Below are 115,343 nucleotides of genomic sequence, written 5' to 3'. Positions count from 1 at the left end.
TGTTTTAGCTGACACCATTTAAAGCATCTCTAATGTATACGATGAGGTGTCATGGTTTTTGCAAATGAAAAAGCTTCTTCATAGAAAGATGCTATATTTATATGAGGAGTGCGTCATATTTGTCATTCTGCTCTTGAGTATGTTTTTTTGCTTTTCTGTATCGCATGCGGAAGATACAATGAGGAGTACGGAAGTCCATAAAGAATTGGGAGAAATTCGCCAAAATATTTCACTTTCGCGTGAGCGTGTTGCTTTTCTTATGCATCAAGTTGAGCATTTAAAAAAAGATCAACGTGTTTTGAGTGATGCACTCATAAAGGCGGCTAAAGAAGAACGTATAGTAGCAGATGATATTGCTAAAAGGGAAGAAAAGCTTAAAAAAATGATAGAAAAGCGGGTACAAGTCTATCAAAGTTTAAAAAATCGTCGTGCTGAATTTGCAGAAGTTCTTGCAATTTTGGAGCGTATGGGATTGAATCCGCCTCCTGCTCTTATGATACAGCCAGAGGATGCGTTGGCTTCTATCCGTAGTTCTGTTTTATTAGGTACAGTTATTCCTCAGATGCAGGAGAAAACACGAGATTTAACAGTAAAACTCAAGGAGTTGACCAATTTGAGTAATTCCATTACTAGGGAATATACAGGATTAAAGACAAAACTGCAAAATCAAGCAGAGCAGCGAAAACGTTTAGAGCTTTTATTAGACAAAAAAAACAAACTACAAACAAAATCAGAAAAAGAACTTACAGAACAGCAACGAAAAAATATTGCTCTTGCTAAAAAAGCGCAGTCTTTGGAAGAATTGATTTTAGAGCTTGATCGTCAGTCAAAACTTAGCTCTGATGCATCAGTACAGGTACGGAAAAGTTTGCAATTGTTAGAACAGTCCAATTTTGAAAGCCGAAAAGGTTCTTTACTTTTTCCTGTTTCAGGAAAAAGAATTCGATTTTCTCATAATAATTCGCAGATTACGCGCTTTGGTGAAACGATAGAAACAGAGTCAGGAGCTGTTGTTATATCACCTGTGGATGCTTTTGTTGCTTTTGCTGGGCCATTTCGTTCTTACGGACATTTAATCATTCTCAACGTTGGAAATGGTTATCATATCATTCTTACTGGAATGTCGAGAATTAATGTAAAACAGGGGCAGTTTGTTCTTTCAGGTGAGCCTCTGGGTATAATGGAGATGCAATTTATTTCAAACAGTGTTGCATTGGATATAGGAAAAACTTCTCCAATGCTTTACATTGAGTTTAGAAAGCAGGGAAAACCTGTAAATCCAACTCCTTGGTGGCAGACTGAAAAAATAAGAAGGAGCCAAAATGATTCGTAAAGTTATTCTTTTGGTCGCTGGGGTATTGCTCGGCGCCTGTTCAATGATTATGGTGCAGTCTGTTGCTGCGAATAATGAAGATAATGCATATAAAAAGCTAGCTATATTTGGCGATGTTTTTGAGCGTGTGCGTATGCAATATGTTACAGTTCCAGATGATAAAAAGCTTATTGAAAATGCTATCAATGGCATGCTCACATCACTGGACCCTCATTCATCTTATTTGAATGCCGAAGAAGCCAAGGATATGCGGGATTCTACGAAAGGAGAGTTCGGAGGTCTTGGTATTGAGGTCACTATGGAAAAAAACTTAATTAAAGTCGTTTCACCAATGGATGATACTCCTGCTTCAAAAGCAGGTATTCTAGCAGGAGACCTTATTTCAAAAATTGATGATGTACAAACGAATGGTCAAACATTGAATGAAGCTGTTAATAAGATGCGAGGTGCTCCTGGAACACCAATTACCTTAACAATTATTCGTTCTGGCGTTGATAAGCCATTTGAAGTGAAGATTATTCGTGATATTATCAAAGTAAAAGCGGTGAAATATCGGGTTGAGGGTGACATTGGATATGTGAGAGTTATTCAGTTTTCTGAGCAGACATTAAATAATCTTCTAGCGGCAATTAAAGATATCCAATCTAAAATTCCTGAAGATAAGCTAAAAGGTTACGTTCTTGATTTGCGGCTTAATCCGGGTGGGCTTTTAGATCAAGCTGTTAATGTTTCGAGTGCTTTTCTCAATAAAGGTGAAATTGTGTCGACTCGTGGGCGCAAAAAGAGTGATGTGACAAGATTTGATGCGAAGCCAGGTGATGTCATCAATGGAAAACCGCTCATTGTTCTTATTAATGGTGGTTCGGCAAGTGCTTCCGAAATTGTTGCGGGTGCATTGCAAGATCATCGTCGTGCAACAATTTTAGGGACGCAGTCTTTTGGTAAAGGATCTGTTCAAACAATTATTCCTTTGGGTGAAAATGGGGCTTTACGCTTAACAACAGCACTTTATTACACGCCATCTGGCACTTCTATTCAAGGAACAGGGATCACGCCTGATATTATTGTAGAGCAGCCACTCCCCGAAAAATATAAGGGTTATGATGTAAAAGTTGGTGAGTCTGCATTAAAAGGACATATCAAAGGAAAACGAGAGAGTAATAAAGGATCTGGTTCAGCTGCTTTTGTTCCCAAAGACCCTAAAGATGATATTCAATTGAATGAGGCCTATAAACTATTACGAGGTGAAATGGTAAATGCAGCGTTTCCACCAGATCCCAATAAGGATGTGTTAAAGTGAGAATTGATATCTATAGCTTGCGATTTTGAGGAATATTAAATGGATGCAGGTATTAATTTGAAGATTCTTCCATATCGCAAATGTGTTGGGATTGTTGTCTTTAATCATGAGGGTAAAGTGTGGGTTGGGCGTCGTTTAATGATGCCCATTCATCCAGATGCAGATATTGACATATCTCATCGTTGGCAGCTTCCTCAAGGAGGGATTGATGAAGATGAAAAACCATTAGATGCAGCGTATCGTGAACTTTATGAAGAAACGGGTATTCGATCTATAAAGTTGATTAAAGAAGCACAAAATTGGTTTCACTATGATTTTCCACAAGAACTTATTGGGTGCACATTAAGCAATAAATATCGTGGACAAATACAAAAGTGGTTTGCTTTCCAGTTTACAGGAAAGCTTTCTGAAATTGCGATTAATCCGCCGCCAGAAGGCAATAAAGCGGAGTTCGATCAATGGAAATGGGTTGATCTAGAAACCCTTCCTTTAATTGTTGTTTCTTTTAAAAAGCATGTTTATATGAAAGTTGTTAGCGAATTTCGAGGTAGCCTTCGGTTGTTATAAAAGCTATATGACTATAAGAAAGCTTTTTGTATTGAGATGCTTTATATTAATTTATAAATAATAAATATGTTTCTCTTTTATGTAAAGAACAGGGATATAAAATGAAAAAGTTATTTAATTTACTTATAGTTTGTACTCTTTTGAGTATTTCATCTGTTGCATTTGCAACAGGTTCAAAGCCTTCTGCACCAAAAGATGCAGTAGAGACATTACCAAATGGTGCTTCTTCTTTAACTGAAACCTATGGCTTGTGGACCATTAATTGTGGGTTACAAGAAGGGAAAAAAGTTTGCTTTATGCATCGTCAAGAAGTAAATGAGCAAGGGCGTGTTGTTGTGGCTATGAGCCTTATTCTCAATGCTGAGGGTGTTGTATCAGGTAGCTTAACCGTTCCTTTTGGCATTTTGGTTTCTAAACCTGTTCGTTTGCAAGTTGATGAAGGGAAAGCTGTTATTGAAACTGGTATAAGGACTTGTGTGCCAGCAGGTTGTGTGGTTCCTGTCGTTTTTGACAAAAATCACGTAGCAGCTTTGCGTTCTGGAAAACAGTTAAAGTTGGCGATGACAATTGCTGCTGCAGGTGAACCAGCTTTGAATGATTTATTTATTCAGCTAGATGGTTTTAGCAGTGCTCTTAATCGTTTGACTGCTTTGCAAAAATAATTTTAAAACTAAAAACGGCCTTTTAAAGGCCGCTTTTAGTTTGTTTGTTTTTTATAATTAATAATTAAAACGATGAGATTTAAGATTAATCCTATAAGGGATATTCAGATTTTTTGCCGTTTCTTCTATTTTATGTGCTATTTTTACTTTTGATATTTGTTTTCTAACTGCATCGTCATTAAATAGAGAGATGAAGAATTTAGATGTCTGGTTTTTATTCAAGAAAAAAGAGTATTGAAATATAAAACCATTTTTTGATACACAGGCCTGCTTTAATGAAGGTTTTCTATACGCTCTTCTGTTTCCTTGATTGAAAGGGATGACGCATGATTTATGCATTGCTTCGAACGATTGATTTGATTTTTGAGATTTATATTGATATTTTAATCGCTAGTGTCATTTTTTCTTGGCTTTATGTCTTTAATATCATAAATTCACGCAATCGCTTTGTTGTTTTGATAGGAAGCTTTCTATATCGTCTTACAAATCCCGTTCTAAGCCGTATCCGGCAAATTTTACCAAATTTGGGAACAATTGATATTTCACCTATTATAGTGTTCGTTATTATTTATTTTATTCGTACTTTTATGTGGCGTGTTTACGCAAACATGTATGTATAGAAATGTTACTTGAGGCGAATACATGTTTTATCAAGTTGATAAAAATAACTTGATTTTATTTGTATATCTCATTCCCAAATCATCTGTTGACAAAATAATAGGGGTTGAATGTAGGGATGGTGAAAAGCAATATCTGGTTATACGCCTTCGTGCTGTTCCTGAAGATGGAAAAGCGAATAAAGCTCTCATTAAATTTCTTGCGAAGCAGTGGAAAATCCCATCTTCTTCTATTTCTCTGAAAAGCGGCGCAATATCTCGCTACAAACAACTTTACTTTTCAACACATTTAGAAGAGCTAAAGCAGATATGGCAATCCTTTAGAGATTGCATCTCGTAGAAAAAATAAAGAACAAAGCCTATTTTTTATAGGCTTTATTTTATTAAAATCGTTATACTTTTTTATTGCGCTCAACAGCTTGCTTAATTAATTCATGAGCAAAGTTTTTATCACGCCATCCTTCAATTTTAGCCCATTTTCCAGGTTCCAGATCTTTATAATGCTTGAAGAAATGTTCAATTTGTTTGAGTGTAATCTCGGGCAGATCTGTATAGTCATGAATATTGATATAGCGTTTTGTTAATTTTGTCGTGGGAATGGCAATAATTTTTTCATCTTTACCACCATCATCTTCCATCATTAGAGCTCCGATGGGGCGAACATTGATAACACAACCAGGTATAAGTGGACGGGTATTACAGATAAGGACATCAATAGGATCACCATCATCTGAAAGCGTATGAGGGACAAAACCGTAATTTCCAGGATAAACCATCGATGTATGAAGAAAACGGTCAACAAATAATGCACCCGACTTTTTATCCATCTCATATTTTATTGGCTGACCACCAAGAGAGACTTCCACAATAACGTTAATATCTTCTGGTGGATTTTTGCCTACGGGTATTTCCTTAATATTCATAGAGACATCCTTTCTGGAATATAGTGAGGCTCAATACAATTAAATATTTTACCAAAGAGATTATGAAATTAACTTGAAATTGATGCACGTGTTTTTTCAAAACGTTTACGTTCATTGGGATCAAGATAGAGTTTGCGGAGACGAATATTTTTAGGGGTTACCTCCACAAGTTCATCATCTTGTATCCATGATAAGGCACGTTCTAATGTCATTTTAATGGGAGGCGTTAACTTTACCGCTTCATCTTTTCCGGAAGCGCGCATATTAGTAAGTTTTTTTCCTTTTAACACATTAACTTCTAAGTCATTATCGCGTGAGTGGATGCCAATAATCATACCTTGATAGACTTTCACACCTGCATCAATGATCATAGGTCCACGATCTTCAAGATTAAAAAGAGCATAAGCAACAGATTCACCGTTGTCATTAGAAATCATAACACCATTAACGCGACCAGCAATGTCTCCTTTATAAGGTTCATAAGCATGGAAAAGGCGATTCATAATTGCTGTACCACGTGTGTCCGTTAAAAGTTCAGATTGATAACCAATAAGTCCTCTAGTTGGGGCGTAAAAGACAAGGCGGACACGATGACCTCCAGAAGGACGTAATTCTACCATTTCACCCTTACGTTCAGACATTTTTTGTACAACAGTACCGGAATATTCTTCATCGACATCGATAACAACTTCTTCGATTGGCTCAAGAATTGTTCCATTTTCATCTTTTTGCATAACAACACGTGGACGTGAAACACTAAGCTCAAATCCTTCACGGCGCATATTTTCAATAAGAACTGCAAGCTGTAATTCTCCTCGTCCTGAAACGTAGAAAGAATCTTTATCGGCTGATTCTTCAATTTTAAGAGCGACATTGCCTTCTGCTTCTTTTAACAATCGGTCACGAATGACACGACTTGTTACTTTATCGCCTTCAGTTCCTGCAAGGGGGCTATCGTTGACGAGAAAACTCATCGTCACAGTAGGAGGATCAATTGGTTGGGCAGTAAGGGGTTCATTAACCGTAGGATCACAGAAAGTATCAGCGACGGTACCTTTTTGCAGACCTGCAATCGCAACAATATCACCAGCACTTCCTTCTTCAATAGGTTGCCGTTCTAGACCACGAAATGCTAGAATTTTTGAAATCCGCCCAGTTTCTAAAAGTTTTCCATCTTGTCCCAGAACCTTGACATTTTGATTGGGTTTTAGAGAGCCGGAATGAATACGACCTGTAATAATTCGTCCCAAAAACGGATCCGCTTCAAGAATAGTTCCAATCATGCGGAATGGGCCTTCTGCGACGCTAGGGGAAGGAACATGCCGCGTTACAAGATCAAATAAAGGACCTAATCCTTGATCTTTTGGTCCCTCGGGGGCTTCAGCCATCCATCCATCGCGTCCTGAACCATAAAGAATGGGAAAATCAAGCTGTTCATCAGTTGCGTCAAGAGCAGCGAAAAGGTCAAAAACCTCATTAATAACTTCATCAACGCGTGCATCAGGTCGGTCAATTTTATTAATAGCAACAATAGGGCGCAAACCTACTTTCAATGCTTTGCCAACGACAAATTTTGTTTGTGGCATTGGTCCTTCAGCTGCATCAACAAGGACGATGGCTCCATCAACCATATTGAGGATGCGTTCAACTTCTCCACCAAAGTCAGCGTGTCCTGGTGTATCAACAATATTAATTCGAGTATCTTTCCAAACAACAGATGTCACTTTCGCTAGGATTGTAATTCCGCGTTCTTTCTCAATATCGTTTGAATCCATCATACGTTCGCTTGTACGTTGATTATCACGGAAGTTTCCTGATTGCTTGAGAAGCCCGTCTACAAGCGTTGTTTTCCCATGGTCAACGTGGGCAATGATGGCAATGTTACGCAATTGCATAAATTTTCTTCTTTTCGTTTAATGAAATTTCATTTGAGGCAAAGTCTTTACATTCTTTGCCTGATTATTAGAAAACCTTTTACATGTTTTTTTATAATTTTGGAAGATGGAGGCAATATTTTTATGGCAAAACTATTTATCCAAGTCTTTAAGGCTCTATTGAGCTTCAATTTCTGAAGCTTCGTAAAAGTTTTTTATAATACGTATGTTCTATTCTCGAGCTAAGAATTATCCCAAAAATCACAGTCAATTTGATTTTTATCAATATGACACAAGAAATTTATATGAATTCTTGTAAGAGTAAGTAAGTATAAAGCTAGCGGTATTGTTGTTGTTGTTTTGCAAAGAGATTGATAAAAATCCGGAATATCTCTCAATCCATAGCCAATTTATTGACAATTTTACAATATTTTTATTCTAAATAAAGCTTTTTCTTATTCAATAACTTGTCAATCAAAATCCAGATCTAATGCAATCGTGTATTTGAGGTAAATATTGAGACGATTAAGAATTTTATAAGAAGTTCTAGCTTTTGTATGCCAGATTAGGGCAAGAGTTATATCTTTTGATTTATTTATGAACCCGGAATACAGTCTTATTTAGAAAGAATATGAAGGTATCCAAAGAAAATTCCCATTTTTGCCGTTAATCCAATTTATGATTTCAAAAGCATCTAAAGTAATATTTTTTAAACCATGGAGATAGTGCATTGCCTTACACTTTTTTGTTAATTGCATTCTCTAATAGGAGTATGCTTTTCATGCCAAACAGAACACTTTAAACAGAATATACTTTTTGTTGCATATTCATGTACTTAAGAGAGATCGCTTAATGTACACTACATCCATTCCATGATAGGGCTCATAAATGATATAACATACGCGAATAGTATACTATTAACGCCTTTGTGAAGAAATATAAAGCTTGTTGAGTATCATCATTATTATTCTTTCTCAGCTGTCAATATTGCGCCAGTTTTTGATACGAGAGAGAGATGATATAAGAAGTATTTTTTTTTTCTTGAATAGTTTTTAGCCATACACCGATCTCGTTTGTGACTGGCAAGAAGATGACTTTAATCGATTTAATATGAGAAGCTTTATGATGAGGTGAAATTACGTTATTCGGAGCTGTTATTCAAAAAAATAATAAATTATCTATAGAGCGGTGCGCTAGAAAAATAAATAATAAAGCTTATTCTCTTATGGAAAGAATCTTAGGTTACATGACAAGATTTTTCCATAAGTAAGAGTTTTTACTTTACATGTTTAAAGGAGAGTTCCTGACAAAATGAGGGAAGCTACAGAAAAATAGATTATAATGCCCATGACATCTACTAAAGTTGCCACAAAAGGAGCAGAAGCACTTGCTGGATCAAATTTTAAACCTTTAAGAATAAAAGGCAACATAGATCCAGAAAGAGAACCAAAGGTAACGATTCCAACTAAAGCTGTACCCACTGTTGTCGAAATAGCAATCCAATGTTGGCCATAGTCGTAGATACCCAGTTTTTGCCAAAGAGCAATGCGCGTAACACCAATAATTCCGAGTAAGAGACCAAGGGATAATCCTGTTGGAATTTCACGAATAATAACTTTCCACCAGTCTTTTAATGTGAGTTCACGTAAAGCCAATGCACGGATAATAAGGGATGTAGCTTGTGAGCCGGAATTTCCTCCTGAGCTCATAATGAGAGGTATGAACAGTGTAAGAATAATCGCTTTTTCGAGTTCTGTTTCGAAATGCTGCATAGCGCTTGCTGTCAGCATTTCACCGATAAAGAGTAAAGCGAGCCACCCGCCACGTTTTTTCATCATTTCAGGAAACTTAATTTGCATATAGGGCTTATTAAGCGCTTCCATACCCCCAAATTTATAGGCATCTTCATTCATCTCATCGACCATAGTATCAAGCACGTCATCAACGGTTACAATGCCAATGACATGGTTACTTTCATCAACTACAGGCACAGAGAGAAGATCATGGCGTTGGAAAAGGCGTGCGATATCTTCATGATGTGTGAAGGGCGATATTGTAATGGGCGAGTCATGGGTAGGGACATTAAGAATTTGTTCATCAGGTGAGGCAAGAATAAGGTTACGCAGTGAAACAGCTTTGAGAAGAGTACCTGTTTTAGGATCAATCACATAGCTGGTATAAACTGTTTCACGTGTTCGCTCGACTTCACGAATGTGATCCAAAGTTTTTTGTATGGTCCAGTTCGAAGGAACGGCTATAAACTCTGTTGTCATCAGTGCTCCTGCTGTATGGTCAGGATAACTGGTGAGTTTTTTAAGTTCAGCGCGCGTTAAGGGGTTAAGCAAGGCATAAAGTCGTGTGCGGGTTTCTTTATCCATTTCTTGAAAGACGTCTGCAGCAGCATCGGCAGACATGCCATCAAGAATTTCAACAGCACGATTTATAGGGAGAAGTTCTAGGATGGCAGCAGGTTGCTCAAGCTCTGGTTTATCAAAAAGTTCGATAACATAATCAAGAGGTAGAAGACTAAGAATAGTGACACGTTCCATGATATCGAGATCATTGATGATATCAATAGAGTCTGCAAAATGCTGATTTTTTAATTTTTCAGCGAGAGCTTCAGGAGAAAAATTTTTGAAGTCGAAGGCCGTTTTAATTTCAGTCATGATAAAGTACCTCCTGAAGAGTTGGGGAGTTGTAAATCTAAATAATAGATGAGATAAAAACAAAAATTTATGGAAGATTTGAAAAAAACCTCCCCGACTATATTTTCAATTGTTAATATTTTAAGTTAAAGTCAAGGATAAATTATCAGTTATGAACAAGTTTCTGAATCACTGAAACGAGAATACAGCTTAATTTGAGGATAATATAAAAACGTAAATGTAAAAATCAGTTCTGATTTTTACCATCATTTCTTTAATGAAGTTTTTGATTTTCAAAAGAATCTACAGCAATATTTTATAAAGAGTGGAGATTATGCTTTTCTCCAAGTGTTTTTGTTAATATGCAATTCTATTGTGATGTGCGAGCGAATAATCTTTATTGCTTCAATATAATATGGTTTGAAATGGAAGAACTGTACGATTTTCAGGTTTTTTATTCAATAGCGTTTTGAAAGGTAGTTTTGAAACTCACAAAATAGTTTTAGTATGTTATCAATTTGTGTCGTAAAGATAATTGTTACAGTTTAAATTTATAATGGAGACATAAAATATTATGACAAAAGCAGCAGTGCTGGACTGGAAGGGATTTTCAGGTCTTCCTGATTTTTTTTCTATAAATGATGAAGATTTTAAACCCGCTTTTGAACAGGCACTTCAAGAAGCCGAAGAAGAACTAGAAGCGATTGCGATGGTGCAAGAACCACCAACACTTGAGAACTTTTTGCAACCTTTTGAGCTTTGTGGCAAAGCGCTTAATCGTATCTGTTCAATATTTTTCTTGCGTACCAGTGCTCATACGAATGCGTTGATTCAACAGCTTGAACAAGAGTTCGTTGTAAAACTTTCTCGTTATTCTTCAAAAATGATGATGGATGCACGGATATTTGCGAAAATAGATGTGCTTTATAAACAGTCGCAACAGGGGACATTTGAGAGTGAAACAACACGTGTTCTTGAATTATGGTGGAAAAAGTTTGTTTGTCATGGTGCAAAATTAGATGAAAAAGCGAAAAAACGGCTTGTAGAAATTAATGAAAGACTCGCTTTTTTAAATGCTACTTTTGGGCAAAATGTCTTAAACGATGAAGCTGAATGGATTCTATTTTTAAAACAAACAGACTTATCTGGTTTACCGGAAGATCTTATTGCCTCAATGAAAGAAATTGCGTACGAAAGAGGCAGTGAAGAAGCCTATGCATTAACACTAGCACGCTCAATTGTTGAACCTTTTTTAAAATTCTCTGATCGTCGTGATTTGCGTAAAGTTGCATTCCAAGCTTGGGCTAAACGTGGTGAAAATAATAACAAGAATGACAATCGAACCATTATTTTAGAGGTTGTTGCGCTTCGAGATGAGCAAGCTAAATTATTGGGATATAAATCTTTTGCGGATTTAAAACTCGATAATACCATGGCTAAAAGTGTTGATTCTGTTATGAATTTGCTTATGCCTGTATGGGAGCGAGCAAAAGCGAAGGCTTCTACTGAGCAAATTGGATTACAAAATTTTGCCAATAATCAGGGAAGCAATGAATCTTTAACAGCTTCGGATTGGCGTTATTATGCTGAAAAACTTCGCACTGAAAAATTTTCTTTTGATGGCGCTGAAATTAAATATTATTTTCAACTTGATCATATGATTAAAGCGGCTTTTGGAGTAGCAGAAAAACTCTTTGGCATTACATTTGAAGAAAAAAATGCTGTTGCACTTTGGCATCCTGATGCACGTTTATGGGAAGTAAAGAAATCTGATGGAAGCTTACTTGGGCTTTTCATTGGTGATTATTTTGCACGTTCTTCAAAACGGTCTGGTGCGTGGATGAGTAGTTTGCAATCACAACATAAATTGGAAGGCGGACAAAAGCCCATTATCTACAATGTTTGTAATTTTGCTAAACCATCCAAAGGGGAGGTTGCTCTTTTATCTCTTGATGATGCACGTACGCTTTTTCACGAGTTTGGGCATGCATTGCATGGTTTGCTTTCTGATGTTGTATGGCCATCTGTATCGGGAACATCGGTTGCGCGTGATTTTGTTGAGCTGCCTTCTCAACTTTATGAACATTGGTTAACTGTACCAGAAGTATTAAAATCTTATGCTATACATGCAAAAACAGGGCTTCCTATGCCACAAGAGTTGATAGATAAAGTTTTAGCAGCACAGACATTTAGTGCTGGATTTTCTGCGGTTGAATTTATCTCATCAGCTCTCGTGGATATGGCTTTTCACCAAGGAGAAAAAGTCACTGATCCAACAGTGTTTGAACGCCAAGAATTAGACAAGCTGCAAATGCCTGATACAATTATTATGCGCCATCGTCCTCCACATTTTATGCATGTATTTGCAGGGGATGGTTATGCCGCTGGTTACTATTCTTATATGTGGTCAGAAGTGCTTGATGCTGATGCTTTTCAGGCTTTTGAAGAAACGGGAGATGTTTTTAATTCAGAGCTTGCTAATAAGTTGAAACGCTTTATTTACTCTGCTGGGGGAAGTCGTGATCCAGAGGAGCTTTATAAAGCTTTTCGGGGACGGATGCCTTTACCAGAGGCAATGATTAACAAACGTGGATTGTAAGATATAACGGCATGGTGCTAACCATGCCGTTTTCATATTCTTCGCAAAGATGTAGTTGCAATTTATGCAAATTTTCTCTTCATTATAGCTATGTAAACAGTGTTTTTATCTTATTCGCTTTTTGTTTATAGGGGAAAATAGATTTTGTATTTTAAATAGACATTATGGGAAAGAAAAATTATCAGCTCGATCTTTTTGATGTCCATTTGGTGGAAACCATGATTTTTCTATAAAACTTGATTTTTTTCTGCCTATGAGGTGGGTGTTTTGTTGTACCATATCATTAAGGCTCATTGGAGGCTGACGCATAATTTTACTTGGCTCTTGATTCTCTGATTCTTGTATAAGTTTTTTAATAACTTGATCGGTTGAGTAAGAATTTTCATGAGAAAAGGCATGAAAATTTAAAATATTTTTCAATGGCTTTTCTAAATAAGCAGCAAGTTTTTTCTTTCCTTCAGAAGTGAAATGCATGCCATTATTGGTGCGCAATTTGGTCATTTTTCCATTAATATCATAGCCTGAAAAAGAAAAGTTTCCTTCTTCATCACTAAAGCCACTCCAGATATCAAGAAAATATCCTCCTGCTGTTTCTGTTACTTGTTTGTAGAGCGCATTAAAAATTTTCATTTTTTGTGTCAAAAGGTCATTTCCAAAAGAAGGTTGACCTATCCATATCCACGATTTTCCAGAGGCATGAAGACTTTCAGCAATTTCGATAATTCTTTGTTTGTAGATGTGCATCCATTCTGATTGATCTGTGTTAATCGTGCTATGAGAGTCTATGATGGGTTGATTATCATTGGCCCCGATCATCATGATAATGACATCGGGGTTATTTTGATTAATGAGTTTAGAAATATTGCTTTGCCAAGAATAATAATCAGTTCGAACTAATCCGGAAGCTGGCATTGTGTTGTTCATAATAACGATATCACTATTATCTATAAAAAACTTCTTAAGTGCATCGGCAACAGCAGAAGCTGTAAAATCTCCTATGACAAGAATGCGCTTTGCGTTCTCATTTTTTAGCTTTTGTATGTTTTTTTGTGTTACGATCTTTTTTTGCAGCTTGTTTATTTTTTGTTCTATAATTTGCGGTGGTTGTTGCGTCTGTTTGTTATGTTGTGACAACCATTTGAAGAAGTTCGTTGCTTTACTTGGGGATGGTTGTATGATCCCCACAATAGAAAATGAAAACAGTAAGAATATCAAGTATATAAGACGCAAAAGAGACAAGACCTTATTCTCCATTATTGTTGGCGAAGGAGAAAAAGCACTTGAGATGATGGATATCCATTTTCTTTTAGACCGTAATGCAGCTGAAAAGCTTTGATTGCTTTGCGAGAGGCTGTTCCGATTTGTCCATCAATATCTCCTTTATAATATCCCAATGCACTTAAGCGAGATTGCAGTTCTTTACATTCTTGGAAGGTAATAGGCTGAAAAGGTCTTTGCCAATCATGCACTAATCCAGGACGTCCAGCAATGCGATCAGCAAGAAGGGCAACGGCAAGAGCATAACGATCTGCATTATTATAACGTTTTAGAACAAAGAAATTTTTTGTGACTAAAAATATAGGTCCTTTTTCTCCATCTGGATATTTTAACATTGCTTGTTCAGCTAATGTAGGAAGAGGATGCCCATTAGCGTATTTTACACCTAATTTTTTCCATTGTTCAAAGGAATACCAGCCTTCAGGAAGTTTTTTTCCCTGCGGCACTTTTACCTCTACTCCCCAAATAAGATTAGGTTGCCAGCCATTTTTGTGAAGAAGATTAGCAGCAGTAGCCAGAGCATCTGGAACAAAGTTCCAGATATCACGCCGTCCATCTTGATTTATATCAACAGCATAGGCGAGATAACTGCTTGGAATAAATTGTGTATGTCCCAATGCTCCGGCCCAAGATCCAGTGAGTTGAGAGCGTTTAATTTCACCACTTTGTAGAATTTTCAGAGCAGAAATAAGTTGTGTATGTGCGTATTTTTCGCGTTTTTTATCGGCATAGGCTAGGGTTGCAAGTGAGCGAATGGTATCATGCATGACACTTTTATTGGCTAAAATTTTCCCATAATTGCTTTCCATTGACCAAATAGCAAGCAGAATATTACGGTCAACACCAAAACGTTTTTCAATTTGAAGAAGCCATTTATTCCATTTTTTTGCTTGGCGCCGTCCTTCTATAATAGCAATATCATGGACACGATTATCGAAATAGTTCCATGAAGGAGCAATAAATTCCGGTTGGTATGCGGCGCTTTTTAAAACTTCTGGATCAATGGCATTAATGTCTTTAAATGCCATATGAAACGTAGAAGGGCTAATATTGTGAGCAATAGCTATTTTTTTAAACTCTTTAATCCAGTGTTTAAATCCGCTATCCGCATGTGAAAATGATGCAAAAAACATTAAAAAAGCAGACAAAAGAATGGCAGAGCCAGTGACAAGGGGTCTCCAAGCTATTGACTTCTCTAAAAAAAAAGAGAAACTCTTCAATTCTGTTTTTTGCATTTTGAAATCCCCATTAATATTCAATTCATTAGATGTGCAATAACTTTATTTTGTATTTAGTTTAATCGATAATATGATCAAGAATAGGAAAAAACTGAAATAAATAATTCGTTTTAATTCCTTCAATAAATTCTCAGATTCTTTTTACATTTTTGATTGCCTATTATAATGATAATCAAAACAATAAGATATCTTTTTTACCATTTCGTAAAAACATATGATAAATAAAACAAAAAAGTTATATGAATTCATTGAGGAGGGTGAGTGTGCGTAAAATCCGGAAAGCAGTATTCCCAGTAGCAGGTCTTGGTACGCGTTTCCTTCCTGCGACAAAAACGATTCCTAAAGAAATGCTAACAGTTGTTGATAAACCTGTTATTCAATATGTTGTGGATGAGGCGAGGGAAGCTGGTATTGAGCATTTTATTTTTGTGACTGGACGCAACAAAGCAGTCATTGAGGATTATTTTGATGCGCAAGTTGAATTATACACGACACTTGCTGAATGTGGAAAGAAAGAAGATCTTGCGCATTTATATCGTTTACAGCCGTTGCCAGGGACAACGTCTTTTACACGGCAACAGCAACCTTTGGGACTAGGGCATGCTCTTTGGTGTGCACGTGAATTAGTTGCAGGGGAACCTTTTGCTTTATTATTACCCGATATGTTGATACAGGCGAAAAAGGGCTGTCTTTCTGAAATGATGAGCCTTTATGAAAAAACAGGTGGGGGAAATATTATAGCAGTTCAGGAATGCGATCCTAGAGAAACACATAAATATGGTATTGTTGGGAAAGGCAAACAGATTGCAAATGGTTTTGAAATCACAAAAATGGTAGAGAAACCAGCACAAGGAACGGCACCATCAAATTTGTACATCAATGGACGTTATATTTTGCAGCCAGAAATTTTTAATATTCTTTCCACTCAAGAACGAGGAGCAGGAAATGAAATTCAATTAACAGATGCTATGATACGGCTTTCAAATGAGCAAGATTTTTGGGGGTTGCAAGTAAAAGGGCGCACTTTTGATTGCGGTTCTAAAGCTGGTTTTATTGAAGCCAACGTTGCATTTTCTTTAGCACGCGCTGATATGCACAGCCACGTTTCTGCTTCATTGAAAAATTTACTAGAAACCATTAATGTTGAAAAGTGATATAGATCTCTCACTTAATTTTATTGATCGAATTTGATTATGACAATACCGTCTCCTCGTATGGCTTTGCAAGGTGCAGTAGCATCAGCGCTTAAAACACTTGCTAGTGAAAAGCAGGGGCTTGAAGCTCTTGAAAAAGCTCTTCTGGAAAGTCTTTCTTCTTCTTTTGAAGCGGTTGTTCAAACTATTAGAAATGCGCGTGGACATGTGGTCATTACTGGTCTTGGAAAAAGTGGTCATATAGGGACAAAAATTGCAGCAACCTTAGCCTCAACTGGTACACCTGCCTTTTTTGTGCACGCTGCAGAAGCCAATCATGGTGATCTTGGTATGATTGGATCTGATGATGTTATTCTTGCTTTATCATGGTCTGGTGAAACTCAAGAGTTAAGTGGTATTATGAGCTATGCTGCACGTTTTCGTATCCCTCTTATTGCAATGACATCAAATGAGCATTCTGTGTTAGGACGACAAGCTGATATTGTGCTATTATTACCAAAGATAGAAGAGGCTTGCCCCCATGGTTTAGCCCCTACAACTTCAACAATTATGCAATTGGCAATGGGAGATGCATTAGCGGTTTCTCTTTTAGAAATGCGTGGTTTTACCGCAACGGATTTCAAAATATATCATCCTGGTGGTTCTCTTGGTGCAAGCCTTAAATACGTGTGTGATATTATGCATGAGGGTGATAGTATTCCTCTGGTTATGCAGGGAACAGCTATGACTGAAGCGATGAATGTTTTGGTGGAAAAACATTTTGGTTGTGTTGGTGTTGTGAATCAAGAAGGTGAACTAATCGGAATTGTAACTGATGGCGATCTTGCACGTAACATTCATTTTAATTTATCAAAATTTAATGTTGACGAGGTGATGACCAAAGCTCCTAAAGTTGTAAAGCCAAATACACTTGTTGGTGCAGCAACAGCTTTTATTAATGATCATCAGATTGGTGCATTTTTCGTGGTTGAAGATAAAAAACCGATAGGAATTGTCCATTTTCATGATCTTTTGCGCATTGGCGCTGCTTAGATTAAGGTTCCCTATCAAATAAATGTTATTTTAGGTTAAAATAGATTGAATGATACAAAGTTACAATTTTATTGTGAGGTGGCCTTACTGATATTTTGTGGAAGAAAATGAATGTTTTACGCATTTCATAATGTTTAGAAAATTCTACGGATAGAGATTGTATCAGTTTCTTTACGTATTTGAGAGAAGATTCTCTGTCAGGAGGAGAAAGGAACACCTCCTGCTTAATGTATGTATTTTGTCTATCTTATAAAAAAAGCTTTATTTTATATTTTGTCTAAGATTTTCGTTTAAGAAAAAATTGTGCTCCTGTAGGTGAGGTGCAGAGAAGTTGTGTGAAGTCATATGACATTGTACAATTGACTCTAGAGATTGTTCCACGAAGAATAGAGCGTATTTCAATTTCTATATTTTGAGCATTGAGATAATTATATGCTCCTTCTGATAGCTTTTCTTCTGTATCTGCTGCATGTGTTTCAAAAACACCATTGTGGAAGGAGGAAATAATACCATTCTCATCAACCCATTTTCCATCAATTCCTGTTGGCATATTTGAGTTATAATATCGCGAAAAGTTACAGGCACTTAACAGCAAGGCGGTAATTGTAAGACATAAAATATGATAGGTATGTTTCATTTATTGCACTCTATTTAGATTATTTTGCTCTCTAGTTTCTATAACATTATTAAATTATCCCATGAGTCAATATGAAAAATTTGATGAAAATCAATGAAAAAGCAAAAAAATGGAAAAAAATGCCTTAATGTTGTATTTAATTGACAGCTTGATGAAGTTCGTAAGTGAAACACAAGAGGTAAAATATTTCTTATGGTTTACAACAATTTTTATATTAAGCTGCTGAGTAGTCTCAAAGGAGATTATTGACATTATGGTTGGTCCCATTCTTGTTGCGAGTGAAGATTATGGAAGACGTATAGAACTTTCTTCTATGCTGCGAGGTTTTGGTTATCGTGTCATTGAAGCAGAAAATGGTCTCCGTACGATTGATCTTTTACACAGGCGTAAAAACATTGTGCTCGCACTCCTTGATGTCGTTATGAGTGATTTGAGTGTGAGCGATTTGATTAAAATGATTAGAGTTGCTGGTGTTTCTGTTCCTATTGTCGTTATAGCACAACAAGAGAATCAGCATTTACTCCAGAAAGCTTTAACAGCTGGAGCTATTGATTATTGGATCCATCCAGTAACATTATTACGCGTAAGAGTTACTTTGGATATCCTTGCTCTTATTTCTGCCTTGGAGCATGAGGTTCGAGATATTCGGCGAAAAAAAGAGAATCATTTACGGTTTTCTGATCTTTGCGTAAAAAGTAGGGCTATGCAGATAGTGTTAGAACAATCGAGACAAGCAGCAACTTCTTTACAGAATCTTTTGATAGAGGGGGAAGCTGGAACAGGACGTGAGACTTTAGCTCGGATTATTCATCATGAGGGATTATTCTCGGAGGGTGTTTTTATTCGCTTTCAATGTTCAGCTATCGTTGATCCAGAAGAAGAAAATCAGCAGTGGTTTAAAGAATTCCTGCCATTGGTTTCTTCTCTTGAAAAAGGGACACTTTGCCTTTGTGATATTGATCGACTTGAGCCCATACAGCAAAAACGGTTTGCTCATTACCTTAAAGAAAGGGAAAGGGATACAAAAGGAGATTTTTTTCCTTTTCGGATCATTGCTATTTCAACATCACGTTTAAAGGATTTGGTTAATGAGAACTTTTTTTTGCATAGTTTGTTTGAACAATTTTCTCATTTGTCTATTAGCGTCCCTGCTTTACGAGAATTAAGGGATGATTTTCCAGAGATCACACAACGTTTGATTGATCGCATTATTACAGAAACAGGGCGATCACATGTCCATGGTTTAGCAGGCTCTGCTCTTTCCTTGCTTATGCAGTATGATTGGCCTGGCAATAGAAATGAGCTTGAAACCTTTTTATTTCGTGCGATTTTACTCAGTGAAGGACCGTTATTAACGGTTCGAGATTTTCCGCAATTAATGGGAAATTCATTAATGAATGTTCCCAATATCATTGAGGGTAATATGCAAGAAGATGATGAACAAGAATCGATAAAATTTTTGAATACTGATGGGCATGTGCGTACTTTTGCAGAGATGGAACATGATATTATCGAGAAAGCGGTTAAACATTATAAAGGACATATGAGTGAGATTGCACGCCGCCTTCATATTGGTCGCTCTACACTTTATAGAAAAATGGAAGAATTGAGAGCAATAAGAAATCAAGAACGAAAGTAAAATTCATAACAAATTTCTCCTCATGACAAGCATGAGTTTCAAAAAAATAGAGTGGATTTTGATAAATTTCGTGGGGGGAATCTTAAGAAAACAATCATTTATTGTAAAATTTATCTATAGAGGATGATTTTGTAGATTTAAATCAAATATAAATTTTATGTGACTATTTTAATCGTTTGTTTCAATTTATACAGTTTTGGTTAAGTTTGCATTTATTAAAACTATTAAAACAGAGAAGCATTTTTAAAAACTTTTAAATACTACCGCTAAAATTTTTGTATCATCAATATTAAATTTATACTCTCTTAAGCAAGAGGTGGCATTTTATCTGCTATACGATTAAGATGAAGTGATTAGTGTTATCGTTTGCATTACTGATGATGTGATAGTTTAAAATAGAAAGTTTGCCCTCTTTGACTCTTTTACAGATTATTATTGGTTTTGTCCTCTTTTTTTTTATTGCATCTATGTTGGCAATCTACACTTATGGGCGTTTTGTGAAAAATGCTAGGGGGCAATGTTCTTATGCGTTACCTATTCAGAAAGATGAAACTAAGCTTGATCGTATCGTCAGTCAATTAGCTGAGGAAGAAAATGGATTGGGGATTGATAAAGATGCCCTTTCCCTCATTATCAGCAATTTGGATGCGTTTTGTGTTCGTGCAATAGGAGCTGCAGAGGCTGGGCGTAGCCTTGATCTGATGTATTATATTTGGGACGATGATTTAACGGGACGCCTATTATTAAGTGAAATAGTTGAAGCAGCTGATCGGGGGGTTCGGGTACGGCTTCTTTTGGATGATATTAATGCTCAGTCACGTGATCCAGCTTATATTGCGCTAGATAAACATCCTCATATTGAGGTGAGAATGTTTAATCCAGGGCGATCGCGTCAAGGTGGTTTACGCCGTGGTTTAGAAATTATATTACGGGCAATTACTGTAACACGTAGAATGCATAATAAAGCTTTTATCATTGATGGTAGGGTTGCTTTTGTCGGAGGGCGTAATCTTGCAGATTCTTATTTTGATGCTGGTAAAGAATCTCATTTTCGAGATTTAGATTTGATGTTAATCGGTCCCTCTGTTAAAAAGGTGGAAAGTATCTTTGATGATTTTTGGAATAGTGCTGTTGTTTTGCCAATTCATACTTTGGTTGTTCCTAAAAGCGCAAGTGATCTTAGCTATTGGAGAGATAAATTACGAAAATTTCGGGATTCCAAGGTTGCAAAGGTTTATTTAGATTATGTCAAAGAACACATTAACTTTAGTTGTTTTATCCAAACAGGAAAGCGGTTATTTTTAGCAGATAAAGTTGTTGTTCTTTCTGATCCTCCAGAAAAAGCATTGCGTAAAAAAGCAAGTAATTGGCTTATGAAGGCACTTTCAAAGGTTATTGGAAATGCCAAAAAAACGGTTCAGATTACGTCTCCTTATTTTGTTCCTGGTAAGGTTGGCACGCAGAATTTTAGTAATTTGGTTTCAAAGGGTGTTAATGTCAAAATTCTGACAAATTCTTTAGCCGCTACTGATGTAGCTTTAGTGCATGGTGGTTATGTACCTTATCGTAAGGCATTGTTGAAAAGTGGTGTTAATCTTTATGAATTAAAAGCGGAAGGCAATACTCATGGGTTGCGATTGTTTCGATCGAGTAAGGCAAGTTTACATGCAAAAGCTTTTTTAATTGATCATAAAACAGCTTTTATTGGATCTTTAAATTTTGATCCAAGATCAGCATCATTAAATACAGAAATGGGCATTCTTTTTGAATGTGCTCCCATTACAGAAAGATTAGATTTGTTGTTTTCTGAAGAAACCACAGGGGAAATGAGCTATCATCTGCGTCTTGGTGATAATAATCGTATTTATTGGGATTTTATTGAAAATGAAAAAAAATATAGCATTGACTATGAGCCAGAAAGCAATTTTTGGCGTCGCGCATTTGCAAAAATAATAAGTTGGTTACCTATTGAATCACAATTGTAAATCTTTATAAACCACACTTAAAAAAAATATTTATTTTTCTTTTCATTTTGTTTGTAGCATGGCATAATTTTTTGCCAATCTACCATGTATGAGAACCGCAGTTGTAGTTTAAAGCTTCTTGCGGTGTTTTATTATAAAAGGAATTTGATATGGCAAAGATTGTTGAAACGGGGACAGGTGCATTGGCACTAACTTTTGATGATGTACTTTTACAACCCGGTCATTCTCTTGTTATGCCTAGTCAAGTGGATCTCAGTACGCGCATTGCAGCGGATATTAAGCTCAATTTGCCATTGCTTTCTGCGGCAATGGATACGGTAACAGAATCGCGTTTGGCAATTGCTATGGCTCAAGCTGGTGGTCTTGGGGTTATTCATCGTAATATGTCTCCTGCAGAGCAGGCAGAAGAAGTTCGCCAAGTAAAAAAGTTTGAATCTGGTATGGTTGTTAATCCAGTCACAATTGGACCAGATTCAACACTTGAAGAAGCAAAATCTTTGATGCGCTCTCATGGTATTTCCGGTATTCCGGTTGTTGAAAATGGTGCTAAAGGTGAAACTGCTGGACGGCTTGTTGGCATTTTAACCAATAGGGATGTGCGTTTTGCATCGGATCCCAAACAAAAAATTTATGAATTAATGACGCATGAAAATTTAATTACAGTGCGTGAAAATGTTCAACTCAATGAAGCGAAGTATCTTTTACACCATCATCGTATTGAAAAATTATTAGTTGTGGATGAACAGAATCGCTGTGTCGGACTGATAACAGTTAAGGATATCGAAAAAGCGAAATTAAATCCGAATGCTGCTAAAGATTCTCAAGGGCGCTTGCGTGCTGCAGCGGCTAGTAGTGTTGGGAATGATGGGATTGAGCGTGCTGAACGTCTCATTGACGCAGGCGTTGATGTTCTGGTCATTGATACAGCACATGGACATTCTCAACGTGTGTTAGAAACTGTTGAACGAATTAAAAAGATGACTTCCTCTCCAGCTGTTATTGCTGGGAATGTGGCGACTGCTCAAGCAACGCAGGCATTGATTGACAGTGGTGCAGATGCGGTAAAAGTTGGAATTGGTCCTGGCTCTATTTGCACAACGCGTATAGTTGCTGGTGTCGGAGTACCTCAACTTGCAGCCATTATGAATGCTGCAGAAGCTGCTGAAAAAGCGGACATTCCCATAATTGCAGATGGTGGGATCAAAGCTTCGGGTGATTTTGCTAAAGCTTTAGCGGGTGGGGCTTGTGCAGCGATGATTGGTTCTCTTTTAGCAGGTACAGAAGAAAGTCCTGGAGAAGTTTATCTTTATCAAGGTCGATCTTTTAAAGCCTATCGCGGTATGGGATCTGTTGGTGCTATGGCACGAGGATCGGCTGATCGCTATTTTCAAGATGACGTTCGTGATGAACTTAAGTTGGTTCCTGAAGGTGTGGAGGGGCAGGTGGCTTATAAAGGTCCTATAGCATCAGTTCTACATCAGCTTGCTGGTGGACTTCGCGCTTCGATGGGGTATGTTGGGGCAAAAGATCTCGTAGAGTTTCGTGAAAAAGCAACGTTTGTTCGTATTACGAATGCAGGACTCCATGAAAGTCATACGCATGATGTTTCTATCACTCGGGAGAGTCCAAACTACCGTGGGCCTGTTTGAAGAAATAAGAGTCTAGCATCATATTGCATAAATATAAAATCTTCCGAGAACAAAAAAGAGAGGCTGTTCTTCTTTCTGTTTGTGATTTGGAATAAAATCCTAAAAGGAAAGAATTAGAGACTAAAACTCTAATTCTTTCTTCTAGACTATGTGAAATAAGTTATATACAATTAGAATTAACTTTTTGTTGTCTTCCGTCCAGTCTTTGACGCACGTTGGCGAGTGTTTGTCTGATCACTTTGGACGGATTTCTTTCCGTTGTTTGAGGGCATTGTATTATGACGGCTTTTAGATGAAGTTGTTTTTCCATTATTATAAGTCATTATTTTCTCCTTTTAAATTTCCTGGCAGTTGCCAGTAGAGTAAAAACGGTCATGCCAAATAGTGGTTCCAAGCATTTTCTAAAAAGTTAATTTTTTGATGAGTGTCAGATGAACTTGTTTAATTTTATGAAAATATTTTTTCTATTTTTTCAGAAGGATAGCCATCAAAAGATGGGAGATATTTGCTTTTTCTGTTATTCAGATAATCTTCGTAAATTTTATTTTACACAATGATAGAGAGGTTGTTTTTTGCATAATGCATGGCGGAAATAAGTTCTTTATGGATGGCTACGTATCTTTTAGTATAAGAGGTAGAAGGATAAAAAGGAAATGGGCAAAACGATAAAGGGAGAAATCTAGATACTCTAAATTGGGTTTTATAAAAAGTTTGATCAGATAATTTTAATATTGAATGTAAATTTTTATGGCTTTGAGAAGGTTTCATTGGCAAGAAGAAGATAATATTATTTTTTTAGATGATTTAAAATTTTATTATTTTAATGGGAGAAATGAGTGCGATTAGGTGGGCGTTTGCAAGCAGCAATAGATATTCTCAAAGAGATAGAAATGAAGCATCGCCCAGTAGGAGAAGCTTTAAAGGATTGGGGTCTTTCTCATCGCTTTGCTGGAGCAGGTGATCGTGCAGCCATTGGTACAATCGTTTATGATGTTTTAAGACGACGTTATTCTTTACAATGGCGTATGGAGAGTGATGATATCCGAGATATCGTTTTTGGTGCCTTATTAGATTCTGGAAAAATGACGCTGGAGCAAATTGACGGTGAGTTGGCAGAAGATCGGTTTGCACCGCAGTTATTAGGGGCTAAACAGCGTAAATCGTGGCAAGGTCAGCAATTAGTGGATGCTCCAGACTATATTCGTGGTGATATTCCGCAATGGTGTCAAGTGCATCTGCGTCCTTTATTTGGTGATAATTGGATCACTGAAGCGGCTGCGTTAGCAACGCGTCCTTCTTTAGACCTACGGGTAAATAACCTAAAGGCAACACCAGAAAAGGTGCTGAAAGAATTAGCAAAAACCAAACTTAAATCTTTTCCATGGTTTGGGCAAGCTTTAAGAATTGCACCGATTGAAAAGTTTAATCGTCATCCCAATGTTCAAGTGGAACCAGCTTTTCAAAAAGGATACTTTGAAATACAGGATTTAGGATCTCAAATTGTTGCTCATCTTGTAGAAGCGCAAGAAAGCATGCAAGTATTAGATTATTGTGCAGGTGCTGGTGGAAAGACATTAGCTTTAGCTTCTGATATGAACAATCGTGGGCAAATTTATGCTTATGATTCTGATAAAGCACGCCTAGCTCCTATTTTTGATCGTCTTCGACGCGCTGGTGTTCGTAATGTCCAAGTACGAGCACAAAAAGAAGAATTGAAGCCATTAATAGGCCAGATGGATAGAGTTCTACTAGATGCACCCTGTAGTGGGACAGGAACATGGCGTCGTCGTCCAGATGCGAAATGGCGTTTAACATTAGAACAGGTGAAACAACGCCAAACAGAACAGAGGGATATTTTGAATGAAGCGATAGCTTATCTTAAGCCAAATGGGCGCCTAATCTATATTACCTGTTCTCTTTTTACAGATGAAAATGAGGAACAAATTTCCCATTTCCTTCAACAACATTCTCATTTTTCTCCAATAGATATGCCAGCGCTTTGGCAGAAACATTTTAGTTTTTCTCCTGTGCAACCAGTTTTTTCAAATTATGGACTTACTTTGTCGCCGGCCACAACACAAACAGATGGGTTCTTTTTATCTGTGTTGCAAAAAAAACATTGATCCATATTTTTACACTTTTTATCATAAACTTTACGAGAATAATCTTTTTCTTAAGAAAACAGGCTTGTGAAAAGAGAAAGATTGAATCATAACTCTCATGAGTTTTCTTTTACAATTGTTGATTGGTTTTCTATGAGCATATCACATCCAGACACTGTTCTTATTATTGACTTTGGTTCACAAGTTACACAACTTATTGCACGAAGGGTACGAGCAATGGGAGTGTATTGTGAAATTACTCCTTTTCAATTGGCTTTAGAAGCTGTGCGCCGCATAAATCCTAAAGCTATTATTTTATCAGGGAGTCCTTATTCCGTTATTGATGAGGGCTCTCCGCGTGCTCCAATGGAAATTTTTGAGGCGGGTGTTCCGATTCTGGGTATTTGCTATGGTGAACAAGTCATGTGTATTCAGCTTGGAGGAAAGGTTGAAGCTGGACATGAGCGTGAATTTGGGCGCGCTTTTTTGGAAGTTCAAGAAGAGAGTGCCCTTTTTGGTGGAGTGTGGGAAAAAGGTTCTCGTTATCAAGTATGGATGAGCCATGGTGACCGTGTGGCAGCTTTACCAGAAGGTTTTCGTGTCATAGGAACCTCAAAAGGTGCTCCCTATGCGGCTATTGCTGATGAGAAAAGGCATTTTTATGCGGTACAGTTTCATCCTGAAGTTATCCATACACCAGATGGTACAAAACTTTTGCAAAATTTTGTTCATAAGATCTCTGCTATTAAAGGTAATTGGTCAATGGCTTCTTATCGTGAGCAGGCAATTGCGACAATACGACAAACAGTTGGGAAAAGTCGTGTGATTTGTGGTCTTTCAGGGGGAGTGGATTCATCTGTTGTAGCGGTACTCCTTCATGAAGCCATAGGAGATCAACTGACATGTATTTTGGTAGACCATGGGCTGATGCGCAAGAATGAAGCTGAAGAAGTTCTCACGCTCTTTCGTGATCACTATAATATAGAGCTTATTCACGTTAATGCTGCTGATGTGTTTCTTAATGCTTTAAAAGGTGAGACAGATCCAGAAAAAAAACGCAAAACAATTGGTCGCCTTTTTATTGAAGCTTTTGAAGAAGAAACAAAAAAAATAGGAGGTGCAGAGTTTTTAGCACAAGGAACACTTTATCCAGATGTCATTGAGAGTGTGTCTGCTATTGGTGAAACGGTAACCATTAAAAGCCATCATAATGTGGGTGGACTACCAGAACAGATGAAGATGAAACTTGTAGAACCGTTGCGTGAGCTCTTTAAGGATGAAGTTCGCTCGCTAGGGCGAGAGTTAGGGCTACCGGAGCAGTTTATTGGTCGCCATCCTTTTCCAGGTCCCGGCCTTGCAATTCGGTGTCCAGGTGCTGTAACACGTGAAAAATTAGAAATTTTACGCGAAGCAGATGCTATTTATCTTGAGGAAATCCGTAAGGCCGGACTTTATGATGAAATTTGGCAAGCTTTTGCTGTTCTTCTTCCAGTTCAAACTGTTGGTGTTATGGGGGATGATCGCACTTATGAATTTGTTTGTGCTCTTCGCGCTGTCACATCTGTAGATGGAATGACCGCTGATTTTTATCCCTATGATATGGCATTTTTAAGTAAGACAGCAGCACGTATTATTAATGAAGTTAGAGGAATTAATCGTGTTGTGTATGATGTAACCTCAAAGCCTCCTGGTACCATTGAATGGGAATAATTGAAATGAAGGATAAGCCTTTTTCAGAATAAAATATGACTGAGGGTTTGATATTCAGAAAAATGTAGAAAAAATATTTAAAAATTATTGTGCATTTTCATGTTGATATAAGTCTTTATCTGAAAATCTGTACGTCAATATATTGAAAAGTGAGAAGTATGAAATTTTGCATGTCTGAGAAAAAAATTGTTGCACACCGTGGAGGAGCTCATCTTTATCCTGAAAATACCCTTTCGGCATTTAATAATGCTATAGCGTTAGGTGTTGATGAAGTTGAATGCGACGTTCATTTGCTAAAAAGCGGTGAGGTGGTTGTCTTTCACGATTTTCATCTAGACCAATTGGTTGGCAAAAAGGGATATATTCACGACATTGATAATGAAACACGCAAACAACTCTGCGTGAAAGGTAGCCGAGAAGCACCTCCTTTATTAGAAGAGGTGCTTGATCTTCTAGCACCAACGAATGTTGCGTTACATATTGAAATCAAAACATGTGGTGAAGTGGAGCGTGAAACAATATTATCTCAAAAAGCGCTTGCGCTCATAAAAAGCCGCAATTTAACAGAACGGGTTTCTGCAATTAGTTTTGATCCTTTAGTTCTTCGTCCTTTTATTGAGGCAGGAATACCATCTGGTCCATGTGTTGATAATTTTGAAGGTGATATGCACCGTCATTTTTCTGAATGGAAACAATTGGGGTATACTGATCTAAGTTTAAATGGCTCTATTGTTACACAGGATTTTATTGAATCAGCTCTTGAGGCTGATTTTATTGTAGGGGTATGGACAATTAATGGAAAAGCTCGGTTATCACATTGGCTTGATATGCCTGTACATTATATTACGACAGATCAACCTGATCTTGCATTGACATTGCGAGCACAAAGGTAAAAAATATATACCTTATAAAAGAAATCCTTGTACGCTTCATAAAGCGAGCTTAATGGAAGAAAACAAGAAATATTTTTTTACACGTAACAATAACACATTAATTTATAATGATAATTAATAGTTTTTCATGTTGAATGAGAATTCTTAACATATAAGTTTTTTTCATTTCAAATCTTTTTACAATGGATCAATCAAAATCATTCACTTGCACATTACAAGTAGGCTTGGTGTGTGGATAAATATCTCGTGAGAAAAGAATAAAAATTTTCATTTAAACATTCTCAAATGCAAGACTTGTTGAAGCATGAGGGTTCATAGAGTGGTGCTGTTTTTCACTTTTTGAAGCATAAGAATGATGGCGTGCAAAAAGTTTTATACACTTTAGTGGAGGGACTTTAATATTCCATTTTATAGAAGCTATCATGAGATATAGATGTATTGAAAGATTTTTTAACAGCATGAAAATTTTGTAAGACAAAGCCGTTTTGTTTTGCATGAAGGGCATGACCCCATTATCAGGGAAGGAGGCCATTAAATACTTTAAAATAATTTTCTTCATTTTAAGAAAAAGTCTATTTATCTCTTTGTTCAATGTAGTATCAACACCGTTTTAAGGCATAAATCGAAAGTTATAAGACAAATAACAAAATAATAAACAACTCTTTTTTTAAAAAGTAAGTTCAAATATTACAATAGTCATTGAATAACATTTACGATATATATCTTTTTACCTATTTCCTTGTTTATTTAAACCTTCTCATTTTTTTAAATATTTACAATCGAATGACTCATGAATACATAAGAAAGCTTATAAAAGAAAACGAATAAATCTAAACAAATTCATTTGACCTTTTGGTGGTTCCTGTTTAAATGAGCCAGCATATTTTTATAATAAAATCGGCATGGCATGTTCATGTGTGATACTATAAATTTAGGGGTAGTTTGTATTCCATCACTTCAGAAAGGGTGAACCATGAGTCGTTTTTATCTTTCCATAGTAGCTACGGTTGCTATCATAATAACAACAGCGGGAATAACAGAAGGTTTCGCGCAGACAAAAATTAGTTTTTGGCATTCTATGAGTGGTGAACTAGGAAAGGAAACTGAAAGTCTCATTAACGATTTTAATGCGAGTCAATCTGAATATAAAGTTATTCCTTCATATCGCGGTGAGTATGAAGAGGGTTTGATTTCACTCATTGCAGCATTTCGTGGAAAGAAACAGCCGGTGCTCGCTCAAATTTATGACGTTGGTACTGGAACTATGATGGCAGCAAAAGGCGCAATCTATCCATTTTATCAACTTATGGCTGATACAAAACAAGAGTTCGATCCTACAGATTATTTTCCTGCTATTAGTGGCTATTACTCCGATGAACAGGGGCGTATGGTTTCTATGCCATTCAATATTTCAACACCAATCCTTTATTATAACAAAGATATCTTTAAAAAAGCAGGGCTTGATCCAGAACAGCCTCCTAAAACGTGGCAAGATATAGAAGATTTTTCCAAAAAAATTCTTGAAACTAAAGCGGCAACGTGTGGTTTTACAATGACTTATGCAGCTCAATGGATTGGTATAGAAAACTTTTCAGCGTTGCATAATGTTCCTTTTGGAACGAAGGAAAATGGCTTTAAAGGATTTGATTCAGAACTTACATTTAATGGACCTTTACAAGTGCGTATGTGGGCTGACTTGAAAAAGTGGTCTGATCAAGGTATTTTCCGCTATGGTGGTCCTGCTGGCGCATTAGATTCAACACCAATGTTTATGGCACAAAATTGTGCAATTTTAATGCAATCTTCAGGATCATATGCTGGAATTGTTTCTGAAGCTCAGTTTAATGTGGGGGTTGGTATGCTACCATACTATAAGGATGCAGAAGGAGCGCCGCAAAATTCAGTTATTGGGGGAGCTTCTATTTGGGCGTTTAAGGGACATACTCCAAAGGAATATGCAGGGGCAGCCGCTTTTCTTAAATTTCTTTCAAAAACAGAAAATCAAGCAAGGTGGCATCAAGAAACAGGTTATCTTCCAACCACAAAAGCGACTTATGAATTAAGCAAAAAACAACATTTCTATGAAAAAACGCCAGGTGCTGATATAGCTATTAAACAGATCAATCTTAATCCTCCAACAGTTAATTCGAAAGGTATAAGATTTGGTAATTTACCACAAATCCGTACTATTCTTGATCAAGAGTTGGAAGCTGTTCTTCGTGGTTCAAAAACACCGAAAGATGGTTTAGATGAAACCGTTAAACGTGGAAATAAACTCTTGCGTGAATTTGAAAAATCCAATCATTAATTTCGTTTTATTGTTAAACATTAAAGACTCAACAAAAATCGTTGAGTCCTTTTTGTTTATCTTTTTAAAGTCTCTACATTTAAAGAGCCCTACGAATGCAAGAAAAGCATGCATATTTTAAAAATAGTCTCCTTTCTTACGGGTTGCTTTTTCCTCAGCTCCTTGTGACTTTTTTGTTTTTCTTTTGGCCTGCTGCTCAGGCAATAAAATCATCCTTTGAACGCGAAGATCCTTTTGGCTTTACAACAACTTTTATTGGTCTTGAAAATTATATAACCGTTCTTTCTGATCCTACTTATCGGCAATCGCTTCTTACAACCGCAGTATTTTCCATCTCAGTTACTGTCGCTTCAATGACAATATCACTTCTCTTAGCTGTCTGTGTTGATCGTGTCATCCGTGCAAAAAAGGCTTATACAATGCTTTTGCTCTGGCCCTATGCTGTTGCTCCAGTATTGGCCGGTATATTATGGTTGTTTATCTTTCATCCCACTATTGGGATTATCCCTTTTCTTCTCGAAAAAATAGGGGTTTTATGGAATTATCGTATTAATGGCACTCAAGCGATGCTTCTTATTGTCATTGCGGCTAGCTGGAAACAGATTTCTTACAATTTTCTCTTTTTTCTTACAGGTCTTCAGTCTGTTCCGCGTTCTCAAATAGAAGCAGCCGCCATTGATGGTGCTGGTCCCTTTAAACGATTTTGGACTGTGATCTTCCCACAAATTTCACCAACGACGTTTTTCCTTCTTATTGTCAATGTCAATTATGTTATGTTTGATACTTTTGGTATTATTGATAATACAACTTCTGGAGGTCCTGCGCGTGCAACGAGCATCCTCGTCTATAAAGTATATGATGATGGCTTTAGAAATCAAATAATCGGTGCATCGGCAGCACAATCAACACTATTGATGTTGATGGTTATTGTCTTAACGTTTATCCAGTTTCGCTGGATTGAGCGCCGTGTACAATATTAGGAAACAAATTATGGTTGAAAATCGCCCTGTTTTGAAAGTTATAACCCATATAACGCTCATTGTTGGTATTATCATTATTTGCTTTCCAGTTTATGTTGCTATCATTGCATCAACTCATAGTTCAGCAGCATTTACCTCAGGAACACTTCCTCTTTTGCCTGGGAAATATGCTCTGGAAAATTATAAAACAATCTTTGGTGATGGCCTTGCACAGCTGGGTTTGCCCAACCTCTGGCCACTTTTAATGAATTCATTCATTATGGCTCTTGGGATTAGTATTGGAAAAATTATTATTTCACTTTTGTCTGCTTATGCAATTATTTACATGCGCTTTCCCTTCCGAAAAACTGCTTTTGTTCTTATTTTTGTTACATTGATGCTCCCTGTCGAAGTTCGTATTCTTCCAACCTATGAGATTGTTGCAAAATTGGGGATGGTTAATACCTATAGTGGAATGATTATTCCACTTATTGCATCTGCAACCGCTACATTTTTATTTCGCCAGTTTTTTTTGACTGTTCCAGATGAACTCTTAGAGGCGGCACGTGTTGATGGTGCAGGTCCAGTTAAATTTTTTAAGGATATTCTTCTTCCTCTTAGTAAAAGTAATATCGCTGCTTTATTTATCATTATGTTCATTTATGGATGGATACAATATCTCTGGCCTCTTATCATCACAACGGATCAAAATCATCAAACGATCCTTATTATTTTAAAACAGCTTATTGTCGAATCACTTCAACATGATCCTCAATGGAATATACTCATGGCAGTATCGGTTGTTGCCATGGTTCCCCCTGTTCTTGTTGTTATCTTCATGCAGCGGCTTTTTATCAAAGGCCTTATTGAAACGGAGAAGTAATTGTGGCCATAATCCAGTTATCAAATATAAAAAAACAGTATGACAACGGCATTCTGGTCATTGATGATTTAAACTTAACTATTGCAGATAAAGAGCTTCTTGTTCTTGTCGGTCCTTCAGGGTGTGGAAAATCAACCTTATTACGTATTATAGCAGGACTTGAACAAGTCACCTCAGGTGAATTATGCATTGATAACGAACGTATCAATGATCGTGAACCAGCTGATCGTGATATTGCTATGGTTTTTCAAAATTATGCCCTTTATCCCCATATGACAGTTCGTGGAAACTTAGAATATGGTCTTAAAAATCGTAAAACTCCTAAAGAAGAAATTAAAAAACGTATCGCACATGCTGCAAAGCTTTTGGAGATAGAACCATTTCTTGATCGTAAACCACGACAATTATCAGGAGGACAACGTCAGCGTGTTGCAATGGGGCGTGTGATTGTACGTCAACCCCGTGTTTTTCTCTTTGATGAACCTCTTTCAAATCTTGATGCAAAATTACGGGCGCAAATGTGTATTGAAATAAAAACACTACAGCGTTCATTAGGAACAACGAGCCTCTATGTTACCCATGATCAACTAGAAGCTATGACATTAGCTGATAGAATAGTGGTTTTGAATAAAGGAGCTATCGAGCAAATTGGAACACCAATGGAAATTTACGATACTCCAGCAACAACATTTGTTGCTGATTTCATTGGTTCTCCTCCTATGAATTTTCTTGATCGCCATGTCTTAGAACAACATTTAGGGCATTCATTTTCTTATGGCGAAGAAACTGATCTTTTAGCCTTCAGACCTGAGATCATCTTATTGGGCGAACATCCAGATAAAGGGCCTGTCTTTCACACAAAAATTGAGCTTATCAAGCCTATTGGAACAGGTTGCCATGTTTTAACGCGTTGGAATGGTATCATCTTTACGATTGAAATAAAAGAACGCTTGACACACGACTATGGTCAAAAACTAAGTTTCACAGTTGCTCATCAGAATTTTCATACTTTTAATAAAAACACAGGAAAGCGCACAAATAATAAGTAAGCATTAATTGATGTGATACGACTCTCTTTTATGTTGCGTCATGATAATGGTGTGTTTTGACTTGCTCAATTACATTTACAAACTCAGGTTGTAACCGATGGGATTAAAAACAAAATTTTAACACTTTTGGTAATGATCCATTGTTCCGTGGCGCTGAGAATGTCAAAACATTTATATGAAGAAATTTTACATTTTCATGGTCTATAAGAAGAATATAATTTTCAAACATCATTTTCATTATAAAAAAATATCAATATAGAATAAATCTTTATTAACCAATTTTTACTCATTTATAATTTTGTTATAAAAAACAACATATTATCATATGTTTATTGATGTAATAATTTATGTGTATTATAAAAGTAAATGAGAGAAATAGAGAGAAAAAATGAGTCATAGATAAGGGAGGATGCGCCCCATATCTGAGCTTTGATCCCTAACATAAAAAGTCTATTTGATCCATAAAATACGACGCTGTTCTAAATAGTCTCTACGAGAATAGGCGCATTCTATTTTACTGCTGGCCATATGATCTAAAATAGTTTCAGAGCTCCTATAAGAAGCATTTATTTTTTTTACCAATCACATAAATTAGAGAGAAACCTATGCGCGCATGCTGCAAGTTTATTTTTTCTCATGTAAATCACTATGTAATTCTCAGCAAGGGTATCTGATAAGTTGCAAAAAATCACTGAGAGATAGAAGGTGTGCTTATTTTAGAATTTTCATTGCTTTTAGCGATAAAAGCAGATGAAATACATCTGTAACATCTCATCGATCTTTCTATATTCTTGAGTTAAAAATTGCCTATAGATCATCCTAAAACAGATCTTTATGAATATAACATAAGGGATTGGTGCGAACACCTATAAGAATCAGTAGGGACAAAGGCAGTTATATTATTGTTTTGCAAAGCATTTTATAAAAGCTGGTATATTTTTTCAATATATTGCCAGTCTATTAATGGTTTTATGATATTATTTTCTTATAAAGCGCGTGCTTTTTTGTTGCTTATAAATCAACCTAAACTTTATACAGCAGTATGTTTGAGACAAATATGAAGACGGTTCAGTGCTGTATTCAGTTTTGTGTAATTTCTAAAATGAGGAGACAGCTTAATTTAGGCAGAATATGAAAGCATCAAATAAAAAATAGATTTTATCTTTAGCCTCATCTTTTAATTTAGTATTGCGATTTTCAAAAACATCTAAGCCAATGTCTCTTACATAATGGCGATTAAGCATTGCCGAGCACATTTTTTTACGTTCGTTGAATAAAATTGCATCTCTCATACAAAACAGAATACCTAAACAGAAGGCTGTTGGGTTGCCAATTTACGCACTTTTTTAAAAAAATATCTTGCTAGGTTGTTCAAACTATTTTTTCACGCAGTCGTTTATAAATAGTATAACATAAAATCCATTGTGTATTGCCATCTTTATGCGTATAAAAATACAAGCTTGGGCCATCATCATACTCTCTTTCAGTCTCCAACATTGCAACAATTATTGTGTTGAGACTCTTCATAAGAGGCATTTTTTCTTCAAGTGGTTTTTATTCATACACAATTCTACTTGCATGTTATAAATGAAGTTGGATAGATAAAAATACTTTAAGAAAGAGACACAAAATTCTTCTTATGAATCTTTCAAGTGTCGAGAGTTATTGTAAAAGAAGCATTGAAAAATAGAATGCTACTGCTAACAGTTTGGGCACCATGAGGCAATAAATCTACTTACTTTATCTATCTTAGAATCTATAGAGTATAAATTTCTCTGTAAAAGTAACTTTATTTCATATCAATGTTATCAATTATAGCTGTTGGGGCATCATTAGTAACATAACCATAGACTTACGATTTTATGAACTCTTTTTTATCTCTTTTATAGAAGATCTTAATGTTTTGTGATAGCATCAATGATGGTATTCACATTATGTTCCATCATATCGAGATAAGTTGCTGCAGGGCCATTTTTGTTTGACAATGCATCAGAATAAAGTGTTCCACCAATTGTTAAACCTGTTTCTTTTGCAATCTGTTTTATGAGACGAGGATTAGAGATATTTTCAACGAATAGGGCCGTTGCTTTATTCGCTTTAATTTGTTTAATAAGCTTGGCTACATCGGCTGCGGTTGCTTCAGTTTCTGTTGAAGCACTTTGAGGAGCAAGGATAGTAAAACCATATTCCTTGGCAAAATAGCCAAAGGCATCATGAGATGTGATAATGATACGTTTATCTTTAGGAATGGTAGCAATTTTTGTTTTCAGGGTATCTTGTGCTATTTTAAGTTTTTGGATGTAGGTTTCGGCATTTTTTTTGTAGCTGGTGCAGGATTGTGGATCAATTTTACAAAAAGCAGCAGCAATATTCTTCACATAGATTTCAACATTGGGAATTGTTTGCCAAGCGTGTGGGTCAATAACGCTGTGATGATGGGCATTATGTTCTTGTTTTTTCATTTCGAGGGGGGGAATATTAGCGCTAACCTCGACAAGGAGTGCTTTTGTACCGCTTGCTGTGATGAGACGGTCAATAAACCCCTCTAAATGAAGTCCGTTGATGAAAATAATTTGAGCATTTCTAAGAGCTTGAGCATCATGAGGGGTCGGTTCATAAGTGTGGGTATTCGCATTGGGCCCGACAAAAGTGGTCATAGAGATATGGTTGCCTCCTACATTTTTTACGAGATCGGCAAGAATAGAAAAGCTTGCAACAACTTGTATTTTATTGTGTGCAGAAGCAGAAAATGGAGAAAGGGCAAGCAATAAAGCTCCAAGAAGAACAAATTTTTGAGCAAATTTAGGCACGTTTTTTTCCTTAAAGTGAGGAGGTATAAAAGAGGTGGGGAAACCATGCTACAATAAAGCCACGTGGACTTATCAAACAGGAAACAAGATAAATAAATCCTACGGTAATGATGATAGCAGGGCCGGATGGAAGTGAAAGATGAAAAGAAAGCAGGAGACCACCTACGCTAGAAATGATTCCAAAAAGAGTGGAAAGCGCGCAAATAGGGCCTAGCCGTGAAAACCAAAAACGGGCTGTAATGGCTGGAATCATCATAATGCCAACGGAAAGTAATGTTCCTAGTGATTGAAAGCCTCCAACTAGATTCAGCACCACAAGTCCAAGCAATGAAATATGAATATATTTACTCAATGGAGAGAGTGATTTAAAAAAGAGGGGGTCAAAGCTTTCTAAAACGAGTGCACGCCAAAAAATACAAAGGCTGCATAGTGTAATCAGCATTATAGTAGTGATTAACCAAAGGGCTTGTGCATCAAGTGCAAGAACCGATCCGAATAAGAGATGAAGCAGCTCAATTGTTGAGTCTTTCAGTGAGATAATAATAACACCTGCCGCGAGTGCAATAAGATAAAAGACGGTCATGGATGCATCTTCTTTCTGAAAGCTGTTTCGTGAAATCAAAATGGTTGCTAAAGCAACAATAATGCCAGCAAAAATACCACCAAGTGTCATAGATATAAGGGAGAAGCCGCAAATGAGAAAAGCAGTTGCAACACCAGGAAGAATGGCATGAGAGATAGCATCTCCTGTCAAACTCATTCCACGGAGCATCAAAAACACACCAACAGGACAAGCACTAATAGAGAGGAGAATAGAGCCGATAAGAGCGTTTTGCATAAATTGGAAATCAACAAAGGGGGCAAGAAAAAATGCATACACGTCTTATAACCTAAGAAAGAGAGGATCATTAATGAGAAGATTTTGTTTTTGTGCGCTAATAGGGAAAGAATTGGAGGTGAGAGGTGGCATAACGTGATGAAGGGTGTTGTTTAAAAACTGTGTTGTTTCTCCATAAAAGGCGTTTTGTTGATCAATTTGAATCATTTGGGGAAAAAATTCTTGCACGATGAGAGGGTTATGGAGTGCTGTGAGAATTGTGCGTCCTTGCTGTTGCCAGTATGTGATCAGTGCAAGAAGGTCTTTTTGGGTATTATGATCTACACCATTGAAAGGTTCATCAAGCAAAATAATATTGGCATCTTGTACAATGATACGTGCAAAAAGAGCGCGTTGTAATTGCCCACCTGATAATGTTTCAAGCGAACGGGTGGCAAGTGCTGAGAGTCCAACCATTTCAAGCGCATTCTGAATCTTAGAATCATAAGGGCGTTGGTTTTTCCATAATCCACAAAAGGACCATAACCCTGTTTTGATAAGCGTTTTCACATCAATTGGAAATGTTTGATCTACATGACATTGCTGAGCAAGATAAGCAATGCGGCTTTTTTTTGGTTTTGTAATTTTTCCTTTAAGAGGTTTAATCAATCCGGCGATGGCTTTTAGCAGTGTCGATTTTCCAGCGCCATTATCACCTGTTATTGCAACCAATGAACCAGCTTTTAACTTTGCTGAAAAGTTCTTTATTGCTATTCTATTCCTATAGCCTAATGTTGTCTTATTGAAGTGCAGATCCATATTTTTTACCATCGTTGCTTATTATTTTGGAAACTATGTAATAATATAACGTTTGTCAACAAAATGTTATATTATTACATAGTTTTGAGTACTGAAAATTTTAGTGGGAAGATCGTGGAAAATTAAAAATAATAATTGAATTCACCTTGACGAAAGAGAGAGAGTATATACTATATATAGTATCAAAATGATTGGTGATTCTAAATAAGCACAAGAGAGGGTGTTAGTGTGTTTCGTTTGGTATCTAAGTTATTTCCATTATTGTAAAGAGTTTATTGGCCAAAGGTATAGCAGTATTTTTACTGAAGAGTCTCTTTTGGAAGGATTCCCTTTCGTTTTTGTAATTGATTTTTGCCGTAAAAGAGTAAACTAGAGCTCTTGAAAAACGGTGGTTTAGAACGTTAGTTTTTTAGACAGCAGGAGGGAATTGTAATGCAAGCAAAAGATTGTTTTATAACTAGGGGGCTTTGCCATTTAAGTTGTAGAATAATCGCTTATTCTCATCATAGTTTTTGAAGTTATTTGATGAGGAATTCTGTTATGTTTAGGAAGCTGTGTATTATTTGAAAATAACCACATGTTTTGCTTACAATTTCTGTTTTTTGTTATTCTTGAGTACCTATAAAATTATTAGATTGACCTTTCAGGGTTGATTGTTTGGAATTGTGAAAGTTGAAGAAAATGTCGATCACTATTTATAGTAAACCATCTTGTGTCCAATGTGATGCTACACGCCGCGCTTTTGATGCAAAAGGCATTCATTATCGTGTTGTTGATATTTCCTGTGATGAACAAGCATATAGTTTTGTTCAATCTCTGGGGTATCGTCAGGTTCCTGTCGTTGTTTGTGGTGAAAATCATTGGTCTGGTTTTAGACCAGATATGATTAGTGGTCTTTGTGCTTAATGGGGCTTATTGTTTATTATTCGAGTGCAACGGGTAATACAGAACATTTTGTCTCGCAGCTTGGTCAACGACTCTTCAAAATTGATAAAAAAAAGCCTTCTGCATTGGTTGGTGAACCTTATGTATTGGTTGTTCCTACATATGCAGATGGCGAAGGAAGAGGGGCCGTGCCAAAGGCCGTTGTCCAGTTTCTTAATGAATCTGAGAACCGAAAATTAATTTGTGGTGTTATTGGCGGTGGGAATCGTAATTTTGGTCGCTATTATAATTTAGCAAGTAAAATTATTGCTGAAAAATGTTGTGTCCCTTGCCTTTATCGTTTTGAGCTGCGTGGAACTGATGAAGACGTTATCTATGTAAAAAAGGGATTGGAAAGATTTTGGAAACAATTGGTATAGGACAATCGCAGAAATCGGATCAGGTTACTGATTATCATGCGTTGAATGCAATGCTTAATCTTTATGATGAAAATGGTCATATTCAATTTGATATGGATCGGCTTGCTGCGCGGCAATATTTTCTTCAGCATGTTAATCAAAATACAGTTTTTTTTCATAACCTGAAGGAAAAAATAGATTACTTAATAGAAGAAGGTTATTATGAAAAAGCTTTGTTTGAGCTTTATGATTTTTCTTTTATTAAAAAGCTTTTTAAACGTGCTTATGCATTTAAATTTCGTTTTCCTACCTTTTTAGGCGCGTTTAAGTATTATACCAGCTATACACTGAAGACTTTTGATGGGAAACGTTATCTTGAACGTTATGAAGATCGCGTCTGTCTTGTAGCTTTATATTTGGCACAAGGGAATAAAGCTCTTGCGGAAAGTTTTGTGGATGAAATTATTACAGGACGTTTTCAACCAGCAACGCCGACATTTCTAAATGCTGGCAAAAAACAACGTGGTGAATTGGTTTCGTGTTTTTTGCTACGTGTTGAAGATAATATGGAATCGATAGGTCGTTCGGTTAATTCGGCTTTGCAGCTTTCAAAACGTGGTGGAGGTGTGGCGCTTTGTTTGACCAATTTGCGGGAAGCTGGAGCGCCAATTAAGCAAATAGAAAATCAGTCCTCAGGTGTTTTACCGGTGATGAAACTCTTGGAAGATTCTTTTTCTTACGCCAATCAGCTTGGGGCACGACAGGGGGCTGGAGCTGTTTATTTGCATGCTCATCATTTAGATATTATGAAGTTTTTGGATACAAAGCGTGAAAATGCTGATGAAAAAGTTAGAATCAAAACGCTTTCGCTTGGTGTCGTTATTCCTGATATTACTTTTGAGCTTGCACGGAATAATGAGGATATGTATCTCTTCTCATCGTATGACATCGAGCGTGTTACAGGTAAACCCTTTAGCGATATTTCTTTAACGGAGCATTATCGATCCTTTGTTGATAATGCAAAGATTCGTAAAAAGAAAATAAGTGCACGCGTTTTTTTCCAGACACTAGCGGAAATTCAATTCGAGTCGGGTTATCCCTATATTTTATTTGAGGATACTGCTAATCGATCGAATCCGATAGCTGGGCGCATAAGTATGAGCAATTTATGTTCAGAAATTTTGCAGGTGAGTGAGGCGAGTGAACTGGAGACAGATTTAACGTATCGCACGATTGGAAGTGACATATCCTGTAATCTTGGATCCATGAATATTGCCAAAGCAATGGAAAGTCCTGATTTTGGACAGACCGTAGAATCTGCTGTTCGTGCTCTGACTGCTGTTTCGGATATGAGCAATATTGCTTGTGTACCTTCCATTGCGAAAGGCAATGCCGAAAGTCATGCGATTGGTTTGGGACAAATGAATTTGCATGGGTTTCTAGCGCGTGAGCAGATTTATTATGGATCTCCAGAAGCGATTGATTTTACCAATATCTACTTTTATATTGTGACATATCACGCCATACGTGCTTCCAATTTAATTGCGCGCGAACGTCAAGAAATATTTGCAGGGTTTGAAAAATCAGCTTATGCAGATGGGCGTTTTTTCGAAAAATATATTGAAAAAGAATGGAAACCGCAATTTGCGCTTGTACAAGAGCTTTTTGCACGGAACAATATTGTTATTCCAAGTCAAAATGATTGGCAGGAACTCAAAGATTTAGTTGTTGAGTATGGGTTGTATAATCGCAATCTACAGGCTGTTCCACCCACGGGATCTATTTCCTATATTAATCATGCCACTTCTTCTATTCATCCAATTGCTTCAAAAATTGAAATTCGCAAAGAGGGAAAAATTGGGCGCGTTTATTATCCCGCTCCTTATATGGATAATACGAATTTGAATTTTTACCAAGATGCTTATGAGATTGGGCCTGAAAAAATTATAGATACCTATGCTGTTGCAACACAGCATGTTGATCAAGGTCTTTCATTAACATTATTTTTTCCCGATACAGCGACCACACGTGATATTAACCGCGCACAAATTTATGCTTGGAAAAAGGGTATCAAGAGTATTTATTATGTACGATTACGGCAAGTAGCATTAAGTGGAACAGAAGTAGATGGCTGTGTTTCGTGCAGTTTATAGGAGATCATCATATGACAAAGATTACAACCAAAAATCCTGTTGTGTGTGCTGTTAATTGGAATAGATTACATGATGAGAAAGATCTTGAAGTATGGAACCGCTTAACTGGGAATTTTTGGTTACCTGAGAAGGTTCCACTTTCCAATGACATTCCCTCATGGTCAAGCTTAACGGATGAAGAACGTAAATTAACGATTCGTGTTTTTACAGGACTAACGCTTTTAGATACAATTCAAAACACTGTAGGAGCCATTTCGCTTCTGGCTGATGCGATAACAGAGCATGAGGAGGCGGTTTTGACGAATATTGCGTTTATGGAAGCGGTTCATGCACGTTCTTATTCCTCTATTTTTTCAACCCTTTGCTCGACCGTAGAAGTTGATGATGCATTTAGATGGTCGGAAGAAAATATTCATTTGCAGAAAAAGGCTAGATTAGTACTTGAACGTTATGAAGCAAATGATCCACTCAAGAAAAAAATTGCTTCTACTTTACTGGAAAGCTTTTTATTTTATTCTGGTTTTTATTTGCCCATGTATTGGGCCAGTCGCGCTAAGTTAACCAATACAGCAGATCTCATTCGACTGATCATTCGTGATGAAGCGGTTCACGGTTATTATATAGGTTATAAATTCCAATTGGGCTTTGCAAAGCTTGATGAAGCCAAAAGACAAGAAATTAAAGATTTTGCTTTTAACCTGCTCTTTGACCTTTATAACATCGAGTGCAAATATACTGAAGATCTTTATGATGCACTTGGATTGACGGAAGATGTTAAAATTTTTCTTCATTATAATGCTAACAAGGCTTTAATGAATTTAGGTTTTGAAGCTCTTTTCCCCCCTGAGGTTTGTCGTGTTAATCCCGCTATTTTGGCAGCTTTATCACCAAACTCTGACGAAAATCATGACTTTTTTTCAGGGGCAGGTTCTTCTTATGTCATTGGCAAGGCGGTTGCTACCACGGATGATGATTGGGAATTTTAATGTTTGCATGCAAATAGAAGTGCGCGGGGTATTCCACTGAGGTCTTTGCGCATTTCTAAGCATTGAAAGCCATTTGTTTCAAACAAATTGCAAACTTCTTTTTCTTGAGAGTAACCAATTTCAACAGCGATAGTGCCGTTTTCTTTTAAGTAGTTGGCTGCTTCATGGGCGAGCTTACGATAAAAATCAAGACCATCTTTTCCACCGATAAGAGCGCGTAATGGATCATGTAAGCGCACTTCTTTTGCAAGTTTTTTGATATCTTTTGCGGGGATATAAGGTGGATTGGAAACAATGAAATCAAAGCGACCAGTGACAGAATTAAACCAATCGCTAAGAAGAGGTGTGAAGCGATGTATTACTTCAGCATTTTTTGCATTTTTTGTCGCTGTTTTAAGGGCATCTTCAGAAATATCGACAGCGACTGCATAGGATTGTGGAATGTGTTTAAGAATGGCAATGGCAATGGCGCCACTTCCTGTCCCCATATCAAGGAGTGTTATTTTTCTCGAATTTTCGACATATTTTTTGAGGAAAGGGAGAACAAGATCTATCAACGTTTCTGTATCAGGACGGGGTTCTAACGTCTCTTGAGACAAAGCGAAGGATATGCCATAAAATTCTCGTTCTCCTATAATACGGTAGACGGGTTCGCCTGCAATCCGCCGTTGGACAGCCTGTTCTATTTGTGTAATGTGCTCAGAAGATAGAGGTATATCTGGTTGAGAAATTCTTTCAGCAGCATTTATTCCTGTTATCCATTCAATGAGTATTTTCGCATCGAGATTGGCTTCAGAAATTCCTTTCATGCGCAATTTTTCTTGAGTTTGTTGGATGACATTTTTGAAAGAATATTTGTTCAATTATTGTCCATTTCCATCAGGAGTGCTGTTTGGTGATCTGAGATGAGTGCATGAATAAGCTCATCAAGATCTCCTTCCAATATGCGATCAAGCTTATACAGGGTCAGATTAATACGGTGATCCGTGATGCGTCCTTGTGGAAAATTATAGGTACGAATACGTTCTGAACGATCACCAGAACCAACTTGGCTCTTACGGGAAGCTGAACGTTCATTTTCCGCTTTTTGTCGTTCGATATCGAATAAGCGTGCCCGTAAAATTTGAAGGGCTCGTGCTCTGTTTTGATGTTGTGATTTTTCTGCTTGTACGACCATAATTCCTGTTGGAATATGCGTGATACGAACAGCTGAATCCGTTGTATTAACATGCTGTCCTCCTGCTCCAGATGCACGCATTGTGTCGATACGAATATCTTCAGGACGAATATCAATATCAATATCTTCAGCCTCTGGAAGTACAGCAACGGTAGCAGCAGATGTATGGATACGTCCACCTGTCTCTGTTTCAGGGATGCGTTGCACACGATGGACACCTGATTCATATTTCAATTTAGAAAAGACACCTTTTCCTGAAATGCTAGCAATAATCTCTTTATATCCGCCAACTTCCCCCTCACTGAGTGAAATAACTTCTACTTTCCAATGGTGAGCATGGGCATAACGTTCATACATGCGAAAAAGATCACCGGAAAAAAGTGCTGCTTCTGATCCACCCGTTCCTGCTCGAATTTCAATAATAGCGCTTTTTTCATCAGCAACATCTTTAGGCAAAAGCAGAATCTGGAGTTCTTTTTCAAATTGCTCTCCTTTTTTATATAACGATGGTAGCTCTTCCTGGGCAAGGTTACGCATCTCTATATCTGTTTGTTTATCGTTGATAATCGCTTCTAATTCTGTAATCTCTCCGTAAAGAGCATTTAATGCGCGTATAGAGGTAATAACGGGTTGTAGTTCTGCATATTCAGAAGCTAATTTGACATATGTTTCAGCATTTGGATTTGTTGTCATTTGGCTTTCAATTATTTCAAAGCGCTTTTCAAGCTGTTTCATACGATCTTGTGGCAAAGAAACCATGATAATATTGGCCTAATTTTTCATAATACAATTTTTATAATATTTTTTTGCAATGATTTTTTGTGATAATATCGGCAATGAATTACCGTATAGCATCATACAAAAAGAGGTAATAAAGCAATTCTTTTTTTTTGCCAATGAAAACTATTATATTTTAAAGGTAAATTTTTATAAAATTTGATTTGCCTGAGGTATTTTATCTAATGATATATAATCATTTTTTTAAGAGTTTTTTTTTCCGTAAAGTTCAAGGCGATGATGAATAATATCATAGCCAAGGGATTTTGCAATTTCCTCTTGCAGCTTTTCAATAACATCAGAATGAAACTCGATAACTTGTCCTGTTTCTATATCAATAAGATGATCATGATGTTGCCCATCTGCTTGCTCAAAACGAGATGGACCACCACTAAAGCTATGGCGATGAATTGTTCCATTTCCTTCTAATATTTTCATGGTTCGATAAACCGTTGAGAGTGAAATATTCGAATCTATTTTGTTTGCACGCTGAAAAATTTCAAATGCATTGGGATGATCATTTGTATCCGTCAAAATATCAAGAATAACACGTCGTTGACGTGTTACTCTTAAACCAGCTGTGCGCAATTCTTGCTCATAATTTCGCTTTTTATTCATTTGCATAGTTTACTTTTCAAACAAAGGCTCCATGACAGTGTTTGTATTTTTTTTCTGAACCGCAAGGACAACGCTCATTACGTCCAACTTTTCCCCATGTGGTTATATCGTTAGGGTCACGATCTTGTGGATTAACAAATCTATTTTCTTGTGATCGTGCCCATAAGGTTGGAGCATTTTCTTGACTTTGATCATTAAAGACGGATGAAACAGCATCCGTTTGCTCAGGCATGGTTGGTTCTGTGGGTTGTTGAATAATTTCAAAGCGCATAAGTTTAGAAGTGACAATTCTGCGCAAATTTTTCAACATATTTTGAAAGAGTTCAAATGATTCTGTCTTATATTCATTGAGTGGATCCCGCTGCGCATAACCACGAAACCCAACAACAGAACGCAAATGGTCTAAACTTACCAGATGTTCACGCCATAACGTGTCAATAGTTTCGAGCAACACTGCTTTGTGAAAATAAGCCATAACTTCTGGAGAATATCGTTCAGTACGATCATTTTCAAGTTTTGTAACAGCATCTGATACACGCTCTAGAATTTGCTCCTCGGCAATTCCATCTTCTTTTGCCCATTCTTCCACTGGAAGCTCAAGATTAAAGAGTTGTTGAAGCTCTTCTTCGAGAGTTTTTGCATCCCATTTTTCAGAATATGTCCCTGATGGAATATAAGCCTCTACGAGATCCTCTACGACTTCATTACGCATTTCAAGGATCATTTCTGATAAATCATCTGCATTCATGACCTCCATACGCTGTTCAAAAATAACTTTGCGTTGATCATTCATGACATCATCATATTTTAGTAGATTTTTACGAATTTCAAAGTTTCGTGCTTCGACCTTTTTTTGTGCTTTTTCAAGGGCTTTATTAATCCATGGATGGATAATAGCTTCATTTTCTTTCAATCCAAGTTTTTGTAGCATACCATCCATACGGTTGGAGCCAAAGATACGCATAAGATCATCTTGAAGAGAGAGAAAGAATTTTGAGCGACCAGGATCGCCTTGGCGACCAGAACGTCCACGAAGCTGGTTATCAATACGACGGCTTTCATGACGTTCAGTAGCGATAACGTAAAGCCCTCCAGCCGCTAAAGCTTTTTCTTTAAGTTGCTTGACATCTTTTTTTATTTCTTCAATTTTAGCTGTCCGCTCTGGACCTTCGGGGATATCCTGTAACTCTTGTCGAATGCGCATTTCAACATTACCACCAAGTTGTATATCCGTACCGCGTCCTGCCATGTTGGTTGCAATGGTGAGAGCTCTAGGAACTCCTGCTTGCGCAATGATATATGCTTCTTGTTCGTGATAGCGAGCATTTAAGACTCTAAAATCGGTAATGCCTTCTTTTCGCAAACGTTCTGCCAATTGTTCTGATTTTTCAATAGAGGTTGTTCCAACAAGAATAGGCTGTTCTTTTTCGTGTGCTTGACGGATATCACGCACAATTGCCCGATATTTCTCTTCTGCTGTTCGATAAATCTCATCATCTTCATCAATACGTTGTATTGGCAAATTTGTAGGAACTTCGACAACGTCAAGACCATAAATATTTCTGAATTCTTCGGCTTCTGTTGTTGCAGTTCCAGTCATGCCAGATAATTTTCTATACATACGGAAGTAATTTTGGAAAGTGATGGAAGCAAGTGTCTGGTTTTCTGGTTGAATAGCAACATGCTCTTTAGCTTCTAAAGCTTGATGAAGTCCTTCAGAATAACGCCGCCCAGGCATCATTCGCCCTGTAAATTCGTCAATAATAACGATCTCATCATTGCGAACAATATAATCTTTATCGCGAGCAAACAGTTTATGAGCTTTTAGAGCATTATTGACATGATGAACGATAGCGACATTTTCTATGTCATAAAGACTCTCACCTTTAAGATGCCCAGCTTGTTCGAGCATTTTTTCAATTTTTTCAGTACCAACTTCGGTAAAGGTCGTTGTTTTTTGTTTTTCGTCTATTTCATAGTCTTCTGGAGTTAAGGCAGGAATAAATGTATCAATAAGGTTATAGAAGTCAGTACGATCTTCTAGAGGACCAGAAATAATAAGGGGGGTACGGGCTTCATCAATAAGAATCGAATCAACTTCATCAACAATTGCGTAATGATGTCCACGTTGGACCATTTGACTATGATCGAAGGCCATATTATCACGCAAATAGTCAAAACCTAGTTCATTATTTGTGGCATAGGTGATGTCGCATGCATATGCCTCTCGGCGGGCTTCACTATCAAGATCATGAAGAATCACGCCTGTTGTAAGCCCTAGAAAACTAAAAATTTTCCCCATTGTTTCAGCATCACGACTGGCGAGATAATCGTTTACTGTCACAACATGAACGCCTTTACCTTCCAATGCATTGAGATAAATTGGTAGAGTTGCCATTAATGTTTTACCTTCACCAGTACGCATTTCAGCTATGCCGCAGTCGTGAAGGACCATTCCACCAATAAGTTGTACGTCAAAAGGACGCATGTCATAAACACGTTTTGCTGCTTCACGAACAGTTGCGAAAGCTTCTGGTAAGAGCAAATCAATACTTTCACCTCCACTAAGACGTTTACGAAAGGCATCTGTTTTTTGGTAAAGCTGCTCATCACTTAATTTTACGAATTGTTCTTCCAAAGCATTAATTTGTGCAACTTTTTGGCGGAGTGCTTTGAGGCGTCGCTCATGAGCTGAACCAAAAAATTTACGTGCAAAAACACCTAAACCGACCATCACTGGCCCTTTCTTTTAATTATTGTCACTTTTGTTGGGTAATTCATACGTTTTCCCCATTCTCTACATTTTCTTTAAGTTTTCTGATATCATTAGAGATATAATGAAATGCAGATGGTACCATTATACTTGCAGGTGTGCAATTTTCCATTTTAATTGTAACGTAGAGATAAGAGGCTAAGCGCGCTATGTCAACTTTAGGTATGCTATTTAACTGATACAATACAAAGTAATTGAAGATACAATATGTCATTTTTCTCTATGATCATGTTTTTCATTTGCATTAGATAGGGTTGTAGAAACTGAGATAAAAGAACGATTTTATATTTTTTACAATGAAATTACTAATTTATTTCTCTATATTTAAAGAATAAAGTGTTATGGTAAAGAAAATTGGAATCTTGAACCTGCCTTCACTTTTAAGGAGTATATTTATGAAATTCAACTTTATCACGCTGTTTTTAGCATCAACTTTATTGGCAAGTACAAGTTTAGGGGTGAAAGCCCAAGAAGGTGTGAATTCACCATCGAATGATTTAAAAACTTTGGAGAAAGCTTCTGAAAAAGCAATTTCTCCTTCTCATGTTATGGCAGTTATTGATGGGAAAAATATTACAGCAGGTCAATTGGATGATTTAGCACTTGAAATAAATCCTAATTTAGCACGTTTTCCTGATGAACAACGTCGTATGATGGTTCTAAAAGCTTATTTAGATATGCAGGCACTTGCAAAAGAAGCAAGAAGAAAAGGTCTTGATAAGACAGAAGCTTACGATAAACGTATGGCAGTCATGCGTGATAATGTTCTTCAACAGCTTTATTTTAAACAAACGATTGTTGACAAAATATCGGATACTGATTTGGAAGCTCTTTATAAGCAAGAAGTTGCTGCTCTACCTAAGGAGGATGAGGTTAAAGCGCGTCATATTTTGGTCAAAACGAGAAAAGAAGCAGAAGCTATCATTAAGCATTTAAATAAAGGCGAAAGTTTTGAAGAGATTGCAAAGAAAAGTTCAACAGATGGTTCTGCTGCCGTTGGGGGTGATCTTGGTTATTTTAGCCATGGTCAAATGGTCAAGCCTTTTGAAGATGCCGCATTTGGTTTAAAAGTTGGCGAATACACTAAACAACCTGTTGAAAGTCCTTTTGGTTGGCATATTATTAAATTAGAGGATCGTCGTGTAAAACAACCGCCTGCATTTGATGATGTTAAAGAAATGTTGCGGACACAGCTGATAAAAAAGCGCTATCAAGAACTGATTGTTGATTTACGTAGCAAGATAGATGTGAAATACCCTGATCCTAATGTTACAAAAATCATGGAATCGCTTCATCAAAATGGGACGCTGCTTCCCGATGAGACGTCCGATGAAGAAGATACGGAATAGCTAGGAAAATAAGTAGATAGCCTCTTTAATAGATAATTTGCTAGGTTGGTTTTGTTCAAAAAATCTAGCAGTTTTCTATGAGAGGTTATTGATCTGCAATCATTTCATTTTTTTATAGAAAGCATATTGTGGTTTTGAAAATCTCTCCTTTGTCGCCTCAAAAGATCCAAGAGCTTTCTCCATTATCTGGTGTACGGATAGCAACAGCTGAAGCTGGGATTAAATATAAAGATCGTACAGATCTTCTTTTCATCATATTCGATAAGCCAGTGAATGTGGCAGGCGTTTTTACCCGTTCAAAATGTCCATCTGCTCCTGTAGAGCATTGTCGCGCATCGCTTCCTCATGGGGTTGCTAGAGCTGTTGTTGTGAATTCTGGAAATGCAAATGCTTTTACAGGAAGCAAAGGAAAGCACACAACGAATGAAATAATATATGCAGCAGCGAACGCTTTAAAGGTTAGAAAAGATGAAGTTTTTATAGCTTCCACAGGTGTTATTGGTGAGCCAATGGATGCCTCGGGTATTGTCAATCTTTTACCAAGTATGACAGAGACAGCAGAAGAGGGAAATTGGTTGGAAGCTGCAAAAGCCATAATGACAACGGACACATTTCCAAAACTTGCGACGCGCACTTTTGACTGTGGGGGAGAGTGTGTTACCATTAATGGAATTGCAAAGGGTGCTGGTATGATTGCACCCGATATGGCGACAATGCTGTCATTTGTAGTTAGTGATGCTACTATTTCTTCGGATGCACTCCAATCCATGTTATCAGAGGCAGTTGAGGGTTCTTTTAATTCAATTACTGTTGATAGTGATACCTCAACTTCAGATACGCTTATGTTGTTTGCGACAGGAAAAGAACATTTTCCCTGCATTAGATGTAAAACAGATCCGCGTTATGAAGTGTTCTCAAAGCACTTGAGTGCACTTTTGCACGAGCTCGCATTACAAGTTGTTTGTGATGGTGAAGGTGCTCGTCATTTAATTGAGGTTAATGTAATTGGTGCTACAACAAACGATGCTGCAAAAACGATTGCTTTGTCAATTGCAAATTCACCACTTGTAAAAACGGCTATTGCCGGTGAAGATGCGAATTGGGGACGGGTGGTTATGGCCGTTGGGAAGGCTGGTGTTGAAGTCGATCGTGATCTATTGATGATTTGGTTTGGTGAGCATCGTGTGGCGATCAATGGCGAACGAGATCCTGAGTATTGTGAAGAGACAATAGGTACTTATATGCAAGGTAAGCACATCACAATTCGTGTTGATATCGGTTTGGGTAATGGTACAGCGAAAGTTTGGTCTTGCGATTTAACAAAAGAGTACGTTATGATCAACAGCAATTATAGAAGTTAATGGATGCATTTTATATTTAACAGCTTATTATTTTTCAGAAAAAATGAAGGATGTAAGTTCTTTTAAGAGCAGGTGGATATGATAGATAAAGACAGTTATCTTTATGATCCCTATTGGCGAGTAATATGTATATAAAAAGTTCCATTCTTCTTGTTGTTGCATGCGCATTGTTCGATCAGAATAATCGTGTTTTGCTAACTAAGCGTCCTGAAGGAAAATCACTAGCTGGTTTATGGGAGTTTCCTGGTGGCAAGGTTGAGCAAGGTGAAACTCCGGAAGCATCATTGATTCGTGAACTAGAGGAAGAGCTTGGTATTTATGTTCAACCAAATAATTTACACCCTTTAACATTTGCAAGTCATAGCTATAAGACATTTCATCTCTTAATGCCATTGTATCTTTGTGACCATTATGAGGGCGTTGCACAAGGACGAGAAGGGCAAAATTTAGAATGGGTTTTTATTAATGATCTTGATCAATATCCTATGCCTGATGCAGATAAACCATTAATTCAGTTATTGAGAAATTTTCTTCTTTGATGTGTTATAAGCAGGGAATATTGTTTAAATATAAACCAATATATTGAGTTATAATGATAATATAATTTTTTATGTTGCATGGGGAAGTCCAGAGTCGTAAAAAATTTTCTCATTTCAAAACTGTCTTATTTTAAATTAATCAAAATCATTCTTTTTCATGTTCCAAGCGGGGCGGGGCATGTTAAAATTATTTAAGAAAGAAATAAAATACGTGCTGAAAGAACACTCTCTACTAGCCAAGGGTTATCGCAACATTGAGAATTAGCAAAGTATATAATGATGCCTTTGCACGCTTTATAAGCATAAAAATGGTGGTAGATAATGGATTTATACTTTTCGCGATTATCATTGAGAGATTGTCTTAGATGCACTGAGAGATATTAGGAGTATTTATTTCATAAGATATCAATAATAGAAAAAATTCAAAAAATGCTTTAAAAAAGAACGCTTTGTGTTTATTATTGGAGATTGTTTTACATGACCAAAATCCTAATTATCATATGTAATACATATATTATATAATAACGTATTGTTTTGTAATCATAAGTTTTATTTTTCTTGATGTTATACGATTTCCCAATCAAAAAAATGTTCAATAACGTACGAATAAAAAGAGTGGTATGTAATTTAAAAAATAATTTTAAAAAAATAAAACATACGGTTAATGAATGATTAAATATAAAAGAAAACATGAAAATAAGACTTCTTAGAGAACTATATATCATACATATCTATGGTATGAGAGATGGAGAAAAAGCTACCTAGGTAAGTATATAAATAAGGAATATATTATTTTTGTATATTTAAAAAAACATAAAACTGAATAGAAAAGAAATAATAAATCTGCGTAGTAATCTTTATTTTCATTTTTTTATAATACGCTTATTTCTCTATTGACTTGTAATAAAGGTATTTGAAACAGTGAAATATGATAATATTAAGAACTCTTATTTAAGTTATGTAATACGATTTATAATTGACTATATGATATTTTAATGAAAGTTCTTCAGTAAGACGGTCGATTAGTTTTCTCAGTATTTAAAGATAGGCGAATATTGATAAAGATTTCTAAATGAGTATGAACTTTAAAAAAAGATCAAAAATGTTGCTTTTGATTAAGAGGAGCGCGTTCTTTACGTAATGTAGAGCGGCATTGTGCTGCGTATTCACGAGCTTGTTTAAAAGAGGCATTTCGCAATGCTCCAAAACCCGTTTCGTGCCGCACTAGTGAATGGTATAACGTTAAAGCTCCCATGGAAATATGGAAATAATGTAAAATCTATTGAGCATACTATCCTTACGCTTACGAAGGAGTAAGTTGGTCCCAATGTTATTATGATAGCTCTTGGCATTTGAGAGCATTCATAAGGGATATTTTTACTTATACATCAATTTTGCTTGTGATGAACAAGCAAGCGATTTTGATTGATTCAACATAAAAACCGATTTGAAATGAGAGAATTTTACGATATTTAGAATGCTTGACACAGAGTAAATAATGGATAATTATCCTTATAAATCAATCTATTGTATAATAAAAAACATTCAATTAATTTTTTATAGGAGGCATGTATTAAATTTCTTGAATTGGGCGACGTTTTGCAATGGGGTATTGATTTTTTTTAGCGATACGCGTAATTGCTTCTTCCAATGGCTCGATCATAACGTCCATAGAAAAACCATTAGCGTGAATAATATTTTCATGATCAATCATAATAGCCACATGACCTTTCCAAAAAATTAAATCACCTCGTTGAAGTTTATCAGTGTCTGTAAGAAGCTTGCCTACAGTTTCTTGCTGCATATCGGTGTCTCGTAAAACTATTTGATCGGTCATCATCATAGAGAGCTGAATGAGTCCCGAACAATCAATTCCAAAACCGCTGATACCACCCCAAAGATAAGGTGTACGGATAAAGGTTTCTGCAACTGTGACATAATCTTCATATACGCGTCCAATGGGGCTGAGATGGCTCGTAATGATTGCCGTTCCATTTTCAAGAATAGAATACGTTGTATCACGGACTTCAATTTCATCAACAACACTGACTTTGCTTCCCATAGATAAAGGGGAGCTTATCGGTCCACGTAAGTCAGCGTGTAAATATTTAAATGTGCGTGGTACTGAAACCACATGCGTTTGTTTTATGGTTGATGAACAAAGAACTTTTGTATCAATATAACCGACATAACCATCCTTGAGTGATTGCCCCCACGACATCGTTTCCCCTTGTTCAAAAATGAGAAGCTCTTCTCCGAATAAGCATTCTGTTTGTCTTTCACTGTTTTTACTATTTTCTTTAAAAAGTCCGGCGACCGCGGTATTAACACGTCTTTTTTTACCTTGAACAAAGCGCTGAGCTGTAATTTCTGTTTCAAGACGTTGATCTGCTAGATCATCTCTGAATGCATAAAGCCTTGGGTCTTTAGAGATCATTTTTTTGCTTTCCATTTTTGGGCATCTCACCTTTAAGAAGACTCACGAAAACTGTCTTGGTAAGATTTTTATCTTCCAATAAAACCAAGAACACAGTGTAAGACCAATTATTCTTTAAGCTGCAAAATTATCCATTTTTGTGGATATTTGTGTCAAAACTCATTTTTAAAAATATTATAAAGGGCACGGATAGTTTGTGCTGATCCACCAATAGGGTATCCTGGTTTTTCTTTTGGAACCCATCCATAAAGGTCAAAATGCGCAAAATGTTCAGTTTTTTCAACAAAAGAATTAAGAAATAAAGCAGCGATTATAGAGCCAGCAAAGCTATTTCCAGTTACATTGTTAAGGTCAGCAATTGGTGATGATAACATCTCTTGGTAAGGTTTCCAAAGGGGCATTTGCCAAAGAGGATCAAAAACAGCGTGAGCAGATTCAGAAATTTGTTGTGCCCATATTGAATCATTACAATAAAATGCCGGAAGATCTGGTCCTAATGCTGTGCGTGCTGCTCCTGTTAAAGTAGCCATGCAAAGCATGAATTGTGGACTTTCTTCATCACCATAGGCGAGTGCATCGGCAAGGACAAGTCGCCCTTCAGCATCTGTATTACCTACTTCAACACTTAAACCTTTACGACTTTTGAGAATATCACCTGGTCGGTAAGCATTCGCAGAAATTGCATTTTCTACAGCTGGAATCAAAACGCGTAGACGGAAAGGCAATTTTGCATCCATGATAAGTTTAGCCAATCCCAAAACGTTTGCTCCACCCCCCATGTCTTTTTTCATAAGCAACATGTTATTGGCTGATTTAATATCGAGTCCTCCAGTATCAAAAGTTACGCCTTTGCCCACCAACGTTATTTTAGGATGATGTTCTTGGCCCCAGAGTAACTCAATCAGTCGTGGTGGAGTACTGCCTGCTCGTCCTACGGCATGAATCATCGGAAAGTTATGGGTTAAGAGATCATCTCCACAAATACTTTGGACATGAGCACCATAAATTTTTCCTAGTTGTCGTACTTCTTTTTCGAGAGTATCAGGGTTCATATCATTGGCTGGAATATTAATGAGATCACGGACAAAGAAGACAGCTTCATAAATTCGTTGGAGTTCATTAAGATCAATTGCCTCATTGACATGGATAGATAATGATTTGAAAGAAGAATTTTGACGATAGCGATTAAATTGATAACTGCCGAATGCCAATCCAAGATAGGTATTTATTTCATCAGAGTTTGTACCTTCTAAATGCCATTGACCAGCAGGAAGTTTTTGAGCAAGAACTCCTGTGATAAAAGGATCGTTACCATTGCCAATTCCAAATAAAACTTTTTTTAAATGCCCCGTTTCGTGAGGAATAAAGAGTATTTGTCCTGCTTTACCAGTAAAGTCATTAACTTTTATCCATGCTGTTGTTGACGCATCAAGTGATAAGTTGGCAAGAGTTCTTTGGTTTACCAAGATGATAGGGCAACTGTTATCGATACGCGTTGAGGTAAAATGAATGGGGTGGTGGTGCATAGTTATGAGATCCTTATAGTCGTCTAAGTGCGACATATTCGACCAAATGATTTTTTCCCTTTCGTAGAATGAGATTGGACCTTGGTCGTGTTGGCAATATATTTTCTTGTAAATTTTTTAAATTAATCGTTTGCCAAAGATCCTCAGCAATTTTTGAGGCTTCTTTTTCATTGAGGTGGGCATAACGATGAAAATAGGATTCAGGATTTTGGAAAGCTGTTTTACGCAAACGTTTAAAACGTTCCAAATACCAGTGACGAATGACTTCTGTTTCAGCATCGACATAAATTGAAAAATCAAAAAAATCAGATACGAAAGGAATGGCTTTCCCATCTTTAGGAAGATCACTGACCTGTAATACATTAATACCTTCAACAATTAAAATATCAGGATGGTCAATGGCAATTGTCTGGTTTTCTAGAACATCATAGGTCATATGTGAGTAAAGCGGAGCACGAATATTTCCGACACCTGCTTTTATAGCAGAAAGAAAGCATAGCAATTTTTTAATGTCATAAGAATCAGGAAATCCTTTACGATTCATACGATTTTTTTGCTGTAAGATTGCGTTAGGATAGAGAAAACCATCCGTTGTGATCAGATCAACTTTAAGACTAGATGTCCAACGTTTCAATAGTTCTTGAAGAATGCGAGCAGTGGTTGATTTTCCTACTGCTACAGAACCAGCAATTCCAATAATAAAAGGCGTTTTCCTCATCTCTTCTTGATGGAGAAACTTCTGACGTTTGTGAAAAAGTTCCTGTACGGCTTCAACATGGCATGATAACAAACGCGATAAAGAAAGATAAATGCGTTGAACTTCCTCAAGATCGATAGGATCATCCATAGAGCGTAAACGCTTAATTTCATCAAAAGTCAAAGTAAGAGGTGTATCCGCACGAAACTCTGACCATTGTTGTGCAGTAAAGACACGGTAGGGTGAATATCGGTCAGAAACGGATTTGACCAGATTATCTTTCTGATTAATTTTTTGTATAGTCGTATCAATCATTTGTATTGGTCGAGAATTTTTCTGCCGCAGCAATCGATTAAGAACGGACATGTGAACGGCTTTGTATTCAAGTGAATTTTGTTTTTCATGCTCTCTTCTTCAAGATAATAGGTCATTTTTTGTTAGCTTATCGTCCAGTCATTCCAATCTACACGGATTTGTTCCAATGAATACCCTTGCGCCAAAAAAGCCCATAAAAGTAGACGCGCTTTTACGGCTGATAAATAACCAGACATGAGCGCACCAGAAGCAATCATATCGATTTCTGAGCCTTTATAGCCATAAGTTATACGAGTTGTGGAGCCATTACAACAACGACTAGCAATAATGATTGGTATTTTTTGTGCATATTGTTGTACGAGGTCTGCTTCTTGAAAACTACAGTGTCCTGCACCAAAACCGGCGATAACAAGCCCAGCATAATACCCACTTTCGAGGCAGAGTTTCATTAATTGTGCATCAGAAGATAAAGAGGAATAGAGGAGTGCAATTTGATGATCATGGTTTTGGGGAAAATCAAACGTTTTTGGGAAAAATTTTCGATCATTGAAATAAATAAGTTTTTCCTCTAAAATAGTTCCTAAAACACCTGCAAGACCTGATTGAAATGTTTCGACTTTGACGGTATGGCTTTTATAGAGCCAATAAGGTGAATGAATTGTATCATTGATGACAACGAGAACGCCTCTGTTACGACTTTGTGGGGCTGCCGCAACGCGAGTGGCTGCTAAAATATTAGCTGGGCCATCGGCTCCTGCTTCATGAGGCATGCGCATAGCACCGGTTATGATGAGAGGTTCAGCTTCTTTCCAATAAAGAGAAAGAAAAAAAGCTGTTTCTTCCAGAGTATCAGTCCCTTGTGTTAAAACAATACCTTCTGCACCAGCGTTTATTTGTTGTTTTGCCCACTTAATTATTTCAAAAAGCATTTGAAACGATAAAGATCCACTTGGTATTTGCATTAATGTTTGTGCATGAATATCAGCAACGTTATTTAAAGCAGGAACACTTTTTATGAGGTTATCTGAAGTTAAAGTTGGTTGCATGTGACCAAAACTATCAGCCGTCATTGCAATTGTTCCACCTAAGGTCCCTATGGCTATTTTTTTCATAATTTTCCTCTAAAAAGCACAAACTGTTTATATAAAGCTATTTAGCAGTAATTTGCATTGACAACAATGATATCATTTTTCCATTTTCAACAAATTGAGTTATGCTGAATCATTGTGTTTTGCTGTATATGTTCTTAAATAGGACAATAGTAATTGAGTTTTACATTGTATGAAAAGAAATCAATATTAAAAAGTAAAGTTAATATTAAGGAGTTTCCTTATGACAGAACATAAGCCAGACATAATGTATGGTACAACAATTATTACGGTACGAAAAGGTGGAAAAGTCGTGATGGCCGGTGATGGTCAGGTTTCTCTTGGACAGACAATTATGAAAGGCAATGCACGTAAAGTGCGTCGTCTTGGAAAGAACGGAGTGGTTATTGCTGGTTTTGCAGGTGCTACGGCAGATGCTTTTACATTACTGGAGAGATTGGAAACAAAGCTTGAACAATATCCTGATCAGCTTATGCGTGCCTGTGTAGAACTTGCAAAAGATTGGAGAACAGATCGCTATTTGCGTCGTCTCGAAGCAATGATGCTCGTGGCTGATAAGAAAGTAACTTTGGCTCTAACAGGGCTTGGTGATGTTTTAGAACCAGAAGATGGGGTTATGGCAATTGGCTCTGGAGGAAATTTTGCTCTTTCAGCAGCGCGTGCACTCATGGATTTGGATTTGGATGCAGAAACTATTGCTCGTAAAGCTATGGCTATTGCCGCTAAAATTTGTGTTTACACCAATGATCATTTTACGATTGAAACATTGGATGCAGAATTATCTTCTTTAGAGAAAGCTATTTAAATGTGTGTTGTATTTTCCCCTCGTGAGACTGTTTCTGAACTTGATCGTTTTATTATTGGCCAAAATGATGCCAAACGCTCTGTAGCTATTGCACTGCGCAATCGGTGGCGTAGGCAACAGCTTGATGAGCCGATGCGTGAAGAAGTTATGCCAAAAAATATTTTAATGATAGGGCCAACAGGTGTTGGTAAAACTGGTATTGCACGTCGATTAGCAAAACTTTCTGGAGCACCCTTCGTTAAAGTAGAAGCGACTAAATTTACTGAAGTTGGTTATGTGGGACGTGATGTTGAGCAAATTATTCGAGATCTTGTTGAAATTGCCATTTCTCTTGTGCGTGAAAAGAAACGGGATGAAATAAAAGAAAAGGCCCACGTGAATGCTGAAGAGCGTGTTTTAGACGCCCTTGTTGGTAAAACAGCAAGTCCTACTACTCGTGATAGTTTTCGTAAAAAATTGCGTGAAGGTGAATTAGATGAAAAAGAGATTGAAATTGAAGTCGCCGATAATAATAGCAGTAGTGCTTCAACCTTTGATATTCCTGGTATGCCTGGGGCGCAAATGGGTATTATGAATTTATCAGATATTTTGGGAAAAATGGGCAGTCGTACAAAAGTCCGTAAGACGACAGTAAGAGATGCTTTTAAGCCGCTCATTGATGATGAATCTGAAAAACTCCTTGATCAGGAGCAAATTATTCAAGAGGCGCTTCGTGTTGCTGAAAATGACGGTATTGTTTTTATCGACGAGATTGATAAAATTGCAACCAGGGATGGTGGAGCAAGTGTTGCGGTTTCGCGTGAGGGCGTTCAACGGGATCTTTTGCCTTTGGTTGAAGGAACAACAATTTCTACAAAATATGGGCAAATAAAAACCGATCATATTCTTTTTATTGCCTCAGGTGCATTTCATGTTTCCAAGCCATCTGATTTATTACCGGAACTTCAAGGACGTTTGCCCATCCGTGTGGAGCTCAACCCTTTAACAAGGGAAGATTTACGACGCATTCTAACGGAACCAGAAGCTAGTTTGATTAAACAATATATCGCTCTTATGGCAACGGAAGAGGTTCATTTGGAAATTACAGATGATGCTATTGATGCTTTAGCAGATATTGCTGTAGATTTAAATGCAAGGATTGAAAATATAGGGGCACGTCGTTTGCAAACAGTGATGGAGCGCGTTTTGGATGAAATTTCTTTCACCGCGCCTGATAAAGCTGGAACAACATTTACAATTGATGCTGCTTACGTGAGAAAATCTATTGGCGAGCTTGCTGCTGATATCGATCTTTCACGTTTTATTCTTTGAAAGTTATTGCTTGTTCTGTTTATCTGCGTGCTTCGATAATTTTGAAACCATGGGGTTGTTCGTGTATCAACACTGTGCGGAAAATATTTTTTAATAATGTTTCATAAGGCAGGTGGCGGTTTGCAACAAAAAGCAGACTGCCGCTTGGCTTTAAGCACTTTGCAGCATTTATAATAAAATTTTTTCCTAATGAAACATCTGTTGTTTGTTGTGTGTGAAACGGTGGATTTGAAATGATTGTGTCATATAGATTTGTGATAGGTTCATGTACAAGGTCGTGCCAATAAAAATGAATTGGAAAAGGAGTTGTTATGGATTTAAGGTGCTGTTTTGCTGCTCTCAAAGCATTGTAGTCTGCTTCATAAAGGTCGAGAGCAGTGAGTTTTTCACTTCTTTCAAGCGCAACGTGAGAAAGATAACCCCATCCAGCACCAAAATCAGCTGTTTTTCCAGAAATAACTTTGAGCATATAAGAAGCAAGCGCAGCAGATCCTGGATCAATACGACCGTGTGAGAACATACCAGAAGTAGTTTGAAATTTACCAAAAGTAAGCGGTGGTGAGCGCAATTGTACAATATTCTGTTTCTCTATTTGTGGAGGAACTTGCAGCCAAAATACCAGACCATGATTTTTAGACAGTTTATTGGTGATGGGGACAATATTTTTGACCCATTTCATCATTGAAGCAGCACCAGCAGTTTTATTCCCACTGATCACAACCCATCCATTGGGTTTAACGCATTCTAATAAATCAAGAAAACAATTTTGATTAAAACCACGATATTTGCTCAAATGTAAAAATGCACCATCATAGTTGAAAGTTTTATCTATTTGAGGAGAGCAGTGAAATTGAGTATCGACAAATTTTAAAAAATCTGGTCGCCAAGGCGTAATAATTTTTAAATTTTGCGCCCATTTTTGAGCCGGAACTTCTGTTAAACCGAAACTCAGCCAACATTGGCTTGGATCTGGATACGGGAGTTCATGATTTTCAAAAGGCAAAAATAATAACACATAGGGCTCTTTCAAAGAAAAATGCCATTCCAATATTGGGATGGCATTTCATGATTGATAAGAAGAAAGGCTTACTCTTCTTTTTTCTTACGGCGGCGCTTATTTTCAGGTTGTTTTTTTTCATCCACGCACTTTTCTTCATTCATCGCTTTATCACCGGTGATTTCCTTTCCGGTTGTTTGATCAACGACCTTCATTGATAACCGAACTTTTCCACGCTCATCAAAGCCCATTAACTTAACCCAAACTTTGTCGCCTTCCTTAATAATATCGGTTGTTTTGGCGACACGTTCCGATGCAAGTTGAGAGATATGAACGAGTCCATCACGAGAACCAAAGAAGTTTATAAATGCACCAAATTCTGCAGTTTTTACAACTGTTCCTTGGTAGATAGCACCAACTTCAGGTTCATCAACAATAGAATGGATCCAGCGTTTTGCCGCTTCAATGGTTTTAGCATCAGCAGAAGCAATTTTAATGGTACCATCATCTTCAATATTAATTTTTGCTCCTGTTTGTTCCACGATTTCCCGAATAACTTTACCACCAGAGCCGATAACATCACGGATTTTATCGACAGAAATATTCATAACTTCGATTCTCGGAGAAAATTCACTCAGCTCAGCACGTGCACTGGTTAAAGCTTTCGCCATCTCATTAAGGATATGGATTCGGCCACCTTTGGCTTGTTCAAGCGCAATTTTCATAATCTCTTCGGTAATACCATCAATTTTGATATCCATTTGCAAGGCAGTAATACCATTTTCTGTTCCTGCGACTTTAAAATCCATATCTCCAAGATGATCTTCATCTCCTAAAATATCAGAAAGAACAGCAAAGCGTTCTCCTTCTTTAATCAAGCCCATAGCAATACCAGCAACAGGGCGTGCTAGAGGAACACCAGCATCCATGAGAGCAAGTGACGTTCCACAAACCGTTGCCATAGAAGAAGATCCATTGGATTCAGTAATTTCTGAGACAGCACGAATGGTATAAGGAAAAGATTCTTTATTTGGCAACATGGGATGAATTGCTCTCCATGCCAATTTGCCATGTCCAATTTCACGACGACCAGGAGAACCAAGGCGTCCTGTTTCACCCACGGAAAATGGTGGAAAATTATAATGGAGGAGGAATGTTTCCTTATACATACCCGTTAAAGAATCAACATATTGTTCATCTTCACCAGTTCCCAATGTTGCAACGACAATAGCTTGTGTTTCTCCGCGGGTAAAGAGTGCGGATCCATGTGTACGGGGTAAAATACTTACTTCTGATTGGATAGGGCGCACGGTAGAAAGATTGCGTCCATCAATACGCTTTTGGGTATCAAGAATGTTTCCACGAACAATTTTTGCTTGCAATTGTTTAAAGACGGTTGCAATTTGATCTGCACTGAATTGACAGTCGTCTTCTGTTTCTGGCATAAATTTACTGATAATTTCTGTTTTTAGAGCATCAATTGCAGCATAACGTTCTTGCTTATCAGTAATTGTGTAAGCCTTTCGTATATCCTGTTCTGCCATTTTCTGCACCGCTTTTTCAAGTTCAGAAAGATCTTCAGGAACAAAATCACGAGGATCTTTTGCAGCAACTTCAGCAAGCTTGATGATGGCATCAAGGACAGGTTGAAGGCCTTTGTGACCAAACATCACAGCTCCCAACATGATATCTTCCGGTAATTCTTGTGCTTCTGATTCAACCATCAAAACAGCACTTTCTGTTCCAGCAACAACAAGATCAAGTTTTGATTCAGGCATTTCATCGATATGAGGATTAAGAACATATTGTCCATTACAATAGCCAACGCGGGCACCGGCTATAGGCCCCATGAAAGGAACACCTGACAGGGTCAATGCGGCAGAAGATGCAATCATTGCAAGGATATCGGGATTGTTTTCGAGATCATGCTGTATAACGGAAACAATAACTTGTGTATCATTTTTATATCCCTCAACGAAAAGGGGACGAATTGGGCGATCAATCAAACGTGAAACCAAAGTTTCATTTTCACTTGGTCGACTTTCACGTTTTAAATAGCCCCCAGGTATTCGACCAACAGCATAGGATTTTTCTTGATAATTAACGGTGAGTGGAAAAAAGTCCTGGTCTGGTTTTGGGATTTTGGCTGATACAACGGTAGCTAAGACAATCGTTTCTCCATAGGTGGCAATCACTGCACCATCAGCTTGACGCGCTATTTTCCCTGTTTCAAGGGTGAGCGGACGCCCGGCCCATTCAATTTCTATCTTGTGCGTTTTAAACATTTTTTATCCTTAATGACCAGTGTTTAAATCTTTGATTGCTCACATTCTGGTTTCGCGTAGCATACTTCCAAGATCTGGGATGGACAACATACTTTTTATCTTTGTTGCAAGAAAAAAGAAGTAAACTGCTTAAATGCGAAACGATGAGCAGTTCTATCCCATAATAACTTATCAGTTTTTAAAATTTTTAATTAAAAGCAACACGTTGAAAAAATGGATGTTTTTTAAATACCACTTCCATTTTTCTTTTAGCGACGCAAACCTAACTTCTTTATAAGTGTCTGATAACGATTTTGGTCAACTCCTTTAAGATAATCAAGAAGGCGCCGGCGTTGAGACACCATCTTCAAAAGACCACGACGAGAATGATTATCTTTTTTATGAGATTTAAAGTGGTTTGTTAAATTAGAAATACGTTCAGAAAGTACAGCAATTTGTACTTCTGGTGATCCTGTATCACCAACTTTATTTGCGTATTCTGCGACAAGAGCTTGTTTACGTTCAGCTGTAATCGACATCGTATTATCCTTTCCAAAAACGAAGAAACATAAAGTCACCCATAGCCGAGATGTCGTTCAGCAAGGGTCTGTGAGAAAACAGGAAAAGTCGAAGACTCTTACCTATTTTCGTTCTTATATAGGAAAGAAGGTTAAAATACTAGTCCTTAACAGCATTTTGAAGTCTTTCTTTAAATAAAAGCTTTTGTTTTGAAATATTGATTTAAATAGAGTTTTATGAGAAGTTTTTTAAAGAATTATGCATCCTTTTGATACAAAGATTATGAGCGTGTATGTGGTAACAAAAGTGATAAATACCGATTTGGAGGAAAAAGATGCAGAGCATTTCAACATTAAAACTTTTTCGTAATTCGGTATTTCGAAATTTATGGTCATCTACTCTTATTTCTAATTTAGGGGGGCTGATACAGGCTGTTGGAGCAGGGTGGTTAATGGCGTTGATTAGTTCTTCGCATTCCATGGTTGGGCTTGTTCAAAGTGCGACAACGTTACCACTTGTTATGTTTTCTTTGATGGCAGGGGCCTTAGCTGATAATTTTAATCGGCGTCAAATTATGTTGTGCGCGCAAATTATGATGATGGTCATATCCATGAGTTTAGCTGTTTTAGCCTATCTGGGATTTCTCACACCTTGGCTTTTGTTATGTTTTACGTTTTTGATTGGATGTGGTACAGCTTTTTATAATCCTTCTTGGCAAGCAACGATAGGAGATATTGTGAGCAGGGAAAATATTCCTGCTGCTGTTAGTTTGAATAGTGTCGGCTTTAATTTGATGCGGAGTGTTGGCCCTGCGATTGGTGGTGCCATTATTGCAACTTTGGGTGCATCTGCTGCTTTTTTGTTTAATGCTATAAGCTATATTCCTCTTATTGGTGCGTTATTTTTCTGGAAATCGAATTATAAAAACAACCCATTGCCACGAGAAAGACTGTTAGGAGCTGTCTCAGATGGTTTGCGTTATGTTGCGATGTCGCCTAATCTCTTAAGTATTATGGTTCGAGCGTTCCTTTTTGGTATAGGAGCAATTTCGATTTTAGCACTTTTGCCAATTGTTGCGCATAAAGTTCTCGGAGGAAATGCCCTTCTTTATGGTACGTTGCTGGGTTGTTTTGGGTTAGGAGCCATGACAGCAGGTATTATTAATGAATTTGTACGGCATCATTTTCGTTCAGAAACAATTATTGCAAGTGCATTTATTGGTTTTGCCTTTTCTTGCTTTTTATTGGGAATAAGCCGTTCACTGATTATAAGCCATATTGCTTTATTTCCTGCAGGTTTATGTTGGGTTTTGGCATTATCGTTGTTTAATACATCTGTACAACTCTCCACACCACGCTGGGTTGTAGCTCGTTCTTTAGCACTTTATCAAACGGCATCTTATGGGGGGATGGCTATTGGAAGTGCAATCTGGGGAGTTTTGGCTGATGGTTATTCTCCAACAATTGCTTTGAGCATTTGTTCTCTATTCTTGATTTTAGGTGCTCTTGCGGGGGTAAAGTTTAGAATTCAAGAAATTCCTCAGATAGATTTAAATCCTCTTGATCATTTTAGAGAGCCGGAATTATTACTCGACCTCAAAGCAAGAAGTGGCCCGATCATGATAATGATTGATTATCAAATTCATGAAAATGATCTCGAAGAGTTTCTTAAAGTGATGACGCGTCGACGCCATATTCGGTTACGCGATGGTGCGCGTCAATGGGTCCTTTTACGAGATCTGGAAAGACCTGAATATTGGACAGAGGCTTATCATATGCCAACATGGGTAGATTATTTACGCCATAATCATCGTCGCACAAAAGCGGATGCCGAAGTCAATAAGCGTCTGCGTCATTTAAATTGTGCTCCTAACGGTATAAGAGTGCACCGCATGATTGAACGCCAAACAATACCCCAAGCCAATGAGATGCTTTTAAAAGTCTCCTCTGATCATCTCCCTTAGGGTTAAAACAGTTTTTTTGTAAAATATTAAATTATGTTAATATTATTTTGATCAATTTTTTTGCATAAGTGCAACAACAAAAAAACGGGTATTACAATAGTTAATATATTGACTTAATAAATGACTAATTATCATTTTTTATGGTAAATAATAGTCTTGAAAAATTTAAGTTTTTCTCATTTCAAATCTGTTTATCTCACTTTATATTGCATCAATCAAAACCATTTTCTTGTACGTCACAAGTAAGAGTGGGTATGATAGAAAAAGGAGGATTTCTAATAAACTATTTCGAGTACCAAGGTTTATTACGACACTTTAAATTAGAAAATAGAATGATGATACCGGCTTATATTTTTATTAAGCGTAAAGATGGGGCCATGCGCAATGAATTTTATATATTTTACGAGCGTTGTTGTGAAATAGGTTCGAATGCATTGAGAAATGTTTCTTAAAAAAGCATGTGAATAAGCAGCACAACAATTTTTATTTTAGGCGTCCTATTTTGAGTGAGAAATAATCATATTAAAAGAGCGAGAAAAATAAAAACGTAAGACAAAGCGTAATCCCTATTATTTAAAAATTAGAGTCGAATGAAAGGGATAATAGTAAGATGAAAAATAGCTTGTTTTTGCTTGCATATTTTTTCAAAATGAAGCTATTTTATCCTTTTAAATATTACTCAACCAGATATATCTTTACTCATATCTGGAATAGAAGGTTGAAACTGTTTACAAAATACCAACCATTTTAATCTTTCTTTCAAAAATGTTACAGTATTAGGGTTGAATATTGCTTTATAAGCAAGAGAAGAAATATAGTATTATCAGATAAATAAAGTCATGAAATAAAAAATATACCAACCATGGAATGAAGAGATATACCAGCTTTTTATTCGATACAAAAAACAACGATAAGCTAGTCCCTAGCTTGACAATTTCTTATTCTTTACAGATATTTTTACAAAACCTTTGCGTGCTTTCGTGATGATTAGAATAATCGATTGTAAGCATAATGATGTCATTTTTAGGTGGTCAACGATCAATTTTTATTGGATAGATAGTTGGAAGGGATTATCCTTACAATGTGTTTAAATCCTAAGGTTTGAGTTTTTCTATTCGAAACAATTCTTTTCGCCAAAAAGAGATTATGTAGGTGTGTACTGTAATGATCAAATGAGTGATTTAACATGATATAGATTCTTGAGTTTTTAAGGTTGGATGCAATGCATATGATTCCAACACATTGATTATAAGAATAAATAACTGTTTTTTATATTGAATGTAAAAGTCTAGATATCTTAGGATTATTTCATTTTAAATGTGTTTAGGTTGAATCCATCCAAATCATTCGCTGATTCATTACAAACGGAGGTTAATGTGTAAGTAAAAAGAGATTGAAAAAGGGATATAACATGCCGCTTATGAATCTTTTTAAATGCAAGGACTGTTGTGACATTAGGGGGGACAAAGTGTATGATGGTGTTGGCTTGTATCGTTAACTTAATTTTTGATGTGAATAAGAAAAATGGAGACAATGAAAAGCAAAACATTTTCTTTATTTGAGAGAGAAAAATGATTTTTCCGCAAAAGGGGGAAAGAATCGATTAAATTGTAAAAATCCGCTTTGCTTTAAATAGACCTTTGTCGAGGGTGCCGATAGCAAGAAGTTGTTCCTTATAGAGGACACAAATTTCATCTTCATCAAGAGGTACTTTGTGATGACACAAGGGTATAGAATGCCCCTTCATAACTCTTTGTGCTTGGGTTTCATTAAGGGTATAATGAAAGAGGCAATCCAATGCAGCGCTCGTTTCAATTAAGAGCCCATCAAGTGTTGTGAATTTTTTTTCAAAAGAACGATTATTTTCCTCTGTAGTGTTTTTATTTGGCGGAATGGCTGCTTTTAGTTCCTCCCATGTAATGAGATCTTCTTCATCAAAAGGTGCGACGGCAATACGTCTTAAATCAGCAATATGCCCATAGCAACCGAGATCACGTCCCATATCGCGTGCTAAAGAGCGCACATAAGTTCCTTTTCCGCAGGTTATTTCAAAGGCAGAATGCTCTTTGGTAGGCATTTCTAATAACTTGAAAGTTTCTATTTCCACTTCACGGGGCGGAATTTCAACAACTTCCCCTTCACGCGCTAAATCATAGGCACGATTTCCGGCAATTTTGATTGCTGAAAACTGTGGAGGTGTTTGCAAAATAATACCTGTATATTGAGGAAGAAGAGCAAGTATTTCTTCTCGAGTTGGACGTTTGAGAGATGTTTTGGTTATTTCTCCTTCTAGATCATCTGTTGAGCGCTCTTGCCCCCAAGCAATATGAAAACGGTAAGTTTTTTTGCCTTGCATCACGTAAGGGACGGTTTTGGTTGCTTCGCCCAATGCAATGGGAAGGAGACCAGAAGCAAGAGGATCAAGTGTACCCGCATGTCCTGCCTTTTGAGCATGGAAGAGCCATTTGATTTGTGAAACAGCTTCTGTTGATTTCATTCCTTTTGGTTTATCAAATATGACCCAGCCAGAAACAGGACGCCCTTTTTTCTTATGTTGCCGCGCCATATCTTTAATCCTCATCTGTATCACTATGGTGAAGATCGCGTGCAACCTCAGGCGAGCGAAGGAGGGCATCAATTTTTGAAAAATTATCAAAACTATTATCAAGTCGGAAACGCAGTTCTGGCATATATTTCATTTGTCGCAACGCATGACTGATTTCTCCACGGAGAAAACGACTACGTTTATTGAGGGTATCAACAACATCGGTATGAGAAGCATTTTTAAGAGTGCTGAGAGGTGATACAAAGCAAGTAGCAATTTTTAAATCTGGTGACATGCGTACTTCAGAGACAGAAATAACAATATCTTTTAAGATATCATCAAGCAAAATATCACGCTGTAATATATGCGCTATTGCATGACGTACTTGCTCTGCTACTCTAAGTTGCCGTTGTGATGGCCCTGCATTTTTCATCAAAGTTTTATCCTTGCTACAAGATCTCTTTTTTGACCATTTAGATAAGGAAAAAGAGATATTGCGTATAAAACCTAATAACTTTTCTCATTTCACAACAGAGTAAAGTTATTGGATTATTTTATAATGTGCGATTAATATGTTCGATACGGAAGGTCTCAATGATGTCTCCTGCACGCATGTCTTCATAATTTTCAAAGGCTATTCCACATTCTTGACCACTTTGCACTTCATTGACTTCATCCTTAAAGCGTTTGAGTGTTTTCAGCTTTCCTTCGTGAATAACGATATTATCGCGGATAAGGCGAACACCGGCTCCTCGTTCTATTTTACCTTCTGTAACGCGACAGCCTGCAACTTTTCCAATTTTTGTAATGTTAAAGACTTCTAGAATTTCAGCATTACCAAGGAATGTTTCACGCTGTTCTGGTGAGAGTAATCCAGACATAGCAGCCTTGATATCATCAACAAGATCGTAAATGATGTTATAATAACGAATTTCAATTCCTTGTGTTTTAGCAAAATCACGTGCTTGCTTATTGGCTCGAACATTAAAGCCAATTACAGCAGAGTTAGAAGCTTCCGCAAGAGAAATATCACTTTCGGTAATTCCTCCAGCACCAGAATGTACAATACGCGCACGAACTTCGTCATTTCCGAGTTTTTCCAATGCTGAAGCGATTGCTTCAATTGATCCTTGCACATCCCCTTTTATAATAAGAGAAAATTCCTTAACACCAGTCGTTTGCAATTTTGTCATCATTTGTTCAAGAGAACCACGTGAACCAGTTTGCCGCGCAACAGCTTTATCACGTGCTAATCGTTGACGATATTCAGAAATTTCACGTGCTTTTGCTTCATGTGTGACAACAGCAAAACGGTCTCCGGCTTGTGGTGTTCCTTGCATGCCTAAAATTTCAATTGGTGTAGAGGGAACAGCTTCTTTGACATGGCGGCCATGGTCGTCAATCAAAGCACGCACACGACCCCATTCATTTCCGGCAACGATAATATCAGAAGGGTGTAATGTACCTTTTTGAACAAGAACTGTTGCAACAGACCCACGTCCGCGATCCAATTTGGCTTCAATGATAACGCCCTCTGCAGTTCGTTGAGGATCTGCTTTTAGATCAAGCATTTCAGCCTGAAGAAGGATAGCTTCGAGAAGTTTATCAAGATTTTGACCAGTTTTAGCAGAAACTTCAACGTCCAAAGTTTCTCCACCCATAGTTTCAACAAACACTTCATGTTGTAGAAGTTCTGTACGCACTTTTTGTGCATTCGCAGCTGGTTTATCAATTTTGTTGATAGCAACAATGATAGGGACACCAGCAGCTTTCGCATGATTGATTGATTCAATCGTTTGAGGCATAACACTATCATCAGCGGCTACAACGAGAACAGCAATATCAGTAACACGCGCTCCGCGTGCACGCATAGCCGTAAATGCAGCATGCCCTGGTGTATCAATAAAGGTAATTTTTTGACCGTTTTGTTCTACTTGATAGGCACCAATATGCTGCGTAATACCTCCTGCTTCGCCAGAAACAACATTTGCTTTACGAATAGCATCCAAAAGAGAAGTTTTTCCGTGGTCAACATGGCCCATAATGGTTACAACAGGGGGGCGTTGCTGCATGTTTTGAGGATTATCTGTTATATTAAAGATACCTTCTTCTACGTCAGATTCTAAAACACGTTTAACAGTATGGCCAAATTCAACAGCGATGAGTTCGGCAACATCTGCATCAATAACATCGCCCGGTTTCATCATTTGTCCTTGTTTCATCAAGAATTTAATCACATCAACAGAACGCTCAGTCATACGTTGTGCGAGCTCTTGAATGGTAATCGTTTCAGGAAGAACAACTTCGCGAGAAATTTTTTCTCTTGGTTCTTGATTTTGTGCACGCTTAAACTTTTCCTGTCTACGCCGCATTGCAGCCATTGAGCGCCCACGTGCGCTTCCTTCTTCATCCAGTGCACTATTCAGAGTTAGCTTTCCGCGTCTCCGCTCATCAGCTCCTTTGACAACTTTGGGTATACGTATGTCTGACTTAGCAGGATTAGCACGTCGACTATGCCGTTCTTCCTCTTTATTGTCATCTATTTTGCGTTTTTCAACCACGGTTGTATGTTTAGGCGCAATAGGAATATCTGTCTGTTCAATGAGAGGGGGAACAGGTGGAATCTGTACTGGCGATATTTCTTCTTCTTGTTGGAGATGTATTTCTTTTTCTTTAATTTCTTGCTGTAAAATTTCTTCACGCTCTTTAGCGCGCCTTGCTTCTTCTTCGGCTTGTTCTCGCGTTATTCTTTCTTGGATATGTGCTTCTTCTAATGCGCGAAGTCTTGCTTCCATTTCAGCCGATGAAAGATTGCTTTTGGCTACAGATTCTTGAGGCTTTTTTTCCTCAAAACGTGGTTTAGAGCGCTGAGAAGCCACATGCGGCTTTGTAATGGGCTGTAGGGTTTCAGATTTTTCATCAGGTCGCGTAATTTTACGCCGTTTGGTTTCGACAACGACAGCCTTCGTACGGCCATGACTAAAATTTTGTTTAACCGTACTCGTTTCCAAGACAGACCTCTTGAGAGTTAGTGTCTTCTTGACGGTTGTTTTGTCGTTGTTATTTTCACTCATTGTACTTCCTTCACGGCTTGTGCCGTCATCTCACTAGACTTACTATGCTTGTCGTCACGATAGCTGATCAATTTACATGTCGTTTTGAGAAATCCTCCAGCAGCTTTTGTGTCCAGTAAGGCCGCGTGCATTACAGGATTAGAGCCAAAAGCCACTCGCATTTCATCACTTGTAAATAAAGATATGGTTTTTATAGTCCGATTTGTTTGTTGTTGTATTGAATGGATGGCCTGTGCAATTTTTCGTTTCCCATCTTCTGTTGTTTCTTTAGCATGAAGTACAAGAATAACTTTACCAGAGCGGATAGCAGCGTCAACCTTTGTTGCTCCCATAACAATTGCTCCCGCTTTTCGCGCCATGGAAAGGCTTGAAAGAGCGGCTTTTAGTAAAAGCGTATCAACAACATGCACAAGATTTGGTGCAACTTCAACATCTGTTTTAAAATTTCTATGAAAAGCTTTTTGTTTGATTGCTTTCTCAATAACAGCGTGATGGGCAGAAATCCAAACGCCACGCCCTGGTAAATTCGCTTTAAGATCAGGAACAATTTGGTTATTGGGACCAATAACAAAACGGATCAGTGTTTGTACTGAAGCATTTTTTCTGGTTACAATGCAAGTCCGTTCATTCATTTAAAGTGTATCCACATCCAAATCATCTGTTTTTTCATTTTCTGCAGAATTTTCATCTTCTACAGAACTTTCTGTAACAAGATCAGCTTGGTCTATCCAGCCTGCTTGTACACGTGCGGCTAAAACCATAGCTTCTGCATCTGCGCGTGTAATGTCAAAAGGGGTTAAAATACCAGAAAAATTCTGTGTTTGACCTTCTTTACGTTCTCTCCAGCCAGCTAAATCATCAACGGCATAGCCAGCAAAGTCTTCTATCGTTTTTACACCATCCTCACCTACAGCAACCAACATAGCACTTGTCATTCCAGGAAGTGTTCGCAATTCGTCAGAAACTCCGAGTTTTTTACGTTTTTCGTCGAGCTCTTTTTCTTGCCGATCAAGATATTCGCGGGCACGACTTTGGATTTCATTAGCAGTTTCATGGTCAAAACCATCAATAGAAGCAATTTCTTCAAGATCAATATAGGCGATTTCTTCAATAGAAGAGAAACCCTCTGATGCCATAACCTGTCCGATCATTTCGTCAACCTCTAAGGCCTCCATAAACAATTTACTCCGTTCAGTAAATTCTTTTTGACGATTCTCAGATTCTTCTTTTTCCGTTAAAATATCAATGTTCCATCCTGTTAGTTGCGAAGCCAAGCGAACATTTTGCCCACGTCGTCCAATAGCAAGGCTAAGTTGATCATCTGGCACAATAACTTCAATCCGTTCAGCATCTTCATCAAGGATGATTTTAGAAACTTCAGCAGGTTGCAGTGCATTAACGACAAATGTTGCCGCATCAGGCGACCAAGGAATAATATCAATTTTTTCGCCTTGTAATTCAGCAACAACAGCTTGTACACGACTTCCTCGCATTCCAACGCATGCTCCAACAGGATCAATGGAACCATCGCGTGAAACAACGGCGATTTTAGCCCGTGAGCCTGGATCACGAGCAACAGATTTGATTTCTATAATACCATCATAAATTTCAGGTACTTCCATAGTGAAAAGTTTTACCATAAATTGGGGATGGGTGCGTGAAAGGAAAATTTGCGGCCCACGCGTTTCACGGTGTACATCATTGACAAAAGCACGAATGCGATCTCCATAGCGGAATGATTCACGAGGAATTAATTCATCACGGCGCACAATAGCTTCACCGCGCCCTAGATCAACGATGACGTTACCATATTCCACACGCTTAACTGTACCAGAAATAATTTCACCAACTTTATTTTTGAATTCTTCATATTGCTGATCACGCTCTGCATCGCGTACTTTTTGTACAATAACCTGTTTAGCAGATTGTGCTGCGATACGTCCAAAATCCATAGGAGGTAAAAGATCAGCAAAAAAATCACCAATTTTTGCTTCTGCTTGACGTTTGAGAGCATCAGACAAAGTAATTTCCGTTGTATAGTCTTCAACGACATCAACGATTTTAAGCAGGCGCTGTAATTTAATTTCACCTGTTTTAGAATTGATTTCAGCACGAATATTGGTTTCTTGACCATAACGAGAACGTGCTGCTTTTTGAATAGCATCAGCCATCGCAGAAATGACAATTTCACGGTCGATTGACTTTTCACGTGCAACAGCATCTGCAATTTGCAGAATCTCAAGCCTGTTAGCGCTTGTAGCCATCAATTTTCTCCTTCTTTGTGCCACACGATGGGTATTTCCCAGTGATATTATTTTTTGAAATTGAGCGTCTGTATAGAGTCGTTAGCGTTCTCTTTGGCAATGAATTGTTGACTTAAATCTTTATTTTGTTTCAATGCATCGCGAATAAGCTCATCGGTAAGCACTAAATGCGCATTTATAATATCACAAAAGGAAATAGGGGTATACATGGCTTCTCCATAAGCAGCTTTATCAGCGTTTAAAATAAATCCATCTTGCGTGATATTTGTAAGTGTCCCGCGAAATTTTCGGCGCCCATCAATTGTTATTTTGGTTTCAATTTTTGCAAGATGCCCTTGCCAATGAAAAAAATCAGATTTTCTTACCAATGGACGATCAATTCCAGGGGATGAGATTTCTAAATGATATTTGCGTTCAATAACATTTTGTACATCAAGGAGGGGAGAAACAGTTCGACTAACCGTTTCACAATCTTCTATGGTCATAGAACCATCGGCACGTTCAACCATAATTTGAAGTGTTAAACCATTTTGACCAAGAAGTTTCACGCGAACCAAACGAAAACCTAAAGGTTTAAGTAGTGGTATGACAAGAGCAGCAACCTGTGCTTCGATACCATCTTCTTCAAACAGGCGCGGTTCGTCAAGATTGCTTATTTTTTCAACTTCATTCATAAATTTTATCCAAGTTGGTTTCATCAGTTTTATGATATTAAAAAAGAGCGGGTCCAACGGCCCACTCTTCATCATAAGACCAAGAATTTAACTATTGATACTCTTAAATTCAAAATTTTTCAAGTTGTTTATGAGAAAAGCGCTTGATCATTTATTTCTTGATAAAGGTAAGATAGGCAGGCGTTCGTCCTTCGCGGAGAGCTTTTGCTTCATAGCGGGTTTCGCTCCATAGTGGATAAGGGAGTTTCCAGTCTTGAGGGCTTTCTGCTTTCCATTCAAAGTGATCATGTTGTGCACAATGGTACAAAGTCCAGTTTACATAACTGTCTATATCACTAGCAAAGCGAAAAAATTTCCCTATTTTAAGAACACGAGAAAAACGGTTAAGATTTTTTATATTGATGAAGCGTCGTTTCCAGTGTTTCTTTTTCGGCCAAGGATCAGGATAGAAGAGGTCTATTCCATCAAGCGAGTTATCAGGGAGCCAATCCAGAAGGCGTGTAGCATCATCATTATAGAGGCGAAGACGATTTTGATGGTTTTGATGCTGTTCAAGAGACGACAATATTTTTGCCATGCCATTGATAAAGGGCTCGACACCGATAAAACCGGTTTTTGGAAAATATGCCATTTCATGAAGTAAATGTTCACCTCCACCAAAACCGATTTCAAGTCGAATTTCTCTTACTTTGCTTGAAAATAAAGATGTAAGGTTTAAGGGAGGAGGGACATTTAAATCAATATTCAAACTGGGGAGAAGCATTTGTATACGTGTAAGCTGACTGTTTCGAAGTTGTTTTCCTTGTCGGCGTCCAAAAAATGCTTCACTCTTACGTATATTATGTTTAATCATGGGATTTGGATCATTGTTTGAAGCGTTTTCACGAGATCAGTTTTTTCCCATGAAAACGAACCATCGTGTTTTGGTTTACGACCAAAGTGACCATAGGCAGCTGTTTTTGCATAAATAGGTTTATTGAGGTCAAGATGTTTTCGAATGCCGGTAGGTGAAAGGTCCATTATTTTGCGGATGGCTTCTTCAATAACCTTTTCATCGACTTTTCCTGTTCCATGAAGATTAAGATAAATAGATAAAGGTTGTGCAATACCAATTGCATAGGAGAGTTGAATGGTGCATCTTTCTGCTAAATGAGCAGCAACAATATTTTTAGCCAGATAGCGTGCCGCATAGGCAGCAGAACGATCAACTTTTGTTGTATCTTTTCCTGAAAAAGCACCGCCTCCATGGGGTGCTGCACCTCCGTAAGTATCCACAATAATTTTGCGTCCCGTTAATCCGGCATCACTTTGAGGACCACCAATGACAAATTTTCCTGTTGGGTTTATATACCAACTACATTGAGCTGAAATGGGAATGTCATGTAAAGCTTGGCGAATGTAAGGTTCAACCACTGTACGCACTTTATTGGAATCCCAACTTTCATCAAGGTGCTGCGTTGAAAGAACAATGGATGTGACCTCTATCGGTTTTCCATTTTTATAACGTATGGTTATTTGGCTTTTAGCATCTGGTCCTAATTTTCCAGTTTCTCCCTCTCCTTTATGACGGGCTGCGGCAAGAAGTTTGAGAATTTTATGCGCATAATAAATTGGCGCAGGCATGAGATCAGGTGTTTCACGGCAAGCATATCCAAACATGATGCCTTGATCACCTGCTCCTTCTTCACCATGCCGATCCGTAGCATTATCAACCCCTCTTGCTATATCAGCTGATTGTGGGCGCAAAAGAACATCAATTTTAACAGTTTTCCAATGGAATCCTGCTTGTTCATAGCCAATGGTACGAATAGCACGGCGCGCTGCTGTACGAAAACGTGTAGGATTAATGAGTGGAAAGCCAGTCTTATCATAGATGAATTCTTTATTTTTATCTTTTTTTAATAGCGTATCGGGAACACGCACTTCACCAGCGATAACAACACGGTTGACACTGACGAGAGTTTCACATGCAACGCGTACTAACCATGGATCAGTACCAGTCTTTTCAGCTTCTTTATAGATCATATCAACGATTTCATCGGAAATACGATCACAAATTTTATCAGGATGTCCTTCCGATACCGATTCGCTCGTAAAAAGATAATCTTGATGCGGCATAGGAACTCCTTCAAAAAAGAAAACCAACGATTTAATCAATTGCTTACTAAAGTCGTCACCATTTGCTAATTCTACAGCAAATAGTCAATGCAAATGTATATGAATAAAAGAGAAAAGATATAATTTTAATTTATAACTTATTTGTCAAATCTTCCTCAGAAAGTGCTTTTGCCAAGTCAATAATTTTTCGACGCACTTTAGCATCAGATATATTTGTAAAAGCGCGCATGAGCTGAATCCCTTCGCTGCTAGAACAAAAGTCTATAAAATTGTGTTCACTTTCAGCAAAACCTTCTACTTGTTGGGAGGTAAGTCCTTTATCAAAAAAGTAAGAAACAGGAACATCCATAATTTCCGCTATCGCTTGAAGACGGCTGGCACCAATACGGTTTGTTCCTTTTTCATATTTTTGGATTTGCTGAAAAGTAATTCCTAATTTTTCACCTAGTTTCTCTTGAGTGAGTCCTAAAATATTACGACGTAAACGGATACGAGTTCCAACATAGATATCTATAGGGTCAGGTTTTTTTCTAGTTTCGGTCATAATGCAACTCTTTATTTCCAGCATTTTTCTTCTAAACCAACATCATATTTATGCGCAGTTGATTTATCATATAATTAAAACAATATGTAATATTTTTTCCCAATATTACTGGTACACGCAACATAATACCGTACAAAGGGCACTTGAATCATTTAAGCTGTTTTGTAAAACCAAAACCAATACGACACAATAGCATAAGGATGAATAAGGTAAAAGTAGAGAAAGTTCTGTATTCATTGCTTCCTATAGGGGTAATGGATGATGGAATTCGTGAATCAATAATGCCCACAGCATTTTGTCGAAGAGCTACAACGATTCGTCCATAAGAATCAATAACAGCTGATATGCCATTATTGGCTGCCCGTATGAGGGGAATTCCCAGTTCAACGGCACGAAGCTGTGCTTGTTGAAGATGTTGATAGGGTCCAGGTGTTACACCAAACCATGCATCATTTGTAATATTAATAATTGCTTGAGGCGGGGAGCCTTTGAAAGTCATTTCATGGGGAAATATTGCTTCATAACAAATCAAGGGTAGATAAGAAAATCCGTTTGGCATTGTAACAATTTTGCGCACACTTGCAGCACTATATCCACCAATATTATCGGCAAGGGTGCGCAATCCAATTTTTTTCAATAAATTCTGATAAGGAAGATACTCACCAAAAGGAACCAAATGAAGTTTATCGGAAGTATTTAAAATATTACCTTGAGCATTAATGACTGCAATTGTATTAAAATATTGTGTTTGGGAATAAGGTAGATCATTGCTGGCGCGTATTGCTCCAACAATAGCCCATTGTTTAGGTTTTAAAAGAGAGGCGATGTGCATTGTGATAGATGATTGATCATAGAGAAGGTAAGGAACGGAAGCTTCAGGCCATACGATAAAATCGGGTTCTGAATTTTGATCGGTTGTTGGTGTTGCACTTAGCTTCATATGCGCTTCCAACATAGCTTCTCGTGTATTATCACGCAATTTTATATTTTGTTGGATGGACGGTTGAACAATGCGCACCCAATAAGCACTTTTTTGATCTTCAGCTGTGTCTTCTATAGTATGAAGACGATAAAACCCAAAACCACAGTGAATGAAGATAAGTGATAAGCAAAGAGAAAGTGCCACTTTCTTTTTTTCATCTGTGAGTAAAACAGTTGGCAAACTGTAGGCTAAGACAGCAAGAATATTCATTCCGTAAAGTCCCACGATTGCATCAGATTGCATGAACATTGGGGTTGGCATGGCTGTATAGCCAAGAGAGTTCCATGGAAATCCTGTGAATAAAAACGCACGCAACCACTCGGACAATCCTAATGCAAAGGCTAAAACAAAAAAGCGTGCTATTCCTTTTGTCCATAATAAACCGACAATGAAACCAGAAAAAAACCAATAAAGAGAAAGGTAGAGTGGAGGGACTAAAATGGCTAATGGGACGGCCCAACCAAAAGAATCTGGATCTGTTAACAAAGCATTGCATAGCCACCAAAGGCCGCAAATAAAATAACTAAAACCAAAGGTTCCACAGCTTAGAGCGTAAGTAAAAAAATGTTTTTTATTATTTTTGGTGGCTTGTATTGAGTCCAGTAAAACAATAAAGAGAGGGAAAGTTAAAAAGCAAAGAGGTGTTAAATAAAAGGGTGGAAGTGCAAAAGAAGTAAGAGCACCACACAGAAATATCCATGCTTGGCGTTTCCAGCCTGTAACAGAGAATAAAAAAACAATGAAATTGTGTAAAAACGCTGAACTATTCTTTAGGGATGGCATTGTTTTCAAGATTCTCATTTTTTGGAATGCGAAAAATGCGCAACCGTTTAATCCGGCGTTTATCAGCTTCTAAAATACGAAATCTATAGCCAGGTACAGCTTCAACAATTTCACCTTTGGCAGGAATGCGATCAAGAATGGAGACGATCAAACCACCAATAGTATCAACTTCATCACCATATTCCCCTACGATAAAATCAGGACCAAGAGCTTTCTCCACATCTTCTAGTTCAGTTCTTGCATCAACGAGCCATTTATTATTGGGTTCACGTACGATAGCATTGTCGACATTATCATGTTCATCTTCGATATCCCCAACGACTAACTCAACAATATCTTCCATTGAAACGAGACCATCTGTTCCTCCATGTTCATCAATAACTAAAGCCATTTGAGTTCGTGTAGTTTGCATCCGTGTTAATAATTTGCTTGCAAGCATAGAACTGGGAACAAAGAGAACTGTTCGGATCAAGTCCAATTCACCGATTGGAGTATGTAAGTCTGTATGGTTTAATTGAAGAAAATCGGATTTTTGTTCGGTTTTTGTTGGATTGATAATAAAGCGAATCATATAGTTAAGAATATCGCGGATATGGATCATGCCGCGCGGATCATCTAAAGTTTCAGCATAAACGGGTATGCGAGAATGACCAATTTTTGCAAAACATTTAAGGGTTTCTCCAAGTGAAGTGTTTATTTCTAATGCTTCGATTTCAGAACGAGGTATCATAACATCATCCACGCGTGCTTCACGTAAACGTAAAATGTTATGCAGCATAGTACGTTCTTCAGGCGAGAAGGGGGCGGTATCTTTTTCATTGTTAGTCGTGAGGGCAACGGTAAGATCATCGCGCAGTGACGTAGGTGCACAATTACGACCACGTAAGAATGAAAATAAATGATTCATCAGAGAATATTTTTCTGTATGATTCGTCTGTTGAGAAGATTTTTTTTCATTGTTAGAAGATGTTTGACTATTATTTTGTGTATTTATTTTGTTGTCCATGGTTTTGAAATCTTCTAAACTTTCTTTCTTATAATAGATAAATAAGAGGCTTTAAATGGTATGCTTGTAATATTAATTTTAAAAGTTAAATTTTATCATTGATAGACAATTATGCGTAAGGATCTCTTATGGAAAGCTTTTGAAGAATTTCTCTTTCGAGCTTTTCCATTTTATATGCTTCATCATCAGTTTCATGATCATAACCAAGCAGATGCAAGATACCATGAACAATCATATGTGTTAAATGGTCTTGAAATGTTTTTCCTTCTTTCTCTGCTTCGAAAACAACAGTTTCTCGGGCAATAATAATATCACCGAGCATGGGACCAGGTCGATTTCCAGCCTTAAGTGGAAAAGCAGGAAAGGATAATACATTAGTAGATTTGTTTTTGTTGCGCCATTGTGCATTGATTTGTGCCATATGTTCATCATTCGTAAAAAGCAAGCTAATCTCGCTTACAACATTTGCCAATGAAACATGATGCATAGTTGTCATTAATGCTTTTTCAGTGATATTATAGAGCATTTTCTCATCATTCCACCCTGCGCTTTTAATCATTATATCAATAATAATCATGATGAATCAAATTCATTTTTTAATGCATCGCATGCGAATGATTTTTTTTATTTTGTATTTCTGAATCACGATCATAAGCACCAACGATAGCAGCAACAAGTGGATGGCGTACAACATCTTTTTCATCAAAATGCACAATTGCGATACTTTCTACATTTGAAAGAATGCGAATTGCTTCAATGAGACCTGATTTTTGCCCTATAGGCAAATCAATTTGGCTTACGTCACCGGTAACAATCATACGCGTTCCTTCTCCAAGACGTGTGAGAAACATCTTCATTTGCATGGGTGTAGTATTTTGTGCCTCATCAAGAATAACAGCGGCATGGGCAAGTGTTCGTCCGCGCATAAAGGCGAGAGGAGCAATTTCTATGACACCAGAGGCTAAAATGCGTTCTATTTTTTCAGCGGGCATCATATCATAAAGAGCATCATAAAGTGGTCGTAAATATGGGTCGACTTTTTCTTTGAGATCACCGGGAAGAAAACCAAGATGTTCTCCAGCTTCAACAGCCGGACGTGAGAGAATAATTCGCTCAATGATACCGCGTTCTAGAAGCATTGCAGCATGAGCAACAGCAAGATACGTTTTTCCTGTTCCTGCTGGTCCTATACCAAACACAAGTTCAGTATGCTCCATAGCGCTTATGTAAGCGTCTTGTGTTGGAGTTCTTGCATGAATTATTTTTTTATGGGTACTCAACCTTGCTGGTATACGTTTCGTTGCAGATTTGTGTGCTATTGTGTCTTCTTTCTGCTTCTTTGGTATATTTGCCATAGAAATCGCTCCTTTTATATCTGATAAAGTGAGCTCTTGATGTGTTTTGGCTCGTTCATAAAGCTGCTGCAATACATATTGCGCACGTTTTATAACAGAAATATTTCCACGGATTAAGACTTCATTACCACGCGGATGAATACTAAGTTCGAGTTTTTTTTCGATATAAGCGAGATTTTCGTCAAATTTACCAAAAACTGCTTTTGCATATTTATTATTTTCGAAAATCAAAACAACTTGGCTCAGATCTGAAGCGCTTGTTTGTTTCAAGGTATCAGCCTTTTCAAGGGACGTATTTACTTTTTCTTTAATACGCTTTATTTTTTCGGTTGAAGTTTTCAGTCTATTCTCCATATCTACATAAATATTGCACATTTTGTTAAGTAAACTTTATAAAGACAATTTTTTACAAAAAGTGCACGCTTTAGATGTAATCGTTTTCTTTTAAAATAAAAGAGTTTTCCAAAATATTTATTGTGAACAAGGTGTTAGAGGCATGTTTATCTATTTGTCACTTCACCAACAAAACTGTTTGAGCTTGCATTTTTAATATGAATTTCTATCACGCTACCTGTAGAGGCTTCTGTATCGACGACAACAGGTAAAAGCCAAGGGGAACGTCCTACCATTTGCCCTGAGTGACGTCCAGGTTTTTCGATGAGAACGTTCGTTTTTTGACCAATTTTAGAACGCAAAAACGCATTTTGTTGCTCAAGGAGAAGGATTTGTAAATGTTGAAGTCGGGCATCTTTTACAGATTCATCAACATGATTTTTCATTGTGGCTCCCACTGTTCCAGGACGGGGGGAATATTTAAAAGAATAAGCTGAACTGTATTGCACTTGTTGAATAAGTTTAATGGTTTCTTCAAAATCTTCATCTGTTTCGCCTGGAAATCCTACAATAAAATCACCTGAAAAGGCAATATCGGGTCGTGCAGTCCGAATTTTTTCAATAAGATGAAGATAATGAGAACTTTTGTGTTGGCGATTCATGGCTTTTAAGATGCGATCTGAACCTGATTGAACAGGCAGATGGAGGTAAGGCATTAACATATCAAGATCTCGATGTGCGGCAATAAGGCTATCATCCATATCACGCGGGTGGCTGGTTGTGTAACGCAAACGCTTTAAACCATCGAGTTTTGCAAGATGATAAAGAAGATCGCCAAGACGCCAAGTTTTGCCATCAGCACTTTGTCCATGCCAACCATTGACATTTTGTCCAAGCAGCGTAATCTCTTTAACACCTGCTTCAATAAGCTGGCGGGCTTCTTCAGTAATTTGCTCGACAGACCGTGATATTTCAGCACCGCGTGTGTACGGAACAACACAAAAAGTGCAAAATTTGTCGCACCCTTCTTGTACTGTTAAAAATGCGCTCACACCTCGTTTTCTTACTGCATGTTTATTATGGGGCGGCAAATGAGCAAATTTATCTTCAACAGCATAGTCTGTTTCGATAATTTTTTTCCCTTGTTTGGCTTTTTCTAACAATTCTGGCAGGCGATGATACATTTGTGGACCAATAACAAGATCCACTGTTGGAGCACGGCGCAAGATTTCACTTCCCTCAGCTTGTGCAACACAACCCGTTACACCAACTGTCAAGGGTTTATCAGGTGTGCGCTCTTGACGCATAACGCGCAAACGACCGAGATCAGAATAAAGTTTTTCTGCTGCTTTTTCACGAATATGACAGGTATTAACAAGAATAAGATCGGCATCATTGGGAATTTGTGTTGTCACATAGCCTTGCGAACTGAGACTATCAGTCATCCGTTGGCTATCATAAACATTCATTTGACATCCATAAGTTTTGATAAAAACCTTTTTAGGAGCAACAGGAGATGTATTTTTAGGATTTACTTTATTCATAGTGCTTGTCTAAATGTTTTTTACACAAATCTCAATCTATTTGCTTAAAAGTTTTTTGCATGATAATTGCATCACCACGACCATTTTTTGACGCGTAATAGGCAAGACGTTCAGAAATTTTTTGAAATTCAAAGCGTTGATAAAGGTTCAAAGCAGAAAGATTTGTGGCTTCTACTTCCAAGAATAATTTTATGGCGCCCTTGTCGTGAAGATAGTGAACTGTGCTTTCGATAAGAAAGGTACCAATTCCTTTTTGACGATAATGAGGATGAACAGCAATTGTGATGATTTCTGCTTCATCAAGGATGAGACGGCATAGGCAAAAGCCTAAAATTTGATCAGAGCGATCAATGAGAAAAACTTTGTATCCGAAGATAGAGTGATCTGTTAAGAAATTATCAAAAGCTTGTTTTTCCCAAGAAGGGGTAAAACAATATTGATGAATTTGATGAAGAGCAGCACTATCATGAACTTGTAGCGGAGCAATCTCAAAATCTTTTTTTGTCAATGAAAATTTGGACATTATTTTTTTCGTGGTAAAGCAAAATCGGTTTGTTGTTTTGCATCAGCACTGCGTAGATAGAGTGGGCGAGGTGAATTTTGTGGTTGTTTGTTTGCAGCAAGATAAGCATAGTTTACAATATCAGCCGCTTCGCAGGGGATTTTTTCTAGGACAATTTTTTCGTTTATTTTATGGTTTTTCATATGCTGCACAATGACATCAGCAGCTGGGCCAGTTAGTTGGGTTTTTGGAGGCAAATCTTCGATGATATTTTCAACTGTTTTTAATCCCGGCGCTCCCAAAGGGATAAGATCCTGATGAAAATTTTGATGGTAAAACATATCTCTCCCTGCTTCAATGACAACAGTAATTGCTGATGTACTCTTTGTATTGGTTGTTATTTGCGCAGCTAACGCTTCAAGAGCACTCACTCCAACAGCTGGTATTTCAAGTGCTAATGCCAAAGCGCGCGCTGTTGCAACACCGACACGTGCACCAGTAAACGATCCAGGTCCAACATTGACAGCAATACGCTCAACTTGATCAAGCGTCATATTGGCTTGTGCCATTATTTGTGTAATTTGCCCAATAAGTTTTTCAGCATGCCCTTTGTTCATGCGCTCATTAATACGCGCAATAACAGATTTATGGCGAACAAGTGCAACAGCACAATAAATCGAAGCAGTATCTATAGCAAGGATAAGCATAAAAATATTTTAGTTGAATAAAACGATAAATAAAAGTCCTGCTGTATTTTTAATCTTTTCATTATCGTATATTTCATTTGTAAGAAAGTTACTAGTGCCAATAAGCAACAATATCTTTTTATGGGATAGAACGAGATGTTGATGTGATTCTTATTGGTTTTTGTTATCAATGAATTGATTTTATAATAATAGTTTATTATTGCCATGTTCAATAATATCCTTGGATATTGTAAGATTTTTTCATTTCAAACTCATAAATTAAAATCTTTTTCTTACACGGCATGAAAGAGAGTTGGCGTGTAGATAAAACTATTGAAGAAAAGAGTAAAATTTCTCTCATAAACCATTTAAATGCAAGAGCTATTGCAACATTGGGAGTTAGCAAGAGTTTGATATTAGAGGCTTGTGACTTTATGAAGCGAAGAGGGAGGTGCATAATGTATTTTATACACTTTATAGGGATTTTACATTATATTATTCACAGGCACAGCCTTGAAAGGGAGTTCATGTGCCTTGAGAGGTATTTTTTTACAAGCACGTGAATGAGCAACATAAATATATTCTGTCTTCTATAAAAAAAATTAACTTAATCAGATCTGAAATAAAGAGCATTATTTTGTATGCGTTCCATATTGAATACTATACCGTTGCAAATCACTATAGACTGAAAAGCTTATTGAAAAAGCAAATTCGATAGTTTTCACTTCATATCGTAGCATTTTCAATTTTTTGTATAGAATAATGAGCAGTATTTTAGAACTTTTTCTGGTTTATGAAAGAACTGATTTCAATAATAATGAGGACTTTGGGTTGATTGCATACTCCCTTAAAAAAAGAAACAATTAATGCATATTTCAAAGTATTATATGATTTAAATCATTCAATTGTATCATGATAAGGCTACAAATACCGAGAATAATTATGGAGCAGGTTGAAGCCAAAATAACGCGCCATCCTGCTTTTTTTAATGATCGTATATCAACACCTAAACCTAATGCTGCCATTGAAATGATAGTGAACACCTGAGCAGTAAGTTTGATCGGATTTATAGCCGTTTCAGGAATAAGTCCGCTTGAGCGGATAAGCATCATGATAATAAAGCCGATTATAAACCATGGCACAAGAGTATGTAGACGAAAACGTGTTTGTGCTGAGCGATGATAGATAATTGATAGAATAAAAATAACAGGACCTAACATGAGAACGCGTACCAATTTAACAATTGTTGCAATTTGAACACTCAGAAAAGAGACAGATGCTGTTGCTGCTAAAACCTGTGGTACAGCATAAACAACCATGCCAGCAAGCACACCATATTGGCTAAATGACAAATTCAAAGATGGATGTAAAAAGGGTAGAAATAAAATAATAAGAACCCCTAAAAGAGCGGTAAAAGCAATTGATGCGGCTACTTCGTCATGCTTTGCTTTAATGACAGGCGCAACAGCGACAATAGCTGAATTGCCACAAATAGCATTCCCGCAAGCGACTAACATTGCTAAATGTGTAGAAAGCCCGAAAAGTCGACCAATGACAAAGCTAAGGATAATTGTTATGAATATAACGAATACGATGCTAGCAAGTAAATTCCAACCAGCTGAAAGGACTGCATTAATACTAATGCTTGCACCTAGAAGAACAATAGCAATTTCGAGAAGTGTTTTTGCACAAAAGGTGATACCTTTTTGAAAATATGTTGGCAAAGTAAAACAACTACGGGTAATAGAGCCTAAAAGAATTGCCAAAACAAGGCTTTCAAGCCACGCTTCTGCAAAAAGCTGTTTTTCTACAACTTCTAAACCATAAGCTAAGGCTGATATGAGTAAACATACTAAAATACCAGGACCAAAGTCGTTTAAAAGTGAGAGTTTTTTCTTGATCACTTGAATATTCCCCCGTCATTAAAAAGTTAAAGGTTAAGAAGAAAAAGTTTTAAAGGTTTGTTCGTGCTTGTACAGCTGCTGCTAAAGTTCCGTCATCAAGATAATCAAGCTCGCCTCCTACAGGGACACCATGAGCAAGTCGCGTAATTTTAACTGGAAAATTGGAAAGCTGATCGGTGATATAGTGAGCAGTTGTTTGACCTTCAACAGTCGCATTGACAGCAAGAATAATCTCCGTAATAGGGTTTTGTACAACACGTTGTATTAAGGTGGCAATATTGAGTTCATCAGGGCCTATTCCATCTAAGGGAGAGAGTCGTCCACCCAACACATGGTAACGTGCGGCTAAAGTTTTTGCGCGCTCAAGAGCCCACAGATCAGCAATATCCTCAACAACAATGATTGTTGTATCATCGCGGCGTAAATCTGTGCAAATTGAACAAGGATCAATGGTATCGACATTTCCACAAACAGAACAAATGCCGACTTTTTCTATAGCTGCTTGTATAGCCGCTCCCAAAGGCTCCAGCAATGTCTCTTTTTTTTTGATAAGATGAAGCGCAGCACGACGTGCTGAACGTGGACCAAGACCTGGTAACCGTGATAAAATCTGAATGAGACGTTCAATCTCAGGTCCTGCAATGTATTTAGACATATTTTTGTCCCACGGAAAAAATCCGTTTCATTAAAATGGAAGCTTGAAACCTGATGGGAGTGGTAGCCCTGCGGTCATACTTTTGGTTTTTTCTTCTATTGCGACTTCGATTTTTGTTCTTGCTTCATTATAAGCCGCCATAATGAGATCTTCAAGAATTTCAGCTTCCTCAGGTTTGAGTAATGAAGGATCAATTTGAATTGCTGTTATAATATTTTTTCCATTTAAAGTGATATTGACGAGACCACCTCCTGCAGTGCCCACAGCTTGCAGATTAGCTATTTCTTCTTGAATCTTCTGCATTTTTTCTTGCATTTCTTTGGCTTTTTTCATCATGCTCATCATTTCACGCATAGGAATAGGTATCCTTATTCATCATTGATATCATTTTTATTTTTAAAAATATCAGCATTTTTAAAGGTATTGGGGAGTAAATCAAGATCATTTTCTTCTTTATTGAGTCGAATATCGACAATTTTTGCTTCTGGGAAATGATTGAGGATTTTTGCGATATCAGGATCTGTTTCTGCATTGGAAAAAAGAGTCTTTTGAATCGCTATACTTTCCTCCTGTAAGGTTGGGCCACCTCCTTCATTAACAAAAGTTATTGTCCAGCGTTTTTCTGTCCATTGAGATATCTTTTTTTCTATATCATGAGCAAGAAATTGTGGGGTATTTTCAGAAAGTCTTAAGGTAATATGCCCAGCTTCAAAAGAAACAGGATGAACAAATTCTTTAATAAGGAGTTTGAAAGGAGTGTCATTATGCTGTTCGGCTAATTGAACAATATCGTGCAAAGAATTAATTACGAGAGTTTTAGGTTCAGTAATCTCTTCTGTTATTTGTGTGACACAATGCGATAAATTTTCAATCTTTTCAGAAAGATCAGTAGATTGAAAAGTTTCAAGAGTTTTTGTTACTTCGTGGGCGTTGGTTTTTTCAAGAGTTTGATTTTTAACTAAATTTTCCGGTTGTAAGGAATTATCTAATTGGCTTTTCAAAGATGTTTTTAAATCTGATAATGTATTGGTAACGCTTGAGAAAGTATGGGCATTGACCGTTGTTTCTTTTGCTATATTATTTGCATTCGTAGATTCTTGATGAGAAGAATTTGTAACGAGTGTGAGAGGTGTTTTTTCTTGCGTAAGCTTTTTTAAAGCTTCATCAAGAGTTGGTAGGTCAGCTGTGTGAGCAAGACGAATTAAAAGCATTTCAGCGGCTTGAAGTGGACGTGCAGTTTGATTAACTTCCTGTAATCCTTTGAGTAACATTTGCCAGTTTCGGGATAAAACAGGAACGGAAAGTTTTTTTGAAAAGTCTAAACTTTTTAAACGTTGTTCTTCAGTTAGTGAGAAATCTTCCACTATTTCTGGTGTAAAACGTAAGCGTGTGACCAGATGATTAAAATCGGCTAGTTCTGTCAATATAGTAAGAGGATCAGCACCTGCTTCATATTGACTGCGTAATTCATGTAACGCATTGACAACATCGCCCTTCATGATAAATTCAAAAAGATCAATAATACGTGCTTGATCAGCTAACCCTAACATTGTACGCACCGCAATAGCATTAACATTGCCATTGCTATGGGCAATCGCTTGATCAAAAATGGATAATGCATCACGTGCAGATCCTTCTGCAGCACGGGCAATAATAGAGAGTGCTTGATCTTCTACTTCTACCTTTTCATATTTCGCAATTTGGCGCAAATGTGCACTCAAAGCTTTTGATTCAATACGTCGCAAATCAAAACGTTGGCAACGCGAAAGAATTGTAATAGGAACTTTGCGAATTTCTGTTGTGGCAAAAATAAATTTTACATGCGACGGTGGTTCTTCAAGGGTTTTCAATAAACCATTAAAGGCTTGTGTTGAGAGCATATGTACTTCATCTATAATATAAACCTTATAGCGTGCAGAAACAGGACGATAGCGTATTTGTTCAATAATTTCACGAATATCATCAATGCCCGTATGAGAAGCGGCATCCATTTCTATAACATCAATATGGCGTCCTTCGATAATTTGTGTGCAATGTTCACCAAGAGAGTCCAATACAGTTGTTGGTTGGTCAATATCTTTTGTTTTATAATTAAGCGCACGTGCCAAAATACGTGCTGTTGTGGTTTTACCTACGCCACGAATCCCTGTTAACATCCACGCTTGTGCAATACGACCTTTTTCAAAGGCGTTGGTGAGAGTACGCACCATAGCTTCCTGACCAATGAGGTCAGAGAAGTTTTGGGGTCGATATTTACGAGCAAGAACACGATAGGCTGTTTCTACCGGTAAATTTTCCATGAATATTTCCAACTTCGAAGTTCTTTATGCGTACATTTTGATAATACAAAAGCATAGATCAATACTGTAGTCTCATATAAAAGGATTTTTTCTTAATCAAATTATTTATGGGACAATTTGTTTAAAAACAACAAAATCCCTTTATTTGCTGCATACAAATGCCGCTCTGAAGATTAAAAATACCTCGCTAAAAGACAGCATAAAAAATAATTTCTTCAGCAAAATAGGAGGTTGGAACAATGACCCGTACCAGAACTCGTTGGGGCTGCTTCTTTCCAGACCTGACCCAGTTGGCGAGTAGTTCGTCCACCACCAACCTCCCGAGTTCATATTGTCGATTTGGAATGAAAAATCAAGCTCGGAAACGAAAAATATCCTAAGAACGACAAAGAATTTTCCTTTGCGTTTAATTTATTGACATATAAACAACAAAGAGATTGAGGATTTATCAGTTTTCATAGCAGGAGTTTTTCATATTTATTGGGGATGAAAATATTTTCTTCGTTTAAGATAATCTGAATGTATAATTATAATCATTCGTTCAAACTTGCCTGTAAGAATTTTAGGATAGCTCCGTCTGTTCTAAAATTACGAAGTTGAATCATTAAAATTTGCAACGGCAAAAAAGGAAAATAAAGCATATAGATCGTGCAATGAATTATAATGAGAAATTTAGAGGAAGAATATTGTTTATGAAAATTATAAAATATTGATTCAATGACGTCTCCCCCTTCATACAAAACAGAACACTCTAAACACAATACACTTAAGTTTTACATTTACATGCTTTTACACGAAATATTTTTAACTCTATTTCATCACATCACTTGTAAAGTGTATACATACTGCCGCTGAGGTATAAGTCCATTGTGCACTACCATCTTTATGTTTAATAAAAGTACAAGCCAGAACCCTTATATTATTTAACATCTCCCCAATGTTGCAATCCTTTGCATTTGAGAGGTTTCATAAGGAACATTTTTATTCCTTTTTTCAATCAATTTTACTCACACACCACTCCTCTTTGTAACTTTCAAGAAAACGATTTTAATTGATTCAGTATGAATATCAAAGACTTAATTATAGTGAGTTAATGTTTTATCTTATAATACCACTCCATCATTTCTATTGTGAACGAGAATATCAAATACGTAATATTTTTTCTTTTAACATCTATGAATGTAAATCTTGAGTAGATGTTATCGCTCTTTTTTCTTGAGTGCTGATTTTCTTCATTAAAGACGTTGGGCTCATCACTAGATAAATCAATATATGTGTTCCCATTATTGGAGAAAAGATTTCACATATCTTTTAAGGACTGTACTCATACAAGAGACGATGCAATTTAAAAGCTATAAAATAATAATGGTGGCTGGCACAGATTTATGATTTTATAACTGTAAAAATGGTATTTTATATACACGACATTTTATAGCTTTAAATAATTAGATTTTTTAACGAAAAGAGAAAAGCGAGATAAATTTTTATAAAAAGCTGAATGAGTATGACTTAAAGTGCAGTGAGGAATGCGTCTGCAGATGCAAATTTTACTTTCTGTTTATCTAAGTGATTTGGGTACGATGTGCTTTATAGTACTTAAAATAAAGCAGTTGCGAAGATAGAAGTTATATTCTTATTAAAAAAATAGCTCTGATAGTAGAAAATACAGAACAATTTAAGTTTAGTCTTCTAGTTTTCGCAAAAGTTCTTTAATATCTAACCTTATAAGCATCTTAAGGTTTGCCATATTAGTATAAAAATAATCTTTTCAGCGATTAGTTTTAATGGCTCATTATGCCGTATTTTGAAAAAAACACCTAAAAAAAAGAATAACTCTACTCAAATTTAGATGTTATAGAAATATTGTTAATCATAACCTCCTGTGTCACAATCTGTTCCAACAACTTTTTTGTTCGTAATATTTTTAAAAATATAACGTCCTGACCAAGGAAAACTTATATGAAGAGATTTTATATTTTTTAGGGTAAAGATTTTCTTTTCTTTATCATGGGTTATTTTCTTTTCATCATCAACAAAAATTCTCAATTTGTTTAAATCAGAAGGGGCAGAGTATGATAAAGTAAAGGATACTTTTTTCGGTTTAAAGATATTACAAGAGTATTCAACTCCTTGCTGGAATGTATAGGATGGTGTGATCACAACACTTTCATCCCGCGCAAAATTCCATTTTTTTTCACCAAAGCCAGCAAATGCAACACTAGAGTAGGCGAGAATATTTGCAGCTAATAATCCTCGCGTGAAGACTTTTTTCATTATCCTCTCCTTTTTCTAAAGTGAGGTGAATCATAAATCAATTTTTATAAAGATAAAAGCTCAAACTTAATGCTAAAATCAGGGCTAAGTTGCATTTTCTAGTTTCAAACTATGTTTAGAATGGTATTAATCTAAGAGATTTGAATGCTCTATTATGTATAATAATTTTAATTGTTTTGAGAGCGAATTTAGAAGTTCGTTATCTTTATTGGAATATTGTCAGAGGAAATGACTTTTCTCAAGAGTCTCTCTTTGAATATATAAAGGAAAATAGATGGTACAAGCGTTTTTATTTTTGGTTACTGTATTTTTTACACTGGTTTTTATACGAGTTGAATTGCGGTTTATCGTGATATAATTTGTGAGAAAATATTATGAAAATAATTTATATATTCTGTTACGAGCTGTTTTTTCTTCTTCAGTGTTTATAAAGGGTGTTGAGTAGAAAAAAACGAGCCCTTTCAAGATGCGTTGCATTATGAAATTTTTACGATGCTTTTTGATATCAACAAAAAATGATAGCAGCTTAATTGCTTTTATATATACGATGTTCGATCGTTTTGTGCTGGATAAGTACCGATAATACGCAGTTCTGCAGAAAAGAAAGATAATTCTTCTAAGGCAAGTTTCATCATCGGGTCTTCAGGATGTCCTTCAATATCAACAAAGAATTGTGTTGCATTGAAATTTCCACCAATTTGATAGCTTTCTAATTTTGTCATATTGATACCATTCGTTGCAAATCCTCCCATAGCTTTATAGAGAGCAGCGGGGACATTGCGCACTCGAAAAAGAAGACTGGTGATGATTTTTTCGCCATTTTGAGGTTTGGGGACATGTCGTTTGGAGCGTGAAAGGATGACAAAACGGGTAATATTATGAGGGTTATCTTCAACATTTCTTTCAAGAATATCAAGTCCATAGAGTTCTGCTGCGATTAAAGGTGCTAAGGCAGCCTGTGAACGTTTAGCATTTTTTTTAATAAATTTTGCAGCTCCAGCGGTGTCAGCAGAAACAACAGGTTTCCAACCGTTGTTTCGTATGATTTTTCGGCATTGTGCAAGGGCATGCGTATGGCTGTGGACGGTTTTAATTTCGTCATATGTAACGCCGGGCAAAACCATGAGTTGAAAATGGATAGGTAAAAAATATTCATCAATAATATAAAGAGACGACTGCGGTAAAAGATGATGAATGTCTGCAACGCGCCCTGCAAGAGTATTTTCAATAGGGATCATAGCAAGATCAGCTTTCCCGCTTTCCACTAAATTAAGAGCGTCTTCGAAAGTAGCAGAGGGAACAGCATCCATATTGGGGAACATATTGGAGCAAGCAATATGGGAATTAGCGCCGTATTCTCCTTGGAAAGAAATTTTATTGGTTTTTTTAAGTATTTTCATGCTAAAATCTCACAAGCTCTATCGAGATCATGTTGTGTGTCTACACCTAAGGGAATTGTATCGACTATTTCCACATCAATACGCATATTGTTTTCTAATGCACGTAATTGTTCAAGTTTTTCACGTTTCTCAAGTGGTGAGGGTTTGAATGATACAAATTTTTCAAGTGCTTCGCGCCTATAGGCGTATATTCCAATATGGTGATAAAGAGGACCATCTCCATAGGGTGCTGTGGCGCGAGTAAAATAAAGAGCACGAAGGCGATTTTGAGAAAGCGGTGTCCCAATGATCTTGACAACATTGGGATCTCTTGTTTCATTTTCTTCAATGATTTGAGCACCCAAGGTTGCAATATCAGTAAAGCTATTTTCTAAAGGGCGTAGTGCACGAATGATTTCACGAGGCATGATTGTTGGTAGGTCACCTTGTATATTTAAAATGGCGTTGTAGCGTTGTTCAGGATCAATGCGTACTAAAGCTTCATAAATACGATCAGATCCAGACTTATGATCACCTCGTGTTATGATATATTCATGCCCATAATCTGCAACAGCTTTAGCGATATCATTATGATCTGTTGCAACGATGGTTCGACCTAATGCGGCTTTTTTTGCTTGTTCTGCGACATGAACAATCATCGGCTTTCCAGCGATTTCAGCGAGAGCTTTTTGAGGTAGACGGGTTGAGCCCATACGGGCAGGGATAAGAATAATTGGTTCAAGAGCCATTGCAAGATTCCAAACGTCGTCTGTGATGCATTTAGGATGTTGTGTGTTATAAAGAAAAAGCTTATACTAAAAATGGTAATGAAACCATGAACATTTGAGTTTTTATGAATCGCTGGAGAGTTATCTATTTTGTTTTTGCTTGTTTATGTGTGTTGGTCATTGTTGTGGGAATTTCCACACTCAGCAATATAGTTTATGATCATCCTACATCAGTTCAATATTATCATACAGTTACCAAGAACGATATATTTAAAGAAAAACAAAAAGCACCTGATGTTTCCCTATCACTAAATAGCCGACTTCAACAAGGCAATTTTGAAAATGGCCGTAAAATTTTTCGCCAATGTGCCATATGCCATACTTCTGGACGCAATGAAGCAGGGCGTGTTGGTCCAGTTCTCTGGGAGATTGTTGACCGCCCTTTGGCATCAGCAGCAGGTTTTGCTTATTCACGGGCATTGCGTGCGCACTCTGATCAAAAATGGGATTTTGTAACGTTAGATCGTTATCTGCGTTCTCCGCGTGAAGCTTTTCCTGGGACTATTATGTCTTTTCGTGGAATTAAAAATGACCAAGATCGTGCTGATCTTTTGCTTTATTTACGCAGTTTATCCGATCATCCTGTTCCTTTACCAATGGATAATAATAAAGCGAACGAGCCAAATTAACTTATACCATAGATGTTAATTTTAGAAAGAAGTCTGATTTTTTTGTAATTTTAGTTTCACAGTTTTATAAAAAGAGCTCTTATTGATGTTTTGTTAGGGGGAACGCCCCTCACGCAAAACAGAACACATTTAACATTGCATATTTACTCGCTTATTTTAAAGAGATCTTTTATAAAAATGCACTTTTTACACTGTCGTCTGTGAATTGGTTTTCAAGATTTGTGTGCTTCACTTTTTCTACATATACTTGTCTGTGAAATTATTGCTGAAGGATTATCAATTCATGAGCCGCAGCTTTCTGCTTCTGAATGTAATAATTATGTAATTAAAGCTCTCCATGAGGTTTATCTTAATCCTTCTATACACATCAATTCCCATGTATTTTTCTTATGAACTGAGACAATTGATTGTTCTTATACGTGCAATAATCCTAAGCTGCATTTTATGATGCTTGATGAATAGACGTTTTCTCTTAAGGTTAGAAGTGTGTGGACAGATCATTGACCTTTTATAGTACCGATCACTAAAATATGACTTAGATTATTTATAGGTTATGGTTTGAAGTGAGCACTTTCATGTGAAACAATTTTTATGTGTGACTAGTAAAATAGTTGAATAGAGTTCCGTTGATTGTATTTTTATCTACGTTGAAAATTTTTTACACAAGAATACTGATGGGAGCTAAGTTTGCACGAGTCTCTGTCTATTTATAGACGATGACATGAAATTATGATGATAATCCATTATAGAGAATTATTTTTTCACAAAAGGTTTTCCATATTTGTGATAAATTTAATAGGTTTCATTGGTTACAATGTTTCGATGACTTACGATAAAATATTAGTATTTCAATACATATTGCGAGAGTGCTAAAAGTTAGTGGAAGAGAGAACATCATCAAGATTCTCCAAGCTTCTTAATAACTATGGCATTTTCTTTATAATTTGAGCGTTTATAAGTAATAATATTAAATTGTGCTAATAATCCATTATAGAGAAGAATCTTTCCTACTAATGGCTCTCCGATGTTTGTGATCATTTTAATAACTTCCATTGCTTGTAGGGTCCCAATAACACCGGGTAAAACACCGATAATTCCAGCTTCAGCGCATGTTGGAATAGTATCGGGAGCAGGAGGCGTGGGAAATAAATCGCGATAGTGAGGATTATTGTCTTTATATGGCATAAGGACGGTTAATGAGCCATTAAAACGTTCTACAGCACCACTTATTAAAGGTTTTTTACATTGGGCAGCGTGATCAGCAAGAAGATAGCGTGTCGTAAAATTATCACTTCCATCAACAATGATGTGGTAAGCATTGAGCAGTTTATCCACATTACTGTTATCTAAGCGTAGGGTGTGTTTTTCAACTACAACATGGGGATTTATTGCTTTTATAGTGGTTTCAGCACTGTCTGTTTTGCTTTTGTTCATTGCACTTGTTTTATGAATAACTTGGCGTTGTAAATTGGAAAGTGAAACAATGTCATTATCGATAATTCCAAGGGTTCCAACACCTGCGGCAGCCAAATAGGTTAAGACAGGAGCACCGAGACCACCAGCGCCCACAACAAGGACACGTGCTTTTTTTAGCTTTTGTTGCCCTGCACCACCAATCTCAGGCAAAATGATGTGGCGTGCATAGCGTTCGATTTCTTCGTTGCTTAATTTTGTATCTGTTTCTTGTGTCATAAATTTTCTCTTGTCATAGTTCTTTTATTGTTTACTAAGTTTATGATGCATAGACCAGTCTGCTTTTAGGATAGGGAGGATTTATTTATGAAAATTGCCATTCAGATGGATCATATTTCAACAGTTCGGATTCAAGGAGATACGACATTTGCACTCGCTTTAGCAGCACAAGAACGTGGACATTCTCTCTTCCATTATACACCAGATCGTTTATCTCTGTGCGATGGTTGTGTGATTGCACGACTAGAGCCATTGATTGTACATGATAAAGAGGGAAGCCACTATCAATTAGAAAAGCCTGTTCGCACAGAATTAACAGATATGGATGTGGTTCTTTTACGCCAAGATCCCCCTTTTGATCTCAATTATATCACCACGACTCATTTGTTAGAACGTATTCATCCTAAAACACTTGTTGTGAATGATCCGGCATGGGTACGCAACAGTCCAGAAAAAATTTTTGTTACTGAATTTTCCGATTTGATGCCAGAAACACTAATTACCAAAGATATTGAAGAAATAACAGCTTTTAGAAAGACATTTGGCGATATTATTGTTAAACCACTTTATGGGAATGGGGGCGCTGGTGTTTTTTATTTAAAACAAGATGATCGCAATTTAGCATCATTGTTGGAAATGTTTGCAGAAATTTATCACGAACCTTTTATTGTTCAGCGCTATTTAGAGGTAGTACGAAAAGGAGATAAAAGGATTATTTTGCTTGATGGTGCACCTGTTGGAGCTATTAATCGAATTCCGACAGAAACAGATGTGCGCTCTAATATGCATGTTGGAGGTCGCGCGGAAAATGTTGAGTTAACAAAACGTGATTATGAGATTTGTGAACGCATTGGTCCAGCCTTAAAGGAACGAGGTCTTCTTTTTGTGGGGATTGATGTGATTGGAGATTATATAACAGAAATCAATGTGACGTCTCCTACGGGAATTCGTGAAATTAAACGCTTCTGCGGTACAGATGTTGCTCATTTGTTTTGGGATGTTATTGAGTTCAAGCGTTCAAATGAATTTATTTGACAGAAGATAAAAACATGGTTTTAAAAAAGTGATCCATATTGTTTTTTATATTTGTTATGGTGCAAATGTGAACTACAATGACCGTATGATATGAATTAAGAGGCTTTGTCCTCAATTTTTAGGGAGTTTATAGATGAGCAGAGTATTATCAATTGGAGTGGGATTGATTTTTGCGCTACTGCTGTCAGCAAATGGAGGCAATGCACGCGATCAAATACAGATTACTGGTTCATCTACAGTTTTACCTTATCAAAAGATTGTTGCTGAGACATTTGGAGAAATTTATCCCCATTTTAAGGTTCCTGTTATCGAATCGGGTGGAACAGGAGCTGGTATTAAGGAGTTCTGCCGTGGTATTGGGGAGAACACTGTTGATATTGTTAATGCTTCGCGAGCAATGAAATCGAGTGAATTACAGTCTTGTTTTGATGCTGGTGTAAAAGATGTTGAGGAAATACGTATTGGGTATGATGGCATTGTTTTTGCAACAGATATTAAGGGGCCTGATTGGAAATTACAGCCAGTAGATGTTTATAAAGCCCTTGCTGCTCGAATTATTATAGACGGAAAATTGCAACCGAATAATTTTTTGAAATGGAGTACAGTTAATAGTGCTCTTCCTGATTGGACGATAGCAGCGTATATTCCTGGAGAGAAGCATGGGACACGTGAAGTTTTTGAGGAAAAATTACTTATTGAGGGGTGTAAAGAGAGTGGGGCAGTTGAGGTGATGAAGTCTTTAGGAATGGATGATAAGGAGATACACACTGCTTGTATTGCGGTACGTAAGGATGGAAAAGCGGTTGATATTGATGGTGATTATTCTGAAACATTTGCGCGTCTAACTTCTAATAAAACAGGGGTTGGTATTTTTGGTTTGTCTTTTTATCAAAATAATGCTGATAGGCTAAAGGTTGCTGATATTAACGGTTTTGCGCCAACAGTTGAGACGATTTCTAGTGGACAATATCCAGTTTCTCGTCCACTTTTTTTCTATATTAAGAAAGCACATTTAGGTATTGTTTCAGGTTTGCGAGAGTATGTTGATTTTTTTCTTTCTGATCAAATGATTGGTCCAGAGGGTCCTTTGGCTGAATATGGTTTGATTGTTTCTCCTGAAAAGGAACGTCAAGCACAGCGTTTTGATTTTTCTGCTGGTCGAGTAATGACATTGAAATAATTTGCAGGGAAAATTTGTTGGATTTCTGGGGTAGGAAATTTGGGTGCTATTTTTTTATAAAAACTGAAAGATAAAATGCGCATTTCCTTCATTATTTTGCTGTTATTAATTCTTGGATTTTGTGGCTTTTGTATTTCTTATATGCGTGCACGCTTTCTTGAATACAGACGACATAAAATGCATTCTCGTGCGTATTATTATGGCTGGTGGACATTTTTGATTACTGTTATTCCAGCTTTTATTTTTTTAATTTTTTGGGATTCTGGGAGTACAATTTATTTAGAATATAATGCCTCTCAAGAGCTTGAGGCATATAGTGCGCATATAACAGAGCCTGTAAATCATGATTTACTTTGGGAGACTCTTCGAAGTCTTGCCAAAATGCTTCATCACTTTGAAGGGGATCTTTCTACCGCTTCCTATAAGACAGTGCAGGCACAATTATTCGCGAAGGGATTTATTTTACCTGATGAAGTATCGGATGATGTGTACACAATGGCACAGTCATGGGTATTTTCTTCTGAAAAGCTTCAGTTCATTGGTTATGGTTTCCTTTTTGCTATTGCATTCTTTGGTTTTATCTGTGGAATAATGCAAATTGCTCCTCATCAGCGTGCGCGTAATAAGGTTGAATCTTTGATTATTATTGGACTGGTTTGTGCTTCTATCGTTGCTATCTTGACGACAATAGCCATTGCACTTTCTATGTTTTTTCAGACAATAAGCTTTTTTCAGTCTGTATCTTTTTCAAATTTCTTTTTAGGAACGGTTTGGGATCCGCGTTTTTCCGCGAGCGGTTCAAGCGGTGAAGTAGGACAATTTGGTTTAATACCACTTCTTGCTGGTACGCTTTATATTGCATTTGTTGCCATGCTTTTTGCTGTACCTATAGGATTATTTTCAGCTCTTTATATGGCCGAGTATGCTTCTTCGCGATTGCGAGCAATTGTGAAGCCATTGTTAGAAGTTCTTGCTGGCATTCCAACGATTGTTTATGGCTTTTTTGCTTTGAAGGTTGTAGGACCATTTTTACGAGATCTCTCTGCTTCTCTCTCAGACGGGGTTAGTTTTATTATGGCGCAAAGTGTTTTGACTGCTGGAGTTGTGATGGGAATTATGTTGATTCCTTTTGTTTCCTCTTTGTCGGATGATGTTATAACAGCTGTTCCACGCATTTTACGTGAAGGTTCTTATGGTTTAGGAGCAACACAATCTGAAACAATTAAGAAAGTCGTTATACCGGCAGCGCTTCCAGGGATTATGGGAGCAATTTTGTTGACAGCATCGCGTGCAATTGGTGAAACAATGATTGTGGTTTTGGCGGCGGGTGTTGCTGCAAACTTAACACTCAATCCTTTCGAAGCAATGACGACGATGACAGTTAAGATTGTTAATCAATTGACTGGTGATTTTGAGTTTAACTCTCCACAAACTTTGGTGGCTTTTGCATTAGGAATGACACTCTTTGTCATGACACTTTTGATGAATATTCTAGCTCTTTATATTGTGCGTAAATATCGGGAACAATATGAATGAATGAAAAAATTCTTTTTCCTCGTCGCAATATTAGCCTCAAACGTCGGTATTGGGCTGAACGTCGTTTTCGTGCTTATGGTTTGATTGCCATTTTTATTGGTTTGTTTTTTTTATTTGCGCTTTTATGGTCTATCATTAGTCAAGGTTATACAGCCTTTTTGCAGAGTCAAATGACATTATCGATTTATTTGGATGAAAAGATTATTGATCCAGGTGGTCAACATAAAACAAATCCACAGGTCCTCATAATGGCGAATTATCCAATTCTTGTACGCAATGCGTTAGCCAAGAAACTTGATATCGATCAAAATGATCGAGCCTCCCTGCGGGATGTTAGCCGTATGTTTTCAAGTGGTGTACGTGTTCAACTCCGTGAAATGGTGACAAAGAATCCAAGACTGATTGGCACAATGCAAAAAATCAAAGTTTTGGCAGCTGCGGATATCGATTCTGCTTATAAGGGGCAGATTGATCTGCATGTAGCAGAAAAAAACCGTAAAGTTTCTAATCGGCAAATAGAATGGATAAAGCGTTTAGCGCATGATGGTACGCTTTATAAAACATTTAATGTTGGTTTTTTTACACTTGGCGCTTCAAGTCGTCCTGAGACTGCTGGGTTAGGGGTTGCGATTATTGGTTCTCTTTATATGATAGGCATTGTTTTATTGGTTTCACTTCCGATAGGCATAGCAACGGCTCTTTATTTGGAAGAATATGCACGTAAAAATAAATTTACAGATTTTATCGAAGTTAATATCAATAATCTTGCAGCTGTTCCTTCGATTGTCTTTGGTCTTTTAGGACTCGCGGTTTTTATTAATTTTTTGGGATTACCACGTTCCGCTTCTTTTGTTGGGGGGCTTGTTTTAGCGCTCATGACTCTCCCCACGATTATTATTGCAACACGTTCTGCTTTGCGTGCTGTTCCTCTCTCTATTCGTGCAGCAGCTTTAGGGTTGGGGGCATCAAAAACACAAATGATTTTTCATCATGTTATTCCTTTAGCCGCGCCTGGTATTTTGACAGGTACAATTATTGGAGTAGCTCAGGCTTTGGGTGAAACTGCGCCTTTGCTTTTGATTGGAATGGTTGCTTTTGTTGTTAATATTCCTACGACTCCCATGGATCCAGCAACAGCGTTGCCTGTTCAAATTTTTATGTGGGCTGGTGAAGCAGAGCGCGCTTTTGTTGAAAAGACGTCAGGGGCTATTATTGTATTAATGATTTTTCTTGCGATCATGAATATTTCTGCGGTTTTTTTACGTCGACGATTTGAACGCCGCCCGTAATTTTAATAAAATAACAATTTCGATAAGATTTTTGTAAGGTGAGTTTTTGTAATGAAGATTAAAATGCGTGGTCAGGATGTGAAGGTTTCTTATGGAGACAAAGAAGCACTCCATGGTATTACACTTGATATTCCTGAACATCAAGTGACTGCTTTGATTGGTCCATCAGGATGCGGGAAGTCAACTTTTTTGCGTTGTTTTAACCGTATGAATGATACGATTGAAGGTGCTAAAATAACGGGTCTTATTACCTTAGATGGGGAGAATATTTATGATCAGAGGATTGATGTTGTAGAATTGCGTGCTCGTGTTGGAATGGTTTTTCAAAAGCCTAGTCCTTTTCCAAAATCTATATTTGAGAATGTTGCGTATGGTCCACGCATTCACGGTTTGGTTAAAACACGCTCTGAATTGCATGATGTGGTTGAAAAGAGTTTGAGGCAGGCAGGTTTGTTTGAAGAAGTAAAAGACCGTCTTCATGATCTTGGAACAAGTTTATCAGGGGGACAACAACAGCGTTTGTGTATTGCACGTGCTATTGCGGTTAGTCCTGAAGTTATTTTGATGGATGAGCCTTGTTCAGCTCTTGATCCCATTGCGACAGCACGGATTGAAGAGCTTATCGATGCGTTACGGCAAAATTATACAATTGTTATTGTAACACATTCCATGCAACAGGCCGCACGTGTTTCTCAATATACGGCTATGTTTCATTTAGGGCATTTGGTAGAAGTTGGTGCAACTGAAATGATCTTTACTTCACCAAAAGAGCAACGGACGCAAGATTATATTACGGGGCGTTTTGGATAGGTGAATTGAGGAGTGTAAGATATGTCTATGAAACATACTGTCCGTTCTTATGATGCAGAACTAAAATATTTAAGAGTAAGGATTACAGAAATGGGGAGCCATGCAGAAAGGATGATTGAACGTTCTGTCGCATCGGTTGTGTGTAGTGATCTTCAACTTGCAACGACAGTGATTGCCGATGATGTGTTTTTAGATGAAGCAGAACGTGACATTGATGAAAAAGCGGTTGCTATTATATGCAAACGCCAGCCGATGGCTGTCGATTTGCGTGAAATTATTGGAGCCATTCGTATTTCTTCTGATCTTGAGCGGATTGGGGATATGGCCAAAAACATTGCTAAGAGGACTGTTGCACTTTCAGAAATACGTCAATCTGCGTCCTTTTATCATGGACTTGAAACAATTACAGCTTTAGCGCTCAATCAATTAAAAGAAGTGTTAAATGCTTATACGAGTCGCTTATTAGAGCGTATTGACGCTGTGCGGGAGCGTGATGAGAAGATTGATGCTTTGTATACTTCTCTTTTTCGTGAACTTTTGACGTATATGATGGAAGATATGCGCAATATTACGGTTTGTACGCACTTACTGTTTTGTTTAAAAAACATTGAACGAATTGGTGATCATGTTACCAATATTGCTGAAATGTTGCATTATATCATAACGGGTTATCATATGTCTTCTGATCGTCCTCGCGATGATCTTACTTATAAAGTTGGGGTAGGTGATAAGAAAATAGATTAAAATTTTTCTTATATGTATAAAATAAGTTTGTAGATATATGAGTATTTTCTTAGAGTGCAGCTATAGAAAGAATAAGATAACCATCTTATGGAAAAGCACAAAGAAGTAACAAAGAGTTTTTTCAGAGAAGCATGGCAGATTTCTAACTCTTGATTTGACATATTTGTATATTGAATGATACCATCATTCACACTGTGGCTGGAGGGGAGTTTTCTAGGGGAATTTCCTTTCAGATCATTTTGTTAAAATTTTATATTCAAAGGGGATATCTGTATTATTTTTTTCGTATGTAGAAGAAGTGGATAGTGTTATTTTATTGTAATTGAAACGTCTGGGTTATTATGGCCTATATTGAATCGTGAAGAATAACAATATCGATCTGTAAATTAAGAGTTTTTTATTTTTTATTTTGCATAGATACTTTTTGATTACCTCTTGTATTAAAGTTTTACTGAGTGGTAACAATTAGCTATGTACTTTATTGAGAGATACATTTAAAGCTCATTTCAAAATTTGAATAGCTTAGAGATTATAGGAATGTGTTGCATAAGATGAAAAAAAATCGTTGGAATGTTTTTGTTACCTGTTGTGTAGCGCCGTTAGTTATTGTGGGATGTGCTTCAAATCATTTAGATACTGGAAAAATAAATAATAAGACAAAAACGGTTACGTATCCATTGACAGAGCGTCAATGCCTTATGCGAGCGATGTATTTTGAATCAAATCGCACAAGCCGTGAAGGAATGATTGCCGTTGGGACGGTTGTTATGAATCGTGTTAATTCAACTGCCTATCCTAAGACGATTTGTGGTGTTGTTGGTCAATATAAGCAGTTTGCTCCTGGTGTTTTAACACGTCCTATGACGGAGAAAGCATCTGTTGCTCGTGTAAGAGAAGCGGCTGATGCCGTTTTACGGGGTGAACGAGATAATAAAGTTAAACACGCTAAGTTTTTTCATACCGCTGGTTTGTCTTTTCCGTATAAAAACATGCACTATGTTCATGTTGCAGGGGGAAATGCTTTTTATGAAAAACGATCGCGTGATGGGTCACTTCAAATTCCTACAAATAATCGCCCTTATGATGTTGCTTATGCGTTTGCCCAAGAACGTTCTGGTAATACGCCAAGCTTTGTGGATGAAAGTTTAGAAAGTAGAGGAATAAGAACAGAAAAGAGTATATCTTCTTCTACACAGGTAGCACAGTCCAAGACGGACCATCCTACGTCTTTTGCGATGGTACAGCTTGATAAAGTTCCCATTCCCGCCTATGCGCCTCAACACCCAGCTAGGAAAGAAGAAAATAAACCGATTATGGCGTTACCTTCATCAGATCAGTTAAATGCAATTGTTGCAATGTTAGAAAAACGGTACACAAACCGATAATTTTTGCACGACCAAGGAAGTGTTTTTACAATCCATTGCAGTTTATGAATTAAGTGAACTCTTTAGCGATCATGATATCCATAATTATACGTGGAGAAAGTAAATTCAAAAGATATTGAATAACAATTTATAATATGACGACATAAAGAACGCATTCTATTTAAAAAAGGGTATTGGTAATGTACTTTGATATTCATGAGACAATTTCGCCTGAAATGCTTAATCGTCTTGCAGAAATTACAGTGAAAGTGGGGTTGAATTTACAAGAGGGGCAGGATCTTGTTTTAACTGCTCCAGTTTCAGCCCTCCCTTTTGTTCGGCGTATCGCATATCATGCTTATAAGATTGGTGCTGGTGTCATTACACCAATTTTTAGTGATGATATGTTATCACTTACACGTTTTGAAAATGCTCATACGGCTAGTTTTGATTGTGCTCCTTCTTGGCTCTATGAGGGAATGGCAAAGGCTTTTGAAAATGGGGCAGCGCGTTTAGCGATTGTTGGGGATAATCCTTTGCTTTTGTCCAATCAAGATTTTGACAAGGTTGCGCGTTTGAATAAGGCGACTTCGTTAGCTTACCAGCCTGCTCTTAAAAAAATATCTAATTTTGCTATGAATTGGTCGATTGTTGCATATCCAACAGCAGGATGGGCTGAGGCGATGTTTCCTTCTTTACCACTTAATGAGGCGATTAAAAAATTAGCTGATGCAATTTTTTCTGCTTCACGTGTTACAGAAGAAGATCCAGTGCATGCATGGAGTGTCCATAATGCAGCTTTGAAACAACGGTCATCTTGGCTTAATGAGCAGCGTTTCTCTGCTTTGCATTTTACAGGACCAGGTACCGATTTAACAGTTGGTTTGGCAGATGATCATGAATGGCATGGTGGTGCATCTGCAGCTCAAAATGGTGTTGTTTGCAATCCGAATATTCCGACAGAAGAAGTTTTCACGACTCCTCATGCTCATAAGGTTGAAGGTTTCGTTCGCTCAACAAAGCCTCTTTCTTATCAAGGAGCACTGATTGATAATATTGAGATGCGTTTTGAAGCAGGGCGTATTGTTGAGGCTCGTGCATCAACAGGTCAGGAAGTTTTGCAACAGGTTTTGCAAAGTGATGAAGGGGCTAGTCGCTTAGGTGAAGTTGCTCTTGTGCCCCATTCTTCACCAATTTCTAAGAGTGACTTCCTTTTTTATAATACCTTATTTGATGAAAATGCTGCATGTCATATTGCTTTAGGGCAGTGTTATTCCAAATGCTTTTTAGATGGGGCATCATTGACGTCAGAAGAGATTGCAGCACGTGGTGGAAATAAAAGTGTCATTCATATTGACTGGATGATTGGTTCTGGTGAAATTGACATAGATGGCATTACCCAAGATGGTGTAAGAGTTCCTGTATTTCGTAAGGGTGAATGGACTTAATTCTGTTATGCTGTAAAACTTCGTCATTTAAGGTGGGGTGGTATGCAAGTCTCATTGATACGCTAAGTATTTTAGAGTGTGTGGTATATATTCAAGGCAGGGTTTGGCCATAAAGCCTTTAGTTAAATGACTCACATGAGTAGAAAGCCAAGAGAAAGCCACTCAACAAGAAACTTGATTGTTTACAGACCAGATGTTGTGGGAGTCTTCGTTCTTTGAGGAGGGGGGGGGAAGAAGCCAATTTATCAGTCATACGATTGGAAAGTGTATAATTATTAAAGAAGAGTAATGCCTGAGCTTCCTGAAGTAGAGACAGTTCGTCGTGGACTTGAGTCTGTTGTAACTGATGCAAAGATAGTATCTGTCAAACTTAATCGTAGAGATTTGCGTTTTCCTTTTCCTGAGGTGTTTTCTGAGCGCCTTATCGGCAGAAAAATTATAGAACTTGGTCGACGTGCGAAATATTTATTATTTCATCTTTCTCATAATGAAACGATTTTAAGCCATTTAGGAATGTCTGGTTCATGGCGTATAGAGAATGACATTTTGAGAAAAGCTTTTTCAACGAGAAATAAATTGGTTAAGCATGACCATTTTATCATGGATATTCAGACAAGGGATGGTGAATTTTATCATCTTATTTATAATGATGTGCGTCGCTTTGGGTTTATGCTTTTAGTCGATACGGACAAGCTTTATGAACATCCGCTTTTAAATAAGCTAGGGCTTGAACCTATGAGTAATTCGTTTTCTGGTCGTTATTTACAAAAGGCTTTTGTTAATAAAAAAATGTCTCTCAAGGGCGTTTTACTTGATCAGTCTATTGTTTCGGGTCTTGGGAATATTTATGTTTGCGAAGCACTTTGGCGGAGTCGTTTATCTCCACAACGTAGTGCATTTACATTGGCATCAAAAACGACACGTGCACGTGAATTTGCAGATTCTTTAGCACAAAATATACGCAATGTGATTTCTGAAGCCATTTTGTCCGGTGGCTCTTCTTTACGTGATTATATGCATATAGATGGTTCACTTGGTTATTTTCAACACGCTTTTTCAGTTTATGGACGAGAAGGCAAGGAATGTTTGGAATGTGGAACGCCTATTATACGTATTTTACAGGCTGGGCGTTCAAGTTTTTACTGCTCACAGTGTCAAAAATGAATAAGGTGTCTTGCAAAATCCTACAAGAGGCTTAAAGTCAGGTTCTTACAATTATACGAATATACGAGGCTTGAGAGGTTTTTTTATGTTGAATAAAGTATTAACACATCTTGATGAGAATATAGGAAAGAGCCTTGAACGCCTTTTTTCTCTTTTACGTTTCCAATCGATTTCTACAGACTTGGCTTATAAGGATGAATGTCGTAAAGCAGCTGATTGGTTGGTAGAAGATTTAAAAACAATAGGTTTTGAGGCTTCACGGCGTGATACACCAGGTCATCCAATGGTTGTTGGACATCATCCAGGGCCTTCAGATGATTGTCTGCATGTGTTATTTTATGGACATTATGATGTTCAACCTGTTGATCCATTAAATTTATGGGAAGATGATCCATTTAATCCTTCATTAAAGGAAAAAGATGGAGAAAAAGTTATTTGTGCTCGTGGCGCTTCTGATGACAAAGGTCAGCTCATGACCTTTGTTGAGGCATGTCGTGCATTTAAGAAAGAAACGGGGCAACTTCCCATTAAGGTTACTGTTTTATTTGAGGGAGAAGAAGAAAGTGGTTCTCCTTCTCTTGTTCCTTTTTTAAAAGAAAATAGGGATGAACTTAAGGCTGATTGTGCATTGGTTTGTGATACAGCAATGTGGGATGCCGATACACCATCTGTTTGTATTGCTCTTCGGGGTATTTTAGGAGAAGAGGTTACGATTACAGCAGCCGATCGTGATTTGCACTCTGGTGCTTATGGAGGGGTAGCTGCTAACCCTATTCATATTTTAACAAAAATCTTAGCAGGACTTCATGATGACAATGGTCGTGTAACGCTTCCAGGTTTTTATGATGGAGTTGAAGAAACACCTTCACAGATTTTGCAATCATGGAATGCCCTGAATTGTACTGCTGAAAATTTTCTTGGTCCTATAGGACTTTCCATTCCTGCTGGTGAAAAAGGACGGAGCATTTTAGAACTTGTATGGGCGCGTCCTACAGCAGAAGTTAACGGGATTAGTGGTGGTTATGAAGGAGAAGGAATAAAAACAGTTATTGCTTCTCAAGCGAATGCGAAAGTATCTTTTCGTTTAGTGCATAAGCAAGATCCAGAGAAAATACGCCAAGCTTTCCGTCATTATGTGTGCGGTCTTATTCCTGCTGATTGTACTGTTGAATTTAAGGGGCATGGTGGTTCTTCTGCAATTCAAATTCCTTATGATTCACCTTTTATCAAGGCCGCAAAAGAAGCTTTGTCGCAAGAATGGAGCAATCCTGCTATACTCGACGCTATGGGGGGATCAATTCCGGTTGTGGGAGATTTTCAGTCAATTCTTGATATGGAATCTGTTCTGGTTGGATTTGCATTATATAATGATCGTATTCATTCTCCCAATGAAAAGTATAATTTAAAATCGTTTCATAAGGGGCAGCGGTCTTGGGCGCGTATTCTTGCAGCTTTAGCAAATAGGAGGGTAAATGGCTGAGATTCGTGTTCATCAAGGTGATTTACCAAACTTAGACAATTATAAAACTGATGCTATTGCGATTGATACCGAAACTTTAGGCTTACAACCGCATCGTGATCGTTTATGTGTTGTGCAGCTTTCTTCCGGAGATGGTACTGCTGATATTATACAAATTGCTAAAGGACAAAAGAGTGCACCTAATTTGGTCAAGCTTCTTGAAGATAACGCGGTTACCAAAATATTTCATTTTGGGCGTTTTGATCTTGCTATTTTAGCGCATACATTTGGTGTTATGCCAGAAGCTGTTTTTTGTACAAAAATTGCTTCTAGACTCACGCGTACTTATACGGATCGTCATGGCTTAAAAGAAGTTTGTAATGAATTGCTGAATGTGAATATTTCTAAACAGCAACAATCTTCCGATTGGGCAGCAGAAACGTTATCGCAGGCACAAATTGAATATGCTGCGTCGGATGTGTTATATTTGCATCGTTTAAAGGTTATATTTGAAGAACGTTTAAGACGTGAAGAGCGAGAAAATGTTGCCAAGGCATGCTTTCAATTTTTGCCTATGAGAGCTAGGCTTGATCTTTTAGGATGGGCGGAAGTTGATATTTTTGCGCATAGCTAACTTTAAAATTGGCTTTTAAATGGAGTTAATTATTGATGTGAGAGGGAAAAATGCTTGTACATTATGGGCATTTTATCCTCTCATCTTTACCATCATTTTTAATTCTGCTTTACGACTTTCAAAAGTATTTAAAGCAATGTCTGTTAAATAATAGAGATTACGCATTGCCTCATGCTTTTGTTTCTCATGTTTTTAATGGATTTACGTTTTTCGTGTGAAACAGAACGCCCTAAACGGAATATGTTTGTGTTGCTAATTCATGTGCTTTTTTAAAGAAACCGGCACCAAAGTCCATTTTACAGGGGCGCTTATGAATGGTATAACGATAAAGCCTCCAATACCAATATAAAATCTATTGAACACTACCATCTTACGCTTATAGAGTTGACAAGCTGCTACTATCACACATTTTGCCAACACCCAATTTTGCGATAACCCTTGGCACTAGAGACGATTCATAAAAGGCATTTTTAGTCCTTTATTGTACAGCTTCACTCCACATAGGCTTCCCCACTTGTAATGTACAAACAAATGGTTTTGGTTGATTCAACATGAGGAAGATTTGGAATGAAAGGGTTTTTATGGTATTCGGAGTTCTAATTTAATCTGGATAACGATATATTATCATTATAAATAAATATGTTATATGATTAATATATAAAGACAACCATGATTATACTGAACAATGCAAAGAACGACACCTAGAAACAAATTAGCAAGGAATATGCTTTTACCAAATTAAAATGTTATAATAACTTTTGCGTTTAAATGGCCTCATAAGATAAAACTTCTTTTTTCAAGAGTCTTATCCATATATCAACCTCATTTATGACATGTAAGCGAATAATTTTGCTTAATGTATCATGAGCGAATTTAAAATAAGATAATCTTATGATACTGAGAGCGCTCATTCGATAGGGGGGGATTATAAATCAATATGTTGATATGACATTTGTGTATTTTATTCTCCCTAGACGATATTTTGTGCTTTTATGCATTGCCAAACAAGTGATTTCTATGTTTGTAAAGTGGGGCAATTTGCATTTATTTTAAAATTAAAATGTTTCAAAGCTTTGTTTTTTGAGGATTCTCACTTTTTATCTATAAACATGCTATTTTTTCTGGAAATTTGCAATGAAGACACTAGGTAAAATCCATTATGGATATTTCTACGAGGTTAAATTTATGAACATAAAATATTTTATGACAACTTTTGCTACGTTTGCTTCAATCTCTGTAGCTCAGGGTGCTTCTTTCTTGTTTTCTCAAAAGTTAATACAGGACATATCTACGATTGTTCTTCCTAGAGATCTTTTTTCTAGTGAACAATTGAGCAAGATCTTCTCTGAAGTTGTTCAAATGGAACTTTCTTGCACGAATAACAACCAATGCATAACAACAGCTAAGTTAGTCCCTGTGTTACATTCTGGTAAAAAAAGAGGTCATTATCCTAAAAAAGGATTAGGGAAAGGAAGACGACCAGACTTATTTAGACGAAGTCCAATGAGTTATTAAAAAGTAAAAAAAACAGCATCAAGAGGTCTAACGTATGATCGGGAATTGAAGAGAGGAGATATTTTTTATCATTTGAAAAGTGGAGGAGCAGTTGTTCGCAAAGGGTATTATAATTGTGTACGGAGGGGGGAAGAGTACTATTTGAAAAAGATATGGGGAAGTGGATTTCGGTGCAAGAATACTCTATATAATGGCAATCGCTCGTTACAAAATTCATGGATTTGGATAAATATAGCCTCCGGATTTTGGGTTGCGCTATTATGCTGTAAATACTGTCATTTTAAGCGTGACTATACAGTGCATATCAAACTCCTTGATAAGAGTGTTTTTAGAATAGGGCTTGTCCAGAGGGAGCATTTAGTTAAGTGAATCACATGGGGAAGGAGCTAAGAAAAATTCTTTCGACAAGAAACTAAGCTGTTTGCAGAGAGGATTTGAGAGGATACTTCATCAAAATCAAGTGAAAAAACAAAAATGTTAAACTTTTGATCTTTGATGGTATGCTTCGACTACAGATATGAAATATTCATTTGTCTATGATTCAAAATATCAGATATTTTTTCTGCCAAATTCATGATTTTTAAAGCAAGGTGTGGTTTGAAAACTTTAAGAAAGATTTCTCATTTTTTCAGCTCTAAGGATATTTCTATATAAGTTTTAATGTTTATCATACCGGTTGTCTGTCTTTAGGCATTTTTTTCAATTTAGTCTTGTAAAGAAGTATGAAATGATAGCCTACAAATAATGCTGAAGCTCTGGAAAAGATTTTCTAGAAAGTTAAGCAGAAGCGTAAGTATTTCAAAAAATAATAAATGCCTAATTAAAACAAAGAGCATGTGTGATGAAATTGCATGTAATTTTGTTGCAGTCCATAGGGTAGTGGAGATCTTGTTTTGTGCGATACAAGCATTCTTTACAATGATGAAAAAACAATCAAAGAGCTATTCACATTTTGTTATGCGAACGATGAAGCTAAAAACGTTGTTTGTATGAATTTAAATAGAACGGTTGCATTTGGCTGTTCTCAATATTTTAACAGTTCTCGCTATTTTTGATATTGAGAGTATTCATAGGTGGCATTTTAGCCTTTAATAGTTTTATTTATCCACACACATTTGCTCTTTTGTGATGTGCAGGGGAATGGTTTTCGTTATTTTAATATAAATGAGAGCATCTTCAATAGTGCAGGTGAGCTATAAAAGACAATCTTTCATAGCCATAGTACATGCTTTACACGGAGGGTTCTGTGACGCAGTTTTTTGCAAAATTTATAAAGGAGAGCAAATGTGACAAGAGAAAATCATTTATGCAGTGGCATAGTTTAATTCTTATTTATTACAGATCAAGCAATTAAGGGTGCTTTGATTGGCTTTTTGTTTTTTTTATAAGTGTATCATTTTTGCTACAGATATCTGAAGATGGAGCTCTATATGAAATGGTGTGTTCAAATAAATATTCAGCTATGGAGAGAAAATATGAATATGAAATGGTTAATAACAGCTTCTGCTTTCGCTTTTGTTTCAGCTTCAGCAGCACAAGCAGCAGATGTTATTGTTCCCCCAAGTCCAACACCTGTTGCTCCCGTTATTGTTGCTCCAACTTTTTCTTGGACAGGTTTTTATGTTGGGGGCCAGATTGGTGGTTTTTCGGGTAAAACGAAAATGGATATTCTCAGTAACGGAAAAAAGATTCCAGTGCCTGATGACCTTTTGCCTAAACTCTCTGGTTTCATGGGTGGTCTTTACGCAGGTTCCAACGTTGATCTTGGTAATGGCCTTATTCTAGGTGTTGATACAGATATCATGTGGTCTAATAAAGATGACACGAAGACAGGAAAAACATATGTCATTGCCCCAGAACACATCAATTATATTAACAAGGTATTAAAAGACGCTGCAATTAATATTGGTAAAGATGCGCTTAAACCTGGCGCTAAACGAACCCACAGTTTCACTTTTAAAGAAAAGTGGGCTGGTGCAACGCGCGTGCGTATTGGTTTTGCAGCTGAACGCATTATGCCTTATGTTGCTGGTGGTATCGCTTATACACAGCTTCAAGATAGTGCGTTGATTTCAATAACAGATAAAGATTCAGACAAAGTAATCGCTTCTGGTACTCTGTCTGATGAAACAAAGACCCTTGTTGGTTACACCCTTGGTGCTGGTGTTGATTTAGCAATGACCAATAATATTATTGTACGTGCGGAATATCGTTACTCAGATTTTGGTAAAAAGAAATTCTCAAATGATAAATATGAGACTTCTTACAAAACCAATGATTTCCGTGTAGGTGTTGCTTACAAATTTTAACAGATGGTAAGTTAAATAACGAAGAGGCTCCGTCTTTGACAGAGCCTCTGTTATTTTCTGTTGCTATATTATCACACAACACATAATTTATTGTGGATATGAAAAGATATTCTTCAGGTTTTTTAAAAAATATTATTCATAAGCAATAAACAATAATTATATTTAAAATCAATAAGTTATTACATTATACAGCTTACGGTTTCTCGTACAAAATCAAGCTATGAAGCATTTTTTTCTGGGATAAGCCCTCCATTTTCTGTAACTGTATCATTTTTACTACAGCTTTTCTTTCTGTAATCTTGTAGCACTGTGCTCATAAATAAATTAGGAGCAAAGTTTATGAATATAAAATCTTTAGTAACAACTTCTGTTATCGCCATGGCAGCGGCTTCTGCAGCACAAGCTGCTGATGTTATCATTCCTCGTGAAACAGCCCCAGCAGTCATCGCAGCCCCTTCATTTTCTTGGACAGGCTTTTATATCGGTGGTCAGATTGGTGGTTTTTCAAGTAAAGTTGAATTAAAAGATAAAGATAAAGATACTTCAGTTTTTAAAGACTTGTCACCTAAACTTTCAGGTTTTATTGGCGGTTTTTATGCAGGATCTAACTTTGATCTTGGAAATGGCATTATATTAGGTGTTGAAACAGATATGATTTGGTCTGGCAAAAAGGATGTGCGAGTAGTTTCTAAAACTGAAACTCCTCCAGCTAGTGGAACTGAAACTCCTCCAGCTAGTGGAACTGAAACTCCTTCAGCTAGTGGAACTGAAATTGTAAAGAGTTTAAGTGTTAGAAATACAGCTGCGCAAGGAATTGTGGATGTATCAGAAGGTGTTGGTTTTAAACAGAAATGGGCTGGTGCTACGCGAGTACGTATTGGTTTTGCTGCTGCTGACCGCATTATGCCTTATGTTGCTGGAGGTGTTGCCTATACACAGCTAGAGGCTGCTTATGGAGAAGTGAAGGTAGGTAATAAAACTTTTGTTTCAGGTTCATCTGATGAAACAGCAACAATGGTTGGTTTCACTATTGGTGGTGGTCTTGATTTTGCAGTGACTGATAATGTCCTGTTGCGTGCAGAATACCGTTACGCGGACTATGGTAAAAAGAAATTTTTTGCAAAAGAAAAAGAATATAATTTCAGAACCAATGACTTCCGTGTAGGTGTTGCATACAAATTCTAATTTCGTCAAAAACGAAATGATGAAGACAAAATAAATTGTTATGAGGCTCTGTCGAAGACGGAGCCTCTGTTATTTTTCTATTGCTATATTATCACATACCCTATATTTGTTAGGGATTTAAAAGATATTATTCGGATTTTCTTAAAAAGATTGTCATAAACGAGAGACAATAACCACGATGTAAAATCAATATCTTATGCACATTTATAACTTACAATTTCTTGTACGAAGTGAAGTTATGAAATGATTTTATCTTTGGTTCGTCTTTCATTTCCTATGGTTGTATCATGTTGACTACAGCGTTTTTCTGTAGTCATATAATACTTTGTTCCTAAATAAATTAGGAGAAAAGTTTACGAATATAAAATCTTTAATCATAATTTCTGTTATCACTATAATTATAGCTTTGCGATACAAGCTGCTAATTCTATCATCCTTGGTGAAGCAGCTCCAACAGGTATTGCTGCTCCTACTTTTTTTGAACAGGTTTTTATATCGGGGATCAAGTTGGCAACTTTTCAAGTCAAGTTGATCTATTTTATTTAGAGATAAAAGAGAAAACTCCATACAAATATGGATTGCCTAAACTTTCAGGTTTGATTGGCGGTTTTTATACAGGATCTAACTTTGATCTTGGAAATGTCTTCATCTTAGGTGTTGTAACAGATGCAGTCTGGGCATGACCGTGGAAACACAAAAACGTACTTAGAGGATCTTGAGGCGTATGAGATATAAAAACTTAGCCAAAATCTTATAAATGCTAGCGTTACTTTGGCTGATGCAGAAAAGCTTCACGATGATGATACAATGGTTTATAATTTTTACTGAAGAAGAAAAATGGTCTAGTTTAACATGGGCCCGTATTAGTTTTGTAGTTGCTAATCGTATAATACCTTATTTTGCTGATGGTATTGCTTATACGCAAATGTAGGGCATTTCCGCAATTGAAGTGAAAAAAGAGGCTGGCTGATAATACTGGTCAAGTGATCGCTTCTGCTAATTTGCATGATGAAGACAAAGATACTGGTTAGTTTCACTTTAGGTGTTGACTTTGCAATGACAGACAATGTTCTGTTGCGTGCAGAGCACCATTACTCAGACTTGCGTAAGAAGCAATTTGCAAAGGATAAACTAGGCTATACAACCAATGACTTTCGTGCAGGTGTCGCTTACAAGTTCTAATTTCATCAAAAGTGCAATTATGAATACAAAGTATTAATAAAAAATTAAATTTCCAAAAGATATTGACTTTTACAAAAGCGCTGTTTTCTGGGATTTTTATTTGTATGATTGTGACATTTTTACTACAGCTTTTCTATTTATAATCTTGTAAGGTCGTTTTATAGTTAATTTAGGAGCAAAATTATGAATACAAAATCTTTAATAGCAACTTCTATTGCTGCTTTAATTTCAGCTTCTGCAGCACAAGCTGCTGATGTTATCATCCCTCGTGAAACAACCCCAGCAGTTATCGCAGCAGCCCCTTCGTTTTCTTGGACAGGCTTTTATCTTGGTGGTCAAGTTGGTAACTTTTCGAGTAAAACTAAAGTAACTATTCCAGGAGAAGATAAAGAACTTGTCAAAAAAGATAACACACCTAGTCCTTCAGGTTTCATGGGTGGGATTTATGCCGGATCTAACGTAGATCTTGGAAATGGTCTCATTCTCGGTGTTGAAACCGATGCAGTTTGGGCAGACCGTGAAGAATCAAAAACAGCCCGTGAATTGACTCTTACTAAAGAAGATGTGGCATTTTTTAATAATGCCCTTGAAAAAGCTAAGGTTGAATTAAAAGATCAGCAACGGTTTGAAATAGGTGACAAGGTAACGGAAAAGCACAGTTATAAAGAAAAATGGTCTGGTGCTACACGCGTTCGTATCGGTTTTGCTGCTGTTGACCGTATTATGCCTTATGTTGCTGGTGGTATTGCCTATGCGCAGGTACAGGGCATTCAGTCAGTTGCAGGAAAAGGAGAGAGAGCTAAAGTTGAGCAGAATGCTGGCGGGGATAAAAATGTTAATGCAGAGAATAAGCAAAGCGTAGATTTGACGGGTGGTGCTTGGGCTGATGAAACGAAGACAATGGTTGGTTTTACTATTGGTGGTGGAGTTGATTTTGCAATGACAGACAACGTTCTTTTACGTGCAGAATACCGTTACTCCGATTTTGGTAAAAAGAAATTCGCCAACGATACACGTGAATTCAATTACAAAACCAATGATTTCCGTGTAGGCGTCGCTTACAAATTCTAATTTCCTAAAAATAAAATTATAAGCACAAAAAAATACGAAGGCCTCGTTTAACGGGGCTTTTATTTTATTAGCCCTCTATTTTAATCTCTCTTAATCTTCTATTTTTTATTTGTATCATTTTGTGCTATAAGACTGTAAAGAAGAAAGTTTTATATTATAGAGGGCGAATTGGTGGTATATATGGATTTTATAGCTACTGATTACATAAAATTTTATATCACGGCTATCATTTTACGCCTAAGTGGAAAGTATTTAATTAATCTCAGAAATAGGAAAAGATCATAACCAGTGACGAACTTTAGTCTACTTTTATATACCAGATTAGAACGAGCGTACTACATCTGTTGGAGTAAGTTCTGAAACGGGAATACAGCCTCATTGGGGAAGAATATAAAGTTACAAAGAGAAAAACTAGTTTCCAACTTTATCATCTTCTTTTAATTTAGCTTTACGATTTTCAAAAGCATTTAGAGTAATGTCTTTTAAATAATGAAAATGAAGATGACGCATTATCTTACGTTTTTGTTTATTGCATTCTTTTTATGGGATTATACTCCTCATGCAAAACAGAACGCCCCAACGGAATACATTTGTTGTTGTGTATTCACACATTTGTTTTAAAGAAATATTTTTCAAAGTATATCAATCCCACTTATGTATCTGGAAAAGATTTGAATATCTTAGGCTCTGATGTTCAAACAACGGATAAACTTCTCTTGCAAGCTGAGAAGAATGTTTCGATTGATGCCACACGCAACAGTATGGACAATCAGAATGGGAGTGAAACATCTCATGTTGCCTTGCACAATGGCTCTCATTTAAGTTCTGGAAAAGAGACCACTGTTCTCTCTGGAAAAGATATCCATATTGCTGCTTCCGATATAGATGCCAAGGGTAATGTTGCTCTTGGCGCGAAAGGGGAGGTAACAATAGGGGTAAGAAACGA

Annotated in this window: 92 protein-coding genes, 1 other RNA gene and 1 pseudogene; 48 read left to right on the top strand and 46 right to left on the bottom strand. The window is 37.1% G+C overall.

Features of this window, described 5'->3' with window-relative positions; genetic code table 11:
* Positions 1–88 precede the first annotated feature (88 nt).
* From ACFINA_RS04870 to ACFINA_RS04845, 6 genes are all read left to right on the top strand, one after another.
* Positions 89–1,333 carry a murein hydrolase activator EnvC family protein gene (locus ACFINA_RS04870; protein ID WP_375615170.1) on the top strand — a complete coding sequence of 415 codons (1,245 nt, stop codon included), beginning with the start codon at positions 89–91 and terminating at the stop codon, positions 1,331–1,333.
* On the top strand, positions 1,323–2,633 hold the full coding sequence (locus ACFINA_RS04865; protein ID WP_375606741.1) for a S41 family peptidase: 1,311 nt from the start codon (positions 1,323–1,325) through the stop codon (positions 2,631–2,633). Before ACFINA_RS04870 ends, ACFINA_RS04865 begins: the two co-directional genes overlap by 11 nt.
* Positions 2,634–2,672: 39 nt before the next feature.
* Positions 2,673–3,200 carry an RNA pyrophosphohydrolase gene (locus ACFINA_RS04860; protein ID WP_375606742.1) on the top strand — a complete coding sequence of 176 codons (528 nt, stop codon included), beginning with the start codon at positions 2,673–2,675 and terminating at the stop codon, positions 3,198–3,200.
* 101 nt (positions 3,201–3,301) lie between these two features.
* Positions 3,302–3,862 (top strand): invasion associated locus B family protein, encoded by a 561-nt coding sequence (locus tag ACFINA_RS04855; protein ID WP_375606743.1) that lies wholly within the window; start codon positions 3,302–3,304, stop codon positions 3,860–3,862.
* 326 nt (positions 3,863–4,188) lie between these two features.
* Positions 4,189–4,482 carry a YggT family protein gene (locus tag ACFINA_RS04850; protein ID WP_375610568.1) on the top strand — a complete coding sequence of 98 codons (294 nt, stop codon included), beginning with the start codon at positions 4,189–4,191 and terminating at the stop codon, positions 4,480–4,482.
* A gap of 22 nt (positions 4,483–4,504) precedes the next feature.
* Positions 4,505–4,819, top strand: coding sequence for a DUF167 domain-containing protein (locus ACFINA_RS04845; RefSeq protein ID WP_375606745.1), 315 nt, complete (start codon positions 4,505–4,507; stop codon positions 4,817–4,819).
* 52 nt (positions 4,820–4,871) lie between these two features.
* Here ACFINA_RS04845 and ppa read toward each other — a convergent pair whose 3' ends face one another.
* From ppa to mgtE, 3 genes are all read right to left on the bottom strand, one after another.
* On the bottom strand, positions 4,872–5,402 hold the full coding sequence (gene ppa / locus ACFINA_RS04840) for an inorganic diphosphatase (protein ID WP_375606746.1): 531 nt from the start codon (positions 5,400–5,402) through the stop codon (positions 4,872–4,874).
* 68 nt (positions 5,403–5,470) lie between these two features.
* On the bottom strand, positions 5,471–7,297 hold the full coding sequence (typA, locus tag ACFINA_RS04835; RefSeq protein WP_375606747.1) for a translational GTPase TypA: 1,827 nt from the start codon (positions 7,295–7,297) through the stop codon (positions 5,471–5,473).
* A 1,268-nt stretch (positions 7,298–8,565) separates the two neighbouring features.
* The gene (mgtE, locus tag ACFINA_RS04830) at positions 8,566–9,942 is read right to left on the bottom strand and encodes a magnesium transporter (RefSeq protein WP_375606748.1); all 1,377 of its coding nucleotides are present in this window, start codon (positions 9,940–9,942) and stop codon (positions 8,566–8,568) included.
* A gap of 553 nt (positions 9,943–10,495) precedes the next feature.
* Here mgtE and ACFINA_RS04825 point away from each other — a divergent pair.
* Positions 10,496–12,520: a M3 family metallopeptidase gene (locus tag ACFINA_RS04825; protein WP_375615165.1), complete on the top strand. Its 2,025-nt coding sequence runs from the start codon at positions 10,496–10,498 to the stop codon at positions 12,518–12,520.
* A gap of 162 nt (positions 12,521–12,682) precedes the next feature.
* On the opposite strand, the gene ACFINA_RS04820 is transcribed toward ACFINA_RS04825, so the two are convergent.
* Complete coding sequence (locus tag ACFINA_RS04820) at positions 12,683–13,759, bottom strand: SGNH family hydrolase (protein WP_375615164.1); 1,077 nt, start codon at positions 13,757–13,759, stop codon at positions 12,683–12,685.
* 14 nt (positions 13,760–13,773) lie between these two features.
* Positions 13,774–15,033 carry a lytic murein transglycosylase gene (locus ACFINA_RS04815; RefSeq protein ID WP_375615163.1) on the bottom strand — a complete coding sequence of 420 codons (1,260 nt, stop codon included), beginning with the start codon at positions 15,031–15,033 and terminating at the stop codon, positions 13,774–13,776.
* 266 nt (positions 15,034–15,299) lie between these two features.
* Here ACFINA_RS04815 and ACFINA_RS04810 point away from each other — a divergent pair, with 266 nt between their 5' ends.
* Both ACFINA_RS04810 and ACFINA_RS04805 read left to right on the top strand, forming a co-directional pair.
* Positions 15,300–16,190, top strand: coding sequence for a UTP--glucose-1-phosphate uridylyltransferase (locus ACFINA_RS04810; protein ID WP_375606752.1), 891 nt, complete (start codon positions 15,300–15,302; stop codon positions 16,188–16,190).
* Positions 16,191–16,229: 39 nt separating this feature from the next.
* Positions 16,230–17,222, top strand: a complete 993-nt coding sequence (locus ACFINA_RS04805; RefSeq protein ID WP_375610564.1) for an SIS domain-containing protein — start codon at positions 16,230–16,232, stop codon at positions 17,220–17,222.
* A gap of 277 nt (positions 17,223–17,499) precedes the next feature.
* On the opposite strand, the gene ACFINA_RS04800 is transcribed toward ACFINA_RS04805, so the two are convergent.
* On the bottom strand, positions 17,500–17,859 hold the full coding sequence (locus tag ACFINA_RS04800) for a hypothetical protein (RefSeq protein WP_375606754.1): 360 nt from the start codon (positions 17,857–17,859) through the stop codon (positions 17,500–17,502).
* Between the two features lie 253 nt (positions 17,860–18,112).
* Here ACFINA_RS04800 and ACFINA_RS04795 point away from each other — a divergent pair, with 253 nt between their 5' ends.
* The 3 genes from ACFINA_RS04795 to guaB all read left to right on the top strand — a co-directional run bounded on the left by ACFINA_RS04795 (position 18,113) and on the right by guaB (position 23,132).
* The gene (locus ACFINA_RS04795; RefSeq protein ID WP_375606755.1) at positions 18,113–19,498 is read left to right on the top strand and encodes a sigma-54-dependent transcriptional regulator; all 1,386 of its coding nucleotides are present in this window, start codon (positions 18,113–18,115) and stop codon (positions 19,496–19,498) included.
* A gap of 413 nt (positions 19,499–19,911) precedes the next feature.
* Positions 19,912–21,483 (top strand): phospholipase D family protein, encoded by a 1,572-nt coding sequence (locus tag ACFINA_RS04790; protein ID WP_375606756.1) that lies wholly within the window; start codon positions 19,912–19,914, stop codon positions 21,481–21,483.
* 149 nt (positions 21,484–21,632) lie between these two features.
* Complete coding sequence (gene guaB, locus ACFINA_RS04785) at positions 21,633–23,132, top strand: IMP dehydrogenase (RefSeq protein WP_375606757.1); 1,500 nt, start codon at positions 21,633–21,635, stop codon at positions 23,130–23,132.
* Positions 23,133–23,308: 176 nt separating this feature from the next.
* Here guaB and ACFINA_RS04780 read toward each other — a convergent pair whose 3' ends face one another.
* Positions 23,309–23,455, bottom strand: a complete 147-nt coding sequence (locus ACFINA_RS04780; RefSeq protein WP_273722522.1) for a hypothetical protein — start codon at positions 23,453–23,455, stop codon at positions 23,309–23,311.
* 513 nt (positions 23,456–23,968) lie between these two features.
* On the opposite strand from ACFINA_RS04780, the gene ACFINA_RS04775 reads away from it, so the two are divergent.
* From ACFINA_RS04775 to ACFINA_RS04745, 7 genes are all read left to right on the top strand, one after another.
* On the top strand, positions 23,969–25,255 hold the full coding sequence (locus tag ACFINA_RS04775) for an RsmB/NOP family class I SAM-dependent RNA methyltransferase (protein WP_375615162.1): 1,287 nt from the start codon (positions 23,969–23,971) through the stop codon (positions 25,253–25,255).
* Positions 25,256–25,387: 132 nt separating this feature from the next.
* On the top strand, positions 25,388–26,944 hold the full coding sequence (gene guaA, locus ACFINA_RS04770) for a glutamine-hydrolyzing GMP synthase (protein WP_375606820.1): 1,557 nt from the start codon (positions 25,388–25,390) through the stop codon (positions 26,942–26,944).
* 170 nt (positions 26,945–27,114) lie between these two features.
* Entirely contained in the window at positions 27,115–27,837 is a 723-nt protein-coding gene (locus tag ACFINA_RS04765; protein WP_375606759.1) for a glycerophosphodiester phosphodiesterase, read from the top strand.
* Positions 27,838–28,810: 973 nt separating this feature from the next.
* A complete protein-coding gene (gene ugpB / locus ACFINA_RS04760) occupies positions 28,811–30,145 on the top strand; it encodes a sn-glycerol-3-phosphate ABC transporter substrate-binding protein UgpB (RefSeq protein WP_375606760.1) in 1,335 nt (444 codons plus the stop codon).
* A 95-nt stretch (positions 30,146–30,240) separates the two neighbouring features.
* A complete protein-coding gene (gene ugpA / locus ACFINA_RS04755) occupies positions 30,241–31,125 on the top strand; it encodes a sn-glycerol-3-phosphate ABC transporter permease UgpA (RefSeq protein WP_375606761.1) in 885 nt (294 codons plus the stop codon).
* Positions 31,126–31,135: 10 nt separating this feature from the next.
* Entirely contained in the window at positions 31,136–31,987 is an 852-nt protein-coding gene (gene ugpE / locus ACFINA_RS04750; protein ID WP_375606762.1) for a sn-glycerol-3-phosphate ABC transporter permease UgpE, read from the top strand.
* Between the two features lie 2 nt (positions 31,988–31,989).
* Positions 31,990–33,036 carry a sn-glycerol-3-phosphate import ATP-binding protein UgpC gene (locus ACFINA_RS04745; RefSeq protein ID WP_375615161.1) on the top strand — a complete coding sequence of 349 codons (1,047 nt, stop codon included), beginning with the start codon at positions 31,990–31,992 and terminating at the stop codon, positions 33,034–33,036.
* A 1,895-nt stretch (positions 33,037–34,931) separates the two neighbouring features.
* On the opposite strand, the gene ACFINA_RS04740 is transcribed toward ACFINA_RS04745, so the two are convergent.
* The 3 genes from ACFINA_RS04740 to ACFINA_RS04730 are packed head-to-tail and all read right to left on the bottom strand — an operon-like array spanning position 34,932 to position 37,482.
* Positions 34,932–35,846: a metal ABC transporter solute-binding protein, Zn/Mn family gene (locus ACFINA_RS04740; protein ID WP_375615160.1), complete on the bottom strand. Its 915-nt coding sequence runs from the start codon at positions 35,844–35,846 to the stop codon at positions 34,932–34,934.
* 10 nt (positions 35,847–35,856) lie between these two features.
* Entirely contained in the window at positions 35,857–36,726 is an 870-nt protein-coding gene (locus ACFINA_RS04735; RefSeq protein ID WP_375615159.1) for a metal ABC transporter permease, read from the bottom strand.
* Positions 36,727–36,729: 3 nt separating this feature from the next.
* The gene (locus tag ACFINA_RS04730; protein ID WP_375615158.1) at positions 36,730–37,482 is read right to left on the bottom strand and encodes an ABC transporter ATP-binding protein; all 753 of its coding nucleotides are present in this window, start codon (positions 37,480–37,482) and stop codon (positions 36,730–36,732) included.
* Between the two features lie 681 nt (positions 37,483–38,163).
* Here ACFINA_RS04730 and nrdH point away from each other — a divergent pair.
* Genes nrdH through nrdF form a run of 4 tightly spaced genes read left to right on the top strand, consistent with a single transcriptional unit; the run spans position 38,164 to position 41,904 of the window.
* Positions 38,164–38,388: a glutaredoxin-like protein NrdH gene (nrdH, locus tag ACFINA_RS04725; protein ID WP_005774163.1), complete on the top strand. Its 225-nt coding sequence runs from the start codon at positions 38,164–38,166 to the stop codon at positions 38,386–38,388.
* A complete protein-coding gene (gene nrdI, locus ACFINA_RS04720; protein ID WP_375606767.1) occupies positions 38,388–38,786 on the top strand; it encodes a class Ib ribonucleoside-diphosphate reductase assembly flavoprotein NrdI in 399 nt (132 codons plus the stop codon). Before nrdH ends, nrdI begins: the two co-directional genes overlap by 1 nt.
* Positions 38,768–40,918 carry a class 1b ribonucleoside-diphosphate reductase subunit alpha gene (nrdE, locus tag ACFINA_RS04715; protein ID WP_375606768.1) on the top strand — a complete coding sequence of 717 codons (2,151 nt, stop codon included), beginning with the start codon at positions 38,768–38,770 and terminating at the stop codon, positions 40,916–40,918. The genes nrdI and nrdE overlap by 19 nt, the downstream gene beginning before the upstream one ends.
* Before the next feature lie 11 nt (positions 40,919–40,929).
* The gene (nrdF, locus tag ACFINA_RS04710; RefSeq protein WP_273722534.1) at positions 40,930–41,904 is read left to right on the top strand and encodes a class 1b ribonucleoside-diphosphate reductase subunit beta; all 975 of its coding nucleotides are present in this window, start codon (positions 40,930–40,932) and stop codon (positions 41,902–41,904) included.
* On the opposite strand, the gene prmC is transcribed toward nrdF, so the two are convergent.
* The 4 genes from prmC to secA all read right to left on the bottom strand — a co-directional run bounded on the left by prmC (position 41,901) and on the right by secA (position 47,210).
* Positions 41,901–42,767, bottom strand: coding sequence for a peptide chain release factor N(5)-glutamine methyltransferase (gene prmC, locus ACFINA_RS04705; RefSeq protein WP_375606769.1), 867 nt, complete (start codon positions 42,765–42,767; stop codon positions 41,901–41,903). The two genes, nrdF and prmC, sit on opposite strands and share 4 nt — an antisense overlap.
* The gene (prfA, locus tag ACFINA_RS04700; protein WP_375606770.1) at positions 42,764–43,840 is read right to left on the bottom strand and encodes a peptide chain release factor 1; all 1,077 of its coding nucleotides are present in this window, start codon (positions 43,838–43,840) and stop codon (positions 42,764–42,766) included. The genes prmC and prfA overlap by 4 nt, the downstream gene beginning before the upstream one ends.
* A 222-nt stretch (positions 43,841–44,062) precedes the next feature.
* Positions 44,063–44,482 (bottom strand): Fur family transcriptional regulator, encoded by a 420-nt coding sequence (locus tag ACFINA_RS04695; RefSeq protein ID WP_375606771.1) that lies wholly within the window; start codon positions 44,480–44,482, stop codon positions 44,063–44,065.
* Positions 44,483–44,492: 10 nt separating this feature from the next.
* The gene (gene secA / locus ACFINA_RS04690; protein ID WP_375606772.1) at positions 44,493–47,210 is read right to left on the bottom strand and encodes a preprotein translocase subunit SecA; all 2,718 of its coding nucleotides are present in this window, start codon (positions 47,208–47,210) and stop codon (positions 44,493–44,495) included.
* 434 nt (positions 47,211–47,644) lie between these two features.
* Here secA and ACFINA_RS04685 point away from each other — a divergent pair, with 434 nt between their 5' ends.
* The 3 genes from ACFINA_RS04685 to mutT all read left to right on the top strand — a co-directional run bounded on the left by ACFINA_RS04685 (position 47,645) and on the right by mutT (position 50,498).
* Complete coding sequence (locus ACFINA_RS04685) at positions 47,645–48,598, top strand: peptidylprolyl isomerase (protein ID WP_375606773.1); 954 nt, start codon at positions 47,645–47,647, stop codon at positions 48,596–48,598.
* A gap of 128 nt (positions 48,599–48,726) precedes the next feature.
* Entirely contained in the window at positions 48,727–49,959 is a 1,233-nt protein-coding gene (argJ, locus tag ACFINA_RS04680; RefSeq protein ID WP_375608017.1) for a bifunctional glutamate N-acetyltransferase/amino-acid acetyltransferase ArgJ, read from the top strand.
* Positions 49,960–50,084: 125 nt separating this feature from the next.
* Positions 50,085–50,498: an 8-oxo-dGTP diphosphatase MutT gene (gene mutT, locus ACFINA_RS04675; RefSeq protein WP_375608018.1), complete on the top strand. Its 414-nt coding sequence runs from the start codon at positions 50,085–50,087 to the stop codon at positions 50,496–50,498.
* A gap of 1,573 nt (positions 50,499–52,071) precedes the next feature.
* Here mutT and ACFINA_RS04670 read toward each other — a convergent pair.
* From ACFINA_RS04670 to ACFINA_RS04655, 4 genes are all read right to left on the bottom strand, one after another.
* Complete coding sequence (locus tag ACFINA_RS04670; protein WP_375614581.1) at positions 52,072–52,935, bottom strand: NlpC/P60 family protein; 864 nt, start codon at positions 52,933–52,935, stop codon at positions 52,072–52,074.
* Positions 52,936–53,087: 152 nt separating this feature from the next.
* Positions 53,088–54,461, bottom strand: coding sequence for a M17 family metallopeptidase (locus ACFINA_RS04665; protein ID WP_375614575.1), 1,374 nt, complete (start codon positions 54,459–54,461; stop codon positions 53,088–53,090).
* Positions 54,462–54,474: 13 nt separating this feature from the next.
* Positions 54,475–55,473, bottom strand: a complete 999-nt coding sequence (coaA, locus tag ACFINA_RS04660; RefSeq protein ID WP_375606822.1) for a type I pantothenate kinase — start codon at positions 55,471–55,473, stop codon at positions 54,475–54,477.
* Between the two features lie 122 nt (positions 55,474–55,595).
* Positions 55,596–56,585 carry an asparaginase gene (locus tag ACFINA_RS04655; protein ID WP_375615157.1) on the bottom strand — a complete coding sequence of 330 codons (990 nt, stop codon included), beginning with the start codon at positions 56,583–56,585 and terminating at the stop codon, positions 55,596–55,598.
* A gap of 220 nt (positions 56,586–56,805) precedes the next feature.
* Between ACFINA_RS04655 and hslV the strand changes: the two genes are divergently transcribed.
* Together hslV and hslU are read left to right on the top strand one after the other, a co-directional pair.
* Positions 56,806–57,387 (top strand): ATP-dependent protease subunit HslV, encoded by a 582-nt coding sequence (hslV, locus tag ACFINA_RS04650; RefSeq protein ID WP_012754621.1) that lies wholly within the window; start codon positions 56,806–56,808, stop codon positions 57,385–57,387.
* Entirely contained in the window at positions 57,388–58,698 is a 1,311-nt protein-coding gene (gene hslU, locus ACFINA_RS04645) for an ATP-dependent protease ATPase subunit HslU (protein WP_375606778.1), read from the top strand. It begins immediately after the preceding gene.
* A gap of 19 nt (positions 58,699–58,717) precedes the next feature.
* On the opposite strand, the gene ACFINA_RS04640 is transcribed toward hslU, so the two are convergent.
* The 3 genes from ACFINA_RS04640 to rpsO form a co-directional block, all read right to left on the bottom strand.
* Positions 58,718–59,713 (bottom strand): class I SAM-dependent methyltransferase, encoded by a 996-nt coding sequence (locus tag ACFINA_RS04640; RefSeq protein ID WP_375610548.1) that lies wholly within the window; start codon positions 59,711–59,713, stop codon positions 58,718–58,720.
* Positions 59,714–59,784: 71 nt separating this feature from the next.
* Positions 59,785–61,980, bottom strand: coding sequence for a polyribonucleotide nucleotidyltransferase (gene pnp / locus ACFINA_RS04635; RefSeq protein ID WP_375608024.1), 2,196 nt, complete (start codon positions 61,978–61,980; stop codon positions 59,785–59,787).
* A 248-nt stretch (positions 61,981–62,228) separates the two neighbouring features.
* The gene (rpsO, locus tag ACFINA_RS04630) at positions 62,229–62,498 is read right to left on the bottom strand and encodes a 30S ribosomal protein S15 (protein WP_005774142.1); all 270 of its coding nucleotides are present in this window, start codon (positions 62,496–62,498) and stop codon (positions 62,229–62,231) included.
* A 314-nt stretch (positions 62,499–62,812) separates the two neighbouring features.
* On the opposite strand from rpsO, the gene ACFINA_RS04625 reads away from it, so the two are divergent.
* Positions 62,813–64,441 carry an MFS transporter gene (locus tag ACFINA_RS04625; RefSeq protein WP_375614574.1) on the top strand — a complete coding sequence of 543 codons (1,629 nt, stop codon included), beginning with the start codon at positions 62,813–62,815 and terminating at the stop codon, positions 64,439–64,441.
* A gap of 1,603 nt (positions 64,442–66,044) precedes the next feature.
* On the opposite strand, the gene truB is transcribed toward ACFINA_RS04625, so the two are convergent.
* The 24 genes from truB to ACFINA_RS04505 form a co-directional block, all read right to left on the bottom strand.
* A complete protein-coding gene (truB, locus tag ACFINA_RS04620) occupies positions 66,045–67,007 on the bottom strand; it encodes a tRNA pseudouridine(55) synthase TruB (protein WP_375606823.1) in 963 nt (320 codons plus the stop codon).
* A 4-nt stretch (positions 67,008–67,011) separates the two neighbouring features.
* Positions 67,012–67,419 carry a 30S ribosome-binding factor RbfA gene (gene rbfA, locus ACFINA_RS04615; RefSeq protein WP_375606782.1) on the bottom strand — a complete coding sequence of 136 codons (408 nt, stop codon included), beginning with the start codon at positions 67,417–67,419 and terminating at the stop codon, positions 67,012–67,014.
* 121 nt (positions 67,420–67,540) lie between these two features.
* The gene (infB, locus tag ACFINA_RS04610; protein WP_375606783.1) at positions 67,541–70,060 is read right to left on the bottom strand and encodes a translation initiation factor IF-2; all 2,520 of its coding nucleotides are present in this window, start codon (positions 70,058–70,060) and stop codon (positions 67,541–67,543) included.
* Complete coding sequence (locus tag ACFINA_RS04605) at positions 70,057–70,692, bottom strand: RNA-binding protein (RefSeq protein WP_375606784.1); 636 nt, start codon at positions 70,690–70,692, stop codon at positions 70,057–70,059. Before ACFINA_RS04605 ends, infB begins: the two co-directional genes overlap by 4 nt.
* The gene (gene nusA, locus ACFINA_RS04600) at positions 70,693–72,324 is read right to left on the bottom strand and encodes a transcription termination factor NusA (RefSeq protein WP_375615156.1); all 1,632 of its coding nucleotides are present in this window, start codon (positions 72,322–72,324) and stop codon (positions 70,693–70,695) included.
* Positions 72,325–72,371: 47 nt separating this feature from the next.
* Positions 72,372–72,998 carry a ribosome maturation factor RimP gene (gene rimP, locus ACFINA_RS04595; protein WP_375615155.1) on the bottom strand — a complete coding sequence of 209 codons (627 nt, stop codon included), beginning with the start codon at positions 72,996–72,998 and terminating at the stop codon, positions 72,372–72,374.
* Positions 72,999–73,149: 151 nt separating this feature from the next.
* Entirely contained in the window at positions 73,150–73,851 is a 702-nt protein-coding gene (locus ACFINA_RS04590) for a tRNA (guanine(46)-N(7))-methyltransferase TrmB (RefSeq protein WP_375606787.1), read from the bottom strand.
* Positions 73,848–75,116 carry a methionine adenosyltransferase gene (gene metK, locus ACFINA_RS04585; protein ID WP_375606788.1) on the bottom strand — a complete coding sequence of 423 codons (1,269 nt, stop codon included), beginning with the start codon at positions 75,114–75,116 and terminating at the stop codon, positions 73,848–73,850. The genes ACFINA_RS04590 and metK overlap by 4 nt, the downstream gene beginning before the upstream one ends.
* Positions 75,117–75,246: 130 nt before the next feature.
* A complete protein-coding gene (locus ACFINA_RS04580) occupies positions 75,247–75,660 on the bottom strand; it encodes a helix-turn-helix domain-containing protein (protein ID WP_375606789.1) in 414 nt (137 codons plus the stop codon).
* A gap of 148 nt (positions 75,661–75,808) precedes the next feature.
* Positions 75,809–77,443 carry an apolipoprotein N-acyltransferase gene (lnt, locus tag ACFINA_RS04575; protein WP_375606790.1) on the bottom strand — a complete coding sequence of 545 codons (1,635 nt, stop codon included), beginning with the start codon at positions 77,441–77,443 and terminating at the stop codon, positions 75,809–75,811.
* Positions 77,406–78,431, bottom strand: a complete 1,026-nt coding sequence (locus tag ACFINA_RS04570; RefSeq protein ID WP_375606791.1) for a hemolysin family protein — start codon at positions 78,429–78,431, stop codon at positions 77,406–77,408. The genes lnt and ACFINA_RS04570 overlap by 38 nt, the downstream gene beginning before the upstream one ends.
* 109 nt (positions 78,432–78,540) lie before the next feature.
* Positions 78,541–79,008 carry an rRNA maturation RNase YbeY gene (gene ybeY / locus ACFINA_RS04565; RefSeq protein WP_375606792.1) on the bottom strand — a complete coding sequence of 156 codons (468 nt, stop codon included), beginning with the start codon at positions 79,006–79,008 and terminating at the stop codon, positions 78,541–78,543.
* A 19-nt stretch (positions 79,009–79,027) separates the two neighbouring features.
* Entirely contained in the window at positions 79,028–80,128 is a 1,101-nt protein-coding gene (locus tag ACFINA_RS04560) for a PhoH family protein (protein ID WP_375610576.1), read from the bottom strand.
* Between the two features lie 158 nt (positions 80,129–80,286).
* A complete protein-coding gene (miaB, locus tag ACFINA_RS04555; RefSeq protein WP_375615154.1) occupies positions 80,287–81,663 on the bottom strand; it encodes a tRNA (N6-isopentenyl adenosine(37)-C2)-methylthiotransferase MiaB in 1,377 nt (458 codons plus the stop codon).
* A gap of 31 nt (positions 81,664–81,694) precedes the next feature.
* Complete coding sequence (gene rimI, locus ACFINA_RS04550; RefSeq protein ID WP_375615153.1) at positions 81,695–82,186, bottom strand: ribosomal protein S18-alanine N-acetyltransferase; 492 nt, start codon at positions 82,184–82,186, stop codon at positions 81,695–81,697.
* Positions 82,186–82,872, bottom strand: a complete 687-nt coding sequence (tsaB, locus tag ACFINA_RS04545; RefSeq protein WP_375608039.1) for a tRNA (adenosine(37)-N6)-threonylcarbamoyltransferase complex dimerization subunit type 1 TsaB — start codon at positions 82,870–82,872, stop codon at positions 82,186–82,188. The genes rimI and tsaB overlap by 1 nt, the downstream gene beginning before the upstream one ends.
* 854 nt (positions 82,873–83,726) lie before the next feature.
* Positions 83,727–84,755, bottom strand: a complete 1,029-nt coding sequence (locus ACFINA_RS04540; protein ID WP_375615152.1) for a YeiH family protein — start codon at positions 84,753–84,755, stop codon at positions 83,727–83,729.
* 49 nt (positions 84,756–84,804) lie between these two features.
* Positions 84,805–85,410, bottom strand: a complete 606-nt coding sequence (gene recR, locus ACFINA_RS04535) for a recombination mediator RecR (RefSeq protein WP_273790577.1) — start codon at positions 85,408–85,410, stop codon at positions 84,805–84,807.
* A 30-nt stretch (positions 85,411–85,440) separates the two neighbouring features.
* The gene (locus ACFINA_RS04530) at positions 85,441–85,764 is read right to left on the bottom strand and encodes a YbaB/EbfC family nucleoid-associated protein (protein WP_375606797.1); all 324 of its coding nucleotides are present in this window, start codon (positions 85,762–85,764) and stop codon (positions 85,441–85,443) included.
* Between the two features lie 14 nt (positions 85,765–85,778).
* Positions 85,779–87,710 (bottom strand): DNA polymerase III subunit gamma/tau, encoded by a 1,932-nt coding sequence (locus ACFINA_RS04525; RefSeq protein ID WP_375615151.1) that lies wholly within the window; start codon positions 87,708–87,710, stop codon positions 85,779–85,781.
* Positions 87,711–87,933: 223 nt separating this feature from the next.
* Positions 87,934–88,031: signal recognition particle sRNA small type (ffs, locus tag ACFINA_RS04520), an RNA gene on the bottom strand.
* 1,545 nt (positions 88,032–89,576) lie between these two features.
* A complete protein-coding gene (locus ACFINA_RS04515; RefSeq protein ID WP_375606799.1) occupies positions 89,577–89,984 on the bottom strand; it encodes a hypothetical protein in 408 nt (135 codons plus the stop codon).
* Between the two features lie 536 nt (positions 89,985–90,520).
* Entirely contained in the window at positions 90,521–91,384 is an 864-nt protein-coding gene (locus tag ACFINA_RS04510) for a prephenate dehydratase (RefSeq protein WP_375606800.1), read from the bottom strand.
* Positions 91,381–92,112, bottom strand: a complete 732-nt coding sequence (locus tag ACFINA_RS04505; RefSeq protein ID WP_375615150.1) for a 3-deoxy-manno-octulosonate cytidylyltransferase — start codon at positions 92,110–92,112, stop codon at positions 91,381–91,383. Before ACFINA_RS04505 ends, ACFINA_RS04510 begins: the two co-directional genes overlap by 4 nt.
* Positions 92,113–92,216: 104 nt before the next feature.
* Between ACFINA_RS04505 and ACFINA_RS04500 the strand changes: the two genes are divergently transcribed.
* Positions 92,217–92,780 (top strand): c-type cytochrome, encoded by a 564-nt coding sequence (locus tag ACFINA_RS04500; protein ID WP_375606802.1) that lies wholly within the window; start codon positions 92,217–92,219, stop codon positions 92,778–92,780.
* Positions 92,781–93,677: 897 nt separating this feature from the next.
* Here the strand turns inward: ACFINA_RS04500 and ACFINA_RS04495 are convergent.
* Positions 93,678–94,472: a molybdopterin-synthase adenylyltransferase MoeB gene (locus ACFINA_RS04495; protein ID WP_375608045.1), complete on the bottom strand. Its 795-nt coding sequence runs from the start codon at positions 94,470–94,472 to the stop codon at positions 93,678–93,680.
* A gap of 87 nt (positions 94,473–94,559) precedes the next feature.
* Here ACFINA_RS04495 and gshB point away from each other — a divergent pair, with 87 nt between their 5' ends.
* From gshB to ACFINA_RS04405, 18 genes and pseudogenes are all read left to right on the top strand, one after another.
* Entirely contained in the window at positions 94,560–95,507 is a 948-nt protein-coding gene (gshB, locus tag ACFINA_RS04490) for a glutathione synthase (RefSeq protein ID WP_375608046.1), read from the top strand.
* A gap of 133 nt (positions 95,508–95,640) precedes the next feature.
* The gene (locus tag ACFINA_RS04485) at positions 95,641–96,687 is read left to right on the top strand and encodes a substrate-binding domain-containing protein (RefSeq protein WP_375615149.1); all 1,047 of its coding nucleotides are present in this window, start codon (positions 95,641–95,643) and stop codon (positions 96,685–96,687) included.
* A 75-nt stretch (positions 96,688–96,762) separates the two neighbouring features.
* Positions 96,763–98,223, top strand: a complete 1,461-nt coding sequence (gene pstC, locus ACFINA_RS04480) for a phosphate ABC transporter permease subunit PstC (RefSeq protein ID WP_375606806.1) — start codon at positions 96,763–96,765, stop codon at positions 98,221–98,223.
* Positions 98,220–99,512, top strand: coding sequence for a phosphate ABC transporter permease PstA (pstA, locus tag ACFINA_RS04475; protein ID WP_375615148.1), 1,293 nt, complete (start codon positions 98,220–98,222; stop codon positions 99,510–99,512). Before pstC ends, pstA begins: the two co-directional genes overlap by 4 nt.
* 51 nt (positions 99,513–99,563) lie before the next feature.
* Complete coding sequence (gene pstB / locus ACFINA_RS04470; RefSeq protein WP_139412809.1) at positions 99,564–100,322, top strand: phosphate ABC transporter ATP-binding protein PstB; 759 nt, start codon at positions 99,564–99,566, stop codon at positions 100,320–100,322.
* A 21-nt stretch (positions 100,323–100,343) separates the two neighbouring features.
* Complete coding sequence (gene phoU, locus ACFINA_RS04465) at positions 100,344–101,066, top strand: phosphate signaling complex protein PhoU (protein WP_375615147.1); 723 nt, start codon at positions 100,344–100,346, stop codon at positions 101,064–101,066.
* A gap of 551 nt (positions 101,067–101,617) precedes the next feature.
* Positions 101,618–102,451 carry a cell wall hydrolase gene (locus ACFINA_RS04460; RefSeq protein WP_375615146.1) on the top strand — a complete coding sequence of 278 codons (834 nt, stop codon included), beginning with the start codon at positions 101,618–101,620 and terminating at the stop codon, positions 102,449–102,451.
* Positions 102,452–102,630: 179 nt separating this feature from the next.
* A complete protein-coding gene (locus tag ACFINA_RS04455) occupies positions 102,631–103,878 on the top strand; it encodes an aminopeptidase (protein WP_375615145.1) in 1,248 nt (415 codons plus the stop codon).
* 288 nt (positions 103,879–104,166) lie between these two features.
* A complete protein-coding gene (mutM, locus tag ACFINA_RS04450; protein ID WP_375615144.1) occupies positions 104,167–105,042 on the top strand; it encodes a bifunctional DNA-formamidopyrimidine glycosylase/DNA-(apurinic or apyrimidinic site) lyase in 876 nt (291 codons plus the stop codon).
* An 85-nt stretch (positions 105,043–105,127) separates the two neighbouring features.
* A complete protein-coding gene (locus tag ACFINA_RS04445; protein ID WP_375608048.1) occupies positions 105,128–106,522 on the top strand; it encodes a M20/M25/M40 family metallo-hydrolase in 1,395 nt (464 codons plus the stop codon).
* Positions 106,515–107,135 (top strand): ribonuclease D, encoded by a 621-nt coding sequence (locus ACFINA_RS04440; protein ID WP_375606813.1) that lies wholly within the window; start codon positions 106,515–106,517, stop codon positions 107,133–107,135. Before ACFINA_RS04445 ends, ACFINA_RS04440 begins: the two co-directional genes overlap by 8 nt.
* 1,185 nt (positions 107,136–108,320) lie before the next feature.
* Complete coding sequence (locus ACFINA_RS04435; RefSeq protein WP_375606814.1) at positions 108,321–108,650, top strand: hypothetical protein; 330 nt, start codon at positions 108,321–108,323, stop codon at positions 108,648–108,650.
* 1,475 nt (positions 108,651–110,125) lie between these two features.
* Positions 110,126–110,959 carry an outer membrane protein gene (locus ACFINA_RS04430; RefSeq protein ID WP_375606825.1) on the top strand — a complete coding sequence of 278 codons (834 nt, stop codon included), beginning with the start codon at positions 110,126–110,128 and terminating at the stop codon, positions 110,957–110,959.
* 339 nt (positions 110,960–111,298) lie between these two features.
* Complete coding sequence (locus ACFINA_RS04425; RefSeq protein WP_375615143.1) at positions 111,299–112,144, top strand: porin; 846 nt, start codon at positions 111,299–111,301, stop codon at positions 112,142–112,144.
* 796 nt (positions 112,145–112,940) lie between these two features.
* Positions 112,941–113,075: a hypothetical protein gene (locus ACFINA_RS04420; protein WP_375614562.1), complete on the top strand. Its 135-nt coding sequence runs from the start codon at positions 112,941–112,943 to the stop codon at positions 113,073–113,075.
* A gap of 125 nt (positions 113,076–113,200) precedes the next feature.
* Positions 113,201–113,326, top strand: coding sequence for a hypothetical protein (locus ACFINA_RS04415; RefSeq protein WP_375614561.1), 126 nt, complete (start codon positions 113,201–113,203; stop codon positions 113,324–113,326).
* Between the two features lie 183 nt (positions 113,327–113,509).
* Positions 113,510–114,397: an outer membrane protein gene (locus tag ACFINA_RS04410; protein ID WP_375610524.1), complete on the top strand. Its 888-nt coding sequence runs from the start codon at positions 113,510–113,512 to the stop codon at positions 114,395–114,397.
* 650 nt (positions 114,398–115,047) lie between these two features.
* A pseudogene (locus ACFINA_RS04405) lies at positions 115,048–115,343 on the top strand (hemagglutinin repeat-containing protein); the annotation flags it as partial.

It is taken from the genome of Bartonella sp. AC10YNML (genome assembly GCF_042196825.1).
Lineage (GTDB): Bacteria > Pseudomonadota > Alphaproteobacteria > Rhizobiales > Rhizobiaceae > Bartonella.
The sequence above is the reverse complement of the archived record's forward strand: the minus strand, read 5'-3'. Positions and strand labels throughout refer to the sequence as shown.

Bases quoted from the DNA above. Each gene is read 5' to 3' on its own strand.
- ACFINA_RS04870 (WP_375615170.1), top strand. From the start codon at position 89: ATGCTATATTTATATGAGGAGTGCGTCATATTTGTCATTCTGCTCTTG.
- ACFINA_RS04865 (WP_375606741.1), top strand. From the start codon at position 1,323: ATGATTCGTAAAGTTATTCTTTTGGTCGCTGGGGTATTGCTCGGCGCC.
- ACFINA_RS04860 (WP_375606742.1), top strand. From the start codon at position 2,673: ATGGATGCAGGTATTAATTTGAAGATTCTTCCATATCGCAAATGTGTT.
- ACFINA_RS04855 (WP_375606743.1), top strand. From the start codon at position 3,302: ATGAAAAAGTTATTTAATTTACTTATAGTTTGTACTCTTTTGAGTATT.
- ACFINA_RS04850 (WP_375610568.1), top strand. From the start codon at position 4,189: ATGATTTATGCATTGCTTCGAACGATTGATTTGATTTTTGAGATTTAT.
- ACFINA_RS04845 (WP_375606745.1), top strand. From the start codon at position 4,505: ATGTTTTATCAAGTTGATAAAAATAACTTGATTTTATTTGTATATCTC.
- ppa (WP_375606746.1), bottom strand. From the start codon at position 5,402: ATGAATATTAAGGAAATACCCGTAGGCAAAAATCCACCAGAAGATATT.
- typA (WP_375606747.1), bottom strand. From the start codon at position 7,297: ATGCAATTGCGTAACATTGCCATCATTGCCCACGTTGACCATGGGAAA.
- mgtE (WP_375606748.1), bottom strand. From the start codon at position 9,942: ATGACTGAAATTAAAACGGCCTTCGACTTCAAAAATTTTTCTCCTGAA.
- ACFINA_RS04825 (WP_375615165.1), top strand. From the start codon at position 10,496: ATGACAAAAGCAGCAGTGCTGGACTGGAAGGGATTTTCAGGTCTTCCT.
- ACFINA_RS04815 (WP_375615163.1), bottom strand. From the start codon at position 15,033: ATGCAAAAAACAGAATTGAAGAGTTTCTCTTTTTTTTTAGAGAAGTCA.
- ACFINA_RS04805 (WP_375610564.1), top strand. From the start codon at position 16,230: ATGACAATACCGTCTCCTCGTATGGCTTTGCAAGGTGCAGTAGCATCA.
- ACFINA_RS04800 (WP_375606754.1), bottom strand. From the start codon at position 17,859: ATGAAACATACCTATCATATTTTATGTCTTACAATTACCGCCTTGCTG.
- ACFINA_RS04795 (WP_375606755.1), top strand. From the start codon at position 18,113: ATGGTTGGTCCCATTCTTGTTGCGAGTGAAGATTATGGAAGACGTATA.
- guaB (WP_375606757.1), top strand. From the start codon at position 21,633: ATGGCAAAGATTGTTGAAACGGGGACAGGTGCATTGGCACTAACTTTT.
- ACFINA_RS04780 (WP_273722522.1), bottom strand. From the start codon at position 23,455: ATGACTTATAATAATGGAAAAACAACTTCATCTAAAAGCCGTCATAAT.
- guaA (WP_375606820.1), top strand. From the start codon at position 25,388: ATGAGCATATCACATCCAGACACTGTTCTTATTATTGACTTTGGTTCA.
- ACFINA_RS04765 (WP_375606759.1), top strand. From the start codon at position 27,115: ATGTCTGAGAAAAAAATTGTTGCACACCGTGGAGGAGCTCATCTTTAT.
- ugpB (WP_375606760.1), top strand. From the start codon at position 28,811: ATGAGTCGTTTTTATCTTTCCATAGTAGCTACGGTTGCTATCATAATA.
- ugpA (WP_375606761.1), top strand. From the start codon at position 30,241: ATGCAAGAAAAGCATGCATATTTTAAAAATAGTCTCCTTTCTTACGGG.
- ugpE (WP_375606762.1), top strand. From the start codon at position 31,136: ATGGTTGAAAATCGCCCTGTTTTGAAAGTTATAACCCATATAACGCTC.
- ACFINA_RS04730 (WP_375615158.1), bottom strand. From the start codon at position 37,482: ATGGATCTGCACTTCAATAAGACAACATTAGGCTATAGGAATAGAATA.
- nrdH (WP_005774163.1), top strand. From the start codon at position 38,164: ATGTCGATCACTATTTATAGTAAACCATCTTGTGTCCAATGTGATGCT.
- nrdI (WP_375606767.1), top strand. From the start codon at position 38,388: ATGGGGCTTATTGTTTATTATTCGAGTGCAACGGGTAATACAGAACAT.
- nrdF (WP_273722534.1), top strand. From the start codon at position 40,930: ATGACAAAGATTACAACCAAAAATCCTGTTGTGTGTGCTGTTAATTGG.
- prfA (WP_375606770.1), bottom strand. From the start codon at position 43,840: ATGGTTTCTTTGCCACAAGATCGTATGAAACAGCTTGAAAAGCGCTTT.
- ACFINA_RS04695 (WP_375606771.1), bottom strand. From the start codon at position 44,482: ATGCAAATGAATAAAAAGCGAAATTATGAGCAAGAATTGCGCACAGCT.
- secA (WP_375606772.1), bottom strand. From the start codon at position 47,210: ATGGTCGGTTTAGGTGTTTTTGCACGTAAATTTTTTGGTTCAGCTCAT.
- ACFINA_RS04685 (WP_375606773.1), top strand. From the start codon at position 47,645: ATGAAATTCAACTTTATCACGCTGTTTTTAGCATCAACTTTATTGGCA.
- mutT (WP_375608018.1), top strand. From the start codon at position 50,085: ATGTATATAAAAAGTTCCATTCTTCTTGTTGTTGCATGCGCATTGTTC.
- ACFINA_RS04670 (WP_375614581.1), bottom strand. From the start codon at position 52,935: ATGATCTCTAAAGACCCAAGGCTTTATGCATTCAGAGATGATCTAGCA.
- ACFINA_RS04665 (WP_375614575.1), bottom strand. From the start codon at position 54,461: ATGCACCACCACCCCATTCATTTTACCTCAACGCGTATCGATAACAGT.
- coaA (WP_375606822.1), bottom strand. From the start codon at position 55,473: ATGATTGATACGACTATACAAAAAATTAATCAGAAAGATAATCTGGTC.
- ACFINA_RS04655 (WP_375615157.1), bottom strand. From the start codon at position 56,585: ATGAAAAAAATAGCCATAGGGACCTTAGGTGGAACAATTGCAATGACG.
- hslV (WP_012754621.1), top strand. From the start codon at position 56,806: ATGACAGAACATAAGCCAGACATAATGTATGGTACAACAATTATTACG.
- hslU (WP_375606778.1), top strand. From the start codon at position 57,388: ATGTGTGTTGTATTTTCCCCTCGTGAGACTGTTTCTGAACTTGATCGT.
- pnp (WP_375608024.1), bottom strand. From the start codon at position 61,980: ATGTTTAAAACGCACAAGATAGAAATTGAATGGGCCGGGCGTCCGCTC.
- rpsO (WP_005774142.1), bottom strand. From the start codon at position 62,498: ATGTCGATTACAGCTGAACGTAAACAAGCTCTTGTCGCAGAATACGCA.
- ACFINA_RS04625 (WP_375614574.1), top strand. From the start codon at position 62,813: ATGCAGAGCATTTCAACATTAAAACTTTTTCGTAATTCGGTATTTCGA.
- truB (WP_375606823.1), bottom strand. From the start codon at position 67,007: ATGGCGCGGCAACATAAGAAAAAAGGGCGTCCTGTTTCTGGCTGGGTC.
- rbfA (WP_375606782.1), bottom strand. From the start codon at position 67,419: ATGAAAAATGCAGGGCCATCACAACGGCAACTTAGAGTAGCAGAGCAA.
- infB (WP_375606783.1), bottom strand. From the start codon at position 70,060: ATGAGTGAAAATAACAACGACAAAACAACCGTCAAGAAGACACTAACT.
- ACFINA_RS04605 (WP_375606784.1), bottom strand. From the start codon at position 70,692: ATGAATGAACGGACTTGCATTGTAACCAGAAAAAATGCTTCAGTACAA.
- nusA (WP_375615156.1), bottom strand. From the start codon at position 72,324: ATGGCTACAAGCGCTAACAGGCTTGAGATTCTGCAAATTGCAGATGCT.
- rimP (WP_375615155.1), bottom strand. From the start codon at position 72,998: ATGAATGAAGTTGAAAAAATAAGCAATCTTGACGAACCGCGCCTGTTT.
- ACFINA_RS04590 (WP_375606787.1), bottom strand. From the start codon at position 73,851: ATGATTAAACATAATATACGTAAGAGTGAAGCATTTTTTGGACGCCGA.
- metK (WP_375606788.1), bottom strand. From the start codon at position 75,116: ATGCCGCATCAAGATTATCTTTTTACGAGCGAATCGGTATCGGAAGGA.
- ACFINA_RS04580 (WP_375606789.1), bottom strand. From the start codon at position 75,660: ATGACCGAAACTAGAAAAAAACCTGACCCTATAGATATCTATGTTGGA.
- lnt (WP_375606790.1), bottom strand. From the start codon at position 77,443: ATGAGAATCTTGAAAACAATGCCATCCCTAAAGAATAGTTCAGCGTTT.
- ACFINA_RS04570 (WP_375606791.1), bottom strand. From the start codon at position 78,431: ATGGACAACAAAATAAATACACAAAATAATAGTCAAACATCTTCTAAC.
- ybeY (WP_375606792.1), bottom strand. From the start codon at position 79,008: ATGATTATTATTGATATAATGATTAAAAGCGCAGGGTGGAATGATGAG.
- miaB (WP_375615154.1), bottom strand. From the start codon at position 81,663: ATGAATAAAGTAAATCCTAAAAATACATCTCCTGTTGCTCCTAAAAAG.
- rimI (WP_375615153.1), bottom strand. From the start codon at position 82,186: ATGTCCAAATTTTCATTGACAAAAAAAGATTTTGAGATTGCTCCGCTA.
- tsaB (WP_375608039.1), bottom strand. From the start codon at position 82,872: ATGCTTATCCTTGCTATAGATACTGCTTCGATTTATTGTGCTGTTGCA.
- recR (WP_273790577.1), bottom strand. From the start codon at position 85,410: ATGTCTAAATACATTGCAGGACCTGAGATTGAACGTCTCATTCAGATT.
- ACFINA_RS04530 (WP_375606797.1), bottom strand. From the start codon at position 85,764: ATGCGTGAAATGATGAGCATGATGAAAAAAGCCAAAGAAATGCAAGAA.
- ACFINA_RS04525 (WP_375615151.1), bottom strand. From the start codon at position 87,710: ATGGAAAATTTACCGGTAGAAACAGCCTATCGTGTTCTTGCTCGTAAA.
- ACFINA_RS04515 (WP_375606799.1), bottom strand. From the start codon at position 89,984: ATGAAAAAAGTCTTCACGCGAGGATTATTAGCTGCAAATATTCTCGCC.
- ACFINA_RS04510 (WP_375606800.1), bottom strand. From the start codon at position 91,384: ATGAAAATACTTAAAAAAACCAATAAAATTTCTTTCCAAGGAGAATAC.
- ACFINA_RS04505 (WP_375615150.1), bottom strand. From the start codon at position 92,112: ATGGCTCTTGAACCAATTATTCTTATCCCTGCCCGTATGGGCTCAACC.
- ACFINA_RS04500 (WP_375606802.1), top strand. From the start codon at position 92,217: ATGAATCGCTGGAGAGTTATCTATTTTGTTTTTGCTTGTTTATGTGTG.
- ACFINA_RS04495 (WP_375608045.1), bottom strand. From the start codon at position 94,472: ATGACACAAGAAACAGATACAAAATTAAGCAACGAAGAAATCGAACGC.
- gshB (WP_375608046.1), top strand. From the start codon at position 94,560: ATGAAAATTGCCATTCAGATGGATCATATTTCAACAGTTCGGATTCAA.
- ACFINA_RS04485 (WP_375615149.1), top strand. From the start codon at position 95,641: ATGAGCAGAGTATTATCAATTGGAGTGGGATTGATTTTTGCGCTACTG.
- pstC (WP_375606806.1), top strand. From the start codon at position 96,763: ATGCGCATTTCCTTCATTATTTTGCTGTTATTAATTCTTGGATTTTGT.
- pstA (WP_375615148.1), top strand. From the start codon at position 98,220: ATGAATGAAAAAATTCTTTTTCCTCGTCGCAATATTAGCCTCAAACGT.
- pstB (WP_139412809.1), top strand. From the start codon at position 99,564: ATGAAGATTAAAATGCGTGGTCAGGATGTGAAGGTTTCTTATGGAGAC.
- phoU (WP_375615147.1), top strand. From the start codon at position 100,344: ATGTCTATGAAACATACTGTCCGTTCTTATGATGCAGAACTAAAATAT.
- ACFINA_RS04460 (WP_375615146.1), top strand. From the start codon at position 101,618: ATGAAAAAAAATCGTTGGAATGTTTTTGTTACCTGTTGTGTAGCGCCG.
- ACFINA_RS04455 (WP_375615145.1), top strand. From the start codon at position 102,631: ATGTACTTTGATATTCATGAGACAATTTCGCCTGAAATGCTTAATCGT.
- mutM (WP_375615144.1), top strand. From the start codon at position 104,167: ATGCCTGAGCTTCCTGAAGTAGAGACAGTTCGTCGTGGACTTGAGTCT.
- ACFINA_RS04445 (WP_375608048.1), top strand. From the start codon at position 105,128: ATGTTGAATAAAGTATTAACACATCTTGATGAGAATATAGGAAAGAGC.
- ACFINA_RS04440 (WP_375606813.1), top strand. From the start codon at position 106,515: ATGGCTGAGATTCGTGTTCATCAAGGTGATTTACCAAACTTAGACAAT.
- ACFINA_RS04435 (WP_375606814.1), top strand. From the start codon at position 108,321: ATGAACATAAAATATTTTATGACAACTTTTGCTACGTTTGCTTCAATC.
- ACFINA_RS04430 (WP_375606825.1), top strand. From the start codon at position 110,126: ATGAATATGAAATGGTTAATAACAGCTTCTGCTTTCGCTTTTGTTTCA.
- ACFINA_RS04425 (WP_375615143.1), top strand. From the start codon at position 111,299: ATGAATATAAAATCTTTAGTAACAACTTCTGTTATCGCCATGGCAGCG.
- ACFINA_RS04420 (WP_375614562.1), top strand. From the start codon at position 112,941: ATGATGATACAATGGTTTATAATTTTTACTGAAGAAGAAAAATGGTCT.
- ACFINA_RS04415 (WP_375614561.1), top strand. From the start codon at position 113,201: ATGACAGACAATGTTCTGTTGCGTGCAGAGCACCATTACTCAGACTTG.
- ACFINA_RS04410 (WP_375610524.1), top strand. From the start codon at position 113,510: ATGAATACAAAATCTTTAATAGCAACTTCTATTGCTGCTTTAATTTCA.